This window comes from Pseudomonas sp. NFACC43 (genome assembly GCF_900119645.1).
In the GTDB taxonomy this organism is placed as follows: domain Bacteria; phylum Pseudomonadota; class Gammaproteobacteria; order Pseudomonadales; family Pseudomonadaceae; genus Aquipseudomonas.
Map to the genome: position 1 here is coordinate 227,101 of NZ_FPKK01000006.1, position 104,913 is coordinate 332,013.

Consider the following 104,913-nt stretch of genomic DNA (forward strand, 5'->3'; position numbering starts at 1 on the left):
TGGCAAGGACTTCGGCGTAACTGCGCTCCAACGCCACCAGGTCGCCTCGGGCGTCGCTGTCATCGAAGATGAAACGTTGGGTGCAATCGTTATCCGGTAAATCAGTCATGAGATCTGGTATCTGAGGTGATGGCAAAGGAATGGGCGGCATTTTATGGCCATTCCGGGTGGCTTCCAAGCAAAGCGCCGGACGGTATGCACAGCATCCACCCGATAATCCGCTGCCGACCTCTTCTATTCGCTATTGCTTCCCCGGAACTTGAACAGATCCCGGCGCTGCTTCTTGCTCGGCTTGCCATCGGTACTGACGCCCAGGGCACCGGCCTTGCGCTGCGCGGCGGCGGCCTCGCGCCTGGCGATGCTGGCTTCGGTTTCACGATACAACGCCTGCGCTTCAGGTGCTCCACGCCGCACGATCGACAAGGCCTCGACCACCACGGTCTTTTCATCGAACCCGGTGCGAATGACGTATTCGTCGCCGATGCGTGGCTCCTTGCCGGGCTTGCAGCGCTCGCCCCGGTGATGAACCTTGCCACTTTCGATCGCAGCCTTGGCCAAGGCACGGGTCTTGTAGAATCGCGCCGCCCACAACCATTTATCGAGACGGACCTTGTCGTCCTCTTCCTGTTTTTGTGCCACTGCAATTCCTCTCTCTACCGATAGTCAGAACTGTACTACCGTTTTTGTCGAGCGCACGAATCCGGCCTGACAGATAGAATGCGCGCCACGCCGGTTTGCCGGCGAAAGTTACAAGCGCAAACAGGTGCGTAGATATCTGTCGCCATTTTGTGATTATCCTGTGCGATACCGCGACTCGCGGACTCCCACGATCCGACGTACTGATCAGGTTGTTTTTATTGAAGACATTTGACCATTTGACCGTTGTCGGTCTTCGCGAGTGGGTGGCGCTCCCAGACCTGGGGGTGGCGGGCCTGCGGGCAAAAATCGACACCGGCGCCAGCACCTCCAGCCTGCACGCCACCGATATCGAGCCCTTCGAGCGCGACGGCGAGAAGTGGGTGCGTTTCACCGCGCACCTGGGCACGGTGGTGCAACTGCGCCATCGCCGCTGCGAAGCCCCGCTGGTGGCGCGCAAGACCATCAAGAGTTCCAACGGCCACGCTCAGGTGCGCTACGTGATCAGCACTACGCTGGCGTTGGGTGACCGGATCTGGCGGGTCGAATTCACCCTCGCCTGTCGTAAATCCATGCGATATCGCCTGCTGCTGGGTTCCAAGGCCTTGGTCGACGGCCAGTTGGTCGTCAACCCGGGCATCAAATACGTTCAAGACAAGCCGGTATTCCCGGTGTCCACTACCTCTGCCACAGGTGTTGCATGAAGATCGCTGTGCTGTCGCGAAATCCGCGTCTGTATTCCACTCGTCGCCTGGTTGAAGCCGGGACCGAGCGTGGCCATGAAATGGTGGTGATCGACACCCTGCGCGCCTATATGAACATCGCCAGCCACAAGCCGCAGATCCATTACCGGGGCCAACCGCTGGAAGGGTTCGATGCGGTGATCCCGCGCATTGGCGCATCGGTCACGTTCTATGGCTGCGCGGTGTTGCGACAATTCGAAATGATGGGCGTCTTCCCCCTCAACGAGTCCGTGGCCATCGCCCGCGCCCGGGACAAACTGCGCTCGCTGCAGCTGTTGTCGCGACGTGGCATCGGCCTGCCGGTGACCGGCTTTGCACACTCCCCCGACGATATTCCCGACCTCATCGCCATGGTCAACGGCGCACCGCTGGTGATCAAGGTGCTGGAGGGTACCCAGGGCATCGGCGTGGTCCTGTGTGAAACCGCGACCGCGGCCGAATCGGTAATCGAGGCGTTCATGGGCCTGAAGCAGAACATCATGGTGCAGGAGTACATCAAGGAAGCCGGGGGCGCGGACATTCGCTGCTTCGTGGTCGGCGACAAGGTCATCGCCTCGATGAAGCGTCAGGCCCGCCCCGGTGAATTCCGCTCCAACCTGCATCGGGGCGGCAGCGCCAGCCTGATCAAGATCACTCCGGAAGAACGCATGACCGCCCTGCGCGCGGCGAAAGTCATGGGCCTGGCCGTGGCAGGCGTGGACATCCTGCGCTCCAATCACGGGCCGCTGGTGATGGAGGTCAACTCCTCGCCCGGGCTGGAAGGCATCGAAACCACCACAGGCAAGAACGTGGCGGGAATCATCATCGAGCATCTGGAAAAGAATGGCGGGCCGAACATGACCCGGACAAAGGGCAAGGGCTGAAGGGCCGCTGCAAGCTGCAAGCGTACACCGCTTCCAACTTGCAGCTTGAAACTCGCGGCTTGTGGCTGTCTCTACACTGCATCCCTGGGCAGCATCAAGCCCAACGGCAACCGCACCCGCGCTTCCAGCCCGCCACCGACGCGATTGCGCAGCTCGACGTTGCCGCCGTGCATCGAGGCGATACGCTTGACGATGGCCAGGCCCAGGCCCGTGCCCTTCCCGCCTCGGGCGCGGTCGCCACGGGTGAAGGGGTTGAAGATGGCTTCCAGCTCCGACGGATCGATGCCCGCGCCACGGTCCATGACACTCAGCACGACATACGGCGCGCTGGTGTCACCGGACACATAGGCCGCCACTTCGACACCGGTGCCGGCATGGTTCAAGGCGTTACCGATCAGGTTGTTCAACAGACGCTTCATCGATACCCGGCGTAGCGGGAACGGCTGGATCGGTTCCAGCCGCAGATGCACTTTTTCATCGTTCTGGTTGTAGGGCGCGACCACTTCCCGGACCAGTTCGCTGAGGTCCACTTCCTCCACGGACTCGTCACGGCCATCGCGAATGAATGCCAGGAACTGGTCGAGGATCGCGTCCATGTCCTCGATGTCACGGACCATTTCGTTGGTCAGGTCGGTATGTTCGCCCATCAGCTCCAGCGACAGGCGCAGCCGGGTCAGTGGCGTGCGCAGGTCGTGGGAAACACCGGCGAGCATCAGTTCGCGCTCGCGTCCGGCCTGCTCGACATCTTCGGCCATCTGGTTGAAGGCACGGTAGACCTCGGTCATTTCGCTGGGCGTGTCACTGATGGGCAGGCGCACGCTACGCCCCTGGCCCAGTTGGCGAGCCGCGTAGACCAGCCGCTTCAACGGCTGGTTGAGCTGGCTGACGAAGATCCACGCCGACGCCGTCGACAACAGGCCGATGGCGAGGAACCAGCCAAGCACGTTCCAGATCTTCTGCCCCCGTAGCGGATGAGGGTACAGCGGGACCTTAAGCCAGCCGTCCCCCAGGCTCGGCGCACGCACCCAGAGCGCCGGAGGCGAATGCATGCGCAGTCGAACCTCGGTATCGGCACCCAGTTCGGCCTGCATCTGCCGCTGATAGATCTCGCTGTAGGGCCAGTGCTGCTCCCCCTCCGGCACACCGGCCCCCACCACCCGGATCAACGTCGCCGCCTCGGCGATCTTGGCCCGGTTGGTTTCGTCGGCGGCCCAGTAGGCCCGCAGGGTCAGGGCAACGCCGTGGCTGTATTGCCGATCCACCAGCACGTCTTCGTTCATCAGCAGGTAGACCAGCGTCAGCGCCTTGGAAAAAAGCACGACGATCAGCACCAGCCAGAGGGTGCGGGAGAAGAAACTCTGGGGGAACCAAACGGGGGTTTTCATGGATAACCGCTACACACTTGCAGGAGCGAGGGATGCTCGCACACTGAGGGACTGCGAGTCGCCTGGAAGAAGCCTTCAACCAGCCAACCCGCTCCTACAAATCGCCGATCACTTGCTGGCGGCACCATCCGGTACGAAGACATAACCCACGCCCCAGACGGTCTGGATATAACGCGGCTTGGAAGGATCGGGTTCGATCATCCGGCGCAGGCGGGAAATCTGCACGTCGATGGAACGCTCCAGCGCATCCCACTCACGGCCACGGGCCAGGTTCATCAGCTTGTCGCGTGTCAGCGGCTGGCGTGCGTTCATGACCAGGGCCTTGAGCACCGCGAACTCGCCGGTGGTGAGCATGTGGATTTCATTGCCGCGCTTGAGCTCGCGGGTGGCCAGGGACAGTTCATAGTCACCGAAGGTCACGCTCTCGTCTTCGCTGCCCGGGGCGCCGGGTACCGGGGCCGACTGGCGACGCAGGACCGCCTTGACCCGTGCCATCAGCTCGTCCGGGTTGAACGGCTTGGCCAGGTAGTCGTCGGCCCCCAGCTCCAGGCCCTTGATACGGCTCAGCTCGTCACCCTTGGCGGTGAGCATGATGATCGGGATCTGGTTGTTGGCGCCACGCAGGCGACGACAGGCAGTCAGGCCGTCCTCGCCAGGGAGCATCAGGTCGAGGACCACCAGGTTGAAGACCTCGCGGGCCAGCAGCCGGTCCATCTGTTCGGTGTTCGGTACGGTACGGGCGCGGTAGCCCTTGCTGACGAAAAAACGCTCCAGCAGGCTGCTCAGCCCAGGATCGTCGTCAACGATCAGAATTTTTTCGCCTTCAGCAGTTTGTGCAGTGCTGCTCATAGGAAGCTCCTTTGATCTCGGCGCGCATTATGGCCTAGCTGCCGTTATACGCACCGTGTGCATTGTTAGCAGATTTTTCCTCTATCTCCACAATTACGGGTATCGAGCCTACAGACCGCGACGCCCCCGAAAGACGGAACGCTGGTTATAATGCGCGGCCTTTTGTGCCAGCAAATGTCGGATCGTATTCCCGGCATGATTTCCCAGGCCAGGCAGCACTTTTTGAATTTCGCGGGTCAACAGACAGCCTTTTGACCCAGGCAGCGGCGCATGCCAGGCCGCTCAACCAGTCTCGCCGAGCCCTGTCTACGCGGTGGCGGGCCTGATTTCACAATTTGTCAGGTGGTTTTATGGACAGCATCAACAGCCGCATCGCCGAGGAGCTCGGCGTACGCCCACAACAGGTCGAAGCGGCCGTCGCGCTACTCGATGAAGGCTCCACGGTGCCTTTTATCGCCCGTTACCGGAAAGAGGTGACCGGCAGCCTCGATGACACTCAATTGCGTCATCTGGAAGAACGCCTGCGTTATCTGCGCGAACTCGACGAACGGCGCGTCAGCATCCTGGCCAGCATCCAGGAACAGGGCAAGCTGACCCCGGCACTGGAGCGCGATATCAAGCTGGCCGACACCAAGACCCGTCTCGAAGACTTGTACCTGCCCTACAAGCAAAAACGCCGCACCAAGGGCCAGATCGCCCTGGAAGCCGGCCTTGGCGAACTGGCCGACGGCCTTTTCAACGACCCGACCCTGACCCCGGAAACCGAGGCCGCGCGCTTCGTCGATGCCGAAAAAGGCGTGGCCGACGTAAAGGCCGCGCTGGAAGGTGCCAAGTACATCCTCATGGAGCGCTTCGCCGAAGACGCCAACCTGCTGGAAAAACTGCGCAACTTCCTTAAACAGGAAGCGATCCTCAGTGCACGTGTCATTGCCGGCAAGGAAGAGGAAGGCGCGAAGTTCCGCGATTACTTCGAACACGACGAACCGCTCAAGAGCGTACCGTCCCACCGGGCCCTGGCGATCTTCCGCGGCCGCAACGAAGGCATCCTCAGCTCCGCGCTGAAAGTCGGCGATGAGTTGCCCGGAACGATGCACCCTTGCGAAGGCATGATCGGCCAGCAGTTCGGCATCCAGAACCAGAACCGCGCCGCCGACAAGTGGCTCGCCGAAGTGGTGCGCTGGACGTGGAAGGTCAAGCTCTACACCCATCTGGAAACCGACCTGCTGGGCGAACTGCGCGACAACGCCGAGACCGAGGCGATCAACGTATTCGCCCACAACCTGCATGACCTGCTGCTGGCTGCGCCGGCCGGTCCTCGCGCCACCCTGGGCCTGGACCCGGGCCTGCGCACCGGTTGCAAGGTGGCGGTGGTGGACTCCACCGGCAAGCTGCTGGACCACGCCACGGTCTACCCTCACGTGCCACACAACAAGTGGGACCAGACCCTCGCGGTGCTCGCCGCCCTGTGCGCCAAGCACTCCGTGGACCTGATCGCCATCGGCAATGGCACCGCCAGCCGGGAGACCGACAAGCTGGCCGCCGAGCTGATCAAGAAGTATCCCGCCATGAAGCTGACCAAGGTCATGGTCTCCGAAGCCGGCGCTTCCGTTTACTCGGCCTCGGAACTGGCGGCCAAGGAGTTCCCGGACTTGGACGTGTCGATCCGTGGCGCGGTCTCCATTGCCCGCCGTTTGCAGGACCCGCTGGCGGAACTGGTGAAGATCGATCCGAAATCCATCGGTGTCGGCCAATACCAGCACGACGTGTCCCAGTTGAAACTGGCGCGCGGCCTGGATGCCGTGGTGGAAGACTGCGTGAACGCCGTGGGCGTGGACGTGAACACCGCGTCGGTGGCACTGCTGGCGCGTATCTCGGGCCTGAACGCCACGCTGGCGCAGAACATCGTGACCCATCGCGACGAGCATGGCGCCTTCAAGACCCGCGCCGCCTTGAAAAAGGTCCCGCGCCTGGGCGAGAAGACCTTCGAACAGGCCGCTGGCTTCCTGCGCGTCATGAACGGTGACAACCCGCTGGATTCGTCGGCCGTCCACCCCGAGGCCTACCCGCTGGTGCAACGTATCGCCGCCCAGACCGACCGCGACATCCGCTCGCTGATCGGCGACGCCGCGTTCCTGAAGCGCCTGGATCCGAAGAAATTCACCGATGAGACCTTCGGCCTGCCAACCGTGACCGACATTCTCCAGGAACTGGAGAAACCGGGCCGCGACCCGCGTCCCGAGTTCAAGACCGCCGAATTCCAGGAAGGCGTCGAAGACCTCAAGGACCTGCAGCCGGGCATGATTCTCGAAGGCGTGGTCACCAATGTCACCAACTTCGGTGCTTTCGTCGACATCGGCGTGCATCAGGACGGTCTGGTGCATATTTCGGCACTGTCGGAGAAATTCATCAAGGATCCGCGCGAAGCGGTGAAGGCCGGCGACGTGGTGAAGGTGAAAGTCATGGAGGTCGACATTCCGCGCAAACGCGTCGGCCTGTCGATGCGCATGAGCGACACGCCCGGCGAGAAAGTCGACGGTGCCCGGGGAGCCCGTCCCGGCTCGACACCGCGTCAACCGCAGCACTCCGCGCCACGCAAGGAAACCGCCACGGCGGCCCCGGCGAACAATGCCATGGCCTCGCTGTTCGCCAACGCCAAGCAGTTGAAGAAACGCTGATGGACGCGCCGGCCGGGTTGGTGGAGAGCGCATTCTTCAAGTTACTCGGCTGCCGCTTGCAGAGCCTGGGAGACGGGGTGGCGCAAGTCGCCCTGGGCCTTGAGCCGCCGTTGCGCAACCGCGGCGGCAAGCTGCACGGCGGCGCACTGTTCAGCCTGGTGGACATTGCCATGGGCCTGGCCTGCTCCAGTGTCCATGGCTTCGACCAGCAGAGCGCGACCATCGAGTGCAAGATCAATTACATTCGCGCCGTGTCCGACGGCGAGGTGCTGTGCACGGCCCGGGTGATCCATCCCGGCCGACGCACGCTGGTGGTCGAGGCCGACGTGATGCAAGGCGAAAAACTGGTCGCAAAAGCGCAAGGCACGTTCGCTGTCCTATAGCTCCCTGTCATCGATTTGGGTTAATTTCGACGCCATGAAATGCTGTGTCGGGCCTTCCTGTGGAAGCGAGCTTGTCCGCGATAGCGGAGGGTCAGTCAAGATCAACGTTGCTGATCCACCGCCATCGCGCGCAGGCTCGCTCCCACAGTGGGGTTGCGGTGGCTAGCTTTTTGGCACGAAAACCAGGCGATAACGCCAGTTTTGACCTCACCCTTGTAGAGCGCCTTGCCCACCCCCATATTGGGGCGACTGACGCGTGAAGGAATTCAACTTGAGCGACCTCTTAAACCGCCGCCTGGCCCTGCTCGGCGAGCGCGCCAACCTCTCCCTGCTCGAACAGTGCCTGCACGGTATCGAACGTGAATGCCTGCGTGTCACGCGCGACGGGCGCCTGGCGCTGACGCCGCACCCCGATGCCCTGGGTTCGGCACTGACCAATGAACAGATCACCACCGACTATTCCGAGTCGCTGCTGGAGTTCATCACGCCAGCCCTGGCGGACCCGGTCGATACCCTGGACAGCCTCGACAGCATCCACCGGTTCGTCTACAGCAAGCTCGGCGACGAATACCTGTGGAGCCCGTCGATGCCGTGCCCGCTGCCCGCGGAAGAAGAAATCCCGATCGCCTACTACGGCACCTCGAACATCGGCCGGCTGAAATACGTCTACCGCCAGGGCCTGGCCCTGCGCTACGGCAAGACCATGCAGTGCATCGCGGGGATCCATTACAACTTCTCCCTGCCGGAAAAGCTCTGGCCGCTGCTGCGCCAGGCCGAGGCCGCCGAAATGAGTGATCGCGACTTCCAGTCGTCGGCCTATATCGCGCTGATCCGCAATTTCCGCCGCTACAGTTGGCTGCTGATGTACCTGTTCGGCGCTTCGCCGGCCCTGGACGCCGGCTTCCTGCGTGGCCGCCCGCACCAGTTGGAGCAACTGGACCCGGACACCCTGTACCTGCCCTACGCCACCAGCCTGCGCATGAGCGACCTGGGTTACCAGAGCAACGCCCAGGCCGGCCTGACGCCGTGCTACAACGATCTGGCGAGCTACACCGACAGCCTGCGCAAGGCAGTGGCCACACCCTATGCGCCCTATGTCGAGATCGGCACTCACCGTGACGGTGAATGGATCCAGCTCAACACCAACATCCTGCAGATCGAAAACGAGTACTACTCCAACATCCGCCCCAAACGCGTGACCTATACCGGCGAGCGTCCGATCCAGGCGTTGATGGCCCGCGGTATCCAGTACGTGGAAGTGCGCTGCCTGGACATCAACCCGTTCCTGCCCATGGGCATCGATGTCACCGAGTCGCGGTTCCTCGATGCATTCCTGCTGTATTGCGCCCTCAACGACAGCCCGCTGTTCGAAAACAACGAATGCGGCAACGCCACGAGCAACTTCCTGAGGGTCGTCAAGGAAGGCCGCAAGCCAGGCCTGCAACTGCAGCGCCAGGGCCAATCGGTGGACATGCAGGCCTGGGCCCTCGAACTGTTGGAAAAGATCTCGCCGCTGGCCTCGCTCCTCGACCAGAGCCAGGGTGGCGAAGCCCATCGCCAGGCGCTGGATGTGCAACTGGCGAAGGTGCGGGATCCGTCTCTGACACCTTCCGCCCAGATATTGGCGGCCATGGCGCAGAACCAGGAAAGTTTTGCCCAGTTCTCCCTGCGCCAGAGCAAGGCCCACGCCGAGTTCTTCCGCACCGCACCCCTGCCTTCGTCCGAGCAACAGGCGTTCGAAGAGGCTGCCCGCCAGTCCCTGGCCCAGCAAGCCGAGCTGGAGCAGAACGAAGTGGGAGACTTCGATGTATTCGTAGGCTCGTACCAGGCCAGCATCCTGGCGATCAGCAACTGACCCTCCATGCATCATTCCCATGTCCTACATGGGAATGATCTTGTGGCGAGGGGATTTATCCCCGTTGGCTACAAGCAGCCCTCGACGTTCACCTCGGTGTCTCAGTCGGCTCGCATACGACTGAACTGGGGTTGCTTCGCAACTCGGCAGGGATAAATCCCATCGCCACAAAAGCGATAGGCAACGCCCACTTCTTTACCTCTTGTAAATGTTTTCGAAAATAAGCTAGTTCCAAAAAGTTATTTATTTCTTAATTCTTATATCATTTAGTCTCCTCGAACACCGACCGTCCGGCCGCCTGTATGAGGAGCTTTCCCATGGCATTGCGTTTCCCCCGTATTCTTTTCGCGGCCGTCTCCCTGGCCGCCACCAGCCTCTTTGCCCAGGCGGCCGACCTGACCGTCGCCTACCAGACCACCGTCGATCCGGCCAAGGTTGCCCAGGCAGACGGCACCTACGAGAAAGCCACCCAGGCCAGGATCGACTGGCGCAAATTCGACAATGGCGCCGATGTCATTGCCGCCATCGCTTCCGGTGATGTCCAGATCGGCTACCTGGGTTCCAGCCCACTGACGGCGGCGGTGTCCCGCCAGGTACCGGTAGAAACCTTCCTTATCGCCACGCAGATCGGCGCGGCCGAAGCCTTGGTGGTGCGTGATGGCGCCGGCATCAGCACTGCGCAGGATCTGGTCGGCAAGAAGATCGCCGTGCCGTTCGTGTCCACCGGCCATTACAGCCTACTCGCCGCCCTGAAACACTGGAACATCGACCCCTCGAAAGTCACCATCCTGAACCTCGCGCCACCGGCCATCATCGCTGCCTGGAAGCGCGGCGACATCGATGCCACCTACGTCTGGGACCCGGCCCTGGGCGTGGCCAAGGAAAACGGCAAGGTGCTGATCACTTCCGCCGAACTGGCCAGGTTCGGCGCGCCGACCTTCGACGCCTGGATCGTGCGCAAGGACTTCGCCAGGCAGCATCCCGAGATCGTGACCGCCTTCGCCAAGGTCACCCTGGATGCCTACTCCCAGTACCGCAAGGACCCACAAGCCTGGCTGGCCGACACGTCCAACGTCGATAAGCTGGTGAAGCTCTCCGGCGCCAAGGCCAGCGACATCCCGCTCCTGCTGCAAGGCAACGTATTCCCACTGGCGGCCGACCAGGTCGTGAGCCTCGGCGCACCGACTACCCAGGCTATCGCCAAGACCGCCGCGTTCCTCAAGGAGCAAGGCAAGGTGGAGGCTGTGCTGCCGGACTACACGCCCTTCGTCAGCGCCAAATACATTCCTCATTGATCCGCCAGCAAAGGAGTCATCGCGATGGCCTTGCTACAACTGGAGCGCATCAGCGCACAGTACCCCGGCGCGGCGGAACCGGTACTGGCGGACATATCGCTGGACCTGGGACCGCAACAGCTGCTGGTTGCCCTCGGCCCGTCCGGCAGTGGCAAGACGTCACTGCTGAACCTGATCGCCGGTTTCGTCGAGCCCAGCGCCGGGCAGATCACCCTGGACGGCGTGCCGGTCTCGGGGCCGGGAGCCGAACGCGGCGTGGTGTTCCAGGATGACGCCTTGTTGCCCTGGCAAGACGTACTGGCCAACGTCGGGTTCGGCCTGGAACTGGCCGGTGTCGCAAAGGCAGAGCGCGAAGCCCGCGCTCGCGAAATGCTCGCCCTGGTAGACCTGGCCGGTTTCGAACGACGCCGTATCTGGCAACTTTCCGGGGGGCAGAAACAACGCGTCGGCCTGGCCCGCGCGCTGGCGGCCGATCCTCGCCTGCTGCTGATGGACGAACCCTTCGGCGCACTGGATGCCTTTACCCGCGAGCAGATGCAGGAACTGCTACTGCAAGTCTGGCAGCGCGCTGCCAAACCCGTGTTCCTGATTACCCATGACATCGAAGAAGCGGTCTTTCTCGCCACCGACCTGATTCTGCTGGCACCCAACCCCGGGCAGATCGTCGAGCGCCTGAGCCTCGATTTCGGACGGCGCTATGGAGCCGGGGAATCGGCGCGGTCGATCAAGTCCGATCCGCGCTTTATCGAAACCCGGGAGCACGTCCTCGCCAAGGTGTTTTCCCAACGCAGCGCCGTCCGGCCACAGGAGCGCGCATGAGCAGCTATGAAATTCCAGCCGTGATCAGCCGCCCCGCGCCCCAGGCCTCGTCCAGGGGTTCAAGGCCTCGCTTGAGCACGCGATGGATCAGCGGCCTGACCCTGGCAGCGTTGCTGCTGCTCTGGTGGGCGGTCACCGCCAGCGGACTGATCGAGCCTCTGTTTCTGCCACCGCCTTGCGCCGTGCTGCAAAAAGGCTGGCTACTGGTGACCAGCGGCTACATGGACGCCACGCTCTGGCAACACCTGGGGGCAAGCCTTGGGCGGATCGGCCTGGGCCTGCTGTTGGCAGTGCTCACGGCGGTGCCGGTGGGCATCGCCATCGGCACCAGCCGCGCGGCACGCGGCGTACTGGACCCGTTGATCGAGTTCTACCGGCCGATTCCGCCCCTGGCTTACCTGCCATTGATCGTGATCTGGTGCGGCATCGGTGAGCTGTCGAAAGTGCTGTTGATCTACCTGGCGATCTTCGCCCCGATTGCCATCGCCACCGCCACGGGGGTTCGCACCGTCGACCCGGCGAAGATACGCGCAGCGCAGTCCCTGGGCGCTACGCGCACCCAATTGCTCCGCCATGTGATCGTGCCCAGTGCCCTGCCGGACATTCTCACCGGCGTCCGCATCGGCCTGGGCGTGGGCTGGTCCACCCTGGTGGCCGCCGAACTGATCGCCGCCACCAGCGGCCTGGGGTTCATGGTGCAGTCGGCGGCTCAGTTCCTGGTGACCGATGTGGTGGTCCTGGGAATCCTGGTGATCGCGCTGATCGCCTTCACCATGGAGATGAGCCTGCGCGCCCTGCAACGCAAGCTGGTGCCGTGGCACGGCCAGACCCATTGACGCCCATTGACCACGCTGACCATTCGGCGCCCGGAACGAGACCCTGCAATGAATAGCCCGACCATCACCCCTTTGAGCACCGCCCTCGGCGCGCAGATCAGCGGGATCGACATCAGCCAGCCCCTGGGCCCGCAGCACCGCGAGATCATCGGCCAGGCACTGCTGGAGCACCAGGTGCTGTTCTTTCGCGACCAACCGATCGAACCGCCACAACAGGCACGGTTCGCCGCGTATTTCGGCGACCTGCACATCCATCCGATCTACCCCAACGTGCCGACGCAGCCCGAAGTGCTGGTGCTCGACACGGCCGTCACCGATGTTCGCGACAATGCCATCTGGCACACCGACGTGACCTTCCTGCCGACACCCGCCATGGGCGCGGTGCTCAGTGCCAAGCTGCTGCCGCCGTTCGGCGGCGATACGTTATGGGCCAGCGGTATCGCGGCCTACGAAGCCTTGTCGACACCTTTGAAGCGCTTGCTGGAAGGGCTCACGGCGACCCACGATTTCACCCGTTCGTTTCCCCTGGAACGCTTTGGCAACACTGCGCAAGACCTGGCCCGCTGGGAACAGGCACGGCGCAGGAATCCACCGCTGTCGCACCCGGTGATCCGCACTCACCCGGTGAGCGGGCGGCGCTCGTTGTTCGTCAATGAAGGTTTCACCACGCGCATCAACGAACTGTCGGAGACCGAAAGCGAGGTGATCCTGAAACTGTTGTTCGCCCACGCCACACGGCCCGAATTTACCCTTCGCTGGCGCTGGCAGGTCAACGACGTGGCTTTCTGGGACAACCGTGTGACCCAGCATTTCGCTGTGGATGACTACAGTCCGGCCCGGCGTGTGATGCACCGGGCGACGGTGTTGGGGGATGTGCCGTTTTTTCGCTGAACAGCGACGCAATCGCCTTTGTGGCGAGGGGATTTACCCCGCTGGGCCGCGTAGCGGCCCTCAAACCTGCATGCACGATCTCAAAGGCAGGCCGTGCTCAGCTGTCCCTGGGGCTGCTTCGCATCCAGCGGGGATAAATCCCTTCGCCACGGGGGTGTATGTTCGCCGTACTGGAAGGGTTACTCGGCTGACGATGGCTTTTCCCAAAGATTGATCCCGCCTTCCTGGGCAAACCGATCGATCTCGGCCAGTTCTTCGGCGCTGAAGTTCAGGTTCTGCAAGGCACCGGCATTCTCGATGATCTGCTCCGGCCGGCTGGCGCCGATCAGGGCGGAGGTCACCCGCGCGTCCCGCAGGGTCCAGGCCAGGGCCATCTGCGCCAGGCTCTGGCCGCGCCGCTGGGCGATCTCGTTGAGGGCGCGCACATGGGCGATGTTCTCTTCCGATAAATGCGAGGCCTGCAACGAACCGCCACCCGGACGGTTGACCCGCGCGTCCGCCGGAATGCCCTTGAGGTATTTGTCGGTCAACAGCCCCTGGGCCAGGGGCGTAAAGGCAATCACACCGGTGCCGAGCTCGTCGGTGGCATCCAGCAGGTCTTTCTCTACCCAGCGATTGAGCAGGTTGTAGGCCGGTTGATGGATCAGCAGCGGGACTTTCCACTCTTTGAGCAGCGCAGCCATTTCCCGGGTCTTCACGCCGGAATACGAAGAGATGCCGACATACAATGCCTTGCCCTGTTGCACCGCGGTGGCCAGTGCACTGGCGGTTTCTTCCAGCGGTGTGTCGGGGTCGAAGCGGTGGGAATAAAAGATGTCCACATAATCCAGCCCCAGGCGCTGCAGGCTCTGGTCAAGGCTCGCCAGCACGTACTTGCGAGAGCCACCACCCTGCCCATAGGGTCCGGGCCACATGTCCCAACCGGCCTTGCTGGAGATGATCAGCTCATCGCGGTAGTGCTTGAAATCTTCGCGCAGCAACCGTCCGAAATTGATTTCGGCACTGCCGTAGGGCGGGCCGTAGTTGTTCGCCAGGTCGAAATGGTTGATACCCAGGTCGAACGCCGTACGCAACAACGCCCGTTGGGTGTCGATAGGCGTGCTGTCGCCGAAGTTGTGCCACAACCCCAGTGACAATGCCGGCAGCACCAGGCCACTGCGGCCGACGCGACGATATGGCATGGACTCATAGCGGTTTTCGGCGGCGATGTAGGTCATCGAAAGGCTCTCTATTCGGACGAAGGGTTCGGAAGGTGGGTACGGATGGCAGAAGCCGATATTGCACAGACGTATCGATCAGCTTGAAAGTTCGCATGGTTGTGGAAGCAGTGCCAGGAAAACCAGAGCACGTTACCGCGCCTGGGCAAACACCTCGGCCAGCCAATCCACAAACACCCGCACCCTGGGTGACAGGTGACGGTTGTGAGGATAAAGCACCGACACCGGCATGGGCGGCGGTGGGGTCGCGGGGAGAATTTCCTGGACCAGCCCCTGCTCGAGCTGGGTTTGCATCCGATAGCGCGGGCATTGGATCAGGCCCAGGCCGGCAATGGCCGAGGCCGCGTAGATTTCGGCGCCGAACACCGAAAGCGCGCCATCGATGGCTACCTCCTTGAGCTCACCCTCGACCATGAACTGGAACGGGTACAGTTTGCCGGTGGTGCGCGACAGGTAGTTCACCGCCCGGTGCCGACTCAAGTCGTCCAGGTTTTTCGGCTCGCCGTACTGGCGCAAGTAGGCGGGGCTGGCGCAGGTGATCTGCCGCAGGCTGGCGACGCGGCGACCGATCAACGACGAGTCCCCCAGCGTGCCCGCCCGCAACACGCAATCGACACCCTCGGCGATCAGGTCGACGAAACGATCGGCCTCGCTGATGGACAGCTCGATGTCAGGGTAGCGGGCCATGAACTGCGGCAGCGCCGGGATCACGAAACTCCGGGCCAGGGTTCCATGCAGGTCCACCCGCAGCTTGCCCTTGGGCGCCACGCTGCGAAAGGCCAGCTCGGCCTCCTCCAGCTCCGCCAGCAACTGCACGCAGCGAGGGTAATAGGCTTCGCCATCGAGGGTCGGCCGCACCTTGCGGGTACTGCGCTCCATCAGGCGCACACCTAGCCAGGCTTCGAACTGATTGAGGGTATGGGTCAGCGTCGCGCGGGGCAGGTTCAGGTCTTCGGCGGCCAGGGTAAAGCTGCTGCGCTCATAGATGCGCACGAATACCCGCATGGCCTTGACTTGATCCATGGTGTTTTTCCAAGCCTTGATTGTTGGTCATTCTTGAACAGTTACGGCAACTCTCCTGCATTTATCGCCGAGAGTAAACATGTGAATCTTCCTCTCATCCACTTCTATCGAGGAACGCAGCCATGATCCGACAGACATCCAAGGTGGCCATTGTGACCGGAGCTTCCCGGGGAATCGGTGCGCAAGTCGCCAGGCAACTGGCTGAAGACGGATTCGCCGTCGCCATCAACTACGCCAACAATGCCATCGAAGCCTCGAAGCTGGTGGTGCAGCTGCGCCAGGCAGGTCACCAGGCCCTCGCGATCAAGGCCGATGTGTCATGCGCCGCCGATGTCCGGCGGATGTTCGATGAGACCGAAACACACCTGGGCAAGGTCGACCTGCTGGTCAATAACGCCGGTATCCTGCAGGTCTTGCCGCTGGCACAGCACAGCGACGAACTGTTCGAGCAGACCTTCGCCATCAATACCCGAGGCACCTTCAACACGCTTCGCGAAGCCGCGACCCGCCTGAACAATGGCGGTCGGATTGTGAATTTTTCCAGCAGCACCGTGGGCCTCAATCTGCCCGGTTACTCGGTGTACATCGCCAGCAAGGCCGCCGTGGAGTCCCTGACCCAGGTGTTCGCCAAGGAGCTGCGGGGCCGGCAGATCACGGTCAATGCCATCGCTCCCGGCCCGGTCGCCACCGAGCTGTTCATGCACGGCAAGAGCGAGGAGCAGATCCAGCACTACGCCAAGATGCCGCCCCTGGAGCGACTCGGCCAGCCGGAAGACATCGCCCGTATCGTCTCCTTCCTGGCGAGCCCCGCCGCCGACTGGGTCAACGGGCAGGTGCTGCGCGCCAACGGCGGCCTGGTGTGAGGCCCGGCGATCAACGCACCAGGTGCAGGAACTGCATGTGCCGTTCGTACTGGTCGAGGATGTCGTTGATCACCTGTTCCTTGGAATAGCCCACCAGATCGTAGTCCTGGCTGCCTTCGCTCAGGTGCACTTCGGCACGGTAGTAGCGCCGGTTGTTGAGTTCCTTGGAACCCATGCCGCCCCGGGCGAAGGAGGGTGTGAAGTAGCCACGCATCTGCACCTGGTAGATGAACGGATGCTGCTCGCCATGGCCGATTTCCAGGCTGACGCAGTCATTGGCCAGGTCTGGAGGGGTCAGCACGGTCAGGCCTTTTTCGGCGAACACCGCTTTCACCTCCTCGACGGCCGGACGCACCGTGCTGTCGAGGAAACGGTAGACCTCATCGCGGGACGGGAAATGCACAGCCTGGCTCAAGCGTTGCCGCCAACCGCCCTTGCCCCGGCGTGAGCCCGACACCGGCGCCAGGGAATGCATCTGGGCGATCTTTTTCTGGGACTCGAGGAAAAACGCCTTGTGCAGGCCCCACATCATCAACAGCAGAATCAGGGAGAAGGGCAATGACGTGAGCACCACCGCCGATTTCAGGGCATCGATACTGCCGGAAAACAACAGCGCACTGGTCACCAGGGCGGTCATCGCCCCCCAGAACACCCGCAGCCATTTCGGCCCGTCTTCATCGGGGTTGCCCCCCTTGGCCGAGAGCGTCGAAAGCACCACGGTACCGGAGTCGGCGGACGTGACGAAGAACACGAAGCTGATAAACACCGTGACCGCGATGACCGTCTTGCTCCACGGGTAGGTTTCCAGCAGCAGGTAAAGGCTCATCGAGGGGTTTTCCAGGGCCGACATGCCCAGGGCATTCATGCCGTGGTTGAGCACCTGGTCGATGGCGCTGTTGCCGAAGATCGACATCCACGCCAGGGTGAAGCCCAAGGGAATCAGCAGAACACCGAAGACGAACTCACGAATGGTGCGGCCGCGGGAAATCCGTGCGATGAACAGCCCCACGAAGGGTGACCACGCAATCCACCAGGCCCAGTAGAACACCGTCCAGCCCCCCAGCCAGTCGCTGGGCTCGTCATAGGCGTAGAGGTCGAAACTCTTCATCGGCAAGGCGCCAAGGTAATCGCCCACATTCTGGATCAAGGTATTGAGCAGGTGCTGGGTGGGTCCGGCGAAGAGCACGAACAACAGCAGGGCGCAGGCCAGCAGCATGTTGATGTCGGACATGACGCGCACGCCCTTGTCGACACCGGCCACCGCCACAATGATCGCCGCGCCCATCATCAGTACGATCAGGCCGACCTGGATCCATTGGGTGTGGGCGATGCCGAACAGGTAGTCGAGCCCGGAATTGAGATGCAGCACACCGAAGCCCATGTCCGCGCCAAGGCCGAACACGGTGGCAATGATGCCGAAGCCATCCACGGCGTAGCCGATGGGCCCATTGATGCGTTTGCCGATCAGCGGGTACAGCGCCGAACGCAGGGCCAGCGGCAGGTTGTGGCGGTAGGCGAAATACGCCAGGGCCATGCCGACGAATGCGAAGACGCCCCAACCATGCAGGCCCCAGTGCAGGAACAGGATCTGCATGGCCTGGCGCGCCGCCTGGGCGGTACCGGCCTCGCCCTGAGGCGGCTGCACCATGTGCGTCAGCGGCTCGGAAACGCAGAAGAAGAACAACGTGATGCTGATGCCGGCGGCGAACAGCATGCCGGCCCATGACAGATAACTGAATTCGGGTTCGTCGTGGTCGGCACCGAGCTTGATCTTGCCGTAGCCGGACAAGGCGGTGACCACCACGAAGACCAGATACAGGGTCATCGCCAACAAGTAATACCAGCCGACCGTGTTGGCCGCCCAGTTCTGCGCCGCCAGGAGCCAGGCGCCGGCCTGGGTGGGTATGGCAATCACCACCAGGCCAAACAGCAGGATAAAGGTCGCGGCGAAGTAAAAGACCGGCGGGTTCATGCGGACCAGGCCGCTGGGTGGAAGGGACGAGGCACTCATGAACGAAGCACCCCGGACAGCGAAAGGATGGCAGTGGAATACGGACTCGGCAAAGGCAAGCCTCCTGTTGTGAGCGGGCAGCAAACCGACGGTTTAACTTGAATGAACGTTCAAGTTAAACATGAATAGGCAGCTAAGGACTAATCGCAGGGCTCAACGGCATCCTTCCTACGCTAGCCTACGGGAGGGTATGACGTTGCCTGGCGAGCATTCGTTCAGTGCTCAAAAGACATGTGCCTACTGCCAAACACAACTCCCTGTGGGAGCGAGCTGGCTCGCGATGGCGGTCTGTCAGTCAATACAGAGGCCCACTGAACCACCGCTATCGCGAGCCAGCTCGCTCACACAGGTTTTCGGCGCTCGCAAATCATTCGAGTCCCCAATTCCGCGCCGGTTTACTTGAGAACAAATGATTGCCGGTTGCCCCTGAATATCGGCGTGCCTATAGTCCAGACATCGCCTACAACCAGTACGGACTCATGATCAAAGAACAGCTGTCCCGCTTTAACCGTCTCGACCTGCTCAGCCATCCGACACCGCTGGAAAAACTCGACCGCCTCTCCACCTGGCTCGGACGGGACGTCTATATCAAGCGCGACGACCTGACGCCCCTGGCCCTGGGCGGCAACAAGCTGCGCAAGCTCGAATACCTGGCCGCCGATGCCTTGGCCCAAGGTGCCGACACCCTCATTACCGGCGGCGCGATCCAGTCCAACCATGTGCGTCAGACCGCTGCGTTGGCGGCCAGGCTGGGCCTGGGTTGCGTCGCGCTGTTGGAAAACCCCATCGACAGCCAGGACAGCAATTACCTGGGCAACGGCAACCGGCTGCTGCTGGAGCTGTTCGACGCCAAGGTGGAACTGGTGGATAACCTGGACAACGCCGACGAGCAACTGCAGGCCCTGGCTGCCCGCCTGCGCAGCAATGGCAAGAAGCCGTACCTGGTTCCGATAGGCGGATCCAATGCCTTGGGTGCGCTGGGCTATGTGCGCGCGGGCCTGGAACTGGCCGAGCAGATCAAGGACACCGGTCTGACGTTCGCCGCCGTGGTACTGGCCTCGGGCAGCGCCGGCACCCACAGCGGCCTGGCCCTGGCCTTGAGCCAGGCCCTGCCGGAGCTCCCCGTGGTCGGCGTGACGGTTTCGCGCAGCGAAGAGGATCAGTTCCCCAAGGTCCAGGGGCTCGCCGAAGGCGTCGCCCAACTGCTCGATGTGGCGCTTCCGGAGGCCTTCAAGGTAAACCTCTGGGACGAGTATTTCGCCCCTCGCTACGGTGAGCCGAATGCCGGCACATTGGCGGCGATCAAGTTGCTGGCCAGCCAGGAAGGCCTCTTGCTGGACCCGGTCTATACCGGCAAGGCCATGGCCGGCCTGCTCGACGGCATTGGCCGCGACCGTTTCGACGACGGCCCTATCATCTTCCTGCACACCGGTGGCGCACCGGCGTTGTTTGCCTATGACGCAGTGTTCTGAAGATATGGAAACCCTCAATGGGAGCGAGCTTGCTCGCGATGAGGGTGTGTCAGTTGATTGGAACTGGGCTGATCCACTGCGCTGGCGAACAAGCTCGCTCTCACCGGGATAAATTCCAAACAGGCATATAGGGTTGATTTAATATTATTTTCCAATCTATAAAAGCCAACTTATAGTCTCGCCGCAGGCGCATTTGCCGCGAGACGCCCAGGTTGCTTTGAGGCAGGATGTGGCAACCTTCTCGAATCGCGGCTACGCCTTATCTCAGCCAAAATATCTGTTCATAAGAAAACACAGGGGCTTGTCATGAATTTTTCCGCATTACGTCGCAACCTGTTGGTGGGTTCGCTGGGCCTGGCATTGAGCGCCGGGCTGCTGGGGCAAGCGGTTGCCGGTGAGCAACTGCAGAAAATCAAGGATGCCGGTGAAATCAAGATCGGCCTGGAAGGCACTTATCCACCGTTCAGCTTCGTTGATGACAGCGGCAAACTGACCGGCTTCGAAGTGGAGTTTTCCGAAGCGCTGGCCAAGGAACTGGGCGTGAAGGTCAAGCTGCAGACGACTCCATGGGCCGGCATCCTCGCGGCGCTGGAGTCCAAGCGGCTGGACGCTGTGGTCAACCAGGTAACCATCTCCGAGGAACGCAAGAAAAAATACGACTTCTCCGAGCCTTACACCGTTTCCGGGATTCAAGCGCTGGTACTGACCAAGAAAGCCGACGAGCTGAACATCAAGAAGGCCGCTGACCTGGACGGTAAAAAAGTCGGCGTGGGCCTGGGCACCAATTACGAGCAGTGGGTAAAAGCTGAAGTACCCGGCGCCCAGGTCAAAACCTACGATGACGACCCCACCAAGTTCCAGGACCTGCGCGTCGGCCGTATCGATACCATCCTGATCGACCGTCTGGCCGCATTGGAATACGCCAAGAAAGCCAAGGACACCACCGTCACCAGCGAAGCCTTCTCCCGCCAGGAAGCCGGTATCGCCCTGCGCAAAGGCGAGCCTGAACTGTTGGCTGCCGTGAACAAGGCCATCGAGAAACTGCGCGCCGACGGTACGCTGAAGAAGCTCTCTGAAAAATACTTCAGCGCTGACGTCACGAAATAATGGAAGCAGCTCTTCAACTCGCACTGGACTCCGCGCCCTTTTTGCTCAAGGGCGCGTATTACACGGTCATCCTCAGCCTGGGTGGCATGTTTTTCGGCCTGCTGCTGGGGTTCGGCCTGGCGCTGATGCGCCTGTCGCGCTTCAAGCTGGTGAACTGGATCGCCCGCATCTACGTGTCGTTCTTTCGTGGCACGCCGTTGCTGGTGCAGTTGTTCGTGATCTATTACGGGTTGCCGCAACTGGGCATCGAGCTGGATCCGCTGCCCGCGGCCCTGATCGGTTTCTCGCTGAACATGGCTGCCTATGCGTGTGAAATCCTGCGGGCCGCCATCAGCTCCATCGAGCGCGGCCAGTGGGAAGCGGCGGCGAGCATCGGCATGACCCGCGCGCAGACCCTGCGCCGGGCCATCCTGCCCCAAGCCGCACGCACGGCCCTGCCTCCGCTGGGCAACAGCTTCATTTCCCTGGTCAAGGACACCGCGCTGGCGGCGACCATCCAGGTTCCGGAGCTGTTCCGCCAGGCGCAGTTGATCACCGCGCGAACCTTCGAAATCTTCACCATGTACCTTGCCGCCGCGCTGATCTATTGGGTTCTGGCCAGTGTGCTCTCGCACCTGCAGAACGTCCTGGAAGCCCGGGTAAATCGGCATGACCAGGAGTCCTGAGCCATGATTGTCGTGGAAAAACTGACAAAGCAGTTCAAGGGTCAGGTGGTACTCAACGGCATCGACCTGAAGATCGAAGAAGGCGAGGTGGTTGCGATCATCGGCCCCAGCGGCTCCGGCAAGACGACCTTCCTGCGCTGCCTGAACTTCCTCGAGGAGCCCAGCAGTGGTCGGATCAAGGTCGGCGACATTGAAATCGACGGCAGCCGTCCATTGAACCAGCAACAGGGCCTGGTGCGGCGATTGCGCCAGCAGGTGGGCTTCGTGTTCCAGAACTTCAACCTGTTCCCGCATCGCACGGCCCTGGAGAACGTCACCGAGGGTCCGATTGTGGTCAAGAAGGTTCCTCGTGCCGACGCCGAAGCCCTGGGTCGCAGACTCCTGGCCAAGGTCGGCCTGGCCGGCAAGGAAGACGCTTATCCGCGCCGGCTCTCCGGTGGACAGCAGCAGCGAGTGGCCATTGCCCGGGCACTGGCGATGGAGCCGCAAGTGATTCTGTTCGACGAGCCGACCTCGGCCCTCGATCCGGAACTGGTGGGCGAAGTATTGGCGACCATTCGCGGCCTGGCCGAAGAAAAACGCACCATGGTCATCGTGACCCACGAAATGGGCTTCGCCCGGGACGTGGCGAACCGCGTGGTATTTTTCGACAAGGGCGTGATCGTGGAACAAGGCGAAGCCAAGGCCCTGTTCGCCGCTCCGAAGGAAGAACGGACGCGCCAGTTCCTGAGCAAGTTTCTTGCTGACGGGCGCATCGCCCAATAATCCATCGAAACTCGTCGTTACTTCCAGGGATGGAAGTTCGATCCAATGACTGACAAGCAAACCCCGCCCTTGCCTGCAACGCAAAAAGTTGCAACTTAGCCTTGCCACACCGGTTATAAGCTGCGCGCCAACTATCTATATTTCGCCACGACTTCCCGCGATCTACTTCCTCAATCCGTGACCTTCCTCATGCCTAGGCCTGCGCCATCCCCGAGGAAAAGGCAACTTCGCTCCGCTTATTGCTGCCATCGTCACGTAGGATATTTCTGAAGCCTCACATAATTAATTAATGGATAAACACCTCTATTGACACGACAACTATCGGACCTTTATCTAGAACCCAACAGGCGCTGGACATTATTTAATTCTTTGCGGCAATGGAACCGAAGGGACCGGTCGTGACCGCAATAAAAATTATGTCGTGATCAGAAAAGCCTTTGATTTTTCCGAAACGGATTTCGTTTAGCAGGTATCAAGGAGAACACCATGACATGTACGTCGAATCTTCCCGAACTGGCCGCGCCCTCCCTGGCCAATGCCAACCGTGCCGGTATCAACCTCGCCAGCGCTGCTCGCCTGGAGGTCGCCATCGCTGCTTCTCCCGGCATGGATGCCGGTGACTTGATCGAATTGTTCTGGGACAACTGCTACGTTGGCTCCCGCCTGCTGGCCGAAGCCGACCTGCACGACTGTGTCAGGTTGCGAGTGCCGGAGAGCTTCATCATCAATGGAACCTCACGGGTCCACTACCGCGTCATGCGGGTCGGGCGCGGGCCGGCGCTGTCGGCAACGCTGCGGGTCCAGGCCAAGCTCGATTGTCCCGGGGGCCAGCCTTCGGCCCTGAGTGGCGATGAGAACCAGGGGCTGGCGCCGGTACGCATACCGGGCACCATCCGACGCCAGGGCGTGAACCCGAGCCAGATCAAGCGCGGCGTCCCGCTGACCATCGAACCCTACCTGAACATGGCCGCCGACGATGCGATTACCCTGCGCTGGGGCGATGTGCGCATGGACCTGCCCCGGGTCAAGCCAGGCGAGGTAGGCCAGCCGATCAACATCTGGGTGCCGCCCCACATCATCCTCGAAGCGGGAGAAGACCTGCGCCTGGAGGTCACCTACTGCATCCTCGACCGGGTAGGCAACAATTCCCATTGGGCGCCACCCCGCACGTTGAAGATCGGTTGCACCAGTCTCTATCCAAAGCAAGCGCCGACGGAACCTCTCCGGGCCGCTGAACCGCGCCGCCACAGACCCTGATCCCCCGACTGGCGAGGGAAGTATCTGCACAAGGTTATGTAGCGCCCCGACCAGGGCGGCTATGGGGCCACGAGATAAACCCTCGCCAGGACGACTTGGCGAATCCACTCTATTGATATCCCTAAAAGTTATTTCAGAAATAATTTACGCGCGTTTAGGGTATATGAACCGGACCACCGGACATTCTTTTCCGCCGCATTCATCGCGGCGTTTTCCTGAAATGTGAGGTGGGTATGGTACGGAACACAATCACCCCGGTGCAGAACGCCAAGGCACTGCCAGCCGCCACGGAGCGGCTGTGATGTCTGACCTGGCGCAAGCAAAGGTCCAGAGCGATCTGGACGTCGCACCACTGCTGTTGCCTGCACAAGTGCTGCGCAACGATGCCGAGGCCATCAAGGCCGCCCATGATCTGGCCCAGGTCGCTCGCCAGCAGGCCGCGCGGCGCGATCAACAGCGCAAGCTGCCCTGGTCGGAAATCGAACAGTTCACCCGCAGCGGGCTGGGCAGTATTTCCATCCCCCGCGAGTATGGTGGCCCGCAAGTCTCCTTCGTCACCCTTGCCGACGTTTTCGCGATCATCTCTGCGGCTGACCCGGCCCTGGGACAGATTCCACAGAACCAGTTCGGTGTGCTCCAACTGATCCTCGGCACCGGCACGCCACGGCAAAAGGAAATCCTCCTGCAGAGCGTCCTCGAAGGCTGGCGCATTGGCAACGCCGGGCCGGAACGCGGTACGCGCAATACCCTGGAACTCAAGGCCCGGATTACCGCCGACGGCGATGGCTTTGTCATCAATGGCCAGAAGTTCTATTCCACCGGCGCGCTGTTTGCCCACTGGGTGGCGGTCAAGGCACTGGATGACGAAGGCCGGCAGGTATTGGCGTTCGTGCGGCGCGGCACACCCGGCCTGCGGATCGTCGACGACTGGTCGGGTTTCGGCCAGCGCACCACGGCCAGCGGGACCGTGCTGCTGAACAACGTACGGGTGGATGCCGAGTTGGTGCTCGATAACTGGCGCATCAACGAAACCCCGAACATACAAGGCGCGATCTCGCAGCTGATCCAGGCCGCCATTGACGTCGGCATTGCCCGTGGCGCCATCGACGATGCCATTGCATTCGTGCGTGAACGGTCGCGTCCCTGGATCGATGCCAAGGTCGAGCGGGCCAGCGATGATCCGTATGTCATCGCCGACATCGGCAAGTTGAAGATCGACCTGCACGCCGCCGAAGCCCTGCTGCGCAAGGCCGGCCAGGTCCTGGACCAGGTCAGCGCCGCGCCCATCACCGCGCCACTGGCCGCCCGCGCTTCGATCGCCGTGGCCGAAGCCAAGGTGCTGAGCACCGAAATCGCTCTGCAAGCCAGCGAAAAGCTGTTCGAGCTGGCCGGCAGCCGCGCCACCCTCGCCGAATTCAACCTCGATCGTCACTGGCGCAACGCGCGCGTCCACACCCTGCATGACCCGGTGCGCTGGAAATACCACGCGATAGGCGCCTACCACCTGAACGGCACATTGCCGGCCCGGCATTCCTGGATCTGACGACCCGACTTCTGGAGTTACGCACATGACGCTTTCCCAACACGTCGCGGTGATCACCAGCGACGAACAAGCCCTGATCGTCGCCAGCGACCTGGCCGAAGATTTCAAGCGCGACAGCGCCTTGCGCGACCGCGAGCGCCGCCTGCCCTACCCTGAACTGGAGGCGTTTTCCCGCTCCGGCCTGTGGGGCATCAGCGTACCCCGGGAATATGGCGGCGCCGGTGTTTCCAGTGTCACGCTGGCCAGGGTGGTGGCCCTGATCGCACGGGCAGATGGCTCACTGGGGCAGATTCCGCAAAACCATTTCTACGCGGTGGAAGTCCTGCGGGTGAACGGCAGCGAAGCGCAGAAACGCCGCCTCTACGCCGAAGTGCTGGCCGGGCAGCGGTTCGGCAACGCCTTGGCGGAACTCGGAACCCGGACTGCCCACGACCGCACCACCCAACTGCGCCGCGACGGCGGCGGTTATCGCATCAACGGGCGCAAGTTCTACGCCACGGGAGCGATCTACGCTCAGCGCATCCCCACGTCGGTGGTGGATGAAAACGGCGTGCAGCAGTTGGCGTTCGTCCCGCGGGACAGCAAGGGGCTGTCGGTCATCGACGACTGGAGCGGCTTCGGCCAGCGCACCACCGGCAGCGGTTCGGTGGTGTTCGAAGATGTCTGGGTCGAGGCCGAGGACATCGTGCCGTTCCAGAGCGCCTTCGAGCGCCCCACACCGGTCGGTCCACTGGCGCAGATCCTCCACGCCGCGATCGATACCGGCATCGCCCGCGCCGCTTACGAAGACGCCTTGCATTTTGTCCGCAGCAAGACCCGGCCGTGGATCGATGCCACCAGCGATATCGCCACCGAAGATCCACTCACCCTCAAGAGCTTCGGCCAGTTGGGCAGCCGCCTGCATGCCGCCGAGGCGTTGCTGGAGCGCGCTGGCGAGTTTCTCGACCAGGCCCAGGCCGACCCTCATGCCGAAACGGTCGCCGCGGCCTCGATTGCCGTGGCTGAAGCCCGGGCCATCAGCACCGAGGTTTCCCTGGCCATCGGTAGCACATTGTTCGAGCTGGCCGGCAGCCAGGCGACCCTGGTCGAACACGGCCTGGATCGTCACTGGCGCAACGCCCGGGTGCATACCCTCCACGACCCGGTGCGCTGGAAATATCACGCCGTGGGCAATTTCTACCTCAACGATGAGAAACCGCCGCTGCGAGGAACCATCTGATGGCGCAGGGCAAGAAGAAGATCCTGCTCAATGCGTTCAACATGAACTGCATCGGGCACATCAACCATGGCTTGTGGACTCACCCCCAGGACACGTCGACCCAGTACAACACCCTCGAATACTGGACCGGCCTGGCACAACTGCTGGAGCGCGGGTTGTTCGACGGCTTGTTCATCGCCGATGTGGTGGGCGTCTACGACGTCTACCAGCAATCGGTGGAGGTCACCCTCAAGGAGTCGATCCAGCTGCCGGTGAACGATCCCCTGCTGCTGGTCTCGGCGATGGCGGCTGCCACCCGCCACCTGGGGTTCGGCCTCACCGCCAACCTGACCTATGAGCCGCCGTACCTGTTCGCCCGGCGCATGAGCACCCTCGACCATCTGAGTCGCGGCCGGGTCGGCTGGAACATCGTCACCGGCTACCTGGACAGCGCCGCCCGGGCCATGGGCCTGGCCGCCCAGGTCGAACATGACCGCCGCTACGACCAGGCCGATGAATACCTGCAAGTGCTCTACAAGCTCTGGGAAGGCAGTTGGGAAAACGACGCGGTGCTCAACGACCGGCAGCGGCGGATCTACGCCCAACCGGAAAAAGTGCACAAGGTCCGGCACCAGGGCGAGTTCTACCAGGTCGAGGGCTACCACCTGTGCGAACCGTCGCCCCAGCGCACGCCAGTGTTGTTCCAGGCCGGCAGTTCGGAGCGCGGCCTGGCGTTCGCCGGGCGGCATGCCGAGTGTGTCTTCATCAGTGGCCAGGACAAGGCCGCGACCAGAAAGCAGGTGGACAAGGTACGCGCCAGCGCCGTCCAGGCCGGGCGCAATCCCGAGGACATCAAGGTGTTCATGGGCCTGAACGTGATTGTCGGCGAGACCGAAGCGGCAGCCTGGGCCAAACATGCCGAGTACCTGGGCTACGCCAGTGCCGAGGCCGGGGTCGCACATTTTTCCGCGTCGACCGGCATCGATTTTTCCCGGTATGAACTGGACGAGCCGATCCAGTCCGTGAAGAGCAACGCCATCCAGTCCGCCACCCGGATCCTGCAGGCCAACGACTGGACCCGGCGCAAGCTCCTGGAGCAACACGCCCTGGGGGGACGCTACATCACCATGGTCGGTTCGCCCGGGCAGGTGGCCGACGAGCTGGAATCCTGGGTCGCCGAGGCCGGTCTGGATGGCTTCAACCTGACCCGTATCGTGACGCCCCAGAGCTATGTGGATTTCATCGACCTGGTGATTCCCGAGCTGCAGCGACGCGGGTCGTACAAGACCGAATACGACGATGGCACCCTGCGGGAAAAACTGTTCCGCACGGGGGCGCATTTGCCCGAACGACACACCGGTTCGACCTACCGACACTGACCTGTTCGGACCGAGAACAGGGTGGACCATGAAAGTACACACTTCACCATAAAGACCGGAATTACCGACATGACCATGCAACGCCTGACCCTGCCAGTCAAAGCACTGGCCCTGGCCCTCGGCCTGTTCAGCTCGGCGCTGTTCGCCGCCGACGCACCGTTGAAGATCGGCACCACCGCTGCGTTCGCCATTCCCCTGGAAGCTGCCGTGGAGGAGGCCGGCAAGCAGGGCCTGAAGGTCGAGCTGGTGGAGTTCAGCGACTGGATCGCGCCCAACGTCAGCCTGGCCTCCGGCGATATCGACGTGAATTATTTCCAGCACATTCCGTTCCTGGAAAACGCCAAGGCCGCCGCCGGTTTTGACCTGGTGCCGTTCGCCCCGGGGATCATCAACAACGTCGGTCTTTATTCGAAGCGCTTCAACAGCTTCGACGAACTGCCCGAAGGCGCAAGCGTCGCCATCGCCAACGACCCGATCAACAGCGGCCGCGGCTTGCAATTGCTGGCCAAGGCCGGGCTGATCACCCTCAAGCCAGGCGTGGGCTACAAGGCCACCGAAGAAGACATCGTGGCCAATCCGAAGAAACTCCGGATCCTGCAAGTCGAGGCCGTGCAACTGGTGCGGGCCTATGAAGACGCCGACCTGGTGCAGGGCTACCCCGCCTACATCCGCCTGGCGAACACCTTCGACGCCACTTCCGCCCTGCTGTTCGACGGACTCGACCACAAGGAATACGTCATCCAGTTCGTGATCCAGCCCAAGAGCAAGGACGACCCACGGCTGATCAAGTTCGTCGACATCTACCAACATTCGCCCGCCGTGCGCACAGCCCTGGACAAAGCCCATGGCAAGCTCTACCAGGCCGGCTGGGAAGGTTGACCATGAATGCCATCAATGCTCGACTCAGGCTTGAAACACCCCCTCTCCAGAGCGCCGAACACACCGAGCTGCATCCGCAATTGAACCGCGCCCATGTGCGCTTCATCGGCGTAGGCAAGACCTACAGCGGCAGCCAAGGGCCGGTGGCCGCGCTGCAGGGCATCGACCTGGCGATCCAGCGCGGCGAAGTGTTCGGCATCATCGGCCGCAGCGGGGCCGGCAAGTCTTCGCTGATCCGCACGATCAATCGCCTCGAACAGCCCACCAGCGGTCGCGTGCTGATCGATCAGGTGGACATCGGCGGATTCGATGAGGACCAGTTGGTAGCGCTGCGTCGACGTGTCGGCATGATCTTCCAGCACTTCAACCTGATGTCGGCCAAGACCGTATGGCAGAACGTCGAGCTGCCCCTCAAGGTGGCCGGCGTGCCCAAGGCGCAGCGCCAGCGCAAAGTCCATGAACTGCTGGAGCTGGTGGGCCTGCAAGGCAAGCACAAGGCCTACCCGGCGCAGCTGTCGGGTGGCCAGAAACAGCGGGTAGGCATCGCCAGGGCCCTGGTGCACGATCCGCAGATCCTGCTTTGCGACGAGGCCACCTCGGCCCTGGACCCGCAGACCACCCAGTCGATCCTGGCCCTGCTGCGCCAGATCAATCGACGGCTGGGCCTGACCATCGTGCTGATCACTCATGAGATGGCGGTGATCCGGGAGGTCTGCGACCGCGTGGTGGTGCTCGATCAAGGTCGAATCGTCGAACAGGGACCGGTCTGGGAAGTATTCGGCAACCCGCGACATGAAGTCAGCCGGACACTGCTGGCCCCATTGCAACAGGCCCTGCCAGACGAACTGCAAGGCCGCCTGCAAGCGCAACCGGCGTCGGCGGATGCCGCTGCGGTGCTGCGCCTGCAATTCACCGGCACGGGGCATGACGAACCGGACCTCGCCGCCTTGTTCAGCGCCTTGGGCGGACGGGTGCGATTGCTCCAGGGCGGCATCGAACGGATCCAGGGGCACGGTCTCGGACAATTGCTGCTGGCGGTAAGCGGCTCGGCGTGGAATGTCGAGCAATTGCGCGAGCGGGCCGGCCGGTGGGCACAGCGAGTGGAGGTGTTGGGTTATGTGGTTTGATCGGTTATTGCAGGGTCTGGTCGATACGTTCCTGATGGTGGGCGTGTCGTCGCTGATCGCGCTACTGGCGGGCATTCCGCTGGCGGTGATCCTGGTCACCAGCGGCAAGGGCGGGATCTACGAAGCGCCGGCACTGAACCGCGCCCTCGGTGCGTTCGTGAACCTGTTCCGCTCGATCCCCTTCCTGATCCTGATGGTGGCACTGATCCCGTTCACCCGGTGGGTCGTCGGCACCACTTACGGCGTATGGGCCGCCGTGGTGCCACTGACCATCGCCGCCACGCCGTTCTTCGCCCGCATCGCGGAAGTCAGCCTTCGGGAAGTCGACCACGGCCTGATCGAGGCCGCCCAGGCCATGGGTTGCCGGCGCAGGCATATCGTCTGGCATGTATTGCTGCCCGAAGCGCTGCCAGGCATCGTCGCGGGGTTCACCATTACCCTGGTGACCATGATCAACTCCTCGGCCATGGCCGGAGCGATCGGTGCCGGCGGCCTGGGCGACATCGCCTACCGTTACGGCTACCAGCGTTTCGACAGCCAGGTCATGCTCACGGTCATCATGCTGCTGGTGATGCTGGTGGCGCTGATCCAACTGAGCGGGGATCGACTGGCGCGGCGGTTGAACAAGCGCTGAGTCAAATGAGGGCGCAACCTGCAGGAAAGCGGCTCCTGCAGGTGACGCGCTCATGATGCGGTATAGTCGGCCCCTGATCCCAATCAAGCCAGTGGCCATGAAACACACACCCGACGACCTGCGCGCCATCACCACCACGACCCTGGGCCACTACACTGCCGTGGCCGAAAGCTTCCGCGAAGGGACCCGTGACCACGACGTCAGCCAGAACATCGATGCACTGCTGCGGCATATCCAGGGCCCGGCCCCCTTCCACATTCTCGATTTCGGCTGCGGCCCCGGTCGTGACCTGCAGACGTTCACGCGCATGGGCCATGTCGCGATCGGCCTCGATGGTTCACCGGCATTCGCCCGTATGGCGCGCCAGGACAGTGGCTGCGAAGTGTGGCAACAGGACTTCCTGGAACTCGACCTGCCGGACGAGCGCTTCGACGGGATCTTCGCCAACGCCGTCCTGTTCCATATTCCCGTCCAGGAACTGCCCCGGGTGCTCAAGCAGTTGCGCGCCACGCTCAAGCCCGGCGGCGTGCTGTTCAGCTCCAACCCACGGGGTGAAAACCAGGAAGGCTGGAACGGCCAGCGTTTCGGCGCCTACCATGACCTCGCGGCCTGGCGCGCCTTGCTCACGGAGGCGGGCTTCGTGGAGCTGGAGCACTACTACCGGCCGGCGGGGTTGCCACGGGAACAACAGCCTTGGTTGGCGAGTGTCTGGCGCAGGCCTGCTTAGGATTGGAGGACGCCATCGCGAGCAAGCTCGCTCCCACACTCGACCCGTCGTGAACTCATGATCGGTGAGCACCGCAGCTCCAGTTTGGGAGCGAGCTTGCTCGCGATAGCGGTCCAACGGTCAATGAAGCTTGATGGTTTAGCCTCATCGCCTGGAAGCTTCACTCCTGTTTTTTCAACCACTTCTGCGACAGCTGCTCCAGCCTCCCGTCCTCCTTGATACGCGTCAACGCGTTGTCCAGGCTGGCCTTGAATGCCGGATTGCCCTTCTGGAACGGAATCACCAGGCTTGGCGCAGGCTCGTTCTCTTCCTCCGGCTGGAACGACTGCGCCATCACCAAGGGACGTTGCTCCGGCTCCTTGCTCGCCAACAATCGAGCATCCGGTTGACTGTACGTGGCGCTGGTATCGAAACGTTCTGCCAGTTCCGGGGTCAGTGCTATGTGGTTGATGGCGACATCGTATTTGCCACTTTCCACGCCGCTCAAGAGGTCTGCGGCATCGGTCACCACGAAATCGGCACGGACATCGAGTTCACCGGCCAGCATCTGGCCCAGCTCCACTTCAAAACCGGTGAGCTTGCCGTCTTCCTTGAAGTTGAACGGGGCCGTGTCGGCTTCGAGGGCAATGCGCAGTTCACCGCGGTCGTTGATATCGTCGATCAGCTCGGCATGGGCCAAGGGGCTCAAAAGGGGTAGCAGGCAAATCAGGCCAGGCAGAAAGCGCATGGTCGCTCCTTTGAATTTGTACAAGCGACGCTCGTTCAGGCTCGCTTTGCTATGGTTGTCGCAGGCTTCGACAACGAATGGTCATGAAGTTGTCATGGCCAGGCGGATTTCATGGAAAAACTGGAGAAGAAAATGAAAAGCTTTATGTCACGTGCAGTGTTGACTGGCCTGTTGTTGGGGACTTCGATGCTGGCTGTAGCGGCGACCCCCGCTCCAAAAGGCGCGCAAGTATTCATCGTTTCCCCGGAAGACGGCGCCACCGTTCCCCAGGAGTTCAAGGTCAAGTTCGGGGTAAAGGGCATTGCCCTGGCCCCAGCCGGTGATGTGACAAAGAACACCGGGCACCACCATCTGTTGGTCGATGTGGACAAACTGCCTGCCGCGGGTGCGCCGATCCCCACCGACGCCAACCACATGCACTTCGGCAAGGCACAGACCGAAGCCACCATCAAGCTGGCCCCGGGCAAACATACCTTGCAGCTGGAACTGGGCGATACCGGTCATATCCCGTTCGAACCCCCGATCGTATCCAAGAAAATCACGGTGAACGTGAAGTAACACGAGAACTGCTGACACGGCATGCCTGGTGTCAGGCAAAAAAAACGGGAGCCCCTTGCGAGGCTCCCGTTTTTATCGCAGGCCAATCTCCAGCTTGCAGCTCAGTCGCCTCAGAACAGCACGCGGCAGCGGATGGTGCCGTTGACGTGTTGCAGCTTCTCCTGGGCCAGGTCCGAGTATTCGGCATCGACGTCGATCACGACGTAGCCGACTTTCTCGTTGGTCTGCAGGAACTGACCGGAAATGTTGATGCCGTTTTCGGCGAAGACCTTGTTGATCTCGCTCATCACGCCTGGGATGTTCTCGTGGATGTGCAGCAGGCGGTGCTTGCCAGGGTGTGCCGGCAGGGCCACTTCCGGGAAGTTGACCGACGACACCGAAGTACCGTTGTCGCTGTACTTGACCAGTTTTTCCGCCACTTCCAGACCGATGTTGGCCTGGGCCTCGGCAGTGGAACCACCGATGTGCGGGGTCAGGATCACGTTGTCCAGGCCACGCAGCGGGCTTTCGAAGATATCGTCGTTGGAGCGGGGCTCCACCGGGAACACGTCGATGGCGGCGCCGATCAGGTGCTTGTCCTTGATCGCCTCGGCCAGGGCCTCGAGCTTGACCACGGTGCCACGCGCGGCGTTGATCAGGATGCCGCCCTTCTTGATCGCACGGATTTCCTTCTCGCCGATCATCCACTGGGTCGCCGGGGTTTCCGGAACGTGCAGGGTGACGATGTCGGACATACCCAGCAACTCGTGCAGGTCATTGACCTGGGTGGCATTGCCCAACGGCAGCTTGGTCACGGTGTCGTAGAAGAACACCTGCATGCCCAGGCCTTCGGCCAGGACAGACAGTTGGGTGCCGATCGAGCCATAGCCGACGATACCCAGCTTCTTGCCGCGGATCTCGAAGGAGTTGGCGGCACTCTTGATCCAGCCGCCACGGTGGCAGGAAGCGTTTTTCTCGGGGATACCGCGCAGCAGCAGGATCGCTTCGGCCAGCACCAGCTCGGCGACGGAACGGGTGTTGGAGTACGGTGCGTTGAACACCGCGATACCGCGCTCGCGGGCCGCGTCGAGGTCAACCTGGTTGGTGCCGATGCAGAAGCAGCCGACCGCTACCAGTTTCTTGGCGTGGTCGAAGATCTCTTCGGTCAATTGGGTACGGGAGCGAATGCCGATGAAGTGAGCATCGGCGATCTTTTCCTTGAGCTGGGCTTCCGGCAGAGAACTGGTGATGTACTCGATGCTGGTGTAGCCCGCCGACTTGAGGACGTCGACAGCCGATTGGTGGACGCCTTCGAGAAGAAGGAACTTGATCTTGCTCTTATCGAGAGAAGTCTTGCTCATCTGCGTAAACCTGTGTCCCGGAGAAAAATGGCAGGGAATCGGACAGCGCATGCTGGCCCGACGGCATGACCGCCGTCGCCGCAGTACAGCCGTTGGGCACTACGCTGCGGGGTCGGTATGCTAGCATATGCACCCCGCTAAACACTCATTCCTGCGACGTGAAGCGTTCTCAGGATGACCATGAATTGTTCGAGAGTTCTGTCGATGACCAATCCTTCCCGGATAGATGAACTGAAGACCTTGGTTGAACCTGGCAAGGTCTTGACCGACGCCGACTCCCTGAACGCTTATGGCAAGGACTGGACCAAACACTTCGCCCCCGCCCCCACCGCCATCGTCTTCCCCAAGACGATCGAGCAGGTCCAGGCCATCGTCCGCTGGGCCAACGAGCACAAGGTCGCCCTGGTACCGTCGGGCGGACGCACCGGGCTCTCGGCCGCAGCCGTGGCGGCCAACGGTGAAGTGGTGGTGTCTTTCGACTACATGAACCAGATCCTCGACGTGAACCTCACCGATCGCACTGCGGTGTGCCAGCCGGGCGTGGTCACCGAACAGTTGCAGAACAAGGCCGAAGAGCACGGCCTGTATTATCCAGTGGATTTCGCATCGGCCGGATCCAGCCAGATTGGCGGCAATATCGGCACCAATGCCGGCGGTATCAAGGTCATTCGCTATGGCATGACCCGCAACTGGGTCGCGGGCCTGAAAGTCGTCACCGGCAAGGGCGACCTGCTGGAACTGAACAAGGACCTGATCAAGAACGCCACCGGCTATGACCTGCGGCAGTTGTTCATCGGTGCCGAGGGCACCCTCGGTTTCGTGGTCGAAGCCACCATGCGCCTGGACCGGGCGCCGAAGAACCTCACGGCGATGGTACTCGGCACCCCGGACTTCGACTCGATCATGCCGGTGCTCCACGCATTCCAGGGCAAGCTCGACCTGACCGCATTCGAATTCTTCTCCGACAAGGCCCTGGCCAAAGTCCTGGGCCGGGGCGACGTACCGGTGCCGTTCGAGACCGAATGCCCGTTCTACGCCTTGCTGGAATTCGAAGCCACTACCGAAGACGTCGCCAATCACGCCCTGGAAACCTTCGAGCACTGTGTGGAACAGGGCTGGGTACTGGACGGCGTGATGAGCCAGAGCGAAACCCAGCTGCAGAACCTGTGGAAACTGCGCGAGTACATCTCCGAAACCATTTCCCACTGGACACCCTACAAGAACGATATCTCGGTGACCGTCTCGAAGGTGCCGGGATTCCTGCGGGAAATAGATGCGATCGTCGGCGAACACTATCCAGATTTCGAAATCGTCTGGTTCGGTCACATTGGCGACGGTAACCTGCACCTGAACATCCTCAAGCCGGAAAACCTCGAGAAGGATGAATTCTTCGCCAAATGCGCCACCGTGAACAAATGGGTCTTTGAAACGGTGGAGAAGTACAACGGCTCGATTTCCGCGGAACACGGCGTAGGCATGACCAAGCGTGACTACCTGACCTACAGCCGCTCACCGGTCGAGATCGAATACATGAAAGCCGTCAAGGCAGCGTTCGATCCGAACGGCATCATGAACCCGGGCAAGATCTTCGCTGTTTGAATCAACGAACCAGGAGTCGGTAATGAGCTATCAGCACCAGTATGTCGACGGTACCCGCATTCATTTCCCGGTAGGGAAAGTGGTGTGCATTGGCCGTAACTATGCCGAACACGCCAAGGAGCTGGACAACCCGGTCCCTACGGAACCCCTGCTGTTCATCAAGCCGGGCAGTTGCGTGGTGCCACTGGAAGGCGGCTTCAGCATCCCTGTCGAACGCGGCTCGGTGCACTACGAAGCGGAAATCGCCGTGCTGATCGGCAAGCCATTGTCCACCCGGCCGAGCGTCGAGGAAGTATTGGACGCCATCTCCGGCTTCGCCCCTGCCCTGGACCTGACCCTTCGGGACAAGCAGGCCGAGCTCAAGGCCAAGGGCCTGCCATGGGAAATCGCCAAATCCTTCGACGGCGCGGCGGTGATCGCCCCGTTCGTGTCCAACGCCACCTTCGTCGACCTGACCGACATTCCCGTGCGCCTGACTATCAATGGTCAAGTGCGCCAGGATGGCAACAGCAGCATGATGCTCAACCCCATCGTGCCGATGATCCAGCACATGGCCGGCTGCTTCTCGCTGCAGGCCGGCGACGTGATCCTCACCGGCACCCCGGCGGGCGTCGGCCCGTTGAACGTGGGTGACGAGCTGGTGCTGGAGCTGCCGGGCGCTTGCCGCTTCGAAAGCAGCGTCCGCTGAGAGCCATTCGACTGGCAGGGGCTGGCTCGCCAGCGCCCTGCAGAAGGTCGTTTCTTCCAATCTGAAGCCGACTCAACGCTTCAGCAGCGCATCCTCGAAACATATGCCGCCACCTGCTCGACCACGGCTATTGCATCAGCGTAATCCGGCTCGTCGTTGCTGTTATCGAAGCTTCCTGCATCGTCCATGTTCTGGATCAATACGCCATCGCGACGAGGCATGACCAGGAAGTCCTGCGCCCGCAGCCCATACCTGACTTCGGGTTGCGGTACCAGGCGCACTGTCTGTCCACGCACAGGAATTATCGTGTGGTCGTTGAACAACAGCTTCGCGCCATACCCTGTCGCGTTGATCAACGTGTCTTCGGGCAACACCAGGAGTTCATCCGGATGGGTAAACTCCTGGATTTTTATCTGGCCTCCCGCGTCCAGGAAATCAGTCATCAGCGAGCTGGCGTAAGACGTGATGTTGAACATCAAGCTCGTCCATCCACGCGCGTAAGGCGCAGGAAACGGATGGCTTCCAGGTGGCAGCTCCACTTGAGGGGGCAAGAACTTCCTGGCGAACTCCGCATATTCGGGCTCCCGGGCATCTTTTGTTCGCGCCGGCTTTTCCTCGGACGAGAATGGAACATCGGACAACCTGTAGCCATTGACCCACTCGATCGAGCTGCCAGGCAGTTGCGCCACACGTTGGAATTGGCTGAATGAAGCATCCGCCATCTCGTTCCAGCGCGACGCCCAAGCCGGGCCATGCTGGACGTCGCAGAACCGGGAATCGGGCGACCATATTCCCGTGGCGCCCATGGACGGTACCCCGGGAGGAAGGGCCTTGGCATAGATGCAGACAGATAGACCCGCTTGCTGGGCCAATAGCGCAGAGGTCAGGCCAAGCGGGCCGCAACCGATGACGCCGAGAGCGCGAAGCGTTTCTCGGCCGGCCGAGGCGGCGTATGCCAGGCGTAGCGCCTGCATGCTCGATCCCCAGCTCAGTGACCAGCCACAACCGCCATGGCCATAGTTATGAACGATGAGTTTCGACCCCAGCTGTTGCGCCTCGATACGCGGCCCGGCATGACGGAAAGGCCGTGCACAAGCGTATACTCCGGCTATCCGGCCCAGGTGCGCGTTGATCGGCCTGAGCTCTTCACAAGCTGGGGGAGCGGCGGGAAAGAGCGGTCGGGGCCCCTGTGTCTGAAGCTGCCTGCAGCTCAGCAGTATTGAAGTTGAAGCCAGAGCCAACGTCCCACCCAGAACAAATCGGCGTCGATTCACACATCATCCCTGTTTTTGATCGATATTGATGGTGCCTGGATCGGCAGGCTAGGTTAGCTGCTCCCCTCACTCAACGACTTTTGAATTGCATGATGTGTAGCCAGGGGCGCTCCGCACATCCCTTGACCATCAGGTTGAGGCGTCCGCGACAAACGCTGCCATCGCGCACTGATCGTCTGACGAAACACCGTGGGCAAAACCGCTGGCGAAAAAAAACACACTGACGAACGGCTGGATCACAAGGCATTGCCGCCATTTACCGTTTTTTTCACATCCTATCTGGATAATTCCTGGGCTTGCGGCGTCTGAGCCGGTCCCAATCGTGGTATTACCCTCAGCCTGAATTCTGGAATACACCTCTCGATGGCCACCCCACCAATGCCCGCCCTTAAAGTTGCCCGCCGCCCGCGCTTTCTCACCGGCTGGTATGTCTGGCCTTTGCTGGCCGCCGTCGCGTATGGCCTGGCATTCGCGATGCATTGGGACGATCGCGGCATGTTGTGGCTGTCGGAACATTTCAAGAGTCCGGCCCAGCGCCAGGACAGCATCTGGCTACCCGACTACCGCGCGGTGATCGATGCCAAGCCATTGCCGGGCATGGAGAAGGACGAAGCGTCCGACCTGACCTATAACCCGCAGACCAAGACCCTGTTCGCCGTCATGGGCAAGAACCCGTTCCTGGTGGAGCTGACGCTGCAGGGTGAGATGTTGCGCAAGATGCCACTGGTGGGCTGGAACAATCCCGAAGGTGTGTCATTCATGGGCAATGGACTGCTGGCCATTACCGATGAGCGCTCGCATTCGCTGTCGATCGTCCAGGTCGATGCGAATACGCGCGAGCTGAACATCGCCGACTTTCCCCAGTACGACCTCGGCCCATCGGAAAACCAGAACAAGGGATTCGAGGCGGTGGCCTGGGACCCACGCAACCAGCAACTGGTACTGGGCGAGGAACGTCCAGCGGCGTTATTCATCTGGAAAAGCAACGGCAGCCAGTTGCTCAAGGGCGATAAACAGATCCATGCCAGCGATGAACTGGACCTGCGCAACCTGTCGGCCCTGGCGATAGACCCGCGCACTGGCCATACGCTGGTGCTGTCGTCCGACTCGCATTTGTTGCTGGAGCTGGATGAGAAAGGCCAGCAGGTCAGCTTCATGACCCTGCTGGGCGGTTTCAACGGGCTGAAGGATACGGTCCCTCGCGCCGAGGGCGTGACCCTGGATGAAGCCGGCAATCTGTACATGGTCAGCGAGCCGAACCTGTTCTATCGTTTCGAGAAATAAGCTGATCGGCCAGCTCTGTAAGGTAATTCGTCCTTCGCTGTAGGGTGTGGCACACCGCCATTAAGCTTCAGTTCAGGCAGGCGTGATATTTCAACCCCCTGTTCTTATCCGAGCCCACCCTCATGCGCCGACTTGCCCGTCCCAAGCCCTTGATTCTGATGCTGCTGGCGATCGCCCTGATCGTCCTGATCGCAGCGGGTCAATACCTGCGTCTGTTCGAGCGCGCCTGGTTCAACCTCAACACTTTCTGGCAGCCCACCAGCGAGCAAGCCATCGGCCTCGACCAATACCGCGTCACCCTGGAAGCACAGGTGATCGAAGGGCTGGATGACGATGTCTCGGCACTGACGTTCGATCCGGTCCGCAAGAGCCTGTTCACGGTTACCAACAACAACGCCGAGCTGATCGAACTGTCCCTGGACGGCAAAATCCTGCGGCGCATGGCGCTGATCGGTTTCGGCGACCCGGAGGCGGTGGAGTTCATCAGCGAAAACACCTACGTCATCAGTGACGAGCGCCAGCAGCGCCTGATCAAGATCCACCTGGACGAAGACACCCGGTTCCTCGATGCCGCCGATGCGGAGCAGATGACCCTTGGCGTGCACATGAGCGGTAACAAGGGATTCGAAGGACTGGCTTATGACTCGGTGGGCAAGCGGCTGTTCGTGGCGAAGGAACGCGACCCGATGCTGATTTATGAAGTCCAGGGGTTCCCTCATCACAAACCAGAAAAGTCCTACGCAGTTCACGTCATCAATAACCCCAAGCGCGATGCCGGGCTGTTCGTGCGCGATCTCTCGAGCCTGCAATACGATGAGCGCAGCGGCCATTTGCTGGCGCTGTCCGATGAGTCGCGACTGATCATCGAGCTGGATATCGACGGTCGCCCGCTGAGCACGCTGTCCTTGAGCAAGGGTCGCCAGGGCCTGCAAAAGACCGTGCCCCAGGCCGAGGGCGTTGCCATGGACGACGACGGCAACCTCTATGTGGTGAGCGAGCCGAACCTGTTCTACGTGTTCAAGAAGCCGCAGCCCGATTGACAGGAATCGAAATGCTGTGGCGAAGGGATTAGCGAAACGTCGCATCTCCCCTCGTCACGACAGCGCCAGTCACACCATCGGATCAGGCCTTGAGGGTCTTCACACCTTCCGGCGTTCCCAGCAACAGCACATCCGCCGGCCGCGCGGCGAACAGACCGTTGGTGACGACGCCGACGATGGCGTTGATCTGGCGCTCAAGCTCAACCGGCTGGGTGATCTGCAGGTTGTGGACATCCAGGATGATGTTGCCGTTATCGGTCAGCACACCCTCGCGATACACCGGATCGCCACCGAGCTTGACCAGTTGGCGGGCCACATGGCTGCGGGCCATCGGGATGACTTCCACTGGCAACGGAAATGCGCCGAGCACCGGCACCAGCTTGCTGGCATCGGCGATGCAGATGAAGGTCCTGGCCACGGCCGCGACGATTTTCTCGCGCGTCAGCGCCGCGCCGCCACCCTTGATCAGGTTCAGGTGCGCGTCGCTTTCGTCGGCGCCATCGACGTAGAACTCCAGGTCGCTCACCGTATTGAGCTCATACACCGGGATCCCGTGGCCCTTGAGCCGCGCGGCGGTGGCTTCGGAGCTGGCGACCGCGCCGTCGAACGCGCCCTTGTGCCGGGCCAGCGCATCGATGAAGCAATTGGCCGTGGAGCCGGTGCCGACCCCGATGATGCTCTTGTCATCCAGCTGCGGGAGGATGAGGTCGACAGCGGCCTGGGCCACGGCCTGTTTGAGTTGATCCTGGGTCATGCGGGCTCCGGAAACGGGCAGGGAGTAGAGAGGGGCGCGAGTATAACCCAACAAAACCTCGGGATTCGTGTGGTCGCCCGGCCAAAAGCCGGGTTAGACTCCTTGGCCCTGCCCAACCCGCCCAGTGATGCTTTCCGATGCTCGAACAGTACGTCAAAAAGATCCTCAACTCGCGCGTCTACGACGTGGCCGTGGAAACCCCGCTGCAGAACGCCCGCCAGCTCTCCGAACGGCTGGGCAACAGCATCTGGCTCAAGCGCGAAGACCTGCAACCGGTGTTCTCGTTCAAGATTCGCGGGGCCTACAACAAGCTGACCCAACTCAGCGACGAGGAACGCGCCCGCGGCGTGGTCACGGCTTCGGCGGGCAACCATGCCCAAGGCCTGGCCCTGGCAGCCAAGGTACTGGGCGTGAAGGCCACCATCGTGATGCCCAAGACCACGCCGGAAATCAAGGTCGAAGGCGTGCGCTCCCGTGGCGGCCGGGTGGTGCTGCATGGCGACTCGTTCCCCGAGGCCCTGGCCTATTCGTTGAAACTGGTCGATGAAAAAGGCTACGTCTACATTCATCCTTATGACGATCCCCACACCATTGCCGGGCAGGGCACCGTGGCCATGGAGATCCTGCGCCAGCACCCGGCGCCCCTGGATGCGATATTCGTCCCGGTGGGGGGTGGCGGGTTGATCGCCGGTATCGCGGCCTACGTGAAATACCTGCGGCCGGACATCAGGATCATCGGCGTCGAGCCGGACGATTCCAACTGCCTGCAGGCCGCCATGGCTGCCGGCGAACGCGTGGTACTGCCCAGCGTCGGACTGTTTGCCGACGGTGTCGCCGTGGCGCAGATCGGCCAGCACACCTTCGATATCTGCAAGCATCACGTGGACGAAGTGATCACCGTCAGCACCGACGAGATCTGTGCCGCCATCAAGGATATCTATGACGATACCCGCTCGATCACCGAGCCGGCCGGGGCGCTGGGCGTAGCGGGAATCAAGAAGTACGTCGAATCGCGCGGCATCAGCGGGCAGACCCTGATCGCCATCGAATCCGGCGCCAACATCAACTTCGATCGCCTGCGCCACGTGGCCGAGCGCGCCGAGCTGGGCGAAGGCCGGGAGGCGATCATCGCGGTCACCATTCCCGAACAACCGGGCAGCTTCAAGGCATTCTGCGAAGCCATCGGCAAGCGCCAGATCACCGAATTCAACTACCGCTACAACACCGGCAGCGAAGCGCACATTTTCGTCGGCGTGCAGACGCATCCGGAAAACGATCCGCGCAGCGCCCTGATCGCCAGTCTGACCGAGCAGGGTTTCCCGGTACTGGACCTCACCGACAACGAATTGGCCAAGTTGCACATCCGCCATATGGTGGGCGGGCACGCGGCCCATGTCATCGACGAAATGGTACTGCGCTTCGAGTTTCCGGAGCGACCGGGCGCGCTGTTCAACTTCCTCAACAAACTGGGCGGGCGCTGGAACATCTCGATGTTCCACTACCGCAACCATGGCGCAGCGGATGGCCGGGTCGTCGCAGGGCTGCAAGTGCCTCATGACGAACGTCATCTGGTCCCTGCCGCCCTGGAGGCGATCGGCTATCCATTCTGGGACGAGAGCGACAACCCGGCCTATCAGCTGTTTCTCGGCTGAAGGGCTACGCTCAAAGGCAAGCCATAAGGAAGCGAACGATGGAAACGTTAACCGCTCTCAAGGTCGCCCATGTCCTGGCGACGGTGTTGTTGCTGGCCGGTGCGGCGGGGCTGGCCATCTGGGTCTGGCGTGCTCGCCGTGGCGGTGATGCGACGGCGCACACCCGCACGCTGCAAAGACCGCTGGTGTTCATCTGGCTGTTGATGGGCCTGGCGCTGGCGAGCATGCCGTTCACCGGCTGGTGGATGGTGCATCAGGTGGGATGGCCGCTGGGGCAGACCTGGTTGCTGGCTTCCAGCGTGCTGTACACCGCGGCGACACTGGCGGGGTTCTGGCTGTTGGTGCGGTTGAACAGGTTGCGCACGCTGCCGGCGGCGGGCAATGGCAAATTCACCCTGGCCCTGGCGCTGTTCAGCGCCGTCTGCTTTATCGCCATTGCGGGGTTGATGGGAGCCAAGCCGGTTTAAGGTCTTGGACCGTGTCGCTTTCATCGCGAGCCAGCTCGCTCCCACAGAGGTTGCATGATCGACGCAAATCTCCTGTGGGAGCGAGCTGGCTCGCGATAGCCATTTTCAGCCGCGCAGCGAAATCACCGGCCAGCCACGCTTCTCGGCCTCGGCCCTGAGGTTCGGGTCCGGATCCACCGCCACCGGATTCGTGACTACCTCCAGCAGCGGCAAGTCATTCATCGAATCGCTATAGAAATAGCTGTTCTGCAGGGAATGCCCGGTTTCTTCCAGCCAACGGTTGAGGCGCGTCACCTTGCCCTCGCGAAAGCAGGGTATGTCAGTGCTGCGCCCGCTGTAGCGGCCGTCGATCATTTCACATTCGGTGGCGATCAGGGTCTCGACTCCCAGGCGCTCGGCAATCGGCGCGGTGACGAAACGGTTGGTGGCGGTGATGATCACCAGCTTGTCGCCGGCTGCACGGTGCTTTTCCAGCAATTCGATGGCCTGTGGCAATACGATCGGCTCGATGCAGTCGCGCATGTAGTCGAGATGCCATTGTGCCAGCACCTCCATTTCGGTGCGCCCGAGGATCTCCAGGCAGAAATTCAGGTACTCGGCGTTGTCGAGCTTGCCGGCCAGGTAATCCTGATAGAACGCATCATTGCGCGCCTTGTACGTCACGGCATCCAGGAAGCCGCGTTCACACAGGTAATCGCCCCAGGCGTGGTCGCTGTCGCCGCCCAGCAGCGTGTTGTCCAAGTCGAATAAAGCCAGCCGCATTGCAGTTACTCGCTGAAAATTCTGAAGAAAGGTGCCCAGAATACGGACTTTTCACAAGAGTGCACATAAGCTAGGCGACGTGTGTGGTCTGGCTCGTTGCTGCTTTCACAACCTTTGTGGAACAATGCGGCGACATGCGTTTGCGAGGTTGTTGCCGTGATCGATCCCGATGGTTTCCGACCCAATGTGGGGATCATTCTTACGAATGATGCAGGGCAGGTGCTATGGGCTCGCCGTATCAATCAAGACGCCTGGCAGTTTCCTCAAGGTGGAATCAACCCCCAGGAGACGCCGGAAGAAGCCTTGTACCGCGAGTTGAACGAAGAAGTGGGGCTGGAGCGTGAAGATGTCGAAATTCTCGCCTGCACCCGTGGCTGGTTGCGCTATCGTTTGCCGCAACGCCTGGTCAGGACGCACAGCCAGCCGCTGTGCATCGGCCAGAAACAGAAATGGTTTCTCCTGCGCCTGCTCTCCAACGAGCAGCGGGTGCGGATGGATTTGACCGGTAAACCGGAGTTCGATGGCTGGCGCTGGGTCAGTTATTGGTATCCGTTGGGCCAGGTGGTGACATTCAAGCGCGAGGTGTACCGACGCGCCCTCAAAGAGCTTGCCCCGCGCCTGCTGACGCGCGACTGACGACGGAGTTCGACCCCGAGCCATGCTCAATACGCTGCGCAAGATCGTCCAGGAAGTCAACGCCGCCAAGGATCTCAAAGCGGCGTTGGGGATTATTGTGTTGCGCGTCAAAGAGGCCATGGGCAGCCAGGTCTGCTCGGTCTATCTGCTGGACCCCGAGACCAACCGTTTCGTGCTGATGGCCACCGAGGGCTTGAACAAGCGCTCCATCGGCAAGGTCAGCATGGCGCCCAACGAAGGTCTGGTCGGCCTGGTCGGCACGCGCGAAGAGCCCCTGAACCTCGAAAACGCCGCGGACCACCCGCGCTATCGCTACTTCGCCGAAACCGGCGAGGAGCGCTACGCCTCGTTCCTCGGGGCACCGATCATTCACCACCGCCGTGTCGTCGGCGTACTGGTCATCCAGCAAAAGGAGCGTCGCCAGTTCGACGAAGGCGAAGAAGCCTTCCTCGTGACCATGAGCGCGCAACTGGCCGGGGTTATCGCCCATGCCGAGGCCACCGGTTCGATCAGCGGCCTGGGACGCCAGGGCAAGGGCATCCAGGAAGCCAAGTTCGTCGGCGTGCCGGGCTCGCCGGGCGCGGCGGTGGGTACCGCGGTGGTCATGCTGCCGCCTGCCGACCTCGACGTCGTGCCGGACAAGGCCATCAGTGACATCAATGCCGAACTGGCGCTGTTCAAGACTGCCATCGAAGGCGTGCGGGCCGACATGCGGGCCCTCTCGGCCAAGCTGGCGACTCAGCTGCGTCCGGAAGAGCGCGCGCTGTTCGACGTCTACCTGATGATGCTCGACGACGCCTCGCTGGGCAGCGAGGTGACCACGGTCATCAAGACCGGCCAATGGGCCCAGGGCGCGTTGCGCCAGGTGGTGACCGACCACGTCAACCGTTTCGAACTGATGGACGACGCCTACCTGCGTGAGCGCGCTTCCGACGTCAAGGACCTCGGCCGCCGGTTGCTCGCCTACCTGCAGCAGGAACGCCAGCAGACCCTGGTCTACCCGGACAACACCATCCTGGTCAGCGAAGAGCTGACCCCGGCCATGCTCGGCGAGGTGCCCGAGGGCAAGCTGGCGGGGCTGGTGTCGGTATTGGGCTCGGGCAACTCCCACGTGGCGATCCTGGCCCGTGCCATGGGCATCCCGACGGTGATGGGCCTGGTGGACCTGCCGTATTCCAAGGTCGACGGCATCCAGATGATCGTCGATGGCTACCACGGCGAGGTCTACACCAACCCCAGCGAAGTGCTGCGCAAGCAGTTCTCCGATGTGGTGGAGGAAGAAAAGCAACTGTCCCTGGGCCTGGATGCGCTGCGGGACCTGCCTTGCGTGACGCTCGACGGCCATCGCATGCCGCTGTGGGTCAACACCGGCCTGCTGGCCGACGTGGCCCGGGCGCAGAAGCGCGGCGCCGAGGGTGTGGGCCTGTACCGCACCGAAGTCCCCTTCATGATCAACCAGCGCTTCCCCAGCGAAAAGGAACAACTGGCGATCTACCGTGAACAGCTGGCCGCATTCCACCCGCAACCGGTGACCATGCGCAGCCTGGACATCGGCGGCGACAAGTCCCTGTCCTACTTCCCCATCAAGGAAGACAACCCGTTCCTGGGCTGGCGCGGCATCCGCGTGACCCTCGACCACCCGGAGATCTTCCTGGTCCAGGCCCGCGCCATGCTCAAGGCCAGCGAAGGCCTGAACAACCTGCGCATCCTGTTGCCGATGATCTCCGGCACCCATGAACTGGAAGAAGCCCTGCACCTGATCCACCGGGCCTGGGGCGAAGTCCGCGACGAAGGCACCGATGTGCCGATGCCTCCGGTCGGCGTGATGATCGAGATCCCGGCGGCGGTGTACCAGACCAAGGAGCTGGCGCGGCAGGTGGACTTCCTGTCGGTGGGCTCCAACGACCTGACCCAGTACCTGCTGGCGGTGGACCGCAACAACCCGCGGGTAGCCGACCTTTACGACTATCTGCATCCGGCCGTGCTGCAGGCCCTGCAGAACGTGGTGCGCGACGCCCATGCCGAAGGCAAGCCGGTGAGCATCTGCGGTGAAATGGCCGGGGATCCGGCGGCAGCGGTGCTGCTCATGGCGATGGGTTTCGACAGCCTGTCGATGAACGCCACCAACCTGCCAAAAGTGAAATGGATGCTGCGCCAGATCAACCTCAGCAAGGCCCAGGAACTGCTGGCGGAAGTGATGACCATCGACAATCCGCAAGTAATTCACAGCTCCTTGCAACTGGCGCTGAAAAACCTTGGGCTGGCGCGGATGATCAATCCGGCTTCGAACAAGACCCTCTGATCCTGCGGCGCTCCTGTCGCGAGCAAGCTCGCTCCCACAGTGATCTCGGTTGTTCACAGCGTTTGTGTTCACTGACGATCTACTGTGGGAGCGAGCTTGCTCGCGATGAGGCCAGCAATGACACGGCAAACTAGACTCTGTACGAAACAGTCTTGAGAAGAAGGTCAGGCAGTGTTCAACGCAGCATGAACGAGTATCAAGGCTTTTCGTACAGAGCCTAGACCTTGAGCTCCACCTCCCCCAGATGCCCCCCATGCGGCCCGAAACTGCGCTCGACCAGGTGTCGGGTTCCATCGGCATGGACAATCAACGCCGTGCTCGCTCGCGTCCCGTAGGCGGGGCTGGCAATGAACACACTGGACAGCAACGTCTCGGTCGCCAGCCCCACGCCCGTGTCGGGCAAGTCAGCCACCGGTGCGGGCTGCGGGTCGTTCAGCAGAGCCAGCAATGACTCGGGCCGCGGATCGTCCAACACCTCGGCCAGCGCGGCGCGGGCCTTGAGCAACTTGGGCCAGGGCGTGTTCAGCCCGGCGTTCGACAAGCCATAGACCCCCTCGGCCAAGCGTTGTGGCCGGGCATCGCGAGCATTGTGATGCCACAGCTCGGAGCCGTCGCCGAGCAACAGGTTGAACCCGCCATATTCGCCAGCGCGAGGGACGATTTCGCTGAAGTATTCGGCAATCGAGAGATGCCCGGTCAGGAACCGCGCCACCAGTTCACCCCGCGACTTGAACGCCGGCATCTGGCCCGGGTCGCGGATATTGGTCAAGGCCGCGAAACGGCCACCGGCAGCCACGCCGAGCCAGGTGCCTCCAGCCTCCAGGTCACGGCCAGCATGGACCTGCGGCGCGTCAGGCCACTGGGCCAGGGGCAAGGTCGGCCGGGCGTAGAACTCGTCGCGGTTGGCCGCCACGATCAGCGGCTGGGCATGCCCAGGTCGCCAGGCAAATACGATCAAGCACATCAGGTTGTCCCGTTAAAAAATGAACCGAACACTCCGCTTTCGTGGATCACTTTACCCACACAATCGGCCGGCATCCATCGCCTTCAGTGGAGCCGGGGGCCACGGATCCGTTACCATGCCGCTCTTGTTTGGGGGATGGGCGGGGAGACGCCGGTGGAATTTGTGCTCTATCTGCTGCTCGGCGCCTGCGCCGGCGTGCTGGCCGGGCTGTTCGGCGTGGGTGGCGGGATCATCATAGTCCCGGTACTGGTGTTCAGTTTCACCTTGCAGGGCTTCGATCCGCAGGTGTTGACGCACCTGGCCGTCGGTACATCCCTGGCGTCGATCATCTTCACCTCGGTCAATGCCGTGCGTGAGCACCAGCGCAAAGGCGCGGTGCGCTGGCCGATCTTCGCCTGGATGACCGTCGGGATCCTGATGGGCGCCGGTTTCGGCGCGATCACCGCCGAGGCGATTGCCGGCCCGCACCTGCAGAAAATCATCGGCGTGTTCGCCCTGGTCGTCGCCGCGCAGTTGGGCCTGGATCTCAAGCCCAAGGCCAGCCGTACGGTACCGGGCAAGGCCGGGCTGACCCTGGCAGGCACCGTGATCGGCTGGGCTTCGGCGATCTTCGGCATTGGCGGCGGCTCGCTGACCGTCCCTTTCCTGACCTGGCGCAGCGTGCCGATGCAGCAGGCGGTCGCGACATCGTCGGCGTGCGGCTTGCCGATCGCCCTGGCCAGCGCATTGAGTTTCATGATTCTTGGCTGGCAAGATCCCTTGTTGCCGGCCCATAGTCTGGGCTTTGTCTACCTGCCGGCCTTACTGGGCATCGCCCTGACCAGCATGGTTTTCGCCCGTATCGGCGCGCGCCTGGCCCACCGCCTGTCGCCGCGCCTGCTCAAGCGAATGTTCGCCGCCTTGCTGTTCTGCGTGGGGCTGAGTTTCCTGTTCTGACGCAATACTGGCTTAATCCCGGGATGCCAGCCTCCCCCGGGCATTTTTGACGTTTACGAGGAATATCCATGCTGCCTTACCCGCAGATCGATCCGGTGGCCCTGGCCATCGGTCCGCTGAAAATCCACTGGTACGGCCTGATGTACCTGATCGGCATCGGCGGCGCCTGGCTGCTGGCATCGCGTCGGCTGAACCGTTTCGATCCCACCTGGAACAAGGAAAAACTGTCCGACCTGGTGTTCTGGTTGTCCATGGGTGTGATCGTCGGCGGACGCCTGGGCTACGTGCTGTTCTACGACCTGAGTGCCTACCTGGCCAACCCGACGTTGATCTTCGAGGTCTGGAAAGGCGGCATGTCGTTCCACGGCGGCTTCATCGGCGTGATGCTGGCAGCGCTCTGGTTCGGCAAGCGCAACAATAAATCGTTCTTCGAACTGATGGACTTCGTCGCCCCCATGGTGCCCATCGGCCTGGGCGCCGGGCGCATCGGCAACTTCATCAACGCCGAATTGTGGGGCAAGCCAACCGACGTCCCGTGGGCGATGATTTTCCCGCCGTTCAGCGACCCGGCGCAGTTGCCGCGCCACCCGTCGCAGCTTTATCAGTTCGCCCTCGAAGGCGTGGCACTATTCCTCATTCTCTGGCTGTTCTCGCGCAAGCCGCGGCCGACCATGGCGGTGTCGGGCATGTTTGCCCTGTTCTATGGCATCTTCCGCTTTATCGTTGAATTCGTCCGCGTACCGGATGCCCAGCTCGGCTACCTGGCGTGGAACTGGCTGACCATGGGCCAGGTGCTGTGCCTGCCGATGATCATCGGCGGACTGGTGCTGATCTGGCTGGCTTATCGCCGGGCGCCGGCTGCGGCCGCCAAGGTTTAAATTCGAATGCCGGAGCGCCGCTCCGGACTCAAGGACACAGGTAACACATGAAGCAATATCTCGATCTGGTGGCCAATGTCATCGAGCATGGCACCCGGCAAGCCAACCGCACGGGAGTGAACACCATCAGCCTCCCCGGCGCCATGCTGCGCTATGACCTGAAGGACGGTTTCCCGGCCATCACCACCCGCAAGCTGGCCTTCAAGTCGGCCATCGGCGAGATGTGCGGCTTCTTGCGCGGCGTGAACAACGCCGCCGAATTCCGCGCCCTGGGCTGCAAGGTCTGGGACCAGAACGCCAACGAAAATACCCAGTGGCTGGCCAACCCGTTCCGCCAGGGCGAAGACGACCTGGGCGAGATCTACGGCGTGCAATGGCGCAAGTGGCCGGCCTACAAGCAGATCCCCCTGAGCAACCCGGCGGCCATCGAGCAGACCCTGGCCCAGGGCTACCGGCGGATCGCCGAGGGTGAGGAGAACGGCCAGGCTTACGTGGTGCTGTACAAGGCCATCGACCAGGTGCGCCAGTGCGTCGACACCATCATCAAGGACCCGGGCAGCCGGCGTATCCTGTTCCATGGCTGGAACTGTGCGCAGCTCGATGAAATGGCCTTGCCGCCGTGCCACCTGCTGTACCAGTTCCACCCGAATGTCGAGACGAAGGAAATCTCCCTGACCCTCTACATCCGCTCCAACGACCTGGGCCTGGGCACGCCGTTCAACCTCACCGAGGGGGCCGCGCTGTTGAGCCTGATCGGCCGCCTGACCGGCTACACGCCACGCTGGTTCACCTACTTCATCGGTGACGCCCACGTCTACGAAAACCATCTGGACATGCTCAAGGAACAGCTCAAGCGCGAGCCGTTCCCGATGCCGAGACTGGTGATTTCCGAGCGGGTGCCGGAGTTTGCCAAGACTGGCGTTTACCAGCCTGAGTGGCTCGAACTGGTGGAGCCCGGCGATTTCTCCCTGGAAGGCTACCAGCACCATGCGCCGATGACAGCGCCGATGGCGGTCTGAGCAACGCCACCATCCCTTGCGGGAGCGAGCCTGCTCGCGATGAGGCCCTTACATTCAACCTATAGGTTGACTGCCAAGCCGCTATCGCGAGCAAGGCTCAATGCCCATGACTCCTGCCTACATGTGAATGCTCCACTTCCGGCGCCACCGCACCACTCACTTCCAGGCGCTGCAGGATCCCGCATTGATCCGGGTCCGGCCCTTCGCCGCAGCGATGGCGCAGGTCGATCAGTTGTGCCTGCAGCGCCAGCAGGCCATCGATACGGGCCCTGACGTGGAGGATGTGTTCATCGATCAATGCATTGACGCTTTCGCACTGGTCCTGGGGACTGTCGCGCAGGGCCAGGAGGCTGCGGATTTCCTCCAGGGTCATGTCCAGGGTGCGGCAGTTGCGAATGAACGTCAGCCGCTCGGCATGGGCCTGGGTGTAGACCCGGTAGTTTCCGTCGCTACGGGCAGGCTCAGGCAGCAAGCCTTCGCGTTCGTAATAGCGGATGGTTTCCACCTGGCAGTCGGTCATCTTCGCCAGCTCTCCGATTTTCATCCCATGCCTCCCGAATAGATGCTTGACCCTATAGTGGCTACAGGGTCTTTACTGTGCAACAGGCACTTTTCACGGACGTAACCGATGAGCGACTCCCTTCACACCCATAAGCCTGTTCACAAATCCGGCCACGGCCATGCCCATGGGCATTCCTGCTGCGCCTCGAAAGCGGCGCCGTCGGTGGTCGACCTCGGCAAAGCGCCGACAGACGGCGCGCGGCTGAGCAGTTTTCGCATCGAAGCCATGGATTGCCCGACGGAGCAGACGCTGATCCAGAACAAGCTGGGCAAGCTCGAGGGCGTGCAGCGACTGGAATTCAACCTGATCAATCGCATCCTGGGCGTGACCCACGCCCTGCCCAGCGATGCGCCGATCATCGAGGCGATCCGATCCCTGGGCATGCAGGCCGAACCACTCGCTGCAGGCCAGGACACCCCCACCCACACCCCACCCTCCCCAGCCAAGCCTTGGTGGCCGCTGGCCCTGTCCGGCCTCACCGCCCTGGGCGCCGAGGTGATTCACTTCGCCAGTGCCGCGCCGAACTGGGTGGTCGCCCTGGTGGCGCTGGTGTCGATCCTCAGCGGCGGCCTGGGCACGTACAAAAAGGGCTGGATCGCCCTGAAGAACCGCAACCTGAACATCAATGCCCTGATGAGCATTGCCGTGACCGGCGCGGTGTTGATCGGGCAATGGCCGGAGGCGGCCACGGTGATGTTCCTGTTCACCGTGGCCGAGCTGATCGAGGCCAAGTCCCTGGACCGGGCACGCAACGCCATCAGTGGCCTGATGCAGATGGCCCCGGAACAGGCCACCGTGCAGCAGGTCGATGGCAGCTGGAAGGTGCAGGAGGTCAAGGCGATCGCCCTGGGTGCCCGCGTGCGAGTCCGCCCCGGTGAACGCGTGGGCCTGGACGGTGAAGTGGTGGCCGGCCGGTCCACCATCGACCAGGCGCCCATCACCGGGGAAAGCCTGCCGGTGGAAAAAACCGTCGGCGACAACGTGTTCGCCGGCACCATCAACCAGGCCGGCGAGCTGGAATACACCGTGACCGCGGCGGCCGAACACTCCACCCTGGCGCGAATCATTCACGCCGTGGAGCAGGCCCAAGGCTCACGGGCACCGACCCAGCGCTTCGTCGATCGCTTCTCGAAAATCTACACCCCGTCGGTGTTTGCCCTGGCGGTGGCGGTGGCGGTCATCCCGCCGCTGTTCATGGGCGCGACGTGGTTCGACTGGATCTATCGGGCGCTGGTGCTGCTGGTAGTGGCCTGCCCTTGCGCACTGGTGATCTCCACCCCGGTGAGTATCGTCAGCGGTCTCGCCGCCGCGGCGCGCAAAGGCATCCTGATCAAGGGCGGCGTGTACTTGGAAGGCGGTTACAAGCTGGATTACCTGGCGCTGGACAAGACCGGCACGATCACTCACGGCAAGCCGGTGCAGACCGACTATGTGGCGCTGGACCCAACGATGCAGGCCAGCGCCCCGGCCCTGGCCGCGAGCCTTGCCGCTCGCTCCGATCACCCCGTATCACGGGCCATCGCCAGCGCGGTTGTGGATAAGCAGGCATCGCCACAGTCTGTGGATAACTTCGCCGCGTTGCCGGGACGAGGTGTTCGAGGCGACATCGATGGCCGGACCTATCACTTGGGCAATCATCGCCTGGTGGAAGACCTTGGCCTGTGCTCTCCCGAGCTGGAAGAAACACTCTTCGCCCTGGAAAAACAAGGCAAGTCCGTGGTGCTGCTACTGGACGACACAGGCCCCCTGGCGTTGTTCGCCGTGGCCGACACCGTCAAGGACTCCAGCCGCGACGCGATCCGGCAGTTGCACGAACTGGGGATCAAGACCCTGATGCTCACCGGCGACAATGCCCATACCGCCGAGGCGATTGCCGGGCAAGTGGGCATGGACCGGGCCCAGGGCGACTTGTTGCCGGAGGACAAGCTCAAGGCCATCGAGGCGTTGTACGCCCAGGGTCACCGGGTCGGCATGGTGGGCGATGGCATCAACGATGCCCCGGCCCTGGCCCGGGCCGAGATCGGCTTCGCCATGGCGGCGGCCGGTACCGACACTGCCATCGAAACGGCCGATGTCGCCCTGATGGACGACGACCTGCGCAAGATCCCGGCGTTCATCCGCCTGTCGCGGCAAACCTCCGCCATCCTGAAGCAGAACATTGCCCTGGCGCTGGTGGTCAAGGCGATCTTCCTGGGGGTGACCTTCACTGGCTACGCCACCCTGTGGATGGCGGTATTCGCCGACATGGGGGTGAGTCTGCTGGTGGTGTTCAATGGGTTGCGGTTGTTGCGTAAATAAAGAACGCGGGCGCTGATTTTGCGGTCCGGCCCATCACACGTTTCGCTAGATCCCCTCACCACAGGATGGATCTCATCACCACAGGTCAACTCCCCTTATGCCGGATCAACTCCCCTCACCGAGGGATCTGCCCCGGTCTCCGTCACGCTTGGGCTCGCGGATCTTGTACCAGGCGACATACAGCGCCGGCAGGAACAGCAACGTCAGCAAGGTGGCGATGATGATCCCGCCGATCATCGCGTAGGCCATCGGCCCCCAGAACACTTCCCGGGCGATGGGGATCATGCCCAGGCTCGCCGCGGCCGCCGTGAGCAGGATCGGTCGGCGTCGGTGTTCCGTGGCCTCCACCACGGCGTCCCAGGGCGTGTAGCCGGCCCGCTCATACTCGTCGATCTGGGTGACCAGGATCACCGAGTTGCGGATGATGATGCCGATCAGCGCCAGAATGCCCAGGATCGCCACAAAGCCCATGGGCGTGCCCGTGGGCACCAGCGCCAGCACCACGCCGATCAGGCCGAGGGGCGCGACGCTGGCCACCAGGAACAGCTTCTGCACGCTGTGCAGCTGGATCATCAGGAACGTCGCCATCAGGAACAGCATCAGCGGCACCACGCTGGCGATCGGGCCCTGGGCCTTGCTGCTCTCCTCCACCGTACCGCCGGTGGCGACCTTGTAGCCCACAGGCAGGCCGGCGGCGAAGCGGTCGATGTCCGGCTGCAATTGCTTGACCAGGTCGGTGGGCTGGATTTCGTCGCGCACGGCGGCCTTGATGGTAATGGTCGGCTTGCGATCACGCCGCCAGACCAAGGGCTGCTCCAGCTCATAGCGCACCGTGGCGAACGCCAGCAACGGGATCGAAGTACCGCTGGGCGTGACGATCTGCAGGTTCTGCAGGGTTTCCGGAGACCCACGCTCGGCGTCCTCGGCACGTCCGACCACGTTGATCAGGTAGATGTCGTCGTTGACCTGGGTCACGGGCGAGCCGCTGACGATACTGTTCATCAACCGGGCCACGTCCTCGGAAGACAGCCCCAACTGCCGCGCCTTGTCCTGGGCGATGTCGATGCGCAGGACCTTGCCCGGCTCGTTCCAGTCGTAAATGATTTCTCCGATATGGGAGTTCTTGTCCAGCTCGGTGGCCAGCTCGATGGCGTGCTTGCGCACCTGGTCGATGTCCTTGCCGCTGACCCGGTACTGGATCGGCCGGCCCACCGGTGGGCCCATTTCCAGGGACTGCACATAGCTGCCGATGCCGACGAAATCCTCGCGCAGGCGTTTCTGCAGGCGTTCGGTCAGGGCCGTGCGCGACTCCAGGCCCTTGCTCACGATCACCAACTGCGCGTAGTACGGGTTCTGCAGTTGCTGGTCCAGCGGCAGGTAGAAACGGATCGCGCCCTCGCCGATATAGGTACTCCAGCGCGCGATGTCCGGGTCGCCCTTGAGGGTCGCTTCCAGGCGATCGACGGCCTTGCGGGTTTCCTCCATCGAGGCGTTCTGCGGCAGGTTGAGGTCCACCAGGATTTCGGGGCGGTCCGAAGACGGAAAGAACTGGTTCTGCACGAAACGCATGCAGAACACCGCCAGCACGAACAGCAGCACGGTGATGCCGATGGCCCACCAGCGATTGCGCATCGCCCACAGCAGGCCGCCATTGAACGCCCGACCGATCCGCCCCGGCTCGGCGCTGTGGGGCTTCACGTTGGTGCTGAGGATATGCACGCCGATCACCGGGGCGAACAGCACCGCGACGATCCAGGACACCAGCATCGCCACGGCGATCACCGCGAACAGGGTAAAGGTGTACTCCCCAGCGGAGCTGGCGTTCAGGCCGATGGGCACGAAGCCGGCCACGGTCACCAGGGTACCGGTGAGCATCGGGAACGCGGTGGAGGTGTAGGCGAAGGTCGCGGCCTGCTCCTTGGTTTCGCCCTTTTCCAGGCGCGTCACCATCATCTCCACGGTGATCATCGCATCGTCCACCAACAGGCCGAGGGCAATGATCAACGCACCGAGGGAGATCCGCTGCATGGTGATGCCGCTGTATTCCATGAACAGGAAGACCATCGCCAACACCAATGGAATCGAGCAGGCCACCACCAGTCCGGCGCGGATGCCCAGGCTGATGAAGCTGACGACCAGCACGATCACCACCGCCTCGAACAAGGCGCTGGTGAAGCCGCCGACCGCCTCTTCCACCACCTCGGCCTGGTCCGACACCGTGTGGACTTCGACGCCCACCGGCAGGTCGGCGGTCAGCTCGTTCATTCGCGCATGCAGCGCCTTGCCGAAGTCCTGGATGTTGCCGCCCTTTTTCATGGCAATGGCCAGGCCGATGGCCGGCGTACCGTTGAAACGGAACATCGGCGTGGCAGGGTCGACGTAACCGCGGCTGATATCGGCGATGTCGGCCAGCCGATAGAAACGATCGTTGAGCCGCAGGTTGACGTTGGCCAGGTCCTTCTCCGACTGGAACTGCCCGGATGTACGCACGGAGATCCGCTCGGGGCCGGCGTCGATCACCCCGGCCGGCGTCACGGCGTTCTGGGATTGCAGGCTCTGCACCACCTGGCGCTGGTCGATGCCCAGGGCGGCGAGCTTGCGGGTGGAGAAGTTCAGGTACAGCACTTCGTCCTGCTCGCCGATCATTTCCACCTTGCCCAGGCCGGGGACATCGCGGACCTCGGCGCGCACCTGCTCGACGTAGTCGCGCAATTGGCGCATCGACAGGCCGTCGCCGGTAAAGGCATAGACCGACCCGTACACATCGCCGAACTCATCGTTGAAACCCGGGCCTTGCAGGCCTTGAGGGAAGTCGCCGCGAATATCGTTGATCTTCTTGCGTACCTGGTACCAGATCTCGGGGATGTCCTTGGCGCTGGTGGTGTCGAGCAGGTACACGAAGACCGTCGACTCACCCGGGCGTGTGTAGCTTTTGACGTAGTCGAGGGAGTCGAGCTCTTCGAGTTTTTTTTCGATGCGGTCGGTGACCTGCCTGAGCGTTTCCTCCTGGGTCGCGCCGGGCCAGCGCGTCTGGATGATCATGGTCTTGATGGTGAACGAAGGATCCTCCTCGCGCCCCAGGTTCATGTACGAGAACACGCCCATCAGCAGCGCGACGAACATCAGGTACCAGACAAACGACTGATGCCGCAGGGCCCATTCGGAAAGATTGAAAGGCCCTTTCATCGTGCGTCCTCGTCGAGTTTCACTTTCTGCCCCGGTTGGAGGCTGTTCACACCGGCGCTGACCACGCGGTCGCCGGCCTTGATGCCATTGGCCACCAGCACCGCATCCGCCGAACGTTCGAGAATGCGCACGTCACGGGGAGAAACGGTCTGGCTTTGCGGGTCGACAAGCCAGATCCGTGCCTTGCCGTCGACCTCTTGCAGCGCGCTGAGCGGCAGCTCGATGCGCGGCTCGATGGCCGAGCTCAACGTCACGCCGATGGCCGTGCCCAGGCGCAGGCCCGGCGGCGTATCGGCCAGCGTCAGGCGGGCGCGACGGGTACGGGTAGCACTCTGCGCCTGGGGTTCGATCTCGCGTACGGTCGCGGTGGTGCGGGTGGCCGGGTCCAGTTGCGCAGACACTTCGAACACCACGTCCGGGGGCAGGCGCTCGGCCAGTCCGGCCGGCAGGTCGATCACCGCTTCCTTGATGTCCGGGCGCGCCAGGGTCACCACTTGCTGGCCGGCGGAGACCACTTGCCCGGCCTCGGCATGCCAGGCGGTGACAACCGCGTCGTGGTCGGTGCGCAGCTCGCTGTAGTTGAGCTGGTCACGGGCTTGTTCCACCGCAGCCCGGGCTTGCTCAAGGGATGCTCCGGTGGTCTTCAGGTCGGTCTGGGCGATGTCCAGCTGCGCCTGGGCACCGACACCGCGATCGAACAGCTGTTGCTGGCGACGGGCATTGGCCTGGGCATTGATGTATTGCGCCTCGATCCGCGCCAGGTCGCCCTGGGCGGCCCGCAACTGGTTCTGTTGGTCGGTGGGGTCGAGGGTGGCCAGCAGATCGCCTTTCTTCACCTCGGCGCCGACATCGACATTGCGGCGAGCGATACGCCCGGCTACGCGAAACCCCACATTGCTTTCGTAACGTGCCTGGATATTGCCGGCGAACCGCCCCAGGGCCTGCTGGTCCAGGGCCCGCACTTCGATGGACAGTACCGGGCGCACGGGCTCGGGCGGCGCTTCCTCCTTCGAACAGGCTGCCAGCGCCAGGCCGGCCAGGACCATCCACAAGCGCTTCATGGTTGGGCTCCTGTGGTTTTCTGTTCGGTGGGATGTTCAGCAATTTCGACATGCACGCCGGGGTGCAACAACTGGCCTCCCGCCGTGATGACTTTCTCGCCTCCCTTGAGCCCATCGCTGACGATCACCTTGCCGGTCAGGTAGCGGCCAACGGTGACGGTTCGCAATTGGGCCTTGCCTTCGTCGTCCACCAGCCATACGGCGGGCTCGCTGAGGTTCTTGGTCAAGGCCGACCACGGCAGCTCCACGGCGGTCTTGCCGGCGGACTTGGCGGTGGCGCTGACCACCGATCCCAGGCGCATGCCTTCGGGCAGGCTATCGAGGGCGACCTTGACCTGCACGGTACCGGTCTCGGCGGACACCGCGGGCGTGATCTCGCGCACCTTGCCGGAGGTCTGGATGGCCGGGTTGTCCAACAGGCTGATCACGATGGCCGGATCCGCGGACGGCTCGCTGAGCAGGGATTCGTAGATGTTGAACACCGCATCGCGCTCACCGTCCCGGGCGAGGCTGAAGATCGGCTCCGTGGCCTGCACCACCTGGCCAACCTCCGCCTGGCGCGCCGTGATGATGCCCGGCGCCTCGGCGATCAGCGCGGTATAGCTCAGTTGTTCGCGGGCATTGGCGAGCTGGGCCTGGGCGGCGCTCAATGCACTCTGGCTGCTGCGCAGTTGCGCCTGGGCCGCATCGTATTCGCTCTGGCTGGTGTAGCCCTTGGGCAAGAGTTTCTGCTGGCGCATGAACGCTGCCGCGCTCTGCTTGACCCGCGCCTGCTCGGCGGCCACCTGGGCCTCGGCGGAATCGACATTGGTCTGCAAATCCCGGGGGTCGAGCCGCGCCAGCACCTGCCGGGCCGAGACTCGATCGCCCACATCGACCTTGCGCTCGATGATCTTGCCGCTCACGCGAAACGACAGGTCAGTCTGCACGCGAGCCTGGACATCGCCGGTCAGGGTCACCGAAGCCGCGTATTCGCTGGGCGTGGCTTGCTGCACGAAAACCCGCGGCAGCGCTTTCTCCACGGCCTTTTCCTCACCGCATCCCGCCAACAACGCACATAAACCCAAGCCAACAACCAGTTCGATTCGGGGACCAGCCATGCAGACTCCTTTGCGTTGTACGGACGTGCCAGTGACGATACGACTGTGAGCTTAGAGCAGGGTTCAGTGCTTGCAACAGAATCACAATGCACACGCCAATCAGGCAAACTGCCCTTTTTGCACAGGCAACGGCAAGCCAAGCGAGTCGGCGCCTGCAAGTCCAGCCAGCAGGACAACCTCTCATGCTCAAGACCCTTGCGGTGGCCAACTACCGATCCATCAATGAACTGGTCATTCCCCTCGGCCGCCTGAACCTGATCACCGGCCCCAACGGCAGCGGAAAATCCAACCTGTACCGCGCCCTGCGGCTGTTGGCGGAAACGGCCCAAGGCGGGGTCGTCAACGCCCTGGCCCGTGAAGGCGGACTGGATTCGACCTTCTGGGCCGGGCCGGAGCACATCAGCCGACGCATGCGCAACGGCGAGGTACCCGTCCAGGGCAACGTGCGCCAGGCCAGAAAACGCCTGCGCCTGGGATTCGCCGCCGAAGATTTCTCCTATTCGATCGCCCTGGGCCTGCCGGAACCCAGTCTTTCCGCGTTTTCGCTGGATCCGCAGATCAAGCGCGAAACCATCTGGGCCGGGCCGGTCTTTCGTCCCGCCAGCCTGCTGGTGGACCGCAACGGGCCGATGGTGCGCGCCCGGGAGGGTCGCTCATGGGATGTCCTGGCCCAGCACACCCCCACCTTCGACAGCCTGTTCGACCAGGTGGGCAGCCTGCGTACGTCCCCGGAGGTCTTGCAGATGCGCGAGTTCATCCGTCGCTGGCGCTTCTACGATCATTTTCGCAGCGACGCCGAGGCCCCGGTGCGCCAGCCGCAACTGGGCACCCGCACGCCGGTGCTGCACCACGATGGCCGCGACCTGGCGGCCGCCCTGCAGACCATCCTTGAAATCGGCGACTTCCAGGCGCTGCATGCCGCCATCGGCGATGCATTTCCCGGCGCCCGCCTGGACATCGAAAAACTCCAGGGCGGACGTTTCGCCATCGCATTCCAGCAGCACGGCCTGCTGCGTCCGCTATCCGCCGCCGAGCTGTCGGACGGCACCCTGCGCTATCTGCTGCTGGTGGCCGCCCTGCTCACGCCGCGACCGCCCTCGCTGATGGTGCTCAACGAGCCGGAAACCAGCCTGCACCCGGACCTGTTGCCTGCCTTGGCGCGGTTGATCATCCGGGCTTCGGCCAATTGCCAGGTCTGGGTCGTATCCCACGCCACGCGCCTGATCGCCGCCTTGCAGCAGGACGATGATTGCAATTGCATCATGCTGGAGAAAGACCTGGGCCAGACCGGCGTAGTGGGCCAGGGCATGCTGGATGCCCCCGCGTGGAACTGGCCGGATTGACTGACGGTATTTGCAGAGGCCGAGTAAGAAGGCTATTTTCCTTTGCGCTGTAGGAAGGGTCTAATTTTCCAGCAACCTCTCCAAGGAACCGCAGCTCAAGGCCAGACTCCATGGCTTCCATCACAAGGACGATAAAAAATGGCTGACGTGAAAGCCCCGCAACCCCTCGACCCACAAGATATCGTCAAGCTGCTGGTGGCCCTGCGCCGGGCATTGAAGGCACGGCCTGCGTAACGCAATGGCAGGCAATAAAAAACGCCGACGCTGGCCAAGCCGTCGGCGTTGAAAGTTTCAAGCACGCGTTGCTCGATCAGAACGCCGGCAGTACCGCACCGCTGTATTTCTGCTCGATGAAAGCCTTCACTTGCGGGCTGGTCAGGGCCTTGGCCAGCTTCTGCATGGCGGCGCTGTCCTTGTTGTCCGGGCGAGCCACCAGGAAGTTCACATAGGGCGAATCCGAACCTTCGATCACCAGGGCATCCTTGGCCGGGTTGAGACCCGCTTCCAGCGCATAGTTGGTGTTGATCATGTCCAGGTCCACCTGGTCCAGCACCCGCGGCAGCATGGCCGATTCCAGTTCCTTGAACTTGAAGTTGTGCGGGTTCTTGGCGATGTCCTTGGGCGTGGCCAGGGCGTTTTTCGGATCCTTGAGTTCGATCAGGCCAGCCTTCTGCAGCAGGATCAGGGCACGGCCGCTGTTGCTGCCTTCGTTGGGGATGGCGATGGTCGCGCCATCCTTGAGCTCGGCCAGGCTCTTGACCTTCTTCGAGTACCCGCCAAACGGTTCGACGTGTACGCCGATCACGGTCACCAGGTTGGTGCCCTTGCCCTCGTTGAAGCTCTTGAGGTACGGCAAGGTCTGGAAGTAGTTGGCGTCCAGACGCTTCTGATCGACCTGTACGTTGGGCTGGACGTAGTCGGTAAAGACCTTGATCTGCAGGTCCACGCCTTCCTTGGCCAGGGCTGGCTTGATCAGCTCGAGGATTTCAGCGTGGGGCACCGGCGTCGCCGCCACCACCAGTTTTTCCGCCGCCTGGGCCAGGCCCGAAGCCAGGGCTGCCGCCAATGCGGTGAACAACAGAACCTTTTTCATGCAGTGTCCTTATCGAATATCACTGTCGTCATGGACGACGGCCAACGTTGGGGTGCCAGCGAAGTGCTATCGCTGGCGTGGTACGGAAGATACCGATATTTTTTATGCCTTAACAATACCTTTTATCTAAATACATATATCGATAATTCATATATGAATAACCCTTTCGCGCGCCCTTCATGCGAATCGGATTTGCGCGCTTCGCTCCCTGATGTCTCCGTAGATATCGTCAGGTGCCTCGCCATGCCGGGGACCACTGGATCTTTCCCCTGCCAACCCCAGAAACCCTTGGGCTTTTTCGATGTACTTGTCTCTGTCGATGACGTAGGTGCCCCCCTTGAGCGGGTAATGGGCATAACTGGTCACGTCCTTGGCGGTCAGCACATCTCGAAGGTCGTTTTGCAAGGCAACGAGGTTGCGCCGCCCGCCGCCTCTGACCAGAGGGCTCGCCGCCCTGGCGTAGCCACCGATGCGTGTCCCGCGCAAGGCGTTGCTGCGGCCCAGCGTCACGGCGTCACCGAGGGACTCGACCGTATTGCGCAGGGCCACCGATGTCCCTCTGCCCAGCAGCTTTCCTGTCAGGGAAGCGCCGCCGGACACGACGCCCAAGGCCAGGCTGGCATAGCTCAGCACCTGGGTCGCGACGGCGTCCGGAGCCGCCTCCTCCAGCACGATGGACGCGATCGAGGCCGCACCTGACACCACCTCCAGCGTCAAGGCCGTTGCCGCCGAAAACGAGATGCCTATCAAGGGCGCGGATGCCCCCAGGGTCGCCAGGGTGAACGCAACGGAGGCGATGGCGAAAGCAGCGGTAATGCCAATCTTGATCCAGCCCCAGGTAGAGATATGGCCGGTGGGATCGCTCAGATTGATGGGGTCGCCCAGGCAATAGGCATAAGGATTGAGACCTCCCCCATCGAACGGACTCCAGTCGTCTGGCCGGTGAAATCGCATCAGTACCGGATCGTAGGCCCGATAGCCGTTGCCCAGCAGATAACAGCCGGTCAGCGGATCCTGCGGCTCGCCACCGAGACCGAACAGACTGCCCGGTCCCTCTGCCGCCGCGCGTTGCCCATAGGGCGAATAGTCATGTCGGAGACTGTCGCCGCCGGAAAGAGCCTGCAGGACATTGCCACAACCATCCGTCCTGTACAGCACCGTTTCCTGGCCCTGGGACAACGCCAGCAGCTGCCGCTCTTCATGCATGAAGCTACGGCTATCCTGCCCCGCGACTTCGCTGCACAACTGCTCGTCGCGGTAGAAGCGCCGACAGGGCTTGTGTCCTGCCAGCTCAACGGCATGAAGGCGGTCAGAGGCATCGTACCGATAACGCGCCAATATCGACTTCGAGTCAGCCGAAGCCACACTTTCCAACCGCCCCAGTTCGTCGTAGATCAACTGATGTCCACGGCAATCGTTGAGCAGATTGCCGTCGGCGTCGTAGCGAAAGGTCGAATCGGCGGATGCATAGTCGGGGTGACTGTGGCTGACGCCGCTGAGTTGGGTTTTATCGACCAGGTCATACCGATACGTTGCCGTGTTCACGCCGCCTGGGAAATGCGTGACGACCTGGCGGATGTTGTCCAGCGCGTCATAGGTGAAGTCCTGCGAGACGATGGCCTTGCCCTGGGCATCCACTGGCGCCTGCGGCCCTTGGCAGGCGTAACGCGTCAATCGACCCCGCAGGTCATAGGCAAACGTCTCGACACGCACGGCTGCGTTGGACTTGAGCGTACGCTGGCTGAGCCTGTCGCCCGGGCCGAACGACTGGCTCACCTCGACGACATCATTTCCCTGGGAGGAGCGCCGGAGGATTTCGCGACCAAATTCGTCGTAGTCCAGTTCGGTGACCAGCGAAAGGCCCGATCGGGGATCGGTGACGGTGATGCACTTGACTTGCTCCCGGGCGTCGTAGGAGTACGTTGCACTGATGCGCTCCTGAACAGGGAGAGCAGCAGGGCCTTGGGTGATGCCCACCAGGCGTCCGGTCGGATCATAGAGGCAGGTGCGAACCGTGTCGCTGACGTCGGTGTAGCCAATCGGCTTGCCCATCAGCGAACAGGTTTGCCCGCTGTCGAACCGGTCGAGGGCCGTGACCCACGATTCCCGGCTGAGACGGCCGGAGGGACAGTACTCCATGCGCCGCTGTACCAACGAGTTGGCCGATTCCTGGAGCAAACCTGTACGGGGGTCGAACCGATGGCTGGCAGCGACGGACGCCTGGCTGCCGGAGCGACTGGTAACGTCATCGGCGAGCAACGGATCGAGGGTGAACCGCAAGGTTTTTCCAGACGCGGTGCTCTTTTGCGTGGGGTTCCTGCCGGAACCCTCGTAGACCATCCGTTCGGTACGACCACCCGCCTGGTTGTGGGTCACGCGCATCAGCCCGTCGTAGGTGCGGGTTCCCAGTGCATAGCCGTTGGCGCTGATCTGTGTGGGGTAGTCCCCCTGGCTCTGGGCGGCATATTTCTTCTCGACCAGGGTACCGTCGGGCAAGGTGGTACTCAGCACGCGGCCGGCCAGATCGTAGGTGTAGCAGGTCACCCCTCCGTCGGCGGCGGTCTGCTGGATGCACCGTCCCAGGCCATCGTATTCGTAAAGGGTCACCTCTCCCACGACGCCGGAACGGTTCACGCGCTCGACCCGCGATGGCTTTTCCAGGGCGTTGATGAAGGTACGGGTCTTGCCGCCGCCCTCCTTCCACTCGGTACGGGTGCGCGCCACCGGATCGATCTCGTCATGAGTGACTTCGCGCCCGCGGCGGATGGTGCGGTTCTGATGGCCCCACTCGTCATATTCGTAGTGGGTGTCCAGGGTTTTCGGCTCGCCGTCGAACCAGTCGGTCTGTGCATCCGCCTGCAGGCGTCCCAGGCCATCGTAACTGGCCTCGTAGATCACGCGCATGGGTGCACCGGGCATGTCGACGTCCTGCTTCTCGACCTTCACGGTACGACCCAGCCCGTCGCTGCGGGTGACGGTCAGGACGCCACGGGCATCCTTGACGGTGACGCTGGCAAGGCCATCATCGGAGGCAGCACCGGCCTGGTAGGTGAACTGGCGCGACGCCGCATGGCCCGTGTCGGGCATCACGGTTTCACGGGTCAGTTGCCCCAGTGAGTCATATTCCATGCTGACGGTATTGCCCCCGCAATCGCAGGTCTTGACCAGCCAACCGCACACATCATGCCACTCCTGCCTCAGGTGGCTCAGCCCTTCGGCGCGGAAGGTCTGGTCGGTGCGAACGTTTTCGTCTTCATGCCAATACGCATAGTGATGCTTGCGGCGCACGCCGCCTACGGTTTCTACCTTGCTTTGCAGACGTCCATGAAAAGCGTCCTTGACGTTATTCACATACTTCAATCGACACGCCACCCGAGGCTCGGCGACGCCCTCCTCGCAGAGCGTCTCGCTGGCGAGCCGGACACAGCGGTGACCCGCCAGCAGCGACGGCAATTGGCTGTAGGTGTAGCGCACCACGGTGGTCGGCGCTGCGGCGAACTCGGCCGAGGCGATGATCGACTTCTGTTTCAGAAAACAAGGCACGCCTATGGGGCTGGCAGGGCAATCCGCACTCCCTTGCGCCGGAAAATACTCATAGACTTCCCGTACGCCACCCGGACTGGTTTTTTCCAGCAGATTGCCATGTTCGTCGTAGGAGGTATGGGTGGTCTCTACCCGACTTTTTACGGGAGTCGCGCGAGTATCGAAGAAGCTGTCGCGCACGATGCGCTGCATCTGGAACTGCGCAGGCTGATCCCTGAAAGCCCGATTGGGCACATCGTAGTATTCGATTTCCCGCAACTGCATCTTGCTGCCACTGATCGTCCGTTGGGAAATCATCGAGTGGAAGCGATTGTAGGTACGTATGACCCGGGAAGACTCACGCGGCCCGCCTTTACCAGGGGCCATCTGAATCTGGGTGCAGGAGTATTCGTAATGACCGCTGACGTCATACAGCACATCACGCTCGGCAGACCAGCGTACCCCAGCACCATGCCCTAGGAAATTCCTCACGGAATATTCATACAGGGTGATGATCGCTGGCTGGCCCCCGCCAGGGGCCATGATGGATTGAGACACAACAGGCAGGTAGGGCACCGGTGCCCCGGCGGGGAACCTGTGACCCTCGGCCTGGTACCGAAGTGTCTGCCGGGCCCCGCTTGGCTGGCTGATTTCGGTCATCAGCAGAAAACCATTGATACGCGCGTAGTCGAAGGTCCAGGTCAATGGACGTTTTTCGGCAGTGATCAGCCTGATGTGTTGGAGCGTTCCGTTGCGCAGGACAAACAGGTACTGGAGTTTCCTTGAAGGTACGTCCGGCCACACGGTGATGGTCGTTGCCGTCGACCTGGCTCGGGCGTAGTCGACTTTCAGGATGCGGCGATCCTGCCGGTAAACCGCCATCAGTTGCAGGCGGCCCGCGACAGGACGGTACTCGTAAAGCGTTTCCTTGCCCTCGGGGCTGTACTCCCGTGCAAGCAGCCATTCGTGGGATGTCGCACCGGGGCGCGACAGCACGTCGACTCTTCCATCGATGTACTCGATGAAAAGTTCATTGCCTTGCATCGTGACGCGCAAGTTATCGAGTTTCTTATCCTGGAAAGCCACCTGGTTTCCATCGGTGTAGAGCTGGTAGGTTTCTCCGCTCGTCAGCGTCAACTTTCGTCGGCGCTGGTCATAACTGCAGGTGCGCAAGGCCCAACCGGCGCCGAAACCCAGGTCCTGATCATTGAAGCAATCGTATGCCAGGGTCGCTGATACGTTAGACCCGACGGCGGCGTCATCCGGCGCCGCGTCCAGCGCCACGCTGCAATTGCAGCTACCCGTGCGCGGGTCCACGCCCGAACGAACAAAACTGTCGAACTTGAAGGCCGCCGAGGTCAACTGACCTTGGAGGGGTGAAGAGGTATTCATCGGTTCTTCCTTGAACGAAATGACTTTAGATTCTGGTCACGCGAACCGTCAGCGGATCATCAGACATCTCCACGCGTAAAGCATGAGGATTTCCGTACATGTCGGTCAGTTCAAGCGCGGTACTCGCCACGGGATCTCTCACCCAGACCGGGCCGAGTTTCCCGTAGACCAGAACCAGTGCGATACGCCCGTTTTCGCTTCGATGCCTTCCCAATACATCAGGTCGTTCCCAACGCACTGGACTACCTGTTCGCATAGGTTGACCATTCCCGTAGCCGACAAGGTAATAACCCGAATAACGTTTGTCAGAGCTTCCGATCCTTGGATGAGCTCCCATACTGAAATCCGATACGAATCCCATGCGTTGTTGATCAACGACCAGATCCAGCATGAAAAGCTCGACCTTCTCGATGTCACCCGTTGTGCTGGAGTAGGGAGCGGAAGTGCGACTAAGCGAGTATTGCTCGGACCGATAGACCGCCGGCTGAAGTGGGACCACCGTAAGCGTGCCCAACTCATCCTGCTTTCTGGATAGAAAGGTTTCGCCGTCTGCCCGGGTGATGCGCAACTGCAGTTCGATCGGTTTATCGGAGCTGGACGTAACGTAGAAATCCTTGGTGTAGACAAACTCCCCAGACGGTACCGAGCCCCGCACGGGCAGGTTGGGAGGAAGCTGGCGGAAGCGGGCATCCTGCTGGTCGGTGTATTTCCATGCACCGACATCACCACGATTCCTGTCCTTGATGAGTTCCGCCCCCGTATGCCCATCAACCAGGACAATGGAATCGATTTCAGACTGGGTCAGAGGAAGGCTGCTGCCCAGCCAACTCTGAACCTGGACAAATACCCTTACCATCAATTGTTGATTACCGTTGCTGTATAACTGGTTGCCCCCCGTCACGGAAAAAACTCCAAAACTCTCCAACTTGTACCATCCCGATGGTTGCGTCGCGACAGGTGTATTGATTTCGTACTTCATTTAAATCCTCATCACTCAAGTTAATTGATTCACGACCAGCACAACTCGACTGACCGCGTTGCTTTCGCCCATTCAATTAACAATTTCGAGGCATCTGCAATCAAGCGCTAAAACCACACAAATTATTTGTACAAGACACTTAAAATTCGCACATACAAACGCAGTATTGGAAAAGACGGATTTAATGCTCACATAACAAAAAACCCGACAACTCGAAAGTCGTCAGGGCAAAATATCCGGAAACTTTTTATATGCTAAAACCGAGACCTGCAAAACACTCCCATCAATCGCCCATTTACCCCGTTCGATAAACTTGGAGCTCTTTATCTAGTCCTTATTGAACACGCGTTAAACGCGGCAGATTAAGATGTTCCGGCAGGATGTAATCGCCTACGCTCACCAGCAATGCGAAATGAATGACGTTCTCCAGCTCCCGGGTATTGCCCGGCCAGCTGTGCTGTTCCAGCGCACGCTGTGCCGCTTCGCTGATCAGTGGCACCGCCAGGCCGAGGCGTTGGCTGTAGATGCCCAGGAAGTATTCGGCCAGGGACAGGATATCGCCCACCCGTTCGCGCAAGGGCGGCAACTCGAGCCGGCCCTCACCGAGGTAGTGATACAACCGGTCATGAAATTTCCCGGCGGCCACCGCCTGCGCCAGATCGATGCTGGTGGCCGCCACCAAGCGCACGTCCACGGGGCTGGGCTGGTGGGCGCCGACGCGGGTGACTTCGTGATTTTCCAGGGCAGCCAGCAACTTGACCTGGATCGGCAGCGGCAGGTCCCCAATCTCATCCAGGTACAGCGTGCCGCCATTGGCCGAGCCGAACCAACCGGCCCGGCTGCTGGCTGAACCGCTATGGCTGCCGGCGGCGTAACCGAACAATTCGGCATCGGCATAGGTCGGGCTGATGGCGCCGCAATTGACCGAGACGAACAACCCACCGCGATTGCTCTCGCGATGGATGTGACGGGCCAGCAATTCCTTGCCGGTGCCGGTTTCAGCGCGAATCAGCACCGCGACCGAGCGCGGTGCCAGCGCTTCCAGCTCCTGGCGCAACTGTCGCGACCGTGGATCGACAAACACCAGCGCCTTGGCGCGGATGCTCAGGGGGCTTTTTTCCGCATCGGGAAAGGTCAGCAACGACTGACCGAAATGTTCATGCGAACTCATGACGACTCCCACCCTGCACCGCCGGTAAGACGCAAGGGCACTGACAAAAGGTGATTCAGGCGCGACGCAGTGCGTGATGCTGCATTCGGCTTTGCAGGCGATAGAGATACGCGAACCCCTGCTCCCAACGCTGGTGGCCGGACTTCACATTGATATGCCCCGCCCCGGCCAGGATTCCGGCCTCGGCGCCCCAGTGGCGCGCCAGCTCCAAGGCACGCGGCGCGCTCACCGCCTCGTCGTTGTCGGAACCGACTACCTGGCTTGGGAACGGCAACAGTCCGCGGGGAATCGGCGCGAAATTGCGCAATGCCGGCGCGCAGCTCGGGCGCTCCACATCCGCCGGTGCCACCAGCAATGCACCACGCACCTGCCGCAGCAATTGCAACGGCGCAGTGGCGGCCCAATGGGCAACGGTGATGCAACCCAGGCTGTGGGCGATGAGGATCACCGGTGTGCTATCGGCGGCAATGGCCTCGGCCAGGGCGGCGACCCAGTCTTCGCGCCGCGGTGTCAGCCAGTCGGCCTGCTCGACCCGGGCACTGTTGGGCAAGCTGTTGTGCCAGTGAGTCTGCCAATGATTTTCCGGCGATCCTTGCCAGCCTGGCACGATCAGGTAGCGAATCGATTCGTTGCGCATGGGTGCTCTCCTGCGTGTCTGTTCACGGAGGAGTATAGGGAGGAGTGTTATATAAGCTAAGGAATAAGAAGCTATTTATTAATTCTATTTTGAAATAACGCACGCGCTCAGCCACGCCAACCTAAGCCGGCCAGAGGGCCAACACGCCGCATCATTCGTTTCGTCCTTTGCGCAGAAACACATCCAGTTGATCCACCACCACCGCCCAATCCGCGTCTTCGAGGATTTCGTCCCGCAGCAGCTGCCGCTGGCCCTCGCTCCAGAAAAAGGCGTCCGCCAGATGCAGGCCAGGCTTGAGGGGCGAATGGCTGGCGATGAATTTATCGATGCTCTCGGCATCATCCGGCAGGCCCAGTTGCTTGAACAGCGCCGGAAGGGTGTGGATCGGGTTTTCCATGGGGGCTCCTGGCGTAGGCGGATGGCTGGGTTTCTACAGTCTAGGCGCTGTACGAAAAGCCTTGATACTCGTTCATGTTGCGTTGAAAACGTGCCTCACGTTTCAAGACTTTCCGTACAGAGTCTAGCCCGTTGCATCACCGTCGAACTGATCAAAATTCATTCAGCCCCCGGCTCGACTAGACTCAAGGTAACGTCACCACGCATGCAATGCGGAGGTTCCAGTGAACATTCGCGGCTTGACGGTCGCACTGCTACTGACCCTGGGCGGTCCGGCCCTCGCAAGCGAAGGCTTTACGCTGGCCGCTGCCGACACCGTGGTTTTCTGGCTGATTGCCCTGGGCGTGGGATTGCTGATCGCCGAGGCAGCCTTGCCCAACTACGGCGTCGCCGGGCTGGGCGGCATCATTTTGTGTGTCGTCGGCGCAATCATCCTGACCGATACCCATGTGCCTGCTCCCTTGATGATCGGACTGGGCCTGGCCAGCGGCTTGTTGCTGGTCGCCCTGCTGATTCGCGCCTTGAAAACCCGGCCGCGCCGGGCCGTCAGCGGCGATGCCGCCTTGTTGGGGAGCGTCACCACGATCACCGGGCTCCAGGCCGGCAACCCTCACCATGGCTGGGTCTGGCTGGAAGGCGAGCGCTGGCAGGTGGCATGCGCGACACCGATGCGAGCTGGGCAAGCCGTGCGGGTGACCGCCCGCAAGGGCCTGTTGCTGGAAGTGGCCCCCGCTGATTCACAAGGAGCATGAGATGGGTATGCAAATCGGTTTTGCACTACTGCTGCTGATACTGATCGCACTGGCGGCATCGACATTCCGGATCCTGCGTGAGTATGAACGCGCGGTGGTGTTCCAGCTCGGGCGCTTCTGGCAGGTCAAGGGACCGGGGCTGATCCTGCTGATCCCGGTGGTACAGCAGATGATTCGTGTCGACCTGCGCACCATCGTGCTCGACGTACCGCCCCAGGACGTGATCACCCGCGACAACGTCTCGGTGAAGGTCAATGCGGTGTTGTATTTCCGCGTCCTCGACCCGCAGAAGGCAATCATCCAGGTGGAAAACTACCTCATGGCCACCAGTCAATTGGCGCAGACCACCCTGCGCGCCGTCCTCGGCAAGCACGACCTGGACCAGCTGCTGGCCGAACGCGAGCAATTGAACGGCGACATCCAGCAAGTGCTGGACGCCCAGACCGATGCCTGGGGCATCAAGGTGGCGAACGTCGAGATCAAGCATGTGGACCTCAATGAATCGATGATCCGCGCCATCGCCCGGCAGACCGAGGCCGAACGGGAGCGACGAGCCAAGGTGATCCACGCCGAAGGCGAACTGCAGGCGTCGGAGAAGCTCATGCAGGCCGCTGAAATGCTCGGGCGCCAGCCAGGCGCCATGCAACTGCGCTACATGCAGACGCTCAGTTCCATTGCCGGAGACAAAAGCTCCACCATCGTTTTTCCGTTGCCCATCGAATTGCTCAAGGGAATGGCGGATTTGTCGCCGACCAAACCCTGATCAGTCTGTCCGTTGGCTGCGCAGCGCTTCCAGGGCTTCATACGGCCCATGGGCCCATTGCAGCACACGTTCACGCAGCATCGGCGAAGCCTCCCGGCGCTTGTCCTCGCTGTCGCCGGTAAATGCCTGCACCGGCTGCTTGGCATGCCGCCCCGCCGCGCTGAACGCTTGCCGGGACTGGGCCTCATCGAGGCAAAAAAGCGTCGCCAGCCTGCCCGCCATCGCCTCGGGCAGCTCGCTGTAGTTGACCGGTCTGCCGGAAAAGGCCTGGCAATGCTCCAGCCCCGCTTGCAATAGCCGTCCCAGCCGACGCGAAACGAAGTCCTCGGAGCCTGCGAAGGGCCGCCCATCGTCCAGCACGCTGGCGCCGATCATCCCCGGGACCATGTGCATGCCGGGACGACGCAGATGGGAGACGGCGATCTCCACGGGATCGCGGTACACGAACAGCCAAGGCGTATCGGCGAAGCACTGGCGCAACAACGGCAACTCACCGATATTCCAGGCGTCGAGCTTGATCACCAGGCGTCGCTCGACACCTCGGCGGCGTTGTCCATAAGCCGAAAGCAGCCCCTTGAGTGCCGCACAGCGTTCGGTGTGGGGCAAGTCGCTACGCAGCAGGCTGTCCAGGGGCGGCGCTTCGCAGATGACGATATGGTCGTCCAGTTGCGCCAGCATCTGGCTGATCAAAGTCGAGCCACAGCGCGAGGCATGGAAAATGAACACGTCGGGTTCAAGGCCAGGGCTTTGCCGTTGCCAATGCTCAAGGCTGCCCAAGGGCGTCTGGCGACGAAACGCCTGGTTGAAGGGCAGGCGCAGGGCGTCTTCCACCGCGTCGCCGAAAAACGGTTGCGACAACCGTCGGTCACCGAACCAGCACCAATCGACCCGCCACTGCCCGCCCTCCTGCCACACGCGGATCGGCAGCCAACCCTCCAGGTTCAAGCCTTCCATTGCTCACTCCATTGGCGACGTCCGTCGCGCATGGCCGTGCGCAGTTCCTCGCGAGTGAAATGCAGCCCCTGCCGGGCCCCCGCCTCCAAGGCGCAGTCGATGAAGGCCTCCACCTCCTGCAGGCCCTGCAAGGTACGGGCGAGTTGGGGATCGGCTTCCACTTGCCGTTGAAAACGCATGAAATCGCTCTGCCCGCCGCGAGCGGCCGGCGTGGTGGGCAGCCCTTCGCATATCAGCTGTTCCAGCCAGGGGCCAGGCCGGCAGTCGAGTACCAGATGAACGCGTGGCAGCGTATCTCGATTGTCGACGCGATGGGGTCGTGACAAATCGAGATACCAGCACTCACCGGCGGTCATGGGGATACGTTGTCCATCCAGCCAGAAGTCCACTTCAGGCGGACTGAGCAACGGCACGTGCAGGCGCAGGTCGCCGTCCGGCCCACCCAGATCGTAGTCACGGTGTTCATGGATCTGTGCGCCGGGCCCCAGGCGCAACAGCCGGGCCGCGGCGATGTCCAGGGGCCAGTCACGCAACGCCTTCTGCCAGCGTCCATCCCTTGACCAAGGCAGGCGACACAAGGGCTGGCCACGGCCGGGCGCCAGTTCGGTCAGGGCATCGGCCGCTGAAATCAGCGCCACGCCGCTCCAGTCACCCTTGTAATAGGCGCTGTTGAAATGCCCCTGCCAGCGCTCTTCCTCAATGGCCGCCAACGCTTGCAACAGCAAGGGCAGGTTCACGGCCACCGGCAGCCGGGAAAAAGCCGGGCGCGCCATGACGCTACCTGTCAGTGCGCTGCCGCCGTCCTTGGCACCGTGATATCGCCCTGGGCCCAGGCCGCTTCACGGTTGGCCAGCGCCGTGGCGATCGACTGCACCTGGGTCGACTGTACTTCGTCAGGCAACGGGTCGAGACCGGCACTGGCGAAGATCTGGCCATAGGCGTTGCGCAGATCGGCATAGGACAGGTCCCGCCGCAGATCGGCCTGCAAGGTGTTGAGCTCACCCTGGATCAGGTCCAGCTCGCCGATGCCGGCGGCCTGATGACGGCTGCGCAACTGCCCGACGATTTGTCCATCGATATCCGACAGTTGCTGGTTGGTCTTGAACTGACGCAGTGCATCGCGGTAGTTGGCATTGGCGACATACAGTTGCGCCAGCACGGCGATCGACATGGCCTGACGCCGCGCCGCCGCCACTTCTTCACCGGCCTTGGCCACATCGATGGCCGCCGGGGCGGAGATCACATTGAACAGGTTCCAGGTGACCTTCACGCCATAGTCTGCCCAGCCCTGCTCCACCAGAAACGAGTTGCTGTCGTAGTGCCCGCCCGCGGAGAACTCCAGCCCCGGCAACAGGCGCAGCATGGCCTTGCGGGTCTCGGCAGCGGTAATGCGCGTCTGGTAATCCTGCTCGCGCAGTTCAGGACGGCTGGCCAGGGCTTCCTGTTCCAGCCGGGCCATGTCGACCTTGAGTTCGGGGATCTCGTACTGATCCGGAGTTGCCAGGGTCAGTTCGGTGCCCAGCGGCAGATTGATCAGGGTCGCCAGTTCGGTCTTGGCCAGGGACAACGCCCGCCGTTGTTCTTCGAGCTGGCGAGTCGCCTGGATCAGCGAACGCTGGTACCCCAGGGCCTGCACCGGGTCACCGATGCGCTGTTCGCTCATGCTCTGGCTGTTGTTGCGCGCAGCCTCCACCCGAGCCATCAGGCTGTCGATCTGCTTGAGCAGGCGCTCGGCAGCCATGGCGCGCCAATAGGCCGAACGCACGTCCTGGACGATGGTGTTGATCACCTTGCGCCGGCGCTCCTGCACGATCAGGCGCTGGTCGCCGGCCTGCTTGGCGCTGATGTAGCTGACGCCAAAATCGAGCACGTTCCAGACCATGGTGAGGTCGGCCACTTCGCGATCGCGGTCCTGGGAAGTCGACGGCTCCAGGGACTGGGTACCGGTCTCCACGCTCTGGCTGCTGGAGGCGTTGACGTTATTGCGCCCTACGTAGCCGGCGTCCAGGGCCATGCGCGGCAGCATGTCGAAACTGGCCAGGTCCAGCTGTCGCTTGGCCAGGGCTTCCTCCATGACCTTCAATCGGCCTTCCAGGTTGTACTTCACCGCCCGGGCCATGGCCTGGTGCAAGGTCAACGGGCCGTTGAGAGGCTCCTGATCCTTGTACATATTCTGCCGATCGGTCCTGGCGCGTTCCTCGCTGACACTGCGATCGATCGGCTCGCTGGTCACCGCACACCCGCTGACCACCAATGCCAGCAGACTCATACCGAATAACTTCTGACTTCTATTCATTCCCTGGATTGCCCCTGGCTGCCGCTCATTTTTTTAAGTTGTTCAGGCCGGTACCTGGCTGATGCCGACCTGTTGCAAAGCCTTCGCCAGGCTGTCGACCTGACGCTGTTCAGTGTCTTTGATCTGCTGCAGCTGCTGACCCAGGGTCGGAGCGCCAAATACCCCTCGCACGCCCTGGGACACATCACCGCCCTGCATGGAGCGGTCGTCGAAGGCGTCCATCGACTCGCCTTCGGCCCCCGAATCCTGGTTGAACAGGCTCGACAGGGTGCTGCTGCCAAAGACTCCGCCATCCCCTCCGCCAAAACCGAGGAAGCCCTGGCCCGAACCGTCACCCGTAGCATCGTTGCCGAAGACCTGGGCGATGTAGCTTGGCGCCAGCGCCCCACGGTTGATGAAGATATCGCCGATGGGCCGCAGGCCGCCGCCCACGTCCCGTTGTTCGAACAAAGGCGGGAAGCCCAGCGGCGAACCCAGGTCCCCCGTTGGCGGTGTGAAGACTATCGGCTGCAACGGCACCTCGGAGACCGGGATGACCGTCACGGGATCCGTCGTCAGGAATTCCGGCGGCGGCTTCACGTCGTTGGGCACCACGGTGTCGATGGCATAGTTGTTGGACACCGCCACGCTGGATCCGGCGTTACCCGCCAGGTCGGTGACGTTGCTGGTGTCCAGGGCGATGAAGTTGCTCGGATCGGTCAGGTTCACCGTCGGGGTGAACGTCGCGGTCCAGGTCCTGCCACCGTCGGTGGTGGTCAGGTTGCTCAGTTCACCGTTGGTGACGCTGAGGTCCGACAGGTCGAAATCGGTCACCGCCTCGCTGAAGGTGAAGGTCACCTGGGTAGTCTGGCCAACACCCAGGCTCGGGTTGGCAACGACGATGGTCGCGGTCGGCCGGGTGGCGTCGAGTGCGTAGTTGCCGGAGATGGCAATGCCAACCCCCGCGTTGCCAGCGACATCCTGCACGGTGCTGGCGTCCAGCAGGATCAGGTTGGTGGTGTCGCTGACACCCGCCGTCGGCGTCAGGGTCGCGGTCCAGGTCAGGCCGCCATCGCTGCTGGCCAGGTTGGACAGCACACCGTTGGCGACGCTGAGGTCCGACAGGTCGAACCCGGTCACCGCCTCGGTGAAGCTGATGGTCACGGTGGTGGTCTGGCCGATGCCCAGGGTGCTGTCGCTCACCACGATGGTCGCGCCCGGACGCACGGTGTCGATCGCATAGTTATTGGAGTCCACCACGCCAGCACCACTGTTGCCCGACACGTTGGTCACGCCGCTGGTGTCCAGGCTGATGAGGTTGCTGGTGTCGCTGACATTGGTGCCCGGCGTGAAGGTGGCCGTCCAGGTCACGCCGCCGTCGGTCGATGACACGTTGCTCAAGGTGCCGTTGCTCACGCTCAGGTCGCTGTTGTCGAAACCGCTCACCGCCTCCGAGAACGTGATGGTCACCAACGACGTCTCCCCGGCCTTGAGGGCATTGTCAGCCACGACGACCGTAGCGGTAGGCAGTCGGGTCTCGACTGCATAGTTGGCCGAATTGGTCGTACCGGCCCCGGCGTTGCCGGCGGCGTCGCTCACCCCGCTGTTGTCCAGGGTGATGAGGTTGGTGGCATCGCTCACACCCACCGTCGGTGTGAAGGTAGCCGTCCAGGTCAGACCGCCGTCGCTGCTGCTGACGGCACTCAGGGTACCGTTGGCAACGCTCAGGTCGTCATTGCTCAAGCCCGTCACCGCCTCACTGAAGGTGATAGTCACCTGGGCGGTTTCCCCGGGCCTCAGCGTCGAGTCGCTCAGCACGACAGTGGCCGTGGGGCGAAGGCTGTCGACACTGTAGCTGTTGGAATTGGTCGTGCCGCTGCCGACGTTGCCCGCCAGGTCGGCAATGCCGCCATTGGCGAGGGTGATGATGTTGCTGGTGTCGGTGACCCCGTTGGTGGGTGTGAAGGTGGCGGTCCAGGTAATGCCGCCATCGCTGGTGCTCAGCCCGGTGAGCGTGCCGTTGGCGACTGTCAGGTCGGCGCTGGTGAAGCCGGCCACCGCCTCGCTGAAGGTGATGGTCACCAGCGAGGTTTCGCCAGCGGCGATGGCCGTGTCGGCCACCACGATGGTCGCGGTGGGACGCACGGTATCGACCGCATAGTTGTTGGAGTCGGTGGTGCCCACGCCGGCGTTGTTCGCGCCATTGCGCACCCCGGTGTTGTCCAGGGTGATGACGTTGCTGGTATCGGAGATACCGACACTCGGGGTGAATGTCGCCGTCCAGGTAACGCCTCCATCAATGGACGAGACATTGCTCAGCGTCCCGTTGCGGATCGTCAGGTCGCTGTTGTCGAACCCATTCACCGCTTCATTGAAGGTGATGGTCACCGTCGTGGTTTCACCGATGCTCAGCGACGAGTCGGCGATGACCACGGTCGCCGTCGGCACGTTGGTGTCGACCTGGTAGTTGTTCGAATTGGTGGTACCGGTACCGGTGTTGCCCGCCGCGTCGCTGACGCCGGTATTGGCCAGTACGATGACGTTGCTGGCGTCGACGACCCCGAGGGCGGGCGTGAAGGTGGCGGTCCAGGTGATGCCGCCGTCGCTGCTGCTGACCGCGCTCAGGGTACCGTTGGTCACGGTCAGGTCCGAATTGTCGAAGCCGCTTACCGCCTCGCTGAAGGTGATGGTCACCAGCGAGGTTTCGCCGACACTCAGCGAGGTGTCCGCAACCACGATGGTGGCGGTGGGACGCAGCGTATCGACGACGTAGTTGTTGGAATCGGTGCTGCCGCTGCCGGCGTTGCCCGCCACGTCCGTGACGCCGGAGTTGCCCAGGGTAATCAGGTTGCTGGCGTCGGAAACACCGACCGACGGTGTGAAAGTGGCGGTGTAGGTGATGTTGTCGCTGGTGCTCAGCCCGCTCAGGCTGCCGTTGGCAACGGTCAGGTCCGCCAGGGTGAAACCGGTCACCGCCTCGCTGAACGTGATGGTGACCACCGAGGTTTCGCCCGCGCCCAGGGTGTTGTCGGCCACCACGATGTTTGCGGTGGGTCGCTGGGTGTCGATGGCGTAGTTGTTGGAGTCGGTGGTTCCGCTGCCGGCGTTGCCCGCCGCATCGCTCACACCGGTGTTGTCCAGGGTGATGAGGTTGGAGGTGTCCGTGATGTTGGTCGCCGGCGTGAAGGTCGCGGTCCAGGTAATACCGCCATCGCCGCTGCTCAAGCCGATGAGCGTGCCGTTGGTGACCGTCAGGTCGGCGGCGGTGAAGCCGGTCACGGCTTCGTTGAAGGTGATGGTCACCAGGGAGGTTTCACCGATCCTCAAGGCGTTGTCGGCCACGACGATGGTAGCGGTCGGACGCTGGGTGTCGACGGCATAGTTGTTGGAGCTGGTGGTACCGGTGCCGGCGTTGCCTGCCAGGTCCAGCACCCCGGTATTGGCCAGCACGACCAGGTTGGTCGCGTCGCTGATACTGGAGCTCGGCGTCAGGGTAGCGGTCCAGGTGATGCCGCCATCGCTGCTGCTCAGGCCACTCAGGGAGCCGTTGGCAACGGTCAGGTCCGCCAGGGTGAAACCGGTCACGGCCTCGCTGAAGGTGATGGTCACCAGGGACGTTTCGCCGGCGCTCAGCGCCGTATCGGCCACCACGATGGTAGCCGTCGGGCGCAGCGTATCGATCGCATAGTTGTTGGAATCGGTCGTGCCGGTATTCACGTTTCCGGACAGGTCGGCAATGCTGCCACTGTTCAACGAGACCAGGTTAGTGGTGTCGCTGATGCTGGCGCTCGGGGTCAATGTCCCGGTCCAGGTGATGCCGCCATCGCTGCTGCTCAGGCCGGTTATCGTGCCGTTGGCGACGGTCAGGTCGGCGGTGGTGAAGCCGGTCACGGCCTCGCTGAAGGTAATGGTCACCAGGGAAGTTTCACCGACGCTCAGCGCTGTATCCGTCACCACGATAGTGGCGGTTGGACGGGCGGTGTCGATGGCATAGTTGTTCGAGTTGGTCGTTCCCGTACCCGCGTTGCCGGACAGGTCGGCAACGCCGGTATTGTCCAGGGTCACCAGGTTGCTGGTGTCGGTGACGCTGGCGTCCGGGGTCAGGGTGGCCGTCCAGGTGATACCGCCGTCGGCACTGCTCAGGCCGGTGAGCGTGCCGTTGGCGACCGTCAGGTCGGCCGTGGTGAGACCGGTTACCGCTTCGCTGAAGGTGATGGTCACCAGGGAGGTTTCACCGGCCCTGAGTGCGGTGTCGGACACCACGATGGAAGCGGTGGGAAGCACGGTGTCGTTGACCGCGTAGTTGTTCGAATCGGTGGTGCCCACGCCGGCGTTGCCGGCCAGGTCCGAGACCCCGGTGTTGTTCAGGGTGATGAGGTTGGTGGTATCGGTGATGTTGCTGGCCGCGGTCAGGGTGCCGGTCCAGGTGACACCGCCGTCGCCGCTGGTCAGCGTACCGATGGTGCCGTTCTGCACCGTCAGGTCCGAGGCGCTCAGGCCCGTCACGGCTTCGGAGAAGGTGATGGTCACCAGCGACGTGGCGCCGGAGTTCAAGCTGGTGTTAGCGACCACGATGGTCGCGGTAGGTGGGGTTTCGTCCGGTACATAGTTGGTATTGATGGTACCGCCGTCGCCATAGACATTGGCCACCGACGCCGGAGTGACACCGGCCGTGCCGGCACTCGTCCCGCCAATGCCGCTGCCGCCGGCGTTGCCGCTCATCGCCGCGAAGTTGGCAGCGGTGATCAGCACCGCCCCCCTGTTCCAGATCGCGCCGACACCGACGCCGCCCGCGCCGCCCGCCTGGGTGTAGCCCCCGCCGGCACCACCACCGCCACCACCGCCGCCTGCGCCGACGTTGTTGGAGATGACCGAGTTGCCGATGATCCGCAGGGTCGCGCCGGTGTCGTTGTAGATACCGCCGACCGCGCCACCGCCGGCACCGCCGATGTCGTTATAACCGTCGCCGCCGCCACCACCACCAATGGACAACCCGGCGCTGGAGGCCGAGCCACCGGCAGAACCGGTGCTGTAGCCGGGATAGGCAGCGCCGCCGGCACCGCCGGTAGAAGAGCCGCCACGGCCGCCGATATTGAAGAAGCCACCACCGGCACCGCCCTGGTTGGTCGAGCCAAGGGAGCCCGAGGAATTGAGCGTATCGCCACCGCGACCGCCGATCCCTCCGCCGACCGCGCCGCCGCCACCGCCGCCGCCACCGGCGTATTCCGGCGTCACACCGCCACCGCCACCGCCGCCTGCCGCCACGTTGGCAGTGACCGTGACGTTACGCAGGGTCAAGGTGCCGGCGTTGTAGATCCCGCCGCCCTTGGCCACCAGCGCATCGTCGCCGCCATTACCACCATTGCCCGAGACGATGCCACGGGTAATCACCAGGCCGTCGAGGGTGGCCGTGGTACCAGACGTCACGCTGATGACCTGGGTACGGAACTGGCCATCCAGGGTGACATCGGCAACGTTGTCATTGTTGAGGTCGCCATCGATGGTGACGTTCCTGTTCACCACCAGTACCTGGGTCAGGGCGACGGTCATGCTGCTGTTGAAGGTGACGATGTCGCCGTTCTGCGCAGAACCCAAGGCCGCGCGCAAGGAGCCCACGCCGGAATTGGCGTTGTTGGTGGCGGTCCAGGTGGCTAGGCCCCACTGGTATTCGCTCATGGCCTTGGCCGACAGCACATTGGCGCTTTCGATGTTGCCGGTGGCGATTTCCAGGTCCCAGTCACCGCCCAGGCCCGTGCGGTCGTTGGATGCCGCCACGTCGCGGCCGGTCAACTGCGCCAGGGAATCCACCAGGCTCAGGCCGCGATCACCTTCGGCGGTGTAGCAGCCATAGATCAGGATATCGCCGCCAACATTCATGTCCTGGCCGATCTGCGCCAGCACTTCGCTGCGGGCCTGGACGTTATCCGCCGACAGGTAGCTGTTGCCCAGCCACAAGTCCCCGGCATTACCGTGGGCGATGATCTGCACCGAGCTGATGCCCTGGTGGGTGTCCAGGTAATCGGCGATCTGTTGCAGGCCATCCTTGCCGGCATCCAGCTGCACCACCTGGGTGCCGGGCGCCACGCCTTGCAGCAGGTTGGCGGCATCCTTGACCCGAGAATCGACAAACACCACTGACTTGCCCGGAACGGCGGCCTGGGTGGCATCCACCTGGCCCTGGGGCGCATGGCTGCTATCGGCCGACTGGTCGGCGGTGGGCGTCTTGGCGGCTTCGGCCGTGGGCTGGGCGTCCGGCTGCGCCGCGTCGGCCACGGTGGCGGCCACCGCGCCGTCGAACAGCATTCGCGGCTCCAGGGACATGATCATTGGCGATGCCAGGGCCTGTGCACCCTCGGTTACCCGCGATTTACCTTTGCTCCACCACATGACGATCACCTGGACTCGAACTTCTTGAATACGCGAATGAAGAAAACCGCGATCAGCTGATCGCGGCGTCGGTTTTCACACGAATGACATTGGCAGCGCTGGCGGACCCGTCGCGCCAGAACGACAACTCGGCATACTTTTCAAACAGATCCGGCGGCAGCAGCGTACGCCGGGCCTGCGGCGCGACCCTGGGCTTGACCTTGTGCAGCCCGGCCACGCCCAGGGCCTGGTCGAAGGCCGGCGCGTCGTAGGTCAAGTGGTTGAAATCGTGCTCGAACCACGGCTCGCCGATGAATTCGTAGACCAGCCGCATCACCCGCTCGGGGGCCTGGCTCAGCAGGTCGTAATCGACGATCAGCAGCGATTCGGCGTTTTCCCCGTAATAGGCTTCCTTGAGCGCTGTCCAGGCAAACCCCACCAGGCGATTACGCTGGGCCAGGGTTTCGCAGCGGCTGTAGACGGTGTTGCGCTCGTCATCGTCGTTGAACAGCTTGGTGTTCTCGAACGGGTTGGCGCGATAGAGCCGCTCCAGGCTGTCGAGAATCCAGGCGACATTGCGCACGCACGCGATGGTCTTGGCCTGAGGGAAAAGATCCTGCAGGGCCGGCAGCCGGGCGCACCAATGGCGGTTGGTATCGAAGATGACAGGCTTGTCGGCCTTGTCGGCGTAGTACGAGTCGAACAGTCCACGCAACAGACGCCGACGCTGCTCGGTGTCGATCACCGAACCAAACTCACTGCCAGCGCTGCATTGCTGCAGGACGCCACTGAACAGTGAACCGACGGGACTGGTCATGCCGGCATGAAAACGCGGATTCTGCAGCAGAATCGCGGAGAGGAGGGTCGAGCCCGAGCGTGGCAGGCCGGAGATAAAGTGAAACTGCGACAAATCCCTTCACCATTTGTAGTCCCTTTGTAGCGCAAAGCGTAGCCGAGGAAACAAATGCCGCCTAGTAGTACTTTGATATCAAATTCACCTGAAACCGTAAAAAAGATGGACGGTAGGGAACGCTGGCAAACCTGAATCGTTTAAGCCGCACGGCCGCTTTTTTCAGCGCCTTGCTCCGGCAGAACGAAACATCCCCGTCTACGCTCAGCCGTGCGTGACCAGGCCTGGAAGTGAGGAGTCGGACTGATCGCATCTTACTCGTCGTATCCGCCAGGTACCGCCAGACCAATAACCTGAGGGATGAGGATTTTATGGAAGTATTCATGGGCACCATCCAGCCGTTCGCCTTTAATTTCGCCCCCCGTGGCTGGGCGCTGTGCAACGGGCAGACCATCGGCATCGCGCAAAACTCGGCGCTGTTTTCCTTGCTTGGCGTGACTTACGGGGGCAACGGCCAGACCACTTTCATGCTGCCCAACCTGCAAGGGCGCATGCTCATGGGCATGGGCAACGGCCTGGGCCTGACTCCCCGTGTGATCGGTGAGGTCTCCGGCACCGAAAACGTCACCCCGACGCTGAACAACCTGCCTGCCCACACCCATGCACTCACCGGCCTTACCGCCTCGACCACCCTGCAACTGGCGAACCCGGCCAGCAATCCGGTAAACACACCCACGGCCACCAACTCATTCATCGGCACCTCGGGTACAGGGCCAGGTTCGGCGGCGATCTATTCCGACCAGATAGGCGCCTCGCCGGTGCCGCTGCAGGGCGTGAGCACGACCGTCAGCGGTACGGTTTCTCCCGCCGGGGCCGGCTTGCCCCTGCCGATCATGAACCCATTCCTGGCGATCAACTTCAGCATCGCCCTCGAAGGTATCTTCCCGTCCCGCAACTGACGACCCACCGGAGGGCCACGGCCCTCCGGCCTTGTGGAGTGACGACATGCTGCAAAAGGTTCATAGCCACCATTTCCAGCCGCTGCTGGGCCAGACCCGAAGCCTGGTCCTGCCGGACGGCAGTCGCTTGCCGGTGCGGATCGAACATCTGCAAGAAACACCCCGGGCCAGGATGCCGAACGCCGAACGGATGCCGTTCAACGTGGAACTCAACAGTCTGGAAAGCACCGAGTTCGTGGATGGACTCTGTGACCTGGAGATGCCCGGGCTGGGCACGCTCGAAGGGGTGTTCGTGTCGAGGGTACCCGCTGCAGGTCGGGATCCGACGGTGGGCTACTTCCACATCGCATTCAACTGAACGAGGCTGATGCCCTGCGGGAGCGAACATGCCCGCGATGGCGGAGGGTCAGTTTGCATCCATGTCCAACGGCCCACCCTCATCACCGGCAGGCTCGCCCCCGCAGTCGACAGCAACTGCTCAGCTGCCTTTCGGATACCAGACCAAACGCTCTGCCGCCAGGTTGCTTTCCTGGACTTCGAAACCCAGTGCCAGGTAATGCCGACGGGCGTGGGGATTATTGGTCCAGACCACCGTCGCCACGGGACAGCGGATCTGTTGCGCGGCTTTCTGCACCCCCTGCAGCACCGCACGACCGTAACCCTGGCCGCGAGCCTGGGGGATGAAAGCCAGGTACAGCACTCGGATCTCGTTGGGCCCGAAATCGGTGCTCAAGGCGCCGATGGCGGTACCGAGCTTTTCCACCACGTAATGCATGGCATCGGGGAAATGCTCTCCCAGCCCCTGCTCCTGTACCTGGTACTGCTGGGCGATCACCTGCTGCACCTGCTCGGCCTCGCCATCGATCCACTGCAGGTCCGGTCGCGCCGCCTGGTACAACGCCTGTAGAAACGGCCCATCGCTGACCCGCGACGGCCGTACCACCAGTCCTTCTGCCGCTACTGACTCCATGCCCGCTCCTTTCAAGACTTTTCGCACAGCCCCTAGAATCCACTTTCCCTGACCCCCAGCGCCGCCAACCGACGCCAGGCCGCACCCAGCACCGACTCGCCTTGCCCCTGCAACACCGCCACTCCGCGCAGGGGTTGTACCGGTGCGCTCGTATCCTCGATGGCACTCATGCGTACGCCGTATTGCGCCTGCACCGGCTCGGCCCGCTGTTGCGAGTCCCGCCGCACGGCGATCGGTCCGTGATGGTCGGACGTCAAAGCCTGTTGTTCGACCCAGGCCGCACCGTTGGTGTCGATTTCATCCAGGCGCACGGCAATCGACCCATGCATTGGATCGTCGGCGATGAACCGCCCCGTGGCGCCACTCTCGACCCGCCAGAGCTCGGCTTCGGTCAGGTATCCGCGCAATCGAGAATCGGTCTGCACCACTCGCGCCAGCGCCTGGGTGGGCGCCAGCCAGCGGCCCACCGTCAATTGCGGCAGTAGATCGCGGACCTGGCCGGCATGGGGCGCCCGCAACGACAGGCGCTCACGCTGAGCGACCAGGCCCCGGTATTCGGCCACCGCCTCGGCCAGTTGCTGCTCGACGATGCCGGCATCGGCGGCGGTTTCGCTGCGCCCGGCCTGGCGGCGCATCTGCAGCTGCTGGATTTCGATTTCCCGACGCACGATGGTCAGGCGCGAGGCCATGTCGGGCGACTCCAGCTCAATCAGGACATCGCCTTGGGCAACCGTCTGGCCATCGCGCACATTCACTTGCCTGACCCGCGCCGCAACCGGGGCATGCAACGCACTGGTGCGACCGGCCTCCAGCACGGCCGGCACTTCCACGGCGCTGCGCCATGGCAACAGCAGCAGCAGGACCACCCCCGCCAACACCAGGCCGGTCAGCAGCACCCGTGGACCATGGGCCTGTTCGCGACGGCTCCACCATTGTCGCCATTCATTCACGATGGGCATAAAAATGAACCACACCAATTCCACCATCATCAGGAAAATGCCCAGCACCTTGAAGAACAGGTGATAGACCGCCAGGGCGATACCCAGGAACAACGCCGCCCGCCACAACCAGGCGCCGTACCCCCACACCAGCAAGCGACGACGCATCTTCGGCGACCAGGGTTCCGGCGCCGACGCTCCGTAACCGAACAAGGCTTCGCGCAGGCGCCAGCGGCACAGGGCGAACGCACGGCCCTGGAGGTTATCCACAGCCCAGAAATCACTGAGCAGGAAATAACCGTCGAAACGCATGAACGGGTTCAGGTTGATGAGAAGCGTGGTGATCCAGGTGGCACTGGCCAGCATGAACGCCGCCGTACGCGCCGGCCCGTCGGGCAACAGCGACCAGGCCAGCAATGCGATGCACGCCAGTAACAACTCCGCCAGGACCCCGCCGGCACCGATCAGCAAGCGGGCCCGGCGGTCATTGATCCGCCAGGCATCGCTGACGTCGGTATAGAACATCGGCAGCAGCACCATGAATGCCACCCCCATGCTTTGCACACGACACCCGGCTCGCTTGGCCATGAAGGCATGGCCGAACTCATGGCACAGCTTGGCGAACAACAACGCTACGCCGAATGCCAGCGCACCACCGAGGCTGAACAGATGCGGGAAGGTCGCCACGAACCGCTGCCAGTCCCGCGAGACCAGGAAAATGCCCAGCCCCAGGGTCAGGGGCAGGCCATAACGCAGCAAGCCAGGACCGAATCGCGCGAGCCACGGCCAGGCCCGATTGAGAAAGGCATCCGGGCGCCACAGTGGGATGCGGAAAAACAGGTACTGATGCAGCAGGATCTGCCAGAGGCTCTGGCGCTGGGCGACCTGCTTGAACAGGTAGCTGTCGCGCTGTTGCGGATCCATCGCACTGATCAGGTCGTGCCCGCGCAGAAAACCCAGCAGTTGCTCCAGCGACTCCTGGGTAAGCGGCAGGCCCGGCTCCCGATTCGCCGCGTGCAGCACCTGCTCCGGATCGCCCAGGGACCAATGCCGCAGCATGCGCATCGCTGCCGCGCCGAGCTTGAAATAACGACCGCGCACCGGATCGGCCAATGTCCATTGAGGGGACCCGTCCGGGTCCGGAGCCGCCGGGGACAGCTGCAGGTCCGGCCGCAGGCTCGGCAGGCTCATGCTACAGGCCTACGCTCTGGCGCAGGCCGGCCAGGGGCCGCCGCAACAGGTACAGCGCCAGGGGCGCGCGGTCACCGAAGATCTTCGCCGTGCCCCGCAGGCCGATACGCGGCGCCGTCGCATCGAAACGCGCATCCAGGCGATACGCCAGTTGCCCGGCGGCGGTGGGTTGCGCTTCGTACGCCGAGCGTTCCAGCCAGGCCAGGTGCCGCTGCAACGGATCGCTGTCGAGAAACAGCGCCACCTGCGCACCGGGGGTCAATTCAATCGCATCGCCCACCGCCAGTTCGATACGCAACTCGGCCTGGTTCGGGTCGGCAATCTCCATCAACCGCTCACCGGTCTGCACGGGCTTGCCAAGCCAGCGCTCGGCATCGGGAAAGACCGCAATGCCGTCACGTCCGGCACGCACTTCGCTGCGCTTGAGCAACTCGACCGCATAGTTGCGCTCGGCGCGTTTCTGTTCGACGCGGGCGGCCAGCAGATCGATCTTGGAGCTCGATTCGGCATCGGCGAATGAGCGTTGGGAATTGGCCTTGAGCTCTGCCTCGGCCACGCCCAGGGCACGCTCGGCCACATCGGCCTGGGCCTTGAGGCTGGTGCTTTCAAAGCGCAGCAGCAACTCGCCGTTCTTGACGGTCTGGTTGGGCTTGACCAGGAACTCGGCGATCACGCCATCCAGCGGCGCCGCCACCACCTGTCCACCCAGAGGCACCACCTCGGCCGGCGCCAATACCGACTGGCGCACAGGAATCAGCAACCCCAGCAACAGCACCGCCGCCAATGCGACCTGGCGCTTGCGCGTCCAACGCAGGCGCCAGGGTTTGCGCGGTTGCAACGCGAGCCAGGCATGGCTGTAGGTATCGCCCAGCTGGGACAGCAATACCTGTTCGGGGGGAGTCCATGGCAGGTCACGGGCCAGCCACAATCCGCCGAAGACCTGGCCCTGATGATCGATCAATGGCAACCAGAACACCTGTCCGGCCGACAGGCTTGCCCAGTCCGACCGGACGGCTTCGCTCACCCCATCGGCGGCGATCACCCGGGACTGGTCCAGCAGGCCCTGCTTGAACAGCTGCGCCACCGCCTGCTCGACAAACGCCACGAACGGCGCGTTGGGCTCCACGGCGCTGACACCCGTCACCGCCTGCACCTTGCCCGCGATCAATAGCGCGGCATGGCGAAACCCGAACAGCGCCTGGCCATCGTTGACCAGGCTGTAGCTCAATTGCGCCGCAGTACGCGCGGCTCGCGTCTGGCGCTCCAGGTCGAGAAAGCGGGCGAACACCTGCTCGGCGCTGCCCATCATCGGCGCGTTCACTTGAGCTCCGCGAAACGCGCCGTGCCGCTCATGCCGGACAACAGCCCGCTGGCATCGGGCAGGCTGGCCACCAGCAGCAAGGTCTGGCTGCCCTCGTCGATGCGCGCCCCCAGGCGCTTGACCGTCGCTTGCAGCGGCTGGCCGGTTTCATCGGGAACGAAGGTGAACGACTGGCCAGGCTTGAGCCTGCCCATCCAGCGCGACGGAATCAGCAGATGGATTTCCAGGGTGCGGTTGTCGACCACATCCAGCAACGGCGCACCGGCCGCCACGCTTTCGTAACGCTGCACCTTGCGCGACACCACCTGGCCATCGAACGGCGCGATCACGCTGCAACGCTTGACCTGGACCTGATACACCTGGGACTGCGCCTGAGCCTCGCTGACCCGGGCTTCAGCCCGCGACACTTCGAAACGCCCCACCGATTTCAGCGCCGCCAGTTGCCGGTTATGCGCCAGTTCCTCACTGGCTCCCCGGCTCGCCGCCTGGGCCGCATTGAGCTGGGCCTGATAGGCCGAACAATCGAAACGCGCCAGGGTATCGCCCTTCTTGAACGACTCACCCTCACTGAACGGCAGTTCGACAATACGCCCGGCCAGTTCGCTGGCCAGTACCGCCTGGTCCCGCGCCCGAAGCACCCCCCGCGCCTCGCTGCCACCCGGTGCACTGGCGGTGACGTTGTTCTCCAGCAGCGGATCGTCCGCTGCAGGCGTCTGCGCCTGGACGCCACACGCTACGAAGGCCAATCCCATTACCCAACTACCCAAACGCAACATAACCGCTACTCCCTGACGGATGGGCGGAGTCTACGACAGCAGTGGGAAGCGTCAAGGGAATCGCGGCAGGAGGTTTGAAATCTCTCGTATCAAAAAGGCCAGAGCACCGCAGCAAAGCTACGGGGGTGTTGCTGACAGCGATGGGGGGTTGTTCCTACAAAAAAACGAGAGTGTCCTCTCATACAGAACGGTTACGGACGATGGATTTTTTGCAGCAACGAATCGTCCTGCAAGAAAAATCTGTCTAGCAACAGCTATTCACAGATTCCGCCAAGAAGCATTTGACCTGAAGATATAAATCCTCTTGAAACTGGCTCGCCGGTGAACAGGGTGACTCCCGCCTATGGTTGACGTCATAGCGCGCTCGACTTAGGATCGTCTCACTCAACCCCGTACGCAGAGATTAGATTCTCTGGCCGTTGGGGTGAAAAAACCGGCCTAGGCCGGTTTTTTCGTTTGTGGGGAATCGAATTGTGCGCACTGCATTTTTTGTTGATGGCTACAACCTGTTCTATGGATTGCTCGCAGACACGCCTTATAAATGGCTGAACCTTCGAAGCCTGTTAACGCATATCACCCATATCGAGAACCCTCACAGCGCTGTTGCTTCGGTCGACTATTTCACCTCGTCGGTCAAGCCTCTGTTGGCTACTCGCGGTCGCCTTTCAAAGGAGGCGCAAGATACGTATATCCGCGCCCTGAAGACGACTGATATCCGCGTCCATTACGGCCACCATCAACTTGAACCCGCCAAAGCCCCTCGTTTCATCGACAGGAAAACGAGAGCCTCGCGTGAGGACAAGGTCGACATATGGAAACTGGAAGAGAAAGAAACAGACGTCCATATAGCCGTCAGCATGTACCGAACCGTAGCCAGGCAAACGGCGTCGCTCGAACATGGATATGTGGAGCAACTGGTGCTGGTCTCCAGCGACACTGATATGACGCCTGCGTTGAAAGCCATTCGAGAAGACTTCCCTGAGATAACCGTCGGCGTGATCCTTCCTCACCGGGCTGAATTGAATCGTCCATCACCAGGCTCCCTGAAACAATACGCCCACTGGATGCGCCGGGTCGTCACCTGCGACGAGCTCCAATCCCATCAATTTCCCAATCGGGTTCCCACCCACAAGGCCCCCGCCGTCAAGCCGGATTATTGGTAGCGACACTCGCCGCCGGATACACCGATTCCCAACCACCGCCCAGCGCCTTGTACAACCCCACCATGGCCAGGGAAACGCCAGTTGAGCTTTCCACCAGTTGTTCCTGGGTGGCCAGCAACGCGCCTTGCACCGTGAGGACGGTGACAAAGTCCACCACGCCTTCCACGTATTGTTGTTGTGCGGTACGCAGGGCGATCCGGTTCTGGCGCACGGCTTCGGCCAGGCTGTCGCGGCGCAGTTGACTGGCGTTGTAGGCGCTCAGTTGATCGTCGATTTCATGCCAGGCCTTGAGCACGGTCTGCTGATAGGCGATCGCCGCTTCCTGTTGCTGGGCCTCACGCAGTTCAAGCATGCCCCGCAGGCGACCACCATCGAACAGCGGCAGGCTGAACTGCGGGCCGATGCCGAATGCTCGCGAACCCCACGAGCCGAAATCGCCGAGTTGCAAAGCCTGGGAGCCCACGTTGCCCGATAAGGTAATACGCGGATAGAAGTCGCCCTTGGCCACGCCGATGCTGGCCGTGGCCGCGTGCAGCCGGGCTTCGGCCTGGCGGATGTCCGGGCGACGCTCGGCGAGTTGGGACGGCAGGCCAATGGCGACCTGCCGAGGCGCCTGGGGCATGGGGGCGTCGGCTGACAGTTCGGCCTGCAATGCCTGCGGTGGCTGCCCCAGCAACAGGCTCAACGCATTGACCAGCTGTGACTGACGCTGCTGCAGGGCAGGCAAGCGCGCCTCGATGGTCGCGACCTGGGCCGCCGCTTCAGCCACATCCAGGTCCGTGGCAACGCCATCGGCCAGGCGCAGCTGCGTAAGTTCCAGGCTGTGGCGCGCCACCCCGAGGTTCTGCTCGGTGACGGCACGGGTGCTTTGCACGCCGCGCAACTGCAGATAGTCCTGGGCGGTCTCGGCGAGCACCGCCAGCAAGACTGCGCGACGGTCATTCTCCGCAACTTCCAGGTTCGCCTGCGCCGCTTCGGCTTCACGGCGCACCCGGCCCCACAGGTCCAGCTCCCATGACGCGGAAAACCCTGCTTCCCACAAGTTATACGCCGAATCACCGTCATTGCCCGAGGGGTCATTCAGCCCCTGCCCGCTGTTGCGCTTGCGGCCATAACCTGCGGTGGCGGCACTGTTCGGGTATTGCGCCGAGGTGATCACCTGACGGGCGGCGCGGCTCTGTTGCAAGCGACTGCCAGCTAGCTTGAGATCGAGGTTTTCGGCCACGGCGCGACGGGTCAGCGCGGACAGGGTCGGGTCGTTGAAGACCTCCCACCAGCGTTCGTTCATCTGCGCGGGCACCGCCTGGCTGGCGGCCGCGTTGACGGGTTTCGACCATTGGGCCATTTGCAGCGCCTCGGGGCGCTGGAAATCCGGACCGACGCTGCAGGCAGACAGCGCAGCCGCCAGCACGACCAGCATGCACCGATGACGCGGCGTGGGGGTGCTCGCCTTCATCGCTGCGTCACCTCACGCCCTTCGTTCGTCGTACTGGCCGTATCGATATTCGCCTCGACCGACATCCCCACCCGCAACCGCTCGGCCAAGGGCTGGCCCGGGTCCAGGACAATCTTCACGGGTATGCGCTGCACGACCTTGGTGAAATTACCGGTGGCATTGTCCGGCTTGACCGAAGCGAAGGTCACACCGGTCGCCGGGGCGATGCTCTGCACGCGTCCCTGCAGCGTTTCACCGCCGAAGCTGTCGACCCGCACGTCCACACGCTGGCCCGGCCGGACATTGGCGAGTTGGGTTTCCTGGAAATTGCCCACCACATAGGCCTGGGCCAGCGGCACCACCGCCAGCAGCTTGCTGCCTGGGGTCACATACGCACCGACCCGAACCGCCCGCTCACCCACCATGCCATCCTGGGGCGCGACGATGCGGGTATAGGACAGCTCGAAACTGGCGATTTCCAGGGCAGCCAGCGCCCGCTTCAACCCACCTTCGGCGGCGTCACGCCGGGTGGTGAGAACTTCCACCTGCTTACGCTCGGCCGCCAGCACCGCCGTGGCATTGGCCAGCCGAGCCGTGGCCTGGTCGATCCGGGTCTGGGCCTGCTGGGCGTTCTGCACAGTACCGGCACCCACGCCCGCCAGATGCTGGTAACGGTTGCGTTCATGCTCGGCAAAGGCCATTTGCGCCTTGGCAGCGACCACCGAGGCCTGGGCCTGGGCGATCACCGAGGCCTGGCGCTCCAGGGTCGCCCGGGCATTGTCCAACTCGGCGCGGGCAACCTGGGTCTGGGCGTCGGCGGCCTGGGCCGCGGCACGCAGGTCACGGTCGTCGATCAGCGCAAGCAATTGCCCGGCCTTGACCTGCTCGTTGTCTTCCACCAGCACTTGCTTGATGAATCCCGCCACGCGCGGCACCACCAGGGTGTAGTCCGCCGAAACGAACGCGTCGTTGGTGCTCTGCTGCGCGGGCTTGCCAGGCGTCAGCAGGTAGATCAGCGCACCGAGCGCCACAGTCGCCGCAACGGCGAGCGCAACCGGTTTCTTGCCTTGAATTGTCATGAGGTCCTCGGTTCAGCGTGGCGCGCGAGGCGGGTAGATCCGCGTCGGCAGCCAGAAAATAAGCAGGATCAGGACGAGCGCGACGCCCGCCATGCACAGATACAGATCGGAGGAAGTCAGCACCACAGCCTGCTGGTGCAGGCGATGGGCGAGCCCGGCGGAATCGGCGTCCATCAGGGGTGAATTGCCGAGACTGTCCACCAGCATCGTGGAATGGAAATGCAGGCGCGATGTGGTCAGCGCGTCCAGCACGCCGGTGGCGATCACCGCGGCCAGGCCCTTCACCGTATTGAACCAGGCCGAGGCGAACGGCCCCTCCATCGGCGAAATGCTGCCGGTCGACAGCATCAACAACGGCAGCACCGCCATCGGCTGACCGAAAATCTGCAACAGTTGCCAGCCATAGAAATCGTCGCGGATCCAGGCCGAGGTCAACTGCGACCCGCCGATGCAGGACAGCGCCAGCATGCCCAGGCCGATCCCCAACACCCAACGGCAATCGACCCAGCGCACATTGCACAACGCCGCCACCAGCGGCAGCGCCAGCAATTGCGGCAAAGCCATCAGCAGCATGACGGGCGCGGTCTGCGCCGGTCGATAACCCTGGACCTGGGCCAGGTAGCTGGACGGAATGATGATCACCGCCAGCAATACCACCAACACACCGGCCAGCGTCACCAGGGCAAACGTCAGGTTGCGTATGCCCAGCATCTGCAACTTGAAGAACGGCACCGGCTGCGACCATTCGTTGAGCATGAACAGCACCAGCAACCCCAACCCGCCCCCCAGCAAGGTGCAGATCAGGTTCGATTCGAACCAATCGAGCCGGTTGCCTTGCAGCACGCCGATCACCAACATGCAGATCGCCGGAAAACCCAGCAGCAGGCCACGCCAGTTGAACTGCCTGAGGCGCTCCAGGCGCGACGGGTCCTGGGGCAGGCCGTAGGCCACCGCCACCATGGCGACCAGGCAAGGCACGATGATTTGCCAGAACGTCCATTGCCAGCCGAAGTATTCGGTCCACAGGCCGGCCAGGGGCGTGCCCAGTCCGGGACCGAACGTGGCGGTCAGGGCATAGCCGGCCAGGCCATAGAGCTTCACACCGGGCGGCAGGAAACGCAGGGCGACGGTCATCAGCATCGGCGGCAATGCACCGCCCGCCAGGCCCTGCAACGTGCGCAGCACCAACAGGCTTTCATAGTCCGGCGCGAAAGGGCACAGCACGCCCAGGAGAGCGAACAGGCCGATGGCCCACAGGGTGAAGCGGCGTAGTGAAAAAGTCACCGAACACCACGGGGCGAACGCCATGGCCGCCACCGACGTGGCGGCGTAGCACGCCACCAGCCAGGTGCCCTCGTCGTACCCGATGGCCATCGCCCCACGGATATCGGCCAGGGCGACCTTGGTCACCATTTCATTCAGGCCCGAGACCAGCACCGCCAGCAGTACACCCACCAGGCCGATGACGATTCGCGGGCCGAACGCCGACGGCACGGCTGGCGCCGCGGGTATCGCCGTGGTCGTGAGGGATGTCATGAAGCGTGGGCACTCTGGAATGAAATTGCGAAGCAGTTTAAAAAGTGCGATGACTGACAAAAAGTGACTTATCGGAAACTTATAAGTGCACCGGACGCAACCATCAGACGCCTCGCCCCCGAAGGTCCCTTTGCTCAGGACAACACCGCCCAGACCGGCCCGCACGCAGGCCCGTCACGGGCTAGGCAGGCTGCGCCTCCAGCCAGGTTTCCTCGCAACAGGCCTTGAGGGTTTCCCGAAGCCAACGGTGGGCGGGGTCGTTGTCGTAGCGAGGATGCCAGGCCTGGGTGAGCATCAGGGTGGGCAACGGAATCGGCAGGGTAAACGAACGCAGGCGCAGGCCCAGGCGCTTGATGCTCAGCAGGGCTTCCTTGGGCACCGGCAGGATCAGGTCGGAATCGGGCAAGGCGAACATCGCGGCATGGAAACTCGGCGCGATGACCGCCACCCGGCGTTCCAGGCCCAAGGCATTGAGCGCCGTGTCGATAGGCCCCCGGGCGATACCGCGCCGGGACATGCTGATATGGGAAAAGCCGGCGAATCGTTCGGCCGTGATCTCGCCGTCGAGCAGTGGATGATCTTCACGCACCAGGCCGACGAAGTGCGTGGAAAACAGGTTCTGCACTTTCACCTCAGGCATGACTGGCCGGGTGTTGCTGATGTTCAGGTCGATGCGACCTTCGCGCAGGGCTTCGTCGTCGCCATCGCCTTCGGGCACATAGCGCAACTCGCAATGGGGCGCCTGACGCTCGAGGGTATCGAACAGCCTGCCGCCATATACACCGACGAAGAAGTCATTGGCCCGGATGCTGAAGCGCCGCCGCAGGGTGCCCAGGTCCACGGCATCGGCCGAGCGAAACACCAGGGCCGCCTGCTCCACCACGTCGCGCACCTGCTCACGCAACGCCAGCGCCTTGGGCGTGGGCACCAGGCCCCGGCCGGCGCGCACCAGGATCGGGTCGCCGATGGCCTCGCGGATCCGCGTCAGGGTACGGCTCATGGCGGCGGGGCTGAGGTTCATCCGCCGCGCGGCCCCGACCACACTGCCCTCATCGAGCAAGGCATCGAGGGCGACCAACAGGTTCATGTCCGGAAGCTGCATTCTGCGCACTCACATCTGACGGGAGTTGAGCCAGACGCAATGCTAGCAGAACCAGGCTTCGCCGGCTCTTTCGCTGCACCTCGTCACCCAATCGCTCAGGTTCGACGCTGCATGGGCACAACTGGTCCTAGGAGATTTCCCTCAAGTTGTAGCGATATCGGTGAACTTGTCCGGCTTGGAGCCCATCGCTAGTCTGGGTTTGTCACTGAAAAAACGGTGACACGGACGTGCAAGTCCGGGTAAAAGACGTCGCACATCGCTATCAGTCTTGATCAAAGCTTCTTTATGGCGGTTGTGCGTGGGAGATTTTTTCGCAAGGAGAAATCTGCCGGGGTTCCGTCTGCCCGGTCTTGCACACCTACGTACAACTGCCACCTCATTTGCGTGCAAGCGAAAGAGTGTCAGTTCCAACAGCACAGACGGAGCTACACGACATGTTCAAAGTGACACCTAACCCGCCAGAAGATCCTGGCTTCCTCTCCGACAACGCCGCGAAAACCAAAAAACTCGACGAAGCCGCCGAGCGCGCCCTCGACTACTACCTCAATCCCAAAACGGCCGAAGAAGCCGCGGGCAAAACCCAAGCCGCCCACCTTTTCATGGTCGCCCCGCACATCGACACCGAAACCCTGCTGGCCAATGCCTCCGAAGACCTGCTGTCCATCAGCGCCATCGCGGCCAATCTGGCGGATGACGTTGAAGGCAGTCGCCGCAGCGTCGTCCTGGCGATCAGCCGCATGGCCGAGGGGGTGCATCTGTTGGTGGAGCGGGCGATGGATCGGCTTGAAGCGCAGCCGTCGTGACGTTCCTGCGGTGAATTGAGGGCCGCTATCGCGAGCCCAGGCACGCCAAATACCTGTGGCGATGCAGTTTGCTCCGCAGGCCAGGGGAGCAAGTTCTCTCGCCACAGGGTTTATCCACCCCACCGATCAACGCTGCATCCCCCAGCGCTTCACCGTCACCCGCTCCAGGCTGTCGAACACCAGGTTCTCCACCAGCAGGCCGATCAGAATCACCACCGCCAACCCGGCAAACACCTTATCGGTGTACAGCTCGTTGCGGTTCTGGAAGATGTACCAACCCAGGCCGCCCTTGCCGCTGGTGGCGCCAAATACCAGTTCGGCGGCGATCAGGGTGCGCCAGGCGAAGGCCCAGCCGATTTTCAGCCCGGCGAGGATCGATGGCAGCGCCGCCGGGATCAGGATGTACAGCACGAAACGCAGGCCCTTGAGCCCGTAGTTGCGCCCGGCCATGCGCAGCGTGTCGGACACGCCGAGAAACCCCGCATACATGTTCAAGGCCAGGGCCCACAGCACCGAATGCACCAGCACGAAAATCAGGCTGTTCTGCCCCAGGCCGAACCACAGCAAGGCCAATGGCAACAGGGCGATGGCGGGCAGCGGGTTGAACATCGAGGTCAGGGTGCTGAGCAGATCGCGCCCCAGTTGTGTCGATACCGCCAGCGTGGTCAGGCCGAACGCCAGGACGATGCCCAGCAGGTAGCCCTTGATCAGCACTACCAGGGAAAGCCACACCTTGCTCAACAGCTCGCCGCTGAGCAGACCGTCGTACAGCGCGTCGGCGGTTTGCAGGAAGCCTGGCAGCAGCAGGTCGTTGCTCTGATAACGGGCCACACCCTCCCACACCACCGCCAGCAGCAACAGGATCAGGCTTTTACGCAGCCAGCCCTGCTGCCAGAGCCGCTGCCCCAAGGGCAACTCCCGTTCCAGCGGCACGTGGGTCAACGGCTGCAGATCGATTTCGTACTCTTCGCGCGCAGGCGCTGAATGGCTCATGCAAAGCTCCTCAATAGGCGATACGGATGTCGGCGAAATCCAGGTCACGTTCGATCTGTACCGCCGGGCCGTCGTTGAACAACAACCCATGGATACGCCGCGCCGTATGCTGGAGCGCTTCGCCGCCGAGGCTGTGCAAGCCATATTGATGGCTGTGAACCTCCGCCCGCACCCGCCCCGGATGCGGTGACAGCAAGAGGATGCGATTGCCCACCACCAGGGCCTCTTCAATGGAGTGGGTGACGAACAGCAGCGTGAAGCGCACCTCTTCCCAGAGCAGCAGCAGTTCTTCCTGCATCTTGCGGCGGGTCAGGGCATCGAGGGCGGCGAAGGGCTCGTCCATCAACAGGATCTTCGGCTGCATCGCCAGCGCCCGGGCAATGGCAACCCGGGCCTTCATACCGCCGGACAAGGTGTGGGGGTAGGCATCGGCAAACGCTGCCAAACCGACCTTGTCCAGATAATGCAGGGCCCGCTCCTCGGCCTCACGACGCTTCAGGGTGCCTGACGCCAACAGCGCGAACATCACGTTCTGCTTGACGGTTTTCCACGGCGGCAGCTGATCGAACTCCTGGAACACCACGATCCGGTCCGGCCCCGGCGCGCTGACGGTTTGGCCCTGCAAGCGAATCTCGCCTTCGCACGGCGCGATGAAACCGCCAACGGCCTTGAGCAAGGTGGACTTGCCGCAGCCGGACGGCCCGAGCAGGACAAACCGGTCCCCCGGATCGACTTCGAAACTCACTTGATGGGTGGCCCGCACCACGCGCTGCGGGGTGCGATATTCCAGGCTGACGTTGTCCACCGACAACAGTGCTGTGCCAGTGGAAACGGGAGTGCTGGCCGCGTGGCCTTGCAACAACGCGTTCATGGCTATCAGCTCCCCTGCAGCGGCTTGGCGTCCTGGAAGAAGTAGTCTTCCCACGACGCGGGCTTGTTCTTGATCGCACCGACACGGAACAGGAATTCGGCCAGCGGATAGGTATTCTTCGGATTGACGGTGAATTCGATCTGCGGGTTGTCGATGATCTTCAGCAAGGCCGCCCGGTCGATCTTGGCCTTGGTCACCCTCAGGTACGTATCCGCCGCCGCGCCCTTGTCCTTCTGGGCAAACTCCGCCGCCTCGGTCAGCGCCTGGACGAATGCCCGATAGGTTTTCGGATTTTCATCACGGAATTTTTCGGTGGCGAACAGCACCGTGGGCGAATTCGGCCCAAGTACGTCATAGGAATTGAGCACCACATGGACGCCAGGGTTTTGCAGGGCCTGGTCCTGGAACGGCGGGTTGGAAAAATGCCCGGTCAACTCCGTGCCGCCGGCAATCAGCGCCGCCGTTGCGTCCGGGTGCGGCACCGCCAGGGTGTATTTGTCGAGGCGGTTGAATTCCTTGTCGCCCCATTGCTTCGCGGCGGCGTACTGCAGGATCCGCGACTGCACCGACACCCCCACCGCAGGGACCGCGATGCGGTCTTGCTCGGTGAAGTCGGCGATGGTCTTGACCTTGGGATTGTTGCTCAACAGGTAATAGGGAAAGTTGCCCAGGGAAGCCACGGCCTTGACGTTCTGCTTGCCACGGGTGCGGTCCCAGATGGTCAGCAGAGGCCCGACGCCGGCTCCGGCAATGTCGATGGAACCCGACAACAACGCGTCATTGACTGCCGCGCCGCCGGACAACTGGGTCCAGTCGACCTTGATGTCGATCCCTTGCTGCTTGCCATACTTCTCGATCAGTTGCTGATCGCGAACCACGTTCAGCAGCAAGTAAACGATCCCGAACTGTTCGGCGATCCGAATCTCGCCCTCGGCATGGGCTCGGGCGGGGGAGACCAGGCTGGCGGCCAGCAAACTGAACCCCAGGCCGATGGCTGCGGCCAGCGGTGCGAAAGCGATACGTTTGGACATGATGATTCTCCAGCTTCTTTGCGCCAGGCGCAGCCAATCAGAAAGGGGCGTCGCCCTGGATGGTGGTGCGATACAGCTTGCGGCGCAGATGACTGGGGCAACCGGCGGCCAGGTGGATCAGCGAGCGGTTGTCCCAGAACACCAGGTCGTGGGGCTGCCATTGATGGCGATAGACGTTGTGCGGCAGCACGCTATGGGCATACAGCTCGGCCAGCAGCGCCTTGCTTTCATCCTCCGGCAAACCGACGATGCGGGTGGTGAAGCCTTCGCTGACGAACAGCGCCTTGCGCCCGGTTTCCGGGTGGGTACGGACGATGGGATGCACGACTTCGGCGACCTGGGCCAGTTGCTCCGGTGTCAGCGAGGGCCGCCAGTTGCCTTCGAATCTGGTTTCGCTGTAGCGCGCCGTGTAGGAGTGCGCCGCCGAGCGTCCTTGCACTGCCTTGCGCAACGCCTCGGGCAGGCCTTCCCAGGCCTTGTGCATATCCGCGAACAGTGTGTCGCCGCCTTCGCTTGGCAGCTCCTGGGCGTGCAGCATCGAGCCCAGGCTGGGGAGCGCTTTATAGGAGAGGTCCGAATGCCAGAATTTGCCGGCATCCCCGAGGCCGATGGATTGGCCGTTTTCGATGATGTTGGAAACGATGAGGATTTCCGGATGCCCGGCCAGGAGGAACTGCTTGAGCACATGGATCTGCAGCACGCCAAACCGACGGCTGAAAGCGATGTGTTGTTCGGGGGTGATGTGCTGGTCGCGAAACACCACCACATGATGGTCCAGGTGGGCACGATGGATACGGGCAAAGTCCTGGTCGTTGATCGGCCGGGACAGGTCCAGCCCGATGATTTCGGCGCCGACGGCTTCGATGAATGGACGAATTTCGAAGGTCTGCGGCGCGATGCTCGCGGCGCCTGGTGTAGGGGAATCCGAAGAATAGGAAACGGCTGGCATACATCACTCCCACGCACGGCGCGCTCGAACAGGCGCGCACTCGATCAAAACTCACGGCGTTACCGTGTTGGTTTGTGTCGTGCGGCGCGCCGATTGGTCGGCAGGTACGCAGGTGGATGACTTTAAAGCTATAAGAATTGAAATTTAAATACCGTTAATGAATAACGATATAGCTTAGAGTTTTCACTGCCCTCACCACACAGATAGCGCCGGCCCGAGTCATTGGGTTTCTACCGCTCGTGCAGCGCCTCGGACCGGGCCTTGATAATCGGCTTGAGCAGGTAGCTGAGCACGGTTTTCTTGCCGGTGATGATGTCCACCGAAGCCACCATCCCAGGGATGATCAGCAAGGGTTTTTCAGGTGTGCCCAGGTGGCTGCGTTCGGTGCGCAGCTTGATGATGTAGTAGGTGGTTTTCTTGTCTTCATCGGTGATGGTGTCGGCGCCGATCTGCTCCAGCTTGGCTTTCAGCCCACCGTAGATGGTGTAGTCGTACGCGGTGAATTTCACGGTGGCGTCCTGGCCCGGATGCAGGAAGGCAATGTCCTGAGGACGGATTTTCGCTTCCACCAGAATGGTGTCGTCCAGCGGCACGATCTCCACCAGGTCGCTGCCGGGCTGGATGACCCCGCCGATGGTGTTCACCAGCATCTTGTTGACGATACCCCGCACCGGCGAGGTGACCAGGGTGCGGCTCACCCGGTCTTCCAGGGCCTTGCCGGTGGCCTGGGCCTTGTTCAGGTCGGTGCGCGCCTCGTTGAGCTGGGTCAGGGCTTCGCTACGGAATTTGCCGCGAGTCTCGTCGATCTTGCGCTGCACTTCCTTGATCGCCGATTCGGCACGGGGAATCGCCAGCGTCGTGGCGTCCAATTGTCCACGGGTTTCGACTTCGGCGCGCTTGAGTCGCAGCACTTCCACCGGCGACACCGCACCCTGGGCCACCAGCGGCTCGGACATGTTGATTTCCTGGCGCTGCAAGGCCAGGGCGGAACGGTACTGCGCCTGCTTGGAAATGAACTCGCGCAATTCCTGCTGGCGCTGGACCAACTGTTCCTGCAAACCGCCAATTTCATCGTGCAATTGCTGGCGCCGACTGATGTACAGCGATTCCTCGCTGGCGGCCTGGCCCGGCACGGCCTTGAGCACGTCGGGCGGGAAGTTCAGCGGCCGATCGTCGACCTCGGCGCTCAGGCGCTCGACCCGCAACAGCATGGACAGCCGATCGGCCTCGGTTTCGCCCACGTTGGAGACGAACCGCGTGTCATCCAGGCGAATCAGAGGCGCACCGGCCTCGACGATCTGACCTTCCTTGACGAACAGCTCGGCGACGATACCGCCTTCCAGGTTCTGGATTTTCTGGATCTTGGACGACGGGATCGCCTTGCCGTCGCCTTTGGTCACTTCGTCGACCACGGCGAAGTTGGCCCACAGCACCAGGAACACGAAGAAGCCGATGATGCCCCAGATCGTCAGACGCACCACCCGCGGGGCGTCCTCGATCAGGGCCTTGTTCACTTCCGGCAGGGGCTGGCCGTGCAGCGAGGCGGAGCCTTTGAAATAGCGGCCCACGGAATCCTTGAAACCTGACTTAAGCAACACTGATCTGCCCCTTCTTCAACGCTTCCATCACGGCAGCTTTCGGGCCGTCGGCCAGGATCTGGCCGCGGTCGACCACCAGCAGGCGATCCACCAGCGACAGCAGGGATGCCCGGTGCGTCACCAGCAGCACCGTCTTGTTTTCCACCACGGCGGCCAGGCGCTGTTTCAAGCGTTCCTCGCCGGTGTTGTCCATGGCACTGGTGGGTTCGTCCAGCAGCAGGATGGGAGGGTTGAGCAGCAGCGCGCGAGCCAGGGCGACGTTCTGGCGCTGGCCACCGGAGAGGTTCTGGCCGCGCTCACCCACTTGCAGTTCATAGCCCTGTGGATGCAGGCGTGCGAACTCGTGCACACCCGCCAGCTCGGCGGCCTGGAGCACCAGTTCGTCCTCGACGTAACGGGCGCCGGACGTCAGGTTGTCCCGCAGGGTACCGGCCAGCAGCTGGATATCCTGGGGCACGTAGCCGACGTTGTAGCGCAACTCGCTGACATCGATCTGGCGAATGTCCACGCCGTCCACCAGCAGAGCGCCGTCGTCCGGCTGGTAAAGGCCCACGAGCAACTTGGCCAGGGAGCTCTTGCCCGAGCCGCTGCGACCGATGATGCCGATTTTCTCGCCGGGCTTGATCACCAGGTTGATGTTCTTCAGCGCGGCGTTCTGCTGGTTGGGGTAGGTGAAATTCAACTGGCGGCATTCGATGGCCCCCTGCAGGACCTTGCGGCTGAGCGGACGCTCGTCGAAGTTGCGCTCCTGGGGCAGTTCCATCATCTGGTCGACGGATGTCATGGTCACCCGCGCCTGCTGGTAGCGGGTCAGCAGGCCCGACAGCGAAGCCAACGGACTGAGTGCGCGACCGCTGAGCATGTAGCAGGCGACCAGCCCACCCATGCTCAGGTTGCCGGCGATGATCAGGTAGACGCCGAAGACGATCATGACCACGCCGGCCAGTTGCTGGATCAGCAAGGTGATATTCATCGCCAGCCCGGACAGCATCTTCACGCGCAGCTCGAGGCGACTGAGGGTACCGATGGTCTGCTCCCACTGGTACTGGCGCTCGCTCTCGGCGTTGTTGACCTTCACCGCATCCAGGCCGGCCAGGGTTTCGATCAGGCTGGACTGCCGCTCGGCGCCCAGGGCCATGGTCCGCTCCATGGTCGCCACCAGGGGCTTCTGCAAGGCGTAGCCGATCAACAGGGCCAGCGGGAACGCCACGACCGGAATCCACACCAGGTGTCCACCGATGATCGCGATGACCATCAGGATCAACAGGGTGAACGGCAGGTCGATCAGGCTGGTGAGGGTCAGCGACGCGAGGAAGTCCCGCAGGCTCTGGAACTCGTGGATGTTCTGGGCGAAGCTGCCGACCCGTGCCGGGCGGTATTTCATCGCCATGCCGACGATGCGCTCGAACAGCGTTGCCGAAATGATCAGGTCGGTTTTCTTGCCGGCCAGGTCCAGGCACAGGCTGCGCAGCATTTTCAGGATCAGGTCGAACACGTAGGCGCCGGTGATACCGATAGCCAGTACCCACAGCGTCGCCTCGGCCTGGTTCGGCACCACCCGGTCATAGACGTTCATGACGAACAACGGCGCCGCCATGGCGATGATGTTGATCAGCAGGCTGGCGGCGATGGCATCGGCATACAGCCAGCGGGAACGCTTGAGGGTGTCGCGGAACCACGAACGCGCCCGAGGGATGAGGGTGCCGTGGTTCACGTCAAATTTATGTTGGGGTTGGGCAAAGAAGACCTTGCCGCTGTAGTCGTCGGCCAGCAGTTCACGGCTGACCGCCACTTCGCCACCGTCGCTTTCGCTGAGCAGCAGTCGCGCCTGGTCATCCTCCGTCCAGCCCAGCAGCACGGCGCTGCGCCCTTCCTTGAGCAGCAGGAGCGCAGGCATGGCAATGGTCGGGATCTGTTCGAGCCGGCGCTGCAGCACCCGGCCCTGCAAACCGGCACGGGCCGCCGCACGCGACAATAATTCGACGCTCAACCGCTGCTTGGGCAACGGCAGGCCGGTGGTGAGCATCGCCGCGCTGGCGGGTTTCTGATGCAGCATGCAGAGCGCCAACAATCCGTCCAGCAAGGGGTCGTCATGCAGCGCGCGTGGATCGTGGATGAGTTCGACTCGACTGACTTCTGATTCCACGCTGGGCACTCTTTACTGATCGAAACGGAAAGGAAGACTCAATTCATCCCAGGCAACTGAACCTTGGGTTTCATGTCGGTTTGCACAACCGATGCCAACGGCGCGACCACCCCCTGACTTTTCAGCAACTGGCCCATGGTGGCCTTGATGCGGTACTGGGTGAACAGCTGGACGTTCTTGATCTCTGCCAACCGGCGCGAGGCGCTGAACAGCTCGTTTTCACTGTCCAGCAGATCGAGCAGGGTCCGCTCGCCGAGGCTGAACTGCTTCTGGTAGGCAGTGCGCACGGCCGTGCTGCGGTCCACGTATTGCTGGGCGATCGGCACCTGGGCGTTGGCATTGTTCAGCGCGTTCCAGGCCAGGCCCAACTCTTCATTCAGTTGGCGCAGCGCGTTGTTGCGGATATCCAGGGCCTGGTTGGACAGATAGGACTTGGACTCCAGGTCCGCCTTGTTGCTGCCGCCGGCGTACAGGTTGAAGCGCATGCGCAGCATGGCCTGCCACTCGTTGTTATGGCCGTTCTGGCCGTCCAGGTCATTGTCGGCGGTGCGGCCCAGTTCGGCGTCGAAGCGTGGGTAGAAGCTCGACTTGGCGGCTTCGTACTGCTTCTCGGCAGCGGCGATATCCGCTTCGGCGGAACGCAGCACCGGGCTGTTTTCCAGCATCTGGGCACGGGCTTCGGTCAGGTCGGCCGGCAACAGCGCCAGAAAGTCGGCAGGGCGCTCCAGCTGGTCCGGCAGTTGGCCCACGGCGCTGAGGTAGTTGGTCTCGGCATCCGCCAGGTTGGTCTGTTCGGTGATCAGGTTGTTGCGCGCCTGGGCCATGCGCGCTTCTGCCTGGTCCAGGTCGGCACCGCTGCCCACGCCACGGGAGGTGCGCAATTTGATCTGGTCGAAGATCCGCTCGTGGCTCTTGAGGTTTTCCTCGGCCAGGCGCACGAACTCGCGACGGGTCAGCACATCCAGGTAGACCTGGGCCACGGTCAACCCGGTGCGCTCGGAAGCGTCCAGCAGGGAATAGGCACGGGAGTTGACGTTGGCTTGTTGACGCCCCACTTCGCTGGACGTCGCAAAACCGTCAAAAACCATTTGCGTCAGGCGCAGGCTCGACTCACTGCGGTTGAGCGTTTCCCAATGATTGGAGCTGCCGGAGCGGGTCGTGACGCTGTCGGTGCCTTCACGGCCATAACCGGCTGCCAGGTCCACCCGAGGCAGGTAACCGCCCTTGGCCGCCTTGAGCTGGTAGTCCGCCGCAAGCCGACTATTAACACCGGCCTGGATTTCAGGATGGACATCCAGCGCCTGTTGCATGGCCTGCGGCAAGGTTTGTGCTTGTACGAAACTGGCGGCGAGGGCGAAAGGTAAAGCCTTGAGCAGATGCGAACGCATGGTTGGAAATTTCCCGAAACTCTTGTCGTGGATCACAGCGAAACGTGGCGCTGCATCGGATGATGGCAACCGGAATGACCGTATGTCGGAAAGTTCGAAACAGGTACTGAATCTTGCACCGAAAGAACAGGCCGCCGCTTAAATATCAATGTGACATTACTGGATTGATTGTTTAGGATGGCCCGCAGAAGGTCAATAGTTTGGCATGAACAAATAAAATGAAAAAACAAGCCAAAATATTGACAAGTTAACGCGTCAAAATATTTCTTCTACTGAATCGAAAAAACGTCCAGACCACTTCAGCCACAAGCTGCCGGGTCCATGGAAGTCTACACAGCGTGGCACCCGGAGAGTCTTCAATGAGCAGTGTTGTTGCCGTCGTCAAAAGCATTGTTGGTCAGGTTTTCGCCGTATCCCCCGAGGGCATCCGGCGTGTACTCATTGAAGGTGATCGCCTGTACACCGGCGACCAGTTGGACACAGGCCCTGCCGGGGCCGTCACATTGGACCTGGCCGACGGCCGCACCCTGGACCTGGGCCGCGACACTCAGTGGAGCGCCAATGCGCCGGACTCCTCCACCGACCTGGCTCAAGCCACAGCCCAGGCCGCGCCTTCTGTAGAAGAGTTGCAACAAGCCATCGCCGCAGGTGTCGACCCCACGACCGCCCTCGAAGCGACCGCGGCCGGCGCCGGCGAAGCGAGCGCAGGCGGCAGTGCCGGCGGCAGTCACAGCTTCGTGGTGCTGGATGCCACGGCTGGCAGCGTCGACCCAACCGTAGGCTTCCCGACCGAAGGCTTGAGCGCTGCCGCCGCCGCGGACGATGACACCACCGGTATCGACACCAGCGCCGACACCACCGCCAATACACTGCTCGATTCGACCCTGACCCTCAGCGCCACGCCGACCTTGACCGAAGCCGGCGGCGTACTGGTCTACACCGCGACCGTTACCCAGGCTCCGCAGACCGACCTGACCATCACGCTCTCCAACGGCTCGGTCATCATCATCGCCGCCGGCCAGACCACCGGTAGCGTCAACGTTCCACTGGCGCCCAATGACACCGTCTACAACGACCCCAGCCAGATCAGCGTAACCGTCACCGGCACCACCGGCGGCAGCGGCATCGCCGTGACCCTGCCGACCACCCCGGCCGTGACCCAGATCACCGACACGGTCGACACCACCACGGTGACATTGACCGCAGGCAATACCGTTACCGAAGGCGGCCAGATCACCTATACCGCTACGCTGACCAACCCGGCCCAGACGCCCGTCACCGTGACCTTGAGCAATGGCTCGGTCATCACCATTGCCGCCGGCCAGACCACCGGCACCGTGGCCGTGGATACTCCGGCAAACGACGTCTACAACAACGGCAGCACCGTCAGCACCACCATCACTGGCGTAACCGGCGGCAACTTCGAGAATCTGGTGCCCAACCCCGCGCCAGCCGTCACCACGATCACCGACTCGGCTGACGCCACCGGCTTGACCTTGAGCGCCAGCAACACCGTTACCGAAGGCGGCCAGATTACCTATACCGCTACGCTGACCAACCCGGCCCAGACGCCCGTCACCGTCACCCTGAGCAATGGCTCGGTCATCACCATTGCCGCTGGCCAGACCACCGGCACCGTCAACGTCGAAACCCCGGCCAATGACGTCTACAACAACGGCGGCGCTATCAGTACCACCATTACTGGCGCAACCGGTGGTAACTTCGAAAACCTGGTACCGAGCACCACGCCTGCGGTCACTACCGTCACCGACTCGGTCGACACCACTGGCTTGACCTTGAGCGCCAGCGAGACCGTTACCGAAGGCGGTCAGATCACCTATACCGCTACGCTGACCAACCCGGCCCAGACGCCTGTCACCGTGACGTTGAGCAACGGCGCAGTCATCACCATCGCTGCCGGCCAGACCACCGGCACTGTTGCGGTCGATACTCCGGCCAACGATGTCTATAACAACGGCAGCACCGT

The 104,913-nt window shown here is 62.4% G+C and carries 85 protein-coding genes and 1 pseudogene (1 of these 86 only partly in view); 43 read left to right on the forward strand and 43 right to left on the reverse strand.

Annotated features, from left to right (window positions below; all coding sequences use genetic code 11):
- Both hslO and BT179_RS13075 read right to left on the reverse strand, forming a co-directional pair.
- Positions 1-109 carry the start of an Hsp33 family molecular chaperone HslO gene (gene hslO, locus BT179_RS13070; protein ID WP_072397732.1) on the reverse strand. Its footprint begins 794 nt before the window's first position, so only the first 109 of its 903 coding nucleotides appear in the window; its start codon is at positions 107-109; its stop codon lies off the left edge, out of view.
- A gap of 125 nt (positions 110-234) precedes the next feature.
- Positions 235-639 carry an RNA-binding S4 domain-containing protein gene (locus BT179_RS13075; protein WP_072397731.1) on the reverse strand — a complete coding sequence of 135 codons (405 nt, stop codon included), beginning with the start codon at positions 637-639 and terminating at the stop codon, positions 235-237.
- Positions 640-875: 236 nt separating this feature from the next.
- Here BT179_RS13075 and BT179_RS13080 point away from each other — a divergent pair, with 236 nt between their 5' ends.
- The gene (locus BT179_RS13080) at positions 876-1,340 is read left to right on the forward strand and encodes a retropepsin-like aspartic endopeptidase RimB (protein WP_172834650.1); all 465 of its coding nucleotides are present in this window, start codon (positions 876-878) and stop codon (positions 1,338-1,340) included.
- The gene (gene rimK / locus BT179_RS13085; protein WP_072397729.1) at positions 1,337-2,242 is read left to right on the forward strand and encodes a 30S ribosomal protein S6--L-glutamate ligase; all 906 of its coding nucleotides are present in this window, start codon (positions 1,337-1,339) and stop codon (positions 2,240-2,242) included. Before BT179_RS13080 ends, rimK begins: the two co-directional genes overlap by 4 nt.
- Before the next feature lie 71 nt (positions 2,243-2,313).
- Here the strand turns inward: rimK and BT179_RS13090 are convergent, their stop codons facing one another.
- Both BT179_RS13090 and ompR read right to left on the reverse strand, forming a co-directional pair.
- The gene (locus BT179_RS13090; protein ID WP_072397728.1) at positions 2,314-3,627 is read right to left on the reverse strand and encodes an ATP-binding protein; all 1,314 of its coding nucleotides are present in this window, start codon (positions 3,625-3,627) and stop codon (positions 2,314-2,316) included.
- Positions 3,628-3,735: 108 nt separating this feature from the next.
- Entirely contained in the window at positions 3,736-4,476 is a 741-nt protein-coding gene (gene ompR / locus BT179_RS13095; protein WP_003186825.1) for an osmolarity response regulator transcription factor OmpR, read from the reverse strand.
- Between the two features lie 350 nt (positions 4,477-4,826).
- Here ompR and BT179_RS13100 point away from each other — a divergent pair, with 350 nt between their 5' ends.
- The 7 genes from BT179_RS13100 to tauD all read left to right on the forward strand — a co-directional run bounded on the left by BT179_RS13100 (position 4,827) and on the right by tauD (position 13,230).
- Positions 4,827-7,151, forward strand: a complete 2,325-nt coding sequence (locus BT179_RS13100) for a Tex family protein (protein ID WP_072397727.1) — start codon at positions 4,827-4,829, stop codon at positions 7,149-7,151.
- Positions 7,151-7,534, forward strand: coding sequence for a PaaI family thioesterase (locus tag BT179_RS13105; RefSeq protein WP_072397726.1), 384 nt, complete (start codon positions 7,151-7,153; stop codon positions 7,532-7,534). The genes BT179_RS13100 and BT179_RS13105 overlap by 1 nt, the downstream gene beginning before the upstream one ends.
- 271 nt (positions 7,535-7,805) lie before the next feature.
- Positions 7,806-9,389 (forward strand): glutamate--cysteine ligase, encoded by a 1,584-nt coding sequence (gene gshA / locus BT179_RS13110; RefSeq protein WP_072431757.1) that lies wholly within the window; start codon positions 7,806-7,808, stop codon positions 9,387-9,389.
- A gap of 317 nt (positions 9,390-9,706) precedes the next feature.
- The gene (gene tauA / locus BT179_RS13115) at positions 9,707-10,684 is read left to right on the forward strand and encodes a taurine ABC transporter substrate-binding protein (RefSeq protein ID WP_072397724.1); all 978 of its coding nucleotides are present in this window, start codon (positions 9,707-9,709) and stop codon (positions 10,682-10,684) included.
- Positions 10,685-10,708: 24 nt separating this feature from the next.
- Positions 10,709-11,503, forward strand: a complete 795-nt coding sequence (gene tauB, locus BT179_RS13120) for a taurine ABC transporter ATP-binding subunit (RefSeq protein ID WP_072397723.1) — start codon at positions 10,709-10,711, stop codon at positions 11,501-11,503.
- Complete coding sequence (gene tauC, locus BT179_RS13125; RefSeq protein ID WP_072397722.1) at positions 11,500-12,339, forward strand: taurine ABC transporter permease TauC; 840 nt, start codon at positions 11,500-11,502, stop codon at positions 12,337-12,339. Before tauB ends, tauC begins: the two co-directional genes overlap by 4 nt.
- 48 nt (positions 12,340-12,387) lie before the next feature.
- Positions 12,388-13,230, forward strand: coding sequence for a taurine dioxygenase (gene tauD / locus BT179_RS13130; protein ID WP_072431758.1), 843 nt, complete (start codon positions 12,388-12,390; stop codon positions 13,228-13,230).
- Positions 13,231-13,409: 179 nt separating this feature from the next.
- Here the strand turns inward: tauD and mgrA are convergent, their stop codons facing one another.
- Both mgrA and BT179_RS13140 read right to left on the reverse strand, forming a co-directional pair.
- A complete protein-coding gene (gene mgrA / locus BT179_RS13135) occupies positions 13,410-14,447 on the reverse strand; it encodes an L-glyceraldehyde 3-phosphate reductase (protein WP_072431759.1) in 1,038 nt (345 codons plus the stop codon).
- A 132-nt stretch (positions 14,448-14,579) separates the two neighbouring features.
- Entirely contained in the window at positions 14,580-15,470 is an 891-nt protein-coding gene (locus BT179_RS13140) for a LysR family transcriptional regulator (protein WP_072431760.1), read from the reverse strand.
- A gap of 122 nt (positions 15,471-15,592) precedes the next feature.
- On the opposite strand from BT179_RS13140, the gene BT179_RS13145 reads away from it, so the two are divergent.
- Entirely contained in the window at positions 15,593-16,333 is a 741-nt protein-coding gene (locus tag BT179_RS13145; RefSeq protein WP_072431761.1) for an SDR family oxidoreductase, read from the forward strand.
- 10 nt (positions 16,334-16,343) lie between these two features.
- On the opposite strand, the gene betT is transcribed toward BT179_RS13145, so the two are convergent.
- Complete coding sequence (betT, locus tag BT179_RS13150) at positions 16,344-18,305, reverse strand: choline transporter BetT (RefSeq protein WP_177305112.1); 1,962 nt, start codon at positions 18,303-18,305, stop codon at positions 16,344-16,346.
- 518 nt (positions 18,306-18,823) lie between these two features.
- On the opposite strand from betT, the gene BT179_RS13155 reads away from it, so the two are divergent.
- The 12 genes from BT179_RS13155 (at position 18,824) to BT179_RS13210 (ending at position 31,097) form a co-directional block, all read left to right on the forward strand.
- Positions 18,824-19,816, forward strand: a complete 993-nt coding sequence (locus BT179_RS13155) for a D-cysteine desulfhydrase (RefSeq protein WP_072397780.1) — start codon at positions 18,824-18,826, stop codon at positions 19,814-19,816.
- 306 nt (positions 19,817-20,122) lie between these two features.
- A complete protein-coding gene (gene tcyJ / locus BT179_RS13160) occupies positions 20,123-20,923 on the forward strand; it encodes a cystine ABC transporter substrate-binding protein (RefSeq protein WP_072397716.1) in 801 nt (266 codons plus the stop codon).
- Entirely contained in the window at positions 20,923-21,588 is a 666-nt protein-coding gene (gene tcyL, locus BT179_RS13165; RefSeq protein ID WP_014336021.1) for a cystine ABC transporter permease, read from the forward strand. The genes tcyJ and tcyL overlap by 1 nt, the downstream gene beginning before the upstream one ends.
- A 3-nt stretch (positions 21,589-21,591) precedes the next feature.
- On the forward strand, positions 21,592-22,353 hold the full coding sequence (gene tcyN / locus BT179_RS13170) for an L-cystine ABC transporter ATP-binding protein TcyN (protein WP_072397715.1): 762 nt from the start codon (positions 21,592-21,594) through the stop codon (positions 22,351-22,353).
- Between the two features lie 486 nt (positions 22,354-22,839).
- Complete coding sequence (locus BT179_RS13175) at positions 22,840-23,610, forward strand: hypothetical protein (RefSeq protein WP_072431763.1); 771 nt, start codon at positions 22,840-22,842, stop codon at positions 23,608-23,610.
- Between the two features lie 301 nt (positions 23,611-23,911).
- Positions 23,912-25,153, forward strand: coding sequence for an SfnB family sulfur acquisition oxidoreductase (locus tag BT179_RS13180; protein ID WP_072397713.1), 1,242 nt, complete (start codon positions 23,912-23,914; stop codon positions 25,151-25,153).
- A gap of 25 nt (positions 25,154-25,178) precedes the next feature.
- Positions 25,179-26,372, forward strand: a complete 1,194-nt coding sequence (locus BT179_RS13185; RefSeq protein ID WP_072431764.1) for an SfnB family sulfur acquisition oxidoreductase — start codon at positions 25,179-25,181, stop codon at positions 26,370-26,372.
- A complete protein-coding gene (locus BT179_RS13190; RefSeq protein ID WP_072431765.1) occupies positions 26,372-27,730 on the forward strand; it encodes an LLM class flavin-dependent oxidoreductase in 1,359 nt (452 codons plus the stop codon). The genes BT179_RS13185 and BT179_RS13190 overlap by 1 nt, the downstream gene beginning before the upstream one ends.
- A 69-nt stretch (positions 27,731-27,799) precedes the next feature.
- A complete protein-coding gene (locus BT179_RS13195) occupies positions 27,800-28,609 on the forward strand; it encodes a MetQ/NlpA family ABC transporter substrate-binding protein (RefSeq protein WP_072431766.1) in 810 nt (269 codons plus the stop codon).
- Between the two features lie 2 nt (positions 28,610-28,611).
- Positions 28,612-29,736 carry a methionine ABC transporter ATP-binding protein gene (locus tag BT179_RS13200; RefSeq protein ID WP_072431767.1) on the forward strand — a complete coding sequence of 375 codons (1,125 nt, stop codon included), beginning with the start codon at positions 28,612-28,614 and terminating at the stop codon, positions 29,734-29,736.
- A complete protein-coding gene (locus tag BT179_RS13205) occupies positions 29,726-30,370 on the forward strand; it encodes a methionine ABC transporter permease (protein ID WP_072397708.1) in 645 nt (214 codons plus the stop codon). The genes BT179_RS13200 and BT179_RS13205 overlap by 11 nt, the downstream gene beginning before the upstream one ends.
- 97 nt (positions 30,371-30,467) lie before the next feature.
- Positions 30,468-31,097, forward strand: coding sequence for a class I SAM-dependent methyltransferase (locus tag BT179_RS13210; RefSeq protein ID WP_072431794.1), 630 nt, complete (start codon positions 30,468-30,470; stop codon positions 31,095-31,097).
- Positions 31,098-31,257: 160 nt separating this feature from the next.
- Here the strand turns inward: BT179_RS13210 and BT179_RS13215 are convergent, their stop codons facing one another.
- Positions 31,258-31,824, reverse strand: a complete 567-nt coding sequence (locus BT179_RS13215) for a transporter substrate-binding domain-containing protein (protein ID WP_072431768.1) — start codon at positions 31,822-31,824, stop codon at positions 31,258-31,260.
- Between the two features lie 132 nt (positions 31,825-31,956).
- Between BT179_RS13215 and BT179_RS13220 the strand changes: the two genes are divergently transcribed.
- Positions 31,957-32,382 carry a DUF4399 domain-containing protein gene (locus BT179_RS13220; RefSeq protein ID WP_072397778.1) on the forward strand — a complete coding sequence of 142 codons (426 nt, stop codon included), beginning with the start codon at positions 31,957-31,959 and terminating at the stop codon, positions 32,380-32,382.
- A 110-nt stretch (positions 32,383-32,492) separates the two neighbouring features.
- Here BT179_RS13220 and serA read toward each other — a convergent pair whose 3' ends face one another.
- Entirely contained in the window at positions 32,493-33,722 is a 1,230-nt protein-coding gene (gene serA / locus BT179_RS13225; protein WP_072397706.1) for a phosphoglycerate dehydrogenase, read from the reverse strand.
- Between the two features lie 204 nt (positions 33,723-33,926).
- Here serA and BT179_RS13235 point away from each other — a divergent pair, with 204 nt between their 5' ends.
- Both BT179_RS13235 and BT179_RS13240 read left to right on the forward strand, forming a co-directional pair.
- Positions 33,927-35,321, forward strand: coding sequence for an FAD-binding oxidoreductase (locus tag BT179_RS13235; protein ID WP_072431769.1), 1,395 nt, complete (start codon positions 33,927-33,929; stop codon positions 35,319-35,321).
- Between the two features lie 22 nt (positions 35,322-35,343).
- Positions 35,344-36,009 (forward strand): fumarylacetoacetate hydrolase family protein, encoded by a 666-nt coding sequence (locus BT179_RS13240; RefSeq protein ID WP_072431770.1) that lies wholly within the window; start codon positions 35,344-35,346, stop codon positions 36,007-36,009.
- An 80-nt stretch (positions 36,010-36,089) separates the two neighbouring features.
- Here the strand turns inward: BT179_RS13240 and BT179_RS13245 are convergent, their stop codons facing one another.
- Complete coding sequence (locus BT179_RS13245) at positions 36,090-36,983, reverse strand: FAD-dependent oxidoreductase (RefSeq protein WP_207956647.1); 894 nt, start codon at positions 36,981-36,983, stop codon at positions 36,090-36,092.
- Positions 36,984-37,646: 663 nt separating this feature from the next.
- Between BT179_RS13245 and BT179_RS13250 the strand changes: the two genes are divergently transcribed.
- Positions 37,647-38,567, forward strand: coding sequence for an SdiA-regulated domain-containing protein (locus BT179_RS13250; protein WP_072431772.1), 921 nt, complete (start codon positions 37,647-37,649; stop codon positions 38,565-38,567).
- Positions 38,568-38,689: 122 nt separating this feature from the next.
- Positions 38,690-39,607 (forward strand): SdiA-regulated domain-containing protein, encoded by a 918-nt coding sequence (locus BT179_RS13255; RefSeq protein ID WP_072397701.1) that lies wholly within the window; start codon positions 38,690-38,692, stop codon positions 39,605-39,607.
- 82 nt (positions 39,608-39,689) lie between these two features.
- Here the strand turns inward: BT179_RS13255 and rpiA are convergent, their stop codons facing one another.
- Positions 39,690-40,361: a ribose-5-phosphate isomerase RpiA gene (gene rpiA, locus BT179_RS13260; protein WP_072397700.1), complete on the reverse strand. Its 672-nt coding sequence runs from the start codon at positions 40,359-40,361 to the stop codon at positions 39,690-39,692.
- Between the two features lie 137 nt (positions 40,362-40,498).
- On the opposite strand from rpiA, the gene ilvA reads away from it, so the two are divergent.
- Positions 40,499-42,013, forward strand: a complete 1,515-nt coding sequence (gene ilvA / locus BT179_RS13265) for a threonine ammonia-lyase, biosynthetic (protein ID WP_072397699.1) — start codon at positions 40,499-40,501, stop codon at positions 42,011-42,013.
- Between the two features lie 38 nt (positions 42,014-42,051).
- Entirely contained in the window at positions 42,052-42,480 is a 429-nt protein-coding gene (locus tag BT179_RS13270; RefSeq protein WP_072431773.1) for a DUF2269 family protein, read from the forward strand.
- A gap of 105 nt (positions 42,481-42,585) precedes the next feature.
- On the opposite strand, the gene BT179_RS13275 is transcribed toward BT179_RS13270, so the two are convergent.
- Positions 42,586-43,242 (reverse strand): histidinol-phosphatase, encoded by a 657-nt coding sequence (locus BT179_RS13275; protein WP_072397697.1) that lies wholly within the window; start codon positions 43,240-43,242, stop codon positions 42,586-42,588.
- Positions 43,243-43,398: 156 nt separating this feature from the next.
- On the opposite strand from BT179_RS13275, the gene BT179_RS13280 reads away from it, so the two are divergent.
- Both BT179_RS13280 and ptsP read left to right on the forward strand, forming a co-directional pair.
- Entirely contained in the window at positions 43,399-43,878 is a 480-nt protein-coding gene (locus tag BT179_RS13280) for an RNA pyrophosphohydrolase (RefSeq protein ID WP_053148065.1), read from the forward strand.
- A gap of 22 nt (positions 43,879-43,900) precedes the next feature.
- Positions 43,901-46,180, forward strand: a complete 2,280-nt coding sequence (ptsP, locus tag BT179_RS13285; RefSeq protein ID WP_072397696.1) for a phosphoenolpyruvate--protein phosphotransferase — start codon at positions 43,901-43,903, stop codon at positions 46,178-46,180.
- Between the two features lie 217 nt (positions 46,181-46,397).
- Here the strand turns inward: ptsP and BT179_RS13290 are convergent, their stop codons facing one another.
- Positions 46,398-47,144: an NRDE family protein gene (locus BT179_RS13290; RefSeq protein WP_072397695.1), complete on the reverse strand. Its 747-nt coding sequence runs from the start codon at positions 47,142-47,144 to the stop codon at positions 46,398-46,400.
- Between the two features lie 153 nt (positions 47,145-47,297).
- On the opposite strand from BT179_RS13290, the gene BT179_RS13295 reads away from it, so the two are divergent.
- The 3 genes from BT179_RS13295 to BT179_RS13305 all read left to right on the forward strand — a co-directional run bounded on the left by BT179_RS13295 (position 47,298) and on the right by BT179_RS13305 (position 49,977).
- The gene (locus BT179_RS13295; RefSeq protein WP_072397777.1) at positions 47,298-48,080 is read left to right on the forward strand and encodes a sulfite exporter TauE/SafE family protein; all 783 of its coding nucleotides are present in this window, start codon (positions 47,298-47,300) and stop codon (positions 48,078-48,080) included.
- A 68-nt stretch (positions 48,081-48,148) separates the two neighbouring features.
- Complete coding sequence (lgt, locus tag BT179_RS13300; protein WP_072397694.1) at positions 48,149-48,958, forward strand: prolipoprotein diacylglyceryl transferase; 810 nt, start codon at positions 48,149-48,151, stop codon at positions 48,956-48,958.
- Positions 48,959-49,005: 47 nt separating this feature from the next.
- Positions 49,006-49,977, forward strand: coding sequence for a thymidylate synthase (locus tag BT179_RS13305; protein WP_072431774.1), 972 nt, complete (start codon positions 49,006-49,008; stop codon positions 49,975-49,977).
- 97 nt (positions 49,978-50,074) lie between these two features.
- On the opposite strand, the gene cadR is transcribed toward BT179_RS13305, so the two are convergent.
- Entirely contained in the window at positions 50,075-50,521 is a 447-nt protein-coding gene (cadR, locus tag BT179_RS13310) for a Cd(II)/Pb(II)-responsive transcriptional regulator (protein WP_072397692.1), read from the reverse strand.
- A gap of 84 nt (positions 50,522-50,605) precedes the next feature.
- On the opposite strand from cadR, the gene BT179_RS13315 reads away from it, so the two are divergent.
- Positions 50,606-52,837 (forward strand): heavy metal translocating P-type ATPase, encoded by a 2,232-nt coding sequence (locus BT179_RS13315; protein ID WP_072431775.1) that lies wholly within the window; start codon positions 50,606-50,608, stop codon positions 52,835-52,837.
- Positions 52,838-52,942: 105 nt separating this feature from the next.
- On the opposite strand, the gene BT179_RS13320 is transcribed toward BT179_RS13315, so the two are convergent.
- Genes BT179_RS13320 through BT179_RS13330 form a run of 3 tightly spaced genes read right to left on the reverse strand, consistent with a single transcriptional unit; the run spans position 52,943 to position 58,184 of the window.
- Positions 52,943-56,023, reverse strand: coding sequence for an efflux RND transporter permease subunit (locus BT179_RS13320; RefSeq protein WP_072431776.1), 3,081 nt, complete (start codon positions 56,021-56,023; stop codon positions 52,943-52,945).
- On the reverse strand, positions 56,020-57,084 hold the full coding sequence (locus BT179_RS13325; protein WP_072431777.1) for an efflux RND transporter periplasmic adaptor subunit: 1,065 nt from the start codon (positions 57,082-57,084) through the stop codon (positions 56,020-56,022). The genes BT179_RS13320 and BT179_RS13325 overlap by 4 nt, the downstream gene beginning before the upstream one ends.
- Positions 57,081-58,184, reverse strand: a complete 1,104-nt coding sequence (locus BT179_RS13330) for an efflux RND transporter periplasmic adaptor subunit (RefSeq protein WP_072431778.1) — start codon at positions 58,182-58,184, stop codon at positions 57,081-57,083. The genes BT179_RS13325 and BT179_RS13330 overlap by 4 nt, the downstream gene beginning before the upstream one ends.
- Before the next feature lie 182 nt (positions 58,185-58,366).
- Here BT179_RS13330 and BT179_RS13335 point away from each other — a divergent pair, with 182 nt between their 5' ends.
- Positions 58,367-59,527 (forward strand): AAA family ATPase, encoded by a 1,161-nt coding sequence (locus BT179_RS13335; protein ID WP_072397663.1) that lies wholly within the window; start codon positions 58,367-58,369, stop codon positions 59,525-59,527.
- 310 nt (positions 59,528-59,837) lie between these two features.
- Here BT179_RS13335 and BT179_RS13340 read toward each other — a convergent pair whose 3' ends face one another.
- The 6 genes and pseudogenes from BT179_RS13340 to BT179_RS13365 all read right to left on the reverse strand — a co-directional run bounded on the left by BT179_RS13340 (position 59,838) and on the right by BT179_RS13365 (position 68,718).
- Positions 59,838-60,620: a MetQ/NlpA family ABC transporter substrate-binding protein gene (locus BT179_RS13340; protein ID WP_072431779.1), complete on the reverse strand. Its 783-nt coding sequence runs from the start codon at positions 60,618-60,620 to the stop codon at positions 59,838-59,840.
- A gap of 177 nt (positions 60,621-60,797) precedes the next feature.
- The gene (locus BT179_RS13345; protein ID WP_072431780.1) at positions 60,798-65,534 is read right to left on the reverse strand and encodes an RHS repeat domain-containing protein; all 4,737 of its coding nucleotides are present in this window, start codon (positions 65,532-65,534) and stop codon (positions 60,798-60,800) included.
- A 25-nt stretch (positions 65,535-65,559) separates the two neighbouring features.
- Positions 65,560-66,513 carry a hypothetical protein gene (locus BT179_RS13350; RefSeq protein WP_072431781.1) on the reverse strand — a complete coding sequence of 318 codons (954 nt, stop codon included), beginning with the start codon at positions 66,511-66,513 and terminating at the stop codon, positions 65,560-65,562.
- 355 nt (positions 66,514-66,868) lie between these two features.
- Positions 66,869-67,684: pseudogene (locus BT179_RS13355) on the reverse strand (sigma 54-interacting transcriptional regulator); the annotation flags it as partial.
- 55 nt (positions 67,685-67,739) lie between these two features.
- The gene (locus BT179_RS13360; protein WP_072397655.1) at positions 67,740-68,321 is read right to left on the reverse strand and encodes an alpha/beta hydrolase; all 582 of its coding nucleotides are present in this window, start codon (positions 68,319-68,321) and stop codon (positions 67,740-67,742) included.
- 151 nt (positions 68,322-68,472) lie between these two features.
- A complete protein-coding gene (locus BT179_RS13365; RefSeq protein ID WP_072397653.1) occupies positions 68,473-68,718 on the reverse strand; it encodes a DUF2789 domain-containing protein in 246 nt (81 codons plus the stop codon).
- 223 nt (positions 68,719-68,941) lie between these two features.
- On the opposite strand from BT179_RS13365, the gene BT179_RS13370 reads away from it, so the two are divergent.
- Together BT179_RS13370 and BT179_RS13375 are read left to right on the forward strand one after the other, a co-directional pair.
- The gene (locus BT179_RS13370) at positions 68,942-69,469 is read left to right on the forward strand and encodes an NfeD family protein (RefSeq protein ID WP_072431782.1); all 528 of its coding nucleotides are present in this window, start codon (positions 68,942-68,944) and stop codon (positions 69,467-69,469) included.
- 1 nt (position 69,470) lies between these two features.
- A complete protein-coding gene (locus BT179_RS13375; protein ID WP_072431783.1) occupies positions 69,471-70,232 on the forward strand; it encodes a slipin family protein in 762 nt (253 codons plus the stop codon).
- Here BT179_RS13375 and BT179_RS13380 read toward each other — a convergent pair whose 3' ends face one another.
- The 5 genes from BT179_RS13380 to BT179_RS13400 are packed head-to-tail and all read right to left on the reverse strand — an operon-like array spanning position 70,233 to position 80,737.
- The gene (locus BT179_RS13380; RefSeq protein WP_072397647.1) at positions 70,233-71,186 is read right to left on the reverse strand and encodes a sulfotransferase family protein; all 954 of its coding nucleotides are present in this window, start codon (positions 71,184-71,186) and stop codon (positions 70,233-70,235) included.
- On the reverse strand, positions 71,174-71,959 hold the full coding sequence (locus BT179_RS13385; RefSeq protein ID WP_072431784.1) for an aspartyl/asparaginyl beta-hydroxylase domain-containing protein: 786 nt from the start codon (positions 71,957-71,959) through the stop codon (positions 71,174-71,176). The genes BT179_RS13380 and BT179_RS13385 overlap by 13 nt, the downstream gene beginning before the upstream one ends.
- An 11-nt stretch (positions 71,960-71,970) precedes the next feature.
- On the reverse strand, positions 71,971-73,482 hold the full coding sequence (locus BT179_RS13390) for a TolC family protein (protein WP_072397643.1): 1,512 nt from the start codon (positions 73,480-73,482) through the stop codon (positions 71,971-71,973).
- Positions 73,483-73,524: 42 nt separating this feature from the next.
- Positions 73,525-79,848, reverse strand: coding sequence for an Ig-like domain-containing protein (locus BT179_RS13395; protein WP_072431785.1), 6,324 nt, complete (start codon positions 79,846-79,848; stop codon positions 73,525-73,527).
- A 52-nt stretch (positions 79,849-79,900) separates the two neighbouring features.
- Positions 79,901-80,737: a sulfotransferase family protein gene (locus BT179_RS13400; protein ID WP_053148110.1), complete on the reverse strand. Its 837-nt coding sequence runs from the start codon at positions 80,735-80,737 to the stop codon at positions 79,901-79,903.
- Between the two features lie 311 nt (positions 80,738-81,048).
- Here BT179_RS13400 and BT179_RS13405 point away from each other — a divergent pair, with 311 nt between their 5' ends.
- Together BT179_RS13405 and BT179_RS13410 are read left to right on the forward strand one after the other, a co-directional pair.
- A complete protein-coding gene (locus BT179_RS13405) occupies positions 81,049-81,636 on the forward strand; it encodes a phage tail protein (RefSeq protein ID WP_072397639.1) in 588 nt (195 codons plus the stop codon).
- 46 nt (positions 81,637-81,682) lie between these two features.
- Positions 81,683-81,994 carry a DUF6916 family protein gene (locus BT179_RS13410; protein ID WP_072397637.1) on the forward strand — a complete coding sequence of 104 codons (312 nt, stop codon included), beginning with the start codon at positions 81,683-81,685 and terminating at the stop codon, positions 81,992-81,994.
- A gap of 120 nt (positions 81,995-82,114) precedes the next feature.
- Here the strand turns inward: BT179_RS13410 and BT179_RS13415 are convergent, their stop codons facing one another.
- Genes BT179_RS13415 through BT179_RS13430 form a run of 4 tightly spaced genes read right to left on the reverse strand, consistent with a single transcriptional unit; the run spans position 82,115 to position 86,832 of the window.
- A complete protein-coding gene (locus BT179_RS13415; protein ID WP_072397635.1) occupies positions 82,115-82,606 on the reverse strand; it encodes a GNAT family N-acetyltransferase in 492 nt (163 codons plus the stop codon).
- A 32-nt stretch (positions 82,607-82,638) separates the two neighbouring features.
- Complete coding sequence (locus tag BT179_RS13420) at positions 82,639-84,735, reverse strand: site-2 protease family protein (RefSeq protein WP_072431786.1); 2,097 nt, start codon at positions 84,733-84,735, stop codon at positions 82,639-82,641.
- A gap of 1 nt (position 84,736) precedes the next feature.
- Positions 84,737-86,056 (reverse strand): efflux RND transporter periplasmic adaptor subunit, encoded by a 1,320-nt coding sequence (locus tag BT179_RS13425; RefSeq protein WP_072431787.1) that lies wholly within the window; start codon positions 86,054-86,056, stop codon positions 84,737-84,739.
- The gene (locus BT179_RS13430) at positions 86,053-86,832 is read right to left on the reverse strand and encodes an efflux RND transporter periplasmic adaptor subunit (RefSeq protein ID WP_072397629.1); all 780 of its coding nucleotides are present in this window, start codon (positions 86,830-86,832) and stop codon (positions 86,053-86,055) included. The genes BT179_RS13425 and BT179_RS13430 overlap by 4 nt, the downstream gene beginning before the upstream one ends.
- Before the next feature lie 473 nt (positions 86,833-87,305).
- Between BT179_RS13430 and BT179_RS13435 the strand changes: the two genes are divergently transcribed.
- On the forward strand, positions 87,306-87,995 hold the full coding sequence (locus BT179_RS13435) for an NYN domain-containing protein (RefSeq protein ID WP_072397627.1): 690 nt from the start codon (positions 87,306-87,308) through the stop codon (positions 87,993-87,995).
- Here BT179_RS13435 and BT179_RS13440 read toward each other — a convergent pair.
- The 4 genes from BT179_RS13440 to BT179_RS13455 form a co-directional block, all read right to left on the reverse strand.
- Positions 87,976-89,451: an efflux transporter outer membrane subunit gene (locus tag BT179_RS13440; protein ID WP_256327882.1), complete on the reverse strand. Its 1,476-nt coding sequence runs from the start codon at positions 89,449-89,451 to the stop codon at positions 87,976-87,978. The genes BT179_RS13435 and BT179_RS13440 overlap by 20 nt on opposite strands.
- Entirely contained in the window at positions 89,448-90,509 is a 1,062-nt protein-coding gene (locus tag BT179_RS13445) for an HlyD family secretion protein (protein WP_072431788.1), read from the reverse strand. Before BT179_RS13445 ends, BT179_RS13440 begins: the two co-directional genes overlap by 4 nt.
- Positions 90,510-90,521: 12 nt before the next feature.
- Entirely contained in the window at positions 90,522-92,045 is a 1,524-nt protein-coding gene (locus BT179_RS13450) for an MFS transporter (protein WP_072431789.1), read from the reverse strand.
- 181 nt (positions 92,046-92,226) lie between these two features.
- The gene (locus tag BT179_RS13455; RefSeq protein ID WP_072397619.1) at positions 92,227-93,147 is read right to left on the reverse strand and encodes a LysR family transcriptional regulator; all 921 of its coding nucleotides are present in this window, start codon (positions 93,145-93,147) and stop codon (positions 92,227-92,229) included.
- A gap of 434 nt (positions 93,148-93,581) precedes the next feature.
- Here BT179_RS13455 and BT179_RS13460 point away from each other — a divergent pair, with 434 nt between their 5' ends.
- Positions 93,582-93,950 carry a DUF6124 family protein gene (locus tag BT179_RS13460; protein ID WP_072397617.1) on the forward strand — a complete coding sequence of 123 codons (369 nt, stop codon included), beginning with the start codon at positions 93,582-93,584 and terminating at the stop codon, positions 93,948-93,950.
- Between the two features lie 126 nt (positions 93,951-94,076).
- Here BT179_RS13460 and BT179_RS13465 read toward each other — a convergent pair whose 3' ends face one another.
- The 7 genes from BT179_RS13465 to BT179_RS13495 all read right to left on the reverse strand — a co-directional run bounded on the left by BT179_RS13465 (position 94,077) and on the right by BT179_RS13495 (position 102,926).
- On the reverse strand, positions 94,077-94,943 hold the full coding sequence (locus BT179_RS13465; protein ID WP_072431790.1) for an ABC transporter permease: 867 nt from the start codon (positions 94,941-94,943) through the stop codon (positions 94,077-94,079).
- A gap of 10 nt (positions 94,944-94,953) precedes the next feature.
- Positions 94,954-95,814, reverse strand: a complete 861-nt coding sequence (locus BT179_RS13470) for an ABC transporter ATP-binding protein (RefSeq protein ID WP_072397614.1) — start codon at positions 95,812-95,814, stop codon at positions 94,954-94,956.
- A gap of 5 nt (positions 95,815-95,819) precedes the next feature.
- Positions 95,820-96,845 carry an ABC transporter substrate-binding protein gene (locus BT179_RS13475; RefSeq protein WP_072397611.1) on the reverse strand — a complete coding sequence of 342 codons (1,026 nt, stop codon included), beginning with the start codon at positions 96,843-96,845 and terminating at the stop codon, positions 95,820-95,822.
- A 37-nt stretch (positions 96,846-96,882) separates the two neighbouring features.
- On the reverse strand, positions 96,883-97,794 hold the full coding sequence (locus BT179_RS13480; RefSeq protein ID WP_072397609.1) for a TauD/TfdA dioxygenase family protein: 912 nt from the start codon (positions 97,792-97,794) through the stop codon (positions 96,883-96,885).
- A 230-nt stretch (positions 97,795-98,024) separates the two neighbouring features.
- Complete coding sequence (locus tag BT179_RS13485; RefSeq protein ID WP_072431791.1) at positions 98,025-99,392, reverse strand: HlyD family type I secretion periplasmic adaptor subunit; 1,368 nt, start codon at positions 99,390-99,392, stop codon at positions 98,025-98,027.
- Entirely contained in the window at positions 99,382-101,538 is a 2,157-nt protein-coding gene (locus tag BT179_RS13490) for a type I secretion system permease/ATPase (RefSeq protein WP_072397596.1), read from the reverse strand. Before BT179_RS13490 ends, BT179_RS13485 begins: the two co-directional genes overlap by 11 nt.
- Before the next feature lie 38 nt (positions 101,539-101,576).
- On the reverse strand, positions 101,577-102,926 hold the full coding sequence (locus tag BT179_RS13495; protein WP_072397594.1) for a TolC family outer membrane protein: 1,350 nt from the start codon (positions 102,924-102,926) through the stop codon (positions 101,577-101,579).
- A 359-nt stretch (positions 102,927-103,285) separates the two neighbouring features.
- Between BT179_RS13495 and BT179_RS13500 the strand changes: the two genes are divergently transcribed.
- A partial coding sequence (locus BT179_RS13500; protein WP_143148702.1) for a retention module-containing protein occupies positions 103,286-104,913 on the forward strand: 1,628 nt, incomplete at its 3' end.

Bases quoted from the DNA above. Each gene is read 5' to 3' on its own strand.
- rimK (WP_072397729.1), top strand. From the start codon at position 1,337: ATGAAGATCGCTGTGCTGTCGCGAAATCCGCGTCTGTATTCCACTCGT.
- BT179_RS13090 (WP_072397728.1), bottom strand. From the start codon at position 3,627: ATGAAAACCCCCGTTTGGTTCCCCCAGAGTTTCTTCTCCCGCACCCTC.
- ompR (WP_003186825.1), bottom strand. From the start codon at position 4,476: ATGAGCAGCACTGCACAAACTGCTGAAGGCGAAAAAATTCTGATCGTT.
- BT179_RS13100 (WP_072397727.1), top strand. From the start codon at position 4,827: ATGGACAGCATCAACAGCCGCATCGCCGAGGAGCTCGGCGTACGCCCA.
- BT179_RS13105 (WP_072397726.1), top strand. From the start codon at position 7,151: ATGGACGCGCCGGCCGGGTTGGTGGAGAGCGCATTCTTCAAGTTACTC.
- tauA (WP_072397724.1), top strand. From the start codon at position 9,707: ATGGCATTGCGTTTCCCCCGTATTCTTTTCGCGGCCGTCTCCCTGGCC.
- tauB (WP_072397723.1), top strand. From the start codon at position 10,709: ATGGCCTTGCTACAACTGGAGCGCATCAGCGCACAGTACCCCGGCGCG.
- tauC (WP_072397722.1), top strand. From the start codon at position 11,500: ATGAGCAGCTATGAAATTCCAGCCGTGATCAGCCGCCCCGCGCCCCAG.
- tauD (WP_072431758.1), top strand. From the start codon at position 12,388: ATGAATAGCCCGACCATCACCCCTTTGAGCACCGCCCTCGGCGCGCAG.
- mgrA (WP_072431759.1), bottom strand. From the start codon at position 14,447: ATGACCTACATCGCCGCCGAAAACCGCTATGAGTCCATGCCATATCGT.
- BT179_RS13140 (WP_072431760.1), bottom strand. From the start codon at position 15,470: ATGGATCAAGTCAAGGCCATGCGGGTATTCGTGCGCATCTATGAGCGC.
- BT179_RS13145 (WP_072431761.1), top strand. From the start codon at position 15,593: ATGATCCGACAGACATCCAAGGTGGCCATTGTGACCGGAGCTTCCCGG.
- betT (WP_177305112.1), bottom strand. From the start codon at position 18,305: ATGAACCCGCCGGTCTTTTACTTCGCCGCGACCTTTATCCTGCTGTTT.
- BT179_RS13155 (WP_072397780.1), top strand. From the start codon at position 18,824: ATGATCAAAGAACAGCTGTCCCGCTTTAACCGTCTCGACCTGCTCAGC.
- tcyJ (WP_072397716.1), top strand. From the start codon at position 20,123: ATGAATTTTTCCGCATTACGTCGCAACCTGTTGGTGGGTTCGCTGGGC.
- tcyL (WP_014336021.1), top strand. From the start codon at position 20,923: ATGGAAGCAGCTCTTCAACTCGCACTGGACTCCGCGCCCTTTTTGCTC.
- tcyN (WP_072397715.1), top strand. From the start codon at position 21,592: ATGATTGTCGTGGAAAAACTGACAAAGCAGTTCAAGGGTCAGGTGGTA.
- BT179_RS13175 (WP_072431763.1), top strand. From the start codon at position 22,840: ATGACATGTACGTCGAATCTTCCCGAACTGGCCGCGCCCTCCCTGGCC.
- BT179_RS13180 (WP_072397713.1), top strand. From the start codon at position 23,912: ATGTCTGACCTGGCGCAAGCAAAGGTCCAGAGCGATCTGGACGTCGCA.
- BT179_RS13185 (WP_072431764.1), top strand. From the start codon at position 25,179: ATGACGCTTTCCCAACACGTCGCGGTGATCACCAGCGACGAACAAGCC.
- BT179_RS13190 (WP_072431765.1), top strand. From the start codon at position 26,372: ATGGCGCAGGGCAAGAAGAAGATCCTGCTCAATGCGTTCAACATGAAC.
- BT179_RS13195 (WP_072431766.1), top strand. From the start codon at position 27,800: ATGACCATGCAACGCCTGACCCTGCCAGTCAAAGCACTGGCCCTGGCC.
- BT179_RS13200 (WP_072431767.1), top strand. From the start codon at position 28,612: ATGAATGCCATCAATGCTCGACTCAGGCTTGAAACACCCCCTCTCCAG.
- BT179_RS13205 (WP_072397708.1), top strand. From the start codon at position 29,726: ATGTGGTTTGATCGGTTATTGCAGGGTCTGGTCGATACGTTCCTGATG.
- BT179_RS13210 (WP_072431794.1), top strand. From the start codon at position 30,468: ATGAAACACACACCCGACGACCTGCGCGCCATCACCACCACGACCCTG.
- BT179_RS13215 (WP_072431768.1), bottom strand. From the start codon at position 31,824: ATGCGCTTTCTGCCTGGCCTGATTTGCCTGCTACCCCTTTTGAGCCCC.
- BT179_RS13220 (WP_072397778.1), top strand. From the start codon at position 31,957: ATGAAAAGCTTTATGTCACGTGCAGTGTTGACTGGCCTGTTGTTGGGG.
- serA (WP_072397706.1), bottom strand. From the start codon at position 33,722: ATGAGCAAGACTTCTCTCGATAAGAGCAAGATCAAGTTCCTTCTTCTC.
- BT179_RS13235 (WP_072431769.1), top strand. From the start codon at position 33,927: ATGACCAATCCTTCCCGGATAGATGAACTGAAGACCTTGGTTGAACCT.
- BT179_RS13240 (WP_072431770.1), top strand. From the start codon at position 35,344: ATGAGCTATCAGCACCAGTATGTCGACGGTACCCGCATTCATTTCCCG.
- BT179_RS13245 (WP_207956647.1), bottom strand. From the start codon at position 36,983: ATGCAGGCGCTACGCCTGGCATACGCCGCCTCGGCCGGCCGAGAAACG.
- BT179_RS13250 (WP_072431772.1), top strand. From the start codon at position 37,647: ATGGCCACCCCACCAATGCCCGCCCTTAAAGTTGCCCGCCGCCCGCGC.
- BT179_RS13255 (WP_072397701.1), top strand. From the start codon at position 38,690: ATGCGCCGACTTGCCCGTCCCAAGCCCTTGATTCTGATGCTGCTGGCG.
- rpiA (WP_072397700.1), bottom strand. From the start codon at position 40,361: ATGACCCAGGATCAACTCAAACAGGCCGTGGCCCAGGCCGCTGTCGAC.
- ilvA (WP_072397699.1), top strand. From the start codon at position 40,499: ATGCTCGAACAGTACGTCAAAAAGATCCTCAACTCGCGCGTCTACGAC.
- BT179_RS13270 (WP_072431773.1), top strand. From the start codon at position 42,052: ATGGAAACGTTAACCGCTCTCAAGGTCGCCCATGTCCTGGCGACGGTG.
- BT179_RS13275 (WP_072397697.1), bottom strand. From the start codon at position 43,242: ATGCGGCTGGCTTTATTCGACTTGGACAACACGCTGCTGGGCGGCGAC.
- ptsP (WP_072397696.1), top strand. From the start codon at position 43,901: ATGCTCAATACGCTGCGCAAGATCGTCCAGGAAGTCAACGCCGCCAAG.
- BT179_RS13290 (WP_072397695.1), bottom strand. From the start codon at position 47,144: ATGTGCTTGATCGTATTTGCCTGGCGACCTGGGCATGCCCAGCCGCTG.
- lgt (WP_072397694.1), top strand. From the start codon at position 48,149: ATGCTGCCTTACCCGCAGATCGATCCGGTGGCCCTGGCCATCGGTCCG.
- BT179_RS13305 (WP_072431774.1), top strand. From the start codon at position 49,006: ATGAAGCAATATCTCGATCTGGTGGCCAATGTCATCGAGCATGGCACC.
- cadR (WP_072397692.1), bottom strand. From the start codon at position 50,521: ATGAAAATCGGAGAGCTGGCGAAGATGACCGACTGCCAGGTGGAAACC.
- BT179_RS13315 (WP_072431775.1), top strand. From the start codon at position 50,606: ATGAGCGACTCCCTTCACACCCATAAGCCTGTTCACAAATCCGGCCAC.
- BT179_RS13320 (WP_072431776.1), bottom strand. From the start codon at position 56,023: ATGAAAGGGCCTTTCAATCTTTCCGAATGGGCCCTGCGGCATCAGTCG.
- BT179_RS13325 (WP_072431777.1), bottom strand. From the start codon at position 57,084: ATGAAGCGCTTGTGGATGGTCCTGGCCGGCCTGGCGCTGGCAGCCTGT.
- BT179_RS13330 (WP_072431778.1), bottom strand. From the start codon at position 58,184: ATGGCTGGTCCCCGAATCGAACTGGTTGTTGGCTTGGGTTTATGTGCG.
- BT179_RS13335 (WP_072397663.1), top strand. From the start codon at position 58,367: ATGCTCAAGACCCTTGCGGTGGCCAACTACCGATCCATCAATGAACTG.
- BT179_RS13340 (WP_072431779.1), bottom strand. From the start codon at position 60,620: ATGAAAAAGGTTCTGTTGTTCACCGCATTGGCGGCAGCCCTGGCTTCG.
- BT179_RS13345 (WP_072431780.1), bottom strand. From the start codon at position 65,534: ATGAATACCTCTTCACCCCTCCAAGGTCAGTTGACCTCGGCGGCCTTC.
- BT179_RS13350 (WP_072431781.1), bottom strand. From the start codon at position 66,513: ATGAAGTACGAAATCAATACACCTGTCGCGACGCAACCATCGGGATGG.
- BT179_RS13360 (WP_072397655.1), bottom strand. From the start codon at position 68,321: ATGCGCAACGAATCGATTCGCTACCTGATCGTGCCAGGCTGGCAAGGA.
- BT179_RS13365 (WP_072397653.1), bottom strand. From the start codon at position 68,718: ATGGAAAACCCGATCCACACCCTTCCGGCGCTGTTCAAGCAACTGGGC.
- BT179_RS13375 (WP_072431783.1), top strand. From the start codon at position 69,471: ATGGGTATGCAAATCGGTTTTGCACTACTGCTGCTGATACTGATCGCA.
- BT179_RS13380 (WP_072397647.1), bottom strand. From the start codon at position 71,186: ATGGAAGGCTTGAACCTGGAGGGTTGGCTGCCGATCCGCGTGTGGCAG.
- BT179_RS13385 (WP_072431784.1), bottom strand. From the start codon at position 71,959: ATGGCGCGCCCGGCTTTTTCCCGGCTGCCGGTGGCCGTGAACCTGCCC.
- BT179_RS13390 (WP_072397643.1), bottom strand. From the start codon at position 73,482: ATGAATAGAAGTCAGAAGTTATTCGGTATGAGTCTGCTGGCATTGGTG.
- BT179_RS13395 (WP_072431785.1), bottom strand. From the start codon at position 79,848: ATGTGGTGGAGCAAAGGTAAATCGCGGGTAACCGAGGGTGCACAGGCC.
- BT179_RS13405 (WP_072397639.1), top strand. From the start codon at position 81,049: ATGGAAGTATTCATGGGCACCATCCAGCCGTTCGCCTTTAATTTCGCC.
- BT179_RS13410 (WP_072397637.1), top strand. From the start codon at position 81,683: ATGCTGCAAAAGGTTCATAGCCACCATTTCCAGCCGCTGCTGGGCCAG.
- BT179_RS13415 (WP_072397635.1), bottom strand. From the start codon at position 82,606: ATGGAGTCAGTAGCGGCAGAAGGACTGGTGGTACGGCCGTCGCGGGTC.
- BT179_RS13420 (WP_072431786.1), bottom strand. From the start codon at position 84,735: ATGAGCCTGCCGAGCCTGCGGCCGGACCTGCAGCTGTCCCCGGCGGCT.
- BT179_RS13430 (WP_072397629.1), bottom strand. From the start codon at position 86,832: ATGTTGCGTTTGGGTAGTTGGGTAATGGGATTGGCCTTCGTAGCGTGT.
- BT179_RS13440 (WP_256327882.1), bottom strand. From the start codon at position 89,451: ATGAAGGCGAGCACCCCCACGCCGCGTCATCGGTGCATGCTGGTCGTG.
- BT179_RS13445 (WP_072431788.1), bottom strand. From the start codon at position 90,509: ATGACAATTCAAGGCAAGAAACCGGTTGCGCTCGCCGTTGCGGCGACT.
- BT179_RS13450 (WP_072431789.1), bottom strand. From the start codon at position 92,045: ATGACATCCCTCACGACCACGGCGATACCCGCGGCGCCAGCCGTGCCG.
- BT179_RS13455 (WP_072397619.1), bottom strand. From the start codon at position 93,147: ATGCAGCTTCCGGACATGAACCTGTTGGTCGCCCTCGATGCCTTGCTC.
- BT179_RS13460 (WP_072397617.1), top strand. From the start codon at position 93,582: ATGTTCAAAGTGACACCTAACCCGCCAGAAGATCCTGGCTTCCTCTCC.
- BT179_RS13465 (WP_072431790.1), bottom strand. From the start codon at position 94,943: ATGAGCCATTCAGCGCCTGCGCGCGAAGAGTACGAAATCGATCTGCAG.
- BT179_RS13470 (WP_072397614.1), bottom strand. From the start codon at position 95,814: ATGAACGCGTTGTTGCAAGGCCACGCGGCCAGCACTCCCGTTTCCACT.
- BT179_RS13475 (WP_072397611.1), bottom strand. From the start codon at position 96,845: ATGTCCAAACGTATCGCTTTCGCACCGCTGGCCGCAGCCATCGGCCTG.
- BT179_RS13480 (WP_072397609.1), bottom strand. From the start codon at position 97,794: ATGCCAGCCGTTTCCTATTCTTCGGATTCCCCTACACCAGGCGCCGCG.
- BT179_RS13495 (WP_072397594.1), bottom strand. From the start codon at position 102,926: ATGCGTTCGCATCTGCTCAAGGCTTTACCTTTCGCCCTCGCCGCCAGT.